At 74.3% G+C, this 91,404-nt stretch carries 74 protein-coding genes and 1 riboswitch (1 of these 75 running past the window's edge); of the genes, 35 read left to right on the forward strand and 39 right to left on the reverse strand.

Annotated features, from left to right (window positions below; all coding sequences use genetic code 11):
• Both ACF053_RS17870 and ACF053_RS17875 read left to right on the forward strand, forming a co-directional pair.
• Nucleotides 1-100, forward strand: the 3' portion of a protein-coding gene (locus ACF053_RS17870; RefSeq protein ID WP_391954764.1) for a rhomboid family intramembrane serine protease. The gene continues 620 nt to the left of window position 1, outside the view; only the last 100 of its 720 coding nucleotides appear in the window; the start codon falls outside the window, past its left edge; it ends in the stop codon at nt 98-100.
• Nucleotides 97-378: an Lrp/AsnC family transcriptional regulator gene (locus ACF053_RS17875; RefSeq protein ID WP_058941341.1), complete on the forward strand. Its 282-nt coding sequence runs from the start codon at nt 97-99 to the stop codon at nt 376-378. The genes ACF053_RS17870 and ACF053_RS17875 overlap by 4 nt, the downstream gene beginning before the upstream one ends.
• Before the next feature lie 32 nt (nt 379-410).
• On the opposite strand, the gene ACF053_RS17880 is transcribed toward ACF053_RS17875, so the two are convergent.
• The 6 genes from ACF053_RS17880 to ctaE all read right to left on the reverse strand — a co-directional run bounded on the left by ACF053_RS17880 (nt 411) and on the right by ctaE (nt 7,575).
• On the reverse strand, nt 411-1,859 hold the full coding sequence (locus ACF053_RS17880) for an aminotransferase class V-fold PLP-dependent enzyme (protein WP_391954765.1): 1,449 nt from the start codon (nt 1,857-1,859) through the stop codon (nt 411-413).
• Nucleotides 1,860-2,068: 209 nt separating this feature from the next.
• Nucleotides 2,069-2,186, reverse strand: a riboswitch (SAM riboswitch).
• Nucleotides 2,186-3,250, reverse strand: coding sequence for an anthranilate phosphoribosyltransferase (trpD, locus tag ACF053_RS17885; protein WP_391954766.1), 1,065 nt, complete (start codon nt 3,248-3,250; stop codon nt 2,186-2,188). (Overlaps the previous riboswitch by 1 nt.)
• Nucleotides 3,251-3,402: 152 nt before the next feature.
• Nucleotides 3,403-5,028 (reverse strand): cytochrome bc1 complex cytochrome b subunit, encoded by a 1,626-nt coding sequence (qcrB, locus tag ACF053_RS17890; RefSeq protein WP_391954767.1) that lies wholly within the window; start codon nt 5,026-5,028, stop codon nt 3,403-3,405.
• Nucleotides 5,025-6,074, reverse strand: a complete 1,050-nt coding sequence (gene qcrA, locus ACF053_RS17895) for a cytochrome bc1 complex Rieske iron-sulfur subunit (RefSeq protein WP_391954768.1) — start codon at nt 6,072-6,074, stop codon at nt 5,025-5,027. Before qcrA ends, qcrB begins: the two co-directional genes overlap by 4 nt.
• Nucleotides 6,071-6,880, reverse strand: coding sequence for a cytochrome bc1 complex diheme cytochrome c subunit (gene qcrC, locus ACF053_RS17900; protein ID WP_391954769.1), 810 nt, complete (start codon nt 6,878-6,880; stop codon nt 6,071-6,073). Before qcrC ends, qcrA begins: the two co-directional genes overlap by 4 nt.
• 74 nt (nt 6,881-6,954) lie before the next feature.
• A complete protein-coding gene (gene ctaE / locus ACF053_RS17905) occupies nt 6,955-7,575 on the reverse strand; it encodes an aa3-type cytochrome oxidase subunit III (protein WP_058941336.1) in 621 nt (206 codons plus the stop codon).
• Between the two features lie 201 nt (nt 7,576-7,776).
• Between ctaE and ACF053_RS17910 the strand changes: the two genes are divergently transcribed.
• Nucleotides 7,777-8,178, forward strand: coding sequence for a hypothetical protein (locus ACF053_RS17910; protein WP_391954770.1), 402 nt, complete (start codon nt 7,777-7,779; stop codon nt 8,176-8,178).
• Between the two features lie 221 nt (nt 8,179-8,399).
• Here ACF053_RS17910 and ACF053_RS17915 read toward each other — a convergent pair whose 3' ends face one another.
• The 4 genes from ACF053_RS17915 to ctaC form a co-directional block, all read right to left on the reverse strand.
• A complete protein-coding gene (locus tag ACF053_RS17915; RefSeq protein WP_391954771.1) occupies nt 8,400-9,653 on the reverse strand; it encodes a L,D-transpeptidase in 1,254 nt (417 codons plus the stop codon).
• A gap of 109 nt (nt 9,654-9,762) precedes the next feature.
• A complete protein-coding gene (locus tag ACF053_RS17920; protein ID WP_391954772.1) occupies nt 9,763-10,161 on the reverse strand; it encodes a cytochrome c oxidase subunit 4 in 399 nt (132 codons plus the stop codon).
• Nucleotides 10,158-11,906 (reverse strand): aa3-type cytochrome oxidase subunit I, encoded by a 1,749-nt coding sequence (ctaD, locus tag ACF053_RS17925; protein ID WP_391954773.1) that lies wholly within the window; start codon nt 11,904-11,906, stop codon nt 10,158-10,160. The genes ACF053_RS17920 and ctaD overlap by 4 nt, the downstream gene beginning before the upstream one ends.
• Complete coding sequence (ctaC, locus tag ACF053_RS17930) at nt 11,903-12,871, reverse strand: aa3-type cytochrome oxidase subunit II (RefSeq protein WP_228982871.1); 969 nt, start codon at nt 12,869-12,871, stop codon at nt 11,903-11,905. The genes ctaD and ctaC overlap by 4 nt, the downstream gene beginning before the upstream one ends.
• Nucleotides 12,872-13,185: 314 nt before the next feature.
• Between ctaC and ACF053_RS17935 the strand changes: the two genes are divergently transcribed.
• Nucleotides 13,186-14,574, forward strand: coding sequence for a cysteine desulfurase/sulfurtransferase TusA family protein (locus tag ACF053_RS17935; protein ID WP_391954774.1), 1,389 nt, complete (start codon nt 13,186-13,188; stop codon nt 14,572-14,574).
• A gap of 7 nt (nt 14,575-14,581) precedes the next feature.
• Here ACF053_RS17935 and ACF053_RS17940 read toward each other — a convergent pair whose 3' ends face one another.
• Complete coding sequence (locus ACF053_RS17940) at nt 14,582-15,556, reverse strand: carbohydrate kinase family protein (protein ID WP_391954775.1); 975 nt, start codon at nt 15,554-15,556, stop codon at nt 14,582-14,584.
• A gap of 134 nt (nt 15,557-15,690) precedes the next feature.
• On the opposite strand from ACF053_RS17940, the gene ACF053_RS17945 reads away from it, so the two are divergent.
• On the forward strand, nt 15,691-15,897 hold the full coding sequence (locus ACF053_RS17945; protein WP_058941328.1) for a hypothetical protein: 207 nt from the start codon (nt 15,691-15,693) through the stop codon (nt 15,895-15,897).
• Between the two features lie 274 nt (nt 15,898-16,171).
• Entirely contained in the window at nt 16,172-17,614 is a 1,443-nt protein-coding gene (locus ACF053_RS17950) for a hypothetical protein (RefSeq protein ID WP_391954776.1), read from the forward strand.
• A 129-nt stretch (nt 17,615-17,743) separates the two neighbouring features.
• On the opposite strand, the gene ACF053_RS17955 is transcribed toward ACF053_RS17950, so the two are convergent.
• The gene (locus tag ACF053_RS17955) at nt 17,744-18,100 is read right to left on the reverse strand and encodes a HesB/IscA family protein (RefSeq protein ID WP_058941326.1); all 357 of its coding nucleotides are present in this window, start codon (nt 18,098-18,100) and stop codon (nt 17,744-17,746) included.
• A gap of 244 nt (nt 18,101-18,344) precedes the next feature.
• Between ACF053_RS17955 and nadA the strand changes: the two genes are divergently transcribed.
• Nucleotides 18,345-19,523, forward strand: a complete 1,179-nt coding sequence (nadA, locus tag ACF053_RS17960) for a quinolinate synthase NadA (RefSeq protein WP_391954777.1) — start codon at nt 18,345-18,347, stop codon at nt 19,521-19,523.
• Nucleotides 19,524-19,871: 348 nt separating this feature from the next.
• On the opposite strand, the gene ACF053_RS17965 is transcribed toward nadA, so the two are convergent.
• The 5 genes from ACF053_RS17965 to ACF053_RS17985 form a co-directional block, all read right to left on the reverse strand.
• Complete coding sequence (locus tag ACF053_RS17965; protein WP_391954778.1) at nt 19,872-22,967, reverse strand: efflux RND transporter permease subunit; 3,096 nt, start codon at nt 22,965-22,967, stop codon at nt 19,872-19,874.
• Nucleotides 22,968-23,112: 145 nt separating this feature from the next.
• Nucleotides 23,113-23,814, reverse strand: a complete 702-nt coding sequence (locus ACF053_RS17970; RefSeq protein WP_391954779.1) for a response regulator — start codon at nt 23,812-23,814, stop codon at nt 23,113-23,115.
• Entirely contained in the window at nt 23,811-25,061 is a 1,251-nt protein-coding gene (locus ACF053_RS17975; protein WP_391954780.1) for a sensor histidine kinase, read from the reverse strand. The genes ACF053_RS17970 and ACF053_RS17975 overlap by 4 nt, the downstream gene beginning before the upstream one ends.
• Before the next feature lie 544 nt (nt 25,062-25,605).
• The gene (gene pspAA / locus ACF053_RS17980; protein WP_391954781.1) at nt 25,606-25,887 is read right to left on the reverse strand and encodes a PspA-associated protein PspAA; all 282 of its coding nucleotides are present in this window, start codon (nt 25,885-25,887) and stop codon (nt 25,606-25,608) included.
• A gap of 13 nt (nt 25,888-25,900) precedes the next feature.
• Nucleotides 25,901-26,701 (reverse strand): PspA/IM30 family protein, encoded by an 801-nt coding sequence (locus ACF053_RS17985; RefSeq protein ID WP_391954782.1) that lies wholly within the window; start codon nt 26,699-26,701, stop codon nt 25,901-25,903.
• 264 nt (nt 26,702-26,965) lie between these two features.
• Here ACF053_RS17985 and ACF053_RS17990 point away from each other — a divergent pair, with 264 nt between their 5' ends.
• The 4 genes from ACF053_RS17990 (at nt 26,966) to ACF053_RS18005 (ending at nt 31,599) form a co-directional block, all read left to right on the forward strand.
• Nucleotides 26,966-27,562 (forward strand): DUF3043 domain-containing protein, encoded by a 597-nt coding sequence (locus ACF053_RS17990; RefSeq protein WP_391954783.1) that lies wholly within the window; start codon nt 26,966-26,968, stop codon nt 27,560-27,562.
• Between the two features lie 110 nt (nt 27,563-27,672).
• The gene (locus ACF053_RS17995; protein WP_391954849.1) at nt 27,673-28,356 is read left to right on the forward strand and encodes a class I SAM-dependent methyltransferase; all 684 of its coding nucleotides are present in this window, start codon (nt 27,673-27,675) and stop codon (nt 28,354-28,356) included.
• Between the two features lie 124 nt (nt 28,357-28,480).
• Entirely contained in the window at nt 28,481-30,352 is a 1,872-nt protein-coding gene (locus ACF053_RS18000) for an ABC transporter ATP-binding protein (protein ID WP_391954784.1), read from the forward strand.
• A gap of 158 nt (nt 30,353-30,510) precedes the next feature.
• Nucleotides 30,511-31,599: a S1C family serine protease gene (locus ACF053_RS18005; RefSeq protein WP_391954785.1), complete on the forward strand. Its 1,089-nt coding sequence runs from the start codon at nt 30,511-30,513 to the stop codon at nt 31,597-31,599.
• Nucleotides 31,600-31,811: 212 nt separating this feature from the next.
• Here ACF053_RS18005 and ACF053_RS18010 read toward each other — a convergent pair whose 3' ends face one another.
• Nucleotides 31,812-32,018 carry a hypothetical protein gene (locus ACF053_RS18010; protein ID WP_058941316.1) on the reverse strand — a complete coding sequence of 69 codons (207 nt, stop codon included), beginning with the start codon at nt 32,016-32,018 and terminating at the stop codon, nt 31,812-31,814.
• A gap of 92 nt (nt 32,019-32,110) precedes the next feature.
• Here ACF053_RS18010 and ACF053_RS18015 point away from each other — a divergent pair, with 92 nt between their 5' ends.
• The gene (locus ACF053_RS18015) at nt 32,111-33,310 is read left to right on the forward strand and encodes a bifunctional adenosylcobinamide kinase/adenosylcobinamide-phosphate guanylyltransferase (RefSeq protein WP_391954786.1); all 1,200 of its coding nucleotides are present in this window, start codon (nt 32,111-32,113) and stop codon (nt 33,308-33,310) included.
• A gap of 30 nt (nt 33,311-33,340) precedes the next feature.
• Nucleotides 33,341-34,432 (forward strand): nicotinate-nucleotide--dimethylbenzimidazole phosphoribosyltransferase, encoded by a 1,092-nt coding sequence (gene cobT / locus ACF053_RS18020; protein WP_391954787.1) that lies wholly within the window; start codon nt 33,341-33,343, stop codon nt 34,430-34,432.
• Nucleotides 34,433-35,276: 844 nt separating this feature from the next.
• Here cobT and ACF053_RS18025 read toward each other — a convergent pair.
• Complete coding sequence (locus ACF053_RS18025) at nt 35,277-36,143, reverse strand: hypothetical protein (RefSeq protein ID WP_391954788.1); 867 nt, start codon at nt 36,141-36,143, stop codon at nt 35,277-35,279.
• 80 nt (nt 36,144-36,223) lie between these two features.
• Between ACF053_RS18025 and ACF053_RS18030 the strand changes: the two genes are divergently transcribed.
• Nucleotides 36,224-37,024 carry an adenosylcobinamide-GDP ribazoletransferase gene (locus tag ACF053_RS18030; RefSeq protein ID WP_391954850.1) on the forward strand — a complete coding sequence of 267 codons (801 nt, stop codon included), beginning with the start codon at nt 36,224-36,226 and terminating at the stop codon, nt 37,022-37,024.
• Between the two features lie 79 nt (nt 37,025-37,103).
• Here the strand turns inward: ACF053_RS18030 and ACF053_RS18035 are convergent, their stop codons facing one another.
• From ACF053_RS18035 to ACF053_RS18055, 5 genes are all read right to left on the reverse strand, one after another.
• On the reverse strand, nt 37,104-37,937 hold the full coding sequence (locus tag ACF053_RS18035) for an endo alpha-1,4 polygalactosaminidase (protein ID WP_391954789.1): 834 nt from the start codon (nt 37,935-37,937) through the stop codon (nt 37,104-37,106).
• The gene (locus tag ACF053_RS18040) at nt 37,934-38,551 is read right to left on the reverse strand and encodes a spherulation-specific family 4 protein (protein ID WP_391954790.1); all 618 of its coding nucleotides are present in this window, start codon (nt 38,549-38,551) and stop codon (nt 37,934-37,936) included. Before ACF053_RS18040 ends, ACF053_RS18035 begins: the two co-directional genes overlap by 4 nt.
• 154 nt (nt 38,552-38,705) lie before the next feature.
• Complete coding sequence (locus tag ACF053_RS18045; RefSeq protein WP_391954791.1) at nt 38,706-40,232, reverse strand: hypothetical protein; 1,527 nt, start codon at nt 40,230-40,232, stop codon at nt 38,706-38,708.
• On the reverse strand, nt 40,232-41,758 hold the full coding sequence (gene pelF / locus ACF053_RS18050) for a GT4 family glycosyltransferase PelF (RefSeq protein WP_391954792.1): 1,527 nt from the start codon (nt 41,756-41,758) through the stop codon (nt 40,232-40,234). Before pelF ends, ACF053_RS18045 begins: the two co-directional genes overlap by 1 nt.
• A 55-nt stretch (nt 41,759-41,813) precedes the next feature.
• The gene (locus ACF053_RS18055; RefSeq protein WP_391954793.1) at nt 41,814-43,865 is read right to left on the reverse strand and encodes a hypothetical protein; all 2,052 of its coding nucleotides are present in this window, start codon (nt 43,863-43,865) and stop codon (nt 41,814-41,816) included.
• Nucleotides 43,866-44,171: 306 nt separating this feature from the next.
• On the opposite strand from ACF053_RS18055, the gene ACF053_RS18060 reads away from it, so the two are divergent.
• The 6 genes from ACF053_RS18060 to ACF053_RS18085 all read left to right on the forward strand — a co-directional run bounded on the left by ACF053_RS18060 (nt 44,172) and on the right by ACF053_RS18085 (nt 54,518).
• Complete coding sequence (locus tag ACF053_RS18060; protein WP_391954794.1) at nt 44,172-45,692, forward strand: leucyl aminopeptidase; 1,521 nt, start codon at nt 44,172-44,174, stop codon at nt 45,690-45,692.
• 373 nt (nt 45,693-46,065) lie between these two features.
• The gene (gene lpdA, locus ACF053_RS18065; protein ID WP_391954795.1) at nt 46,066-47,454 is read left to right on the forward strand and encodes a dihydrolipoyl dehydrogenase; all 1,389 of its coding nucleotides are present in this window, start codon (nt 46,066-46,068) and stop codon (nt 47,452-47,454) included.
• A 59-nt stretch (nt 47,455-47,513) separates the two neighbouring features.
• On the forward strand, nt 47,514-49,379 hold the full coding sequence (gene sucB / locus ACF053_RS18070) for a 2-oxoglutarate dehydrogenase, E2 component, dihydrolipoamide succinyltransferase (protein ID WP_391954796.1): 1,866 nt from the start codon (nt 47,514-47,516) through the stop codon (nt 49,377-49,379).
• A gap of 143 nt (nt 49,380-49,522) precedes the next feature.
• Nucleotides 49,523-50,152, forward strand: a complete 630-nt coding sequence (locus ACF053_RS18075) for a GntR family transcriptional regulator (protein WP_391954797.1) — start codon at nt 49,523-49,525, stop codon at nt 50,150-50,152.
• Between the two features lie 638 nt (nt 50,153-50,790).
• Nucleotides 50,791-53,484: a pyruvate dehydrogenase (acetyl-transferring), homodimeric type gene (aceE, locus tag ACF053_RS18080; RefSeq protein WP_391954798.1), complete on the forward strand. Its 2,694-nt coding sequence runs from the start codon at nt 50,791-50,793 to the stop codon at nt 53,482-53,484.
• A 68-nt stretch (nt 53,485-53,552) separates the two neighbouring features.
• Nucleotides 53,553-54,518, forward strand: coding sequence for a helix-turn-helix transcriptional regulator (locus ACF053_RS18085; protein ID WP_391954799.1), 966 nt, complete (start codon nt 53,553-53,555; stop codon nt 54,516-54,518).
• Nucleotides 54,519-54,546: 28 nt separating this feature from the next.
• On the opposite strand, the gene ACF053_RS18090 is transcribed toward ACF053_RS18085, so the two are convergent.
• Nucleotides 54,547-55,488 carry an SDR family oxidoreductase gene (locus tag ACF053_RS18090; RefSeq protein ID WP_391954800.1) on the reverse strand — a complete coding sequence of 314 codons (942 nt, stop codon included), beginning with the start codon at nt 55,486-55,488 and terminating at the stop codon, nt 54,547-54,549.
• A 213-nt stretch (nt 55,489-55,701) separates the two neighbouring features.
• Here ACF053_RS18090 and ACF053_RS18095 point away from each other — a divergent pair, with 213 nt between their 5' ends.
• Complete coding sequence (locus ACF053_RS18095; RefSeq protein ID WP_391954851.1) at nt 55,702-56,220, forward strand: DUF4240 domain-containing protein; 519 nt, start codon at nt 55,702-55,704, stop codon at nt 56,218-56,220.
• A 59-nt stretch (nt 56,221-56,279) separates the two neighbouring features.
• Here ACF053_RS18095 and ACF053_RS18100 read toward each other — a convergent pair whose 3' ends face one another.
• Nucleotides 56,280-56,774 (reverse strand): GNAT family N-acetyltransferase, encoded by a 495-nt coding sequence (locus ACF053_RS18100; protein ID WP_391954801.1) that lies wholly within the window; start codon nt 56,772-56,774, stop codon nt 56,280-56,282.
• A 34-nt stretch (nt 56,775-56,808) separates the two neighbouring features.
• Between ACF053_RS18100 and ACF053_RS18105 the strand changes: the two genes are divergently transcribed.
• Nucleotides 56,809-57,759, forward strand: coding sequence for a TIGR01777 family oxidoreductase (locus ACF053_RS18105; protein ID WP_391954802.1), 951 nt, complete (start codon nt 56,809-56,811; stop codon nt 57,757-57,759).
• Nucleotides 57,760-58,382: 623 nt separating this feature from the next.
• Nucleotides 58,383-59,678, forward strand: a complete 1,296-nt coding sequence (locus tag ACF053_RS18110) for an NAD(P)/FAD-dependent oxidoreductase (protein ID WP_391954803.1) — start codon at nt 58,383-58,385, stop codon at nt 59,676-59,678.
• 203 nt (nt 59,679-59,881) lie between these two features.
• Here the strand turns inward: ACF053_RS18110 and ACF053_RS18115 are convergent, their stop codons facing one another.
• Nucleotides 59,882-61,567 (reverse strand): regulator, encoded by a 1,686-nt coding sequence (locus ACF053_RS18115; protein WP_391954804.1) that lies wholly within the window; start codon nt 61,565-61,567, stop codon nt 59,882-59,884.
• Nucleotides 61,568-61,846: 279 nt separating this feature from the next.
• Here ACF053_RS18115 and lipB point away from each other — a divergent pair, with 279 nt between their 5' ends.
• The 4 genes from lipB to ACF053_RS18135 all read left to right on the forward strand — a co-directional run bounded on the left by lipB (nt 61,847) and on the right by ACF053_RS18135 (nt 64,979).
• A complete protein-coding gene (lipB, locus tag ACF053_RS18120) occupies nt 61,847-62,698 on the forward strand; it encodes a lipoyl(octanoyl) transferase LipB (protein WP_391954805.1) in 852 nt (283 codons plus the stop codon).
• A 119-nt stretch (nt 62,699-62,817) separates the two neighbouring features.
• Nucleotides 62,818-63,810, forward strand: a complete 993-nt coding sequence (gene lipA, locus ACF053_RS18125) for a lipoyl synthase (RefSeq protein WP_391954806.1) — start codon at nt 62,818-62,820, stop codon at nt 63,808-63,810.
• Nucleotides 63,811-64,042: 232 nt separating this feature from the next.
• Nucleotides 64,043-64,261 carry an SCO2195 family GlnR-regulated protein gene (locus tag ACF053_RS18130; protein ID WP_391954807.1) on the forward strand — a complete coding sequence of 73 codons (219 nt, stop codon included), beginning with the start codon at nt 64,043-64,045 and terminating at the stop codon, nt 64,259-64,261.
• A 10-nt stretch (nt 64,262-64,271) separates the two neighbouring features.
• The gene (locus ACF053_RS18135) at nt 64,272-64,979 is read left to right on the forward strand and encodes a DUF4191 domain-containing protein (protein WP_058945356.1); all 708 of its coding nucleotides are present in this window, start codon (nt 64,272-64,274) and stop codon (nt 64,977-64,979) included.
• A gap of 281 nt (nt 64,980-65,260) precedes the next feature.
• Here the strand turns inward: ACF053_RS18135 and ACF053_RS18140 are convergent, their stop codons facing one another.
• Nucleotides 65,261-65,731 (reverse strand): RDD family protein, encoded by a 471-nt coding sequence (locus ACF053_RS18140; RefSeq protein WP_391954808.1) that lies wholly within the window; start codon nt 65,729-65,731, stop codon nt 65,261-65,263.
• Nucleotides 65,732-65,964: 233 nt separating this feature from the next.
• Between ACF053_RS18140 and glnA the strand changes: the two genes are divergently transcribed.
• The gene (gene glnA, locus ACF053_RS18145; RefSeq protein ID WP_058945354.1) at nt 65,965-67,374 is read left to right on the forward strand and encodes a type I glutamate--ammonia ligase; all 1,410 of its coding nucleotides are present in this window, start codon (nt 65,965-65,967) and stop codon (nt 67,372-67,374) included.
• A 151-nt stretch (nt 67,375-67,525) separates the two neighbouring features.
• Here glnA and ACF053_RS18150 read toward each other — a convergent pair whose 3' ends face one another.
• On the reverse strand, nt 67,526-68,740 hold the full coding sequence (locus ACF053_RS18150; RefSeq protein ID WP_391954809.1) for a winged helix DNA-binding domain-containing protein: 1,215 nt from the start codon (nt 68,738-68,740) through the stop codon (nt 67,526-67,528).
• Between the two features lie 181 nt (nt 68,741-68,921).
• Nucleotides 68,922-69,197, reverse strand: coding sequence for a hypothetical protein (locus tag ACF053_RS18155; protein WP_058945352.1), 276 nt, complete (start codon nt 69,195-69,197; stop codon nt 68,922-68,924).
• A gap of 134 nt (nt 69,198-69,331) precedes the next feature.
• Here ACF053_RS18155 and ACF053_RS18160 point away from each other — a divergent pair, with 134 nt between their 5' ends.
• Both ACF053_RS18160 and ACF053_RS18165 read left to right on the forward strand, forming a co-directional pair.
• Nucleotides 69,332-69,694 (forward strand): arsenate reductase family protein, encoded by a 363-nt coding sequence (locus ACF053_RS18160; RefSeq protein ID WP_391954810.1) that lies wholly within the window; start codon nt 69,332-69,334, stop codon nt 69,692-69,694.
• Between the two features lie 178 nt (nt 69,695-69,872).
• On the forward strand, nt 69,873-70,550 hold the full coding sequence (locus tag ACF053_RS18165; protein WP_391954811.1) for a hypothetical protein: 678 nt from the start codon (nt 69,873-69,875) through the stop codon (nt 70,548-70,550).
• Here the strand turns inward: ACF053_RS18165 and ACF053_RS18170 are convergent.
• Entirely contained in the window at nt 70,547-71,443 is an 897-nt protein-coding gene (locus tag ACF053_RS18170; RefSeq protein ID WP_391954812.1) for a Gfo/Idh/MocA family protein, read from the reverse strand. The genes ACF053_RS18165 and ACF053_RS18170 overlap by 4 nt on opposite strands.
• 320 nt (nt 71,444-71,763) lie before the next feature.
• Between ACF053_RS18170 and glnII the strand changes: the two genes are divergently transcribed.
• Nucleotides 71,764-72,801 carry a glutamine synthetase gene (gene glnII / locus ACF053_RS18175; RefSeq protein ID WP_391954813.1) on the forward strand — a complete coding sequence of 346 codons (1,038 nt, stop codon included), beginning with the start codon at nt 71,764-71,766 and terminating at the stop codon, nt 72,799-72,801.
• 106 nt (nt 72,802-72,907) lie between these two features.
• Here glnII and ACF053_RS18180 read toward each other — a convergent pair whose 3' ends face one another.
• On the reverse strand, nt 72,908-74,425 hold the full coding sequence (locus ACF053_RS18180; protein WP_391954814.1) for a PepSY-associated TM helix domain-containing protein: 1,518 nt from the start codon (nt 74,423-74,425) through the stop codon (nt 72,908-72,910).
• Nucleotides 74,426-74,486: 61 nt separating this feature from the next.
• Nucleotides 74,487-75,092 carry a hypothetical protein gene (locus tag ACF053_RS18185; RefSeq protein WP_391954815.1) on the reverse strand — a complete coding sequence of 202 codons (606 nt, stop codon included), beginning with the start codon at nt 75,090-75,092 and terminating at the stop codon, nt 74,487-74,489.
• 104 nt (nt 75,093-75,196) lie between these two features.
• Here ACF053_RS18185 and ACF053_RS18190 point away from each other — a divergent pair, with 104 nt between their 5' ends.
• A complete protein-coding gene (locus ACF053_RS18190) occupies nt 75,197-76,192 on the forward strand; it encodes an NAD-dependent epimerase/dehydratase family protein (protein WP_391954816.1) in 996 nt (331 codons plus the stop codon).
• A 148-nt stretch (nt 76,193-76,340) separates the two neighbouring features.
• On the forward strand, nt 76,341-77,879 hold the full coding sequence (locus ACF053_RS18195; RefSeq protein ID WP_391954817.1) for a DUF1996 domain-containing protein: 1,539 nt from the start codon (nt 76,341-76,343) through the stop codon (nt 77,877-77,879).
• 127 nt (nt 77,880-78,006) lie between these two features.
• On the opposite strand, the gene ACF053_RS18200 is transcribed toward ACF053_RS18195, so the two are convergent.
• A complete protein-coding gene (locus ACF053_RS18200; protein WP_391954818.1) occupies nt 78,007-78,474 on the reverse strand; it encodes a hypothetical protein in 468 nt (155 codons plus the stop codon).
• 166 nt (nt 78,475-78,640) lie between these two features.
• Between ACF053_RS18200 and ACF053_RS18205 the strand changes: the two genes are divergently transcribed.
• Complete coding sequence (locus ACF053_RS18205) at nt 78,641-80,641, forward strand: hypothetical protein (protein WP_391954852.1); 2,001 nt, start codon at nt 78,641-78,643, stop codon at nt 80,639-80,641.
• A 244-nt stretch (nt 80,642-80,885) separates the two neighbouring features.
• Here ACF053_RS18205 and ACF053_RS18210 read toward each other — a convergent pair whose 3' ends face one another.
• Entirely contained in the window at nt 80,886-81,272 is a 387-nt protein-coding gene (locus ACF053_RS18210; protein WP_391954819.1) for a hypothetical protein, read from the reverse strand.
• Nucleotides 81,273-81,334: 62 nt separating this feature from the next.
• Between ACF053_RS18210 and ACF053_RS18215 the strand changes: the two genes are divergently transcribed.
• Nucleotides 81,335-82,165, forward strand: coding sequence for a TetR/AcrR family transcriptional regulator (locus tag ACF053_RS18215; protein WP_391954820.1), 831 nt, complete (start codon nt 81,335-81,337; stop codon nt 82,163-82,165).
• Here the strand turns inward: ACF053_RS18215 and ACF053_RS18220 are convergent.
• The 4 genes from ACF053_RS18220 to ACF053_RS18235 form a co-directional block, all read right to left on the reverse strand.
• Entirely contained in the window at nt 82,150-82,500 is a 351-nt protein-coding gene (locus tag ACF053_RS18220; RefSeq protein ID WP_391954821.1) for a 5-carboxymethyl-2-hydroxymuconate Delta-isomerase, read from the reverse strand. The two genes, ACF053_RS18215 and ACF053_RS18220, sit on opposite strands and share 16 nt — an antisense overlap.
• A 154-nt stretch (nt 82,501-82,654) precedes the next feature.
• Nucleotides 82,655-87,982, reverse strand: coding sequence for a pullulanase-type alpha-1,6-glucosidase (pulA, locus tag ACF053_RS18225; protein ID WP_391954822.1), 5,328 nt, complete (start codon nt 87,980-87,982; stop codon nt 82,655-82,657).
• A 133-nt stretch (nt 87,983-88,115) separates the two neighbouring features.
• On the reverse strand, nt 88,116-89,819 hold the full coding sequence (locus ACF053_RS18230) for a carbohydrate-binding module family 20 domain-containing protein (RefSeq protein ID WP_391954823.1): 1,704 nt from the start codon (nt 89,817-89,819) through the stop codon (nt 88,116-88,118).
• Between the two features lie 474 nt (nt 89,820-90,293).
• Nucleotides 90,294-91,370, reverse strand: a complete 1,077-nt coding sequence (locus ACF053_RS18235) for a LacI family DNA-binding transcriptional regulator (protein ID WP_391954853.1) — start codon at nt 91,368-91,370, stop codon at nt 90,294-90,296.
• Between the last annotated feature and the right edge of the window lie 34 nt (nt 91,371-91,404).

Consider the following 91,404-nt stretch of genomic DNA (forward strand, 5'->3'; position numbering starts at 1 on the left):
GATCGGCTTCGGGCTGGGCTTCCTCCACGCGTGGGCGCGCTACCGGGGCATTAGAGTGAAGGCCCCAGCAGCGGCCACCGAGGGAGAGGGACAGCCGTGATCACCGCGATCGTGCTCATCAAGACCAGCGTGGACCGCATTCCGGAGATCGCGGAGGCGATCGCCGCTCTCGACAACGTGAGCGAGGTCTTCTCCGTCACCGGCACCTACGACCTCGTCGCCATGGTCCGCGTGGCCAGGCACGACGACCTGGCCGACGTCATCCCGGGCAGCATCAGCAAGATCCCCGGAGTCGTCGCGACCGACACCCACGTCGCCTTCCGCACGTACTCCCAGCACGACCTGGAGGCGGCCTTCGCGATCGGCCTCGACGCGTAACCCAGCGAATCACCCGTACGGGTGAAACGGATTCAGCCACGGTCCGGCACGCAGCGCCCGTCCTCGGTGCGGTAGCTCCAGCGGGCGCCGTCGCGGACCAGCTCGCGCACGGCCCGGACGAAGCGCTCGACGTGCTCGTCGGGCGTCCCCGCGCCGAAGCTGACCCGGATCGCGTTGAGGGACCGCTCGCCCGGTCCGGCCTCCGGCGCGCCGCACGCGCCGGGCTCCTGCGGGGCCCCGCCCAGCAGCGTGCGCACCAGCGGGTGGGCGCAGAAGAGGCCGTCGCGCACGCCGATGCCGTACTCGGCGGAGAGCGCGGCGGCGAAGTGCGAGCTGTTCCACCCCTCCACGACGAAGGAGAGGACGCCGACGCGCGGGGCGTCGTCGCCGAACAGCGACAGCACGCGCACCTGCGGCACGTCGGCCAACCCCTGCCGCACGCGCGTGATGAGCTCGCACTCCCGGGCCACGAGCGCGTCGAACCCGGCCTCGGTCAGCGCGGTGCACGCCGAGGCGACCGCGTAGGCGCCGATCACGTTGGGTGAACCGGCTTCGTGCCGGGCGGCCGTGGTGTGCCAGTCGACGTCCACGCCGCCGTCCGCCCGCCGGGCCACGCGCCGGGAGGCGCCCCCACCCGCCAGATACGGCTCGGCCTCCCGCAGCCAGTCCGCCCGGCCGGCCAGCACGCCGGTGCCGAACGGCGCGTACAGCTTGTGCCCCGAGAAGGCCACCCAGTCCACGTCCAGGTCGGCGACGTCCACCGGGTGGTGGGGCGCCAACTGGGCGGCGTCGAGGACGATGCGCGCCCCGTGCGCGTGCGCGGCCGCGGCCAGTTCGCGTACGGGCCACAGCTCTCCGGTCACGTTGGAGGCGCCGGTCACGCACACGAGGGCGGGGCCGTACGGCTCCCGGTCGGCGAGGGCCCGCTCCAGCGTGCGCACGGCCTGCCCCGGCGTGCGCGGCGCGTCCAGGTAGGTGACCCGCGCGCCCCGCCACGGCAGCAGCGACGCGTGGTGCTCCGTCTCGAAGACGAACACCTCGCACCCCTCGGGCAGTACGTGCGCGAGGAGGTTCAGCGAGTCGGTCGTGGAGCGGGTGAACACCACCTGGTCGTCGGGGCGGCAGCCGAGAAAGGCGGCGACGGTCGCGCGGCTGCTCTCGAACAGGTCGGTGGAGAGCTGCGAGAGGTACCCGGCGCCGCGGTGGACGCTGCCGTAGTACGGCGCGTACGCGGCGACGTCGTCCCAGACGCGCTGCAGCGCGGGCGCGCTGGCCGCGTAGTCCAGCGCGGCGTACGTGACGTGGCCGCCGGTGACGAGCGGCACGGTCACGTCCCGCCCGAGCACGGGCAGCGGACCGTCGGAGGCGGAGGGGGTGGAGGCGGTGGAGACGGGGACGGTGGCCGGCGCGGGCACGGCGGCGGACACCGCGGGGGCGGCCTCGGTGAGGGGGGAAACGGTGGCGTTCGGGTACGCGGACATGGCGGACTCTCCCAACGGGCGCGGCGAATGGGGGCGTGCGGAACCCGCAGGGCGACGGCAGGGCCGTGGCGCGTACGGGTGACTGCCTCGACGCACGGCCCGGCGATGACGACGGTGGCCGTGCGGAGGGGGAGGAGGGCCGAAGGCCCTAGCGCATTCGCTTGCTCACGAGACTGCTCCCTCGGGACCAGGACCCCAGGGTGTGCAGGGGTCCGCGCTTGCCGCAGACCTCGCTGCCTGCGGCCTGGTCTTCACCCGGGGCCCCAGGGGGTGTCTTTCGGATCCTGCCGGGCTCGCGGCGCCCGGCCTGATCCAAGAAGCAGGACCTAGCGGTTGCTGGCGCGGACCCAGCGGTCCAGGGTCGCGCGGGCGGCGCCCGAGTCGATGGACTGCGCGGCCTTCTCCATGCCCGCCCGGATCTGCTCGGCCAGCGGCGCGTCGGTCGGGGCCAGGGCCACCAGGGCCGCAGCCGAGTTGAGCAGCACGGCGTCCCGCACCGGGCCCCGCTCGCCGGCGAGCAGCCGGCGGGCGACGTCGGCGTTGTACGAGGCGTCCGCGCCGCGCAGGGCCTCCACGGGCACCAGGTCGAGGCCCACGTCGCGCGGGTCGAACGCCTCCTCGCGCACGGCCCCGTCGCGGACGGTCCACACGCGGGACGTCGCGGTGGTGGTCAGCTCGTCGAGGCCGTCGTCGCCGCGGAAGACGAGCGCCGACGAGCCGCGCTCGGCGAGTACGCCGGCGAGGATGGGGGCCATGCGGGCGTCCGCGACGCCGGTCGCCTGGGCCCGTACGCGGGCGGGGTTGGTCAGCGGCCCGAGGAAGTTGAAGGTCGTGCGGATGCCCAGCTCCTTGCGGGCCGCGGCGACGTGGCGCAGGGCGGGGTGGAACTTGACGGCGAAGCAGAAGGTGATGCCCGCCTCGTCGGCGACCTCGGCGACCCGCTCCGGGGTCAGTTCGAGGTTGACGCCGAGCTTCTCCAGGACGTCCGAGGCGCCGGAGGCGGAGGAGGCGGCGCGGTTGCCGTGCTTGACGACCTTCGCGCCCGTACCGGCCACGACGACCGCCGACATGGTGGAGATGTTGACGGTCTTCGCGCCGTCACCGCCGGTGCCGACGATGTCGACGGACGGACCGGGCACGTCGATGGTGCGGGCGTGGGCGTACATGGTGCGGACGAGGCCGGTGATCTCCTCGACCGTCTCCCCCTTCGCGCGCAGGGCGACCGCGAAGCCGGCGATCTGCGCGTCGGTGGCCTCGCCGCTGAGGACGCGCTCCATCGCCCAGGCGGTCGTGTCGGCGTCGAGGTCCCGGCCGGCGAGGAGGGTGTCGAGGACCACGGGCCAGGAGCGGCCCGCCGTGGTCGGTCCTCCAGCGGGTTGCACAGCGCTCATGGTCGCTCCTGGGTCCGTGACGGATGAGAGCCCCAGCCTATCCACCGCCGGGGACGGCGAAGAGCCCCGTCCGACGATTGGACGGGGCTCCTGCCGTGGCGACCTTCTCGGGTCCGGGGTCCCCCCGGGGGCGGACCCTCGGGGGGAGGTGATCAGTGGTGGCCGTGGCCCGCGCTGATCTCCTTGTACTCCTCGGCCGTGGCCTTGGGAACCTGGTTCCCCTCACCGAAGTAGCCCTTGCTCAGCTTCGCGCGGAGCTTCGCCGAACGGGTCGGCTTCCGCTCGACGCCGTTCTCGTCGACCGTCGGGCCGAGCTCGGCGGGCGCGTACTGCTCGTGCGCGGTGAGCGCGTGCAGCTGGGCCTGGCTGAGCGGCTCGTGGACCTCGACGAACTCACCGTGCGGCAGCCGCTTGATGATGCCCGTCTCACGGCCGTGCAGGACCTTGTCGCGGTCGCGGCGCTGGAGACCCAGGCAGATCCGCTTCGTGACGACGAAGGCGATGACCGGTCCGACGAAGAAGGCGATCCGGACGAACCAGGTGACCGCGTTGATCGACATGTGGAAGTGCGTGGCGACGATGTCGTTGCCACCACCGATCAGCATGACCATGTAGCCGGTGATCCACGCGACGCCGAGGCCCGTGCGGGTCGGGGCGTTGCGCGGGCGGTCCAGGATGTGGTGCTCGCGCTTGTCGCCGGTGATCCACGACTCGATGAACGGGTACGCCGCGATGGCGGCCAGCATCACGCCGAACAGGACCAGCGGGATGAACACGCCCAGGACGAGCGTGTGGCCCCACAGGTTGATCTCCCAGCCGGGCATGGCGCGGATCAGGCCCTCGGCGAAGCCCATGTACCAGTCGGGCTGCGCACCGGTGGACACCTGGTCCGGGCGGTACGGACCGAGGGCCCACACCGGGTTGATGGTGAACGCGCCGGCGATGACCGCGACGACGCCGAAGACCAGGAAGAAGAAGCCACCGGCCTTCGCCATGTACACCGGCAGCAGCGGCATGCCGACGACGTTCTTGTTCGTCCGGCCGGGGCCCGCGAACTGCGTGTGCTTGTGGTAGAAGACCAGGATCAGGTGGGCCACCACGAGGCCGAGCATGATGCCCGGCAGCAGCAGGATGTGGATCGAGTAGAACCGGGCGACCATGTCGTGGCCGGGGAACTCGCCGCCGAAGATGAACATCGACAGGTACGTGCCCACGATCGGCACGGACAGGATCGCACCCTGCGTGAAGCGGACACCGGTGCCGGAGAGCAGGTCGTCCGGGAGCGAGTAACCGGTGAAGCCGGTGAACATGCCCAGGACGAACAGCAGGAAGCCGAACAGCCAGTTGATCTCACGCGGCTTGCGGAACGCGCCGGTGAAGAAGACGCGCATCATGTGCACGAACATGCCGGCGATGAAGATCAGCGCCGCCCAGTGGTGGATCTGCCGGATCAGCAGACCGCCGCGGACGTCGAAGCTGATGTCCAGGGTCGAGGCGTACGCCTCGGTCATCCGCACACCCTGCATCGGCACGTACGAGCCGTGGTACACGATCTCGTTCATGCTCGGGTGGAAGAAGAGCGTCAGGTACACGCCCGTCAGGATGATGATGATGAAGGTGTAGAGGCAGACCTCGCCCAACATGAAGGACCAGTGGTCCGGGAAGATCTTCCGCATGTTGGACTTGGCCAGGGAGTAGATCCCGAGCCGTCCGTCCGCCCAGTCGGCGACCCGCTCACCGGCGGGCGCCTTGCGCGTCGTGTCGTTGGCGGTACTCATCCGCGCTCCCAGAATGCAGGACCGACCGGCTCTTCGAAGTCGCCGAGCGCCTCGAGGAAGCCCTTGTCATCGACGCCGATCCGCAGCTGCGGAAGGGCGTGGCCGGCAGGGCCGAAGATGACGCGGGCGCCGTCGGACAGGTCGAAGGTGGACTGGTGGCACGGGCAGAGCACGTGGTGGGTCTGCTGCTCGTACAGGGACACCGGACAGCCCACGTGGGTGCAGATCTTGGAGAAGGCCACGATGCCGTCGTGCGACCACTCGAGCTCGCGCTTGTCCTTGATGTCGGCCGGCTGGATCCGGACGATCATCAGGGCGTCCTTGGCGATCTTGTTGTTGAAGTCGTGGTCCTCCTCGCTCAGGCCCTCCGGCATGGCGAAGGTGAGCGAACCGACCGAGACGTCCTCGGGCCGCAGGGGCTCGAAGGTGTTCATGTTGATCAGCCGCTTGCCCTTGGCCCACGAGGTGTGGAAGAGCTTCTTCTCGGGCATCGGGCCGAGCTCACGCAGGAGCACGAGACCGGACAGCGGCACCATCGCGAGCGCGCCGAACATCGTGTTGCGGATCAGCTTGCGCCGTCCCAGACCGGACTCCGCCGCACCCTGGGCGAAGTCGGCCATCACCTTGGCCTTGAGCTCGGGAGCCGCCTCGATCGGGTGGCGGTCGTCGGCCATCTCCTCGTCCGACATCAGCGTGCGGGCCCAGTGGACCGCGCCGGCGCCGATGCAGAACAGGGCGATGCCCAGCGTCAGACCGAGCGACAGGTTGGTCGCGCTGACGTGGCCGAGGGGCCACACGTACACGATCTTGTCGACGGGGAAGGCCACGAACGAGGCGATGAAGCCGACGGTGGCCAGCATCGAGATCGTGAACAGCAGGGCGACCGTCCGCTCGGACCGCTTGGCGGCCCGCTCGTCGATGTCCTGGACGCGGGGCTTGTGGGGCGGGAGCCCCGGGTCGGCGAACGGGCTCTCGGCTACTGCCGAGCCGTGCGCGGTGTCCTGCTTCTGCGGCAGGCTCTCATCGGAGATCTCTTGGCTACTCATGACTTCTTGGCCTTAGCGGTGTGGGCCGCGACCCAGACGGCGACGGCGATCAGCGTACCGAGACCGAAGATCCAGCCGAACAGACCCTCGCTGACCGGTCCGAGGCTGCCCAGCCCGAAGCCGCCGGGGGTCGGCGTCTCGTCACCGTTCACGGCCTTGATGTACGCGATGATTTCCTTCTTCTCCTTCTCCGGCATGGTGGTGTCGGGGAAGGTGGGCATGTTCTGCGGGCCGGTCTGCATGGCCTCGTAGATGTGCTTCTCGCTGACGCCGTCGAGGCCCGGTGCGTACTTGCCCTTGGTGAGCGCGCCACCCTCACCGGTGAAGTTGTGGCACTGGGCGCAGTTGTTGCGGAACAGCTCGCCACCCTTGGCGACGTCCGCGCCCTCCACGCTGTACTGCTTCTCGGTGGGGGTGATCGGGCCGGCGCCGAGCGACGCGATGTACGCCGCGAGCTGGTCGATCTGGGCCTGCGTGTAGATGTTCTTCTTCCGCGGGACCTGGGCGCCCGGCTGCTGCGCCGGCATGCGGCCGGTGCCGACCTGGAAGTCGACGGCGGCCGAGCCGACGCCCACGAGGGACGGGCCGTCGGAGGTGCCCTGACCGCCGGTGCCGTGGCAGCTGGCGCAGCCGACGGTGTAGAGCTTCTTGCCCTCCTCGATGGCGAGGGACTGGGCGGTCTCGTCGGCCTGGGCCGTGCTCGCGGGCGCGAACGCGGCGTAGAGCCCCCCAGTGGCCGCCAGCGCGAGGAGTAGGACGACGACCGCCGCCAGCGGATGGCGTCGTCGTGCGGAGAGCTTTTTCACGGATTACCCCGGTGTCAGGATCTTCTGCGTCGATGCTTGCTGGAAGTGTCTCGGTCCGCCAGGCGGCGGCCCGATTACTTGATCATGTAGATCGTGGCGAAGAGGCCGATCCAGACGACATCGACGAAGTGCCAGTAGTAGGACACGACGATGGCGGCGGTTGCCTGCTCGTGGGTGAAGCGCCTCGCGGCGTACGTCCGGCCGAGGACCAGGAGGAACGCGATGAGGCCGCCCGTCACGTGCAGGCCGTGGAAGCCGGTGGTCAGGTAGAACACCGAGCCGTAGGGCCCGGAGGACAGGGACATGCCCGCCTCCTTGACCAGCTCGGTGTACTCGAGGACCTGACCGCCGATGAAGATCGCGCCCATGACGAACGTCACGATGAACCAGGCGCGCAGCTTCTTCACGTCGCCGCGCTCGGCGGCGAAGACGCCGAGCTGGCAGGTGAGGGAGGAGAGCACCAGGATCGTGGTGTTGGTCGCCGAGAACGGGAAGTTCAGGTGGCCCGCCTGCTCGGACCAGTATTCGGCACCCGTTACCGATCGCAGGGTGAAGTACATCGCGAAGAGGGCCGCGAAGAACATCAGCTCGGAACTCAGCCAGATGATGGTTCCGACGCTGGTGAGGTTCGGTCGATTGACCGACGGGTGCGCGTGCCCGGTATCTACTGTCGTTGCTGTCGCCACGACCGACATTATGTCGGTCGCTTATCCCGCCCTCACTCCGGGGGGTGCCGTTCGGAGTGTCCCCGCCTCCGGCGGGCGGCCCGACCTGACCCGAACGGCCCATCGGGACGGCCTCCGGAGGGGTGTCGGAGCGGTGTTGACGGGCGGTGGGACGGAGTAGCATCCGCGCATCGGTTACCGAGCACTCCCGCGTACGAACTCGGAGGAACCATGCAGTCCAGCGCCACCGTACTGGTCTACAGCGACGACGCGAACACCCGCGCGCAGGTGCGGCTGGCGGCCGGGCGGAGGCCCGCGGCCGACGTTCCCCCGGTCGAGTACGTCGAGTGCGCGACGCTCCCGGCCGTCCTGGAGAAGCTGGAGGAGGGCGGCATCGACGTCTGCGTCCTGGACGGCGAGGCCGTCCCGGCCGGCGGGATGGGCGTGTGCCGGCAGATCAAGGACGAGGTGTTCCGCTGTCCGCCGGTGCTGCTGCTGATCGCACGGCCGCAGGACGCCTGGCTGGCCACCTGGAGCCGCGCGGACGCCGCCGTGGCGCTGCCGGTGGAGCCGGTGGAGCTGGCGGAGGCGCTGGCGGCCCTGGTGCGCAGCCGGCTGGCCGTGGAGGCCTGAGCCGCCCGCCCGCGCCGCACGGCCAGCCCGCACGGCCGCGCGGGCTGGCCCGTGGACGCCGTGCGGCCGCGCCGCCGGGCACGCCCGTGGGCCCGCAGGCCCCGTCGACGGGGTCGCGGGCCCGTCGGCCCGCAGGCCCCGCGCGGCGCCCGTGACGGCCCGCGCCGACCGCCCTGGGCCGGCCGGCGGACCGGGCACGAGCGCGGGGGCGTGCCGGGGCGTCAGAGGCCGGGCCGCAGCCGGGCGTCGTCGGCGGGGGTGGCCCCGTCGCGGGTGCCCGCGAGGACCGCGCTGCCCTGCCGCCACTTCTCCCACGGCAGGTTCCAGTCGCCGAAGCCGTTGCCGAAGGGGGACATCTCCTCGCCCGCGCTGTTGACGACCCGGACGATGTCGCCGCGCTGGACGGTCTCGTAGAACCACGCGGCGTTGCCGGTGGACATGCCCACGCAGCCGTGGCTGACGTTGGCGGCCCCCTGGGAGCCGACCGACCACGGCGCGGCGTGGACGTACTCGCCGCTCCAGGTGACCCGGGTGGCGTAGTACACCGGCAGGTCGTAGGACTCGCTGCTGCCGGCCGCGATCCCGACGGTGGTGCTGCGCATGCGGACGAAGTACTGCTTCTCCAGCACGACCTTGACGCCGTTCCGGGTGGAGAAGCCCGGTTTGCCGGTGGTCACCGGAATGGTGTTGATCACTTCTCCGTTGCGCCGGACGGTCATGTAGTGCCCCGCGGCGTCGGCGACGGCCTCGACGCGGTCGCCGATGGTGAGCTTCAGCGGGTCGGTGGCGGTGCCGTAGAGGCCGCTGCCGACGGGCAGGCCCGCGAGGTTGCTCGTGAGGGTGACCTCGGCGCCGGCCGGCCAGTACTCCTTGGGCCGGAAGTGCAGTTCCTTGTCGTTGACCCAGTGCCAGGCGCCCGTGACGCTCGGGGTGGAGCGGACCCGCAGGGCACGCTCGACGGCGGTGCGGCCCGCGCGGTCGGTGACCGGGGCGCTGAGCTTGGCGGTGAGGGGCTGTCCGACGCCGTACTCGCCCGCCTCGGGGCCGAACTCCACCGCCAGGAGGTTGCGGGCCGGGGCGGTGCGGAAGGTCAGCGTACGGACGCCCGGGGCGCCCTCGCCGTTCTCCGTGGCGACCCTGACCGTGTAGCGGGCGCCCGCGGCCAGCGGGCCGGTGGAGCGCCAGCGGCCGCCGTCGGCGGAGAGGCGGCCCGCCAGGTGGTGGCCGGCCTCGTCGACGGCGGTCACGTCGGTGATGCGGGTGCCGCCGTCCTTGACGGACACGGCGAGCGGCTTGTCGAGCGCCGCCTCACGGCCTTCGGCGAAGCCGTCGAAGGTGACCTGCCGCGCCGCGTCGTAGGGCCGCGCGGAGAGCGGGTGGCCGTCCGGTCCCCCGCAACCGGCAGCGCCGGCGCCTGCGGCGACGACCAGCAGGGAGCAGCTGAGGGCGATGCGGAGGCTCGGCGTGTGGCTCATAAGCACACGGTAGGAAGAGCCGCCGGGCGCGGCACTCCGGACGACTGCAAAAGAGGGGCCCGGCGGTCTCCGTCCGGAGACCGCCGGGCCCTTTCACCCGTGCGGGTGCCTACTGGTTCTGGTTCTCACCGCGGTAGTACTCGAAGACCCAGCCCCAGACGCCGATCAGGATGAGCGGCAGGGCGAAGAACATGAGCCACCAGCCGAGGGCGACGCCGAGGAAGGCGAACGCGCCACCGATCGCGAGGGAGAGCGGCTGCCAGCTGTGCGGGGAGAAGAAGCCGAGCTCGCCGGCCTCGTCCGCGACGTCCGCCTCCTTGTCGTCCTGGGCCATGGCGTCCACCCGCCGGGCCGTGAAGGCCAGGTAGTAGCCGACCATGATCGCCAGGCCGAAGGCCATGAACAGCGCCGTGGTGCCGACCGGCTCCTTCGACCACAGGCCGTACAGGATGGCCATGGCGAGGATGAAGAAGCTCAGCCAGATGAACATCTTGCCCTGGATCTTCACTTGCCGACCTCCTTGCCACCGAACAGCGCGGTGTCCTTCTGCCCGTCGTTCTCGAGCTGGCTCAGGGCGGCGATCTCAGGGTGGTGCAGGTCGAAGGCCGGCGATTCCGAGCGGATGCGCGGCAGCGTGAGGAAGTTGTGGCGCGGCGGCGGGCAGGACGTGGCCCACTCGAGCGACCGGCCGTAGCCCCACGGGTCGTCGACCTCGATCTTCTCGCCGTACTTGGCGGTCTTCCAGACGTTGTAGAAGAACGGCAGGATCGACAGGCCGAGCAGGAACGAGCTGATCGTGGAGATGGTGTTCAGCGCGGTGAAGCCGTCCGCGGCCAGGTAGTCCGCGTAGCGGCGCGGCATGCCCTCGGCGCCCAGCCAGTGCTGGACGAGGAACGTGCCGTGGAAGCCGATGAAGAGCGTCCAGAAGGTGATCTTGCCGAGGCGCTCGTCCAGCATCTTGCCGGTGAACTTCGGCCACCAGAAGTGGAAGCCGGCGAACATCGCGAACACGACGGTGCCGAAGACGACGTAGTGGAAGTGCGCCACCACGAAGTACGAGTCCGACACGTGGAAGTCCATCGGCGGCGAGGCCAGGATGACACCGGTCAGGCCACCGAAGGTGAAGGTGACCAGGAAGCCGATCGTCCAGAGCATCGGCGTCTCGAAGGACAGCGAGCCCTTCCACATGGTGCCGATCCAGTTGAAGAACTTCACACCGGTCGGGACCGCGATCAGGAAGGTCATGAAGGAGAAGAACGGCAGCAGCACACCGCCGGTGACGTACATGTGGTGCGCCCACACCGTCACGGACAGGCCGGCGATCGCGATGGTCGCGGCCACCAGGCCGATGTAACCGAACATCGGCTTGCGGCTGAAGACCGGGATGATCTCCGAGACGATGCCGAAGAACGGCAGGGCGATGATGTACACCTCTGGGTGGCCGAAGAACCAGAAGAGGTGCTGCCACAGCAGGGCGCCGCCGTTGGACGGGTCGAAGATGTGCGCGCCGAACTTGCGGTCGGCCTCCAGCGCGAAGAGCGCGGCGGCCAGCACCGGGAAGGCGAGCAGGACCAGGACACCGGTCAGCAGCACGTTCCAGGTGAAGATCGGCATGCGGAACATCGTCATGCCGGGTGCGCGCATGCAGATGATCGTGGTGATGAAGTTGACCGAGCCGAGGATCGTGCCGAAGCCGGAGAAGGCCAGACCCATGATCCACATGTCGGCGCCGACGCCCGGCGAGCGGACGGCGTCCGACAGCGGGGTGTAGGCGAACCAGCCGAAGTCGGCCGCACCCTGCGGGGTGAGGAAGCCGGCCACGGCGATGATCGAGCCGAAGAGGTACAGCCAGTAGGCGAACATGTTCAGCCGCGGGAACGCCACGTCGGGCGCGCCGATCTGCAGCGGCATGATCCAGTTCGCGAAGCCGGCGAACAGCGGCGTCGCGAACATCAGCAGCATGATCGTGCCGTGCATCGTGAACGCCTGGTTGAACTGCTCGTTCGACATGATCTGCGTACCCGGACGGGCCAGCTCGGCGCGCATGAAGAGCGCCAGCAGACCGCCGATGCAGAAGAAGACGAACGAGGTGACCAGGTAGAGCGTGCCGATCGTCTTGTGGTCGGTGGTGGTCAGCCACTTCACGACGACGTTGCCGGGCTGCTTGCGCCGGACGGGCAGCTCGTTCTCGTACGGCTCCTTCGAGCCGTCAGCTGCCGTGGCGGCACCCTGAGGTTCGTTGAGGATGCTCACAGTTGGTTCTTCTCCGCATTCCTGGCCGGGTCCGTCTGCTGAATGCCCGACGGGATGTAGCCGGTCTGCCCCTTCTCGGCCAGCTCCTTGAGGTGCTGCTGGTAGCGCTCGGGGGAGACGACCTTGACGTTGAAGAGCATCCGGGAGTGGTCGACGCCGCAGAGCTCGGCGCACTTGCCGAGGAAGGTGCCCTCCTGCGTGGGGGTCACCTCGAAGGCGTTGGTGTGGCCCGGGATGACGTCCTGCTTCATCAGGAAGGGGACGACCCAGAAGGAGTGGATCACGTCACGCGAGGTCAGGACGAACCGGACCTTCTCGCCCTTCGGCAGCCACAGGGTCGGACCCGGGTTGCCGGTCTGCGGGTTGCGCGTGCCGGGGACGCCCTCGTCGTGGACGCCTTCGGCGCCCGCGGGGAACTGCTTCTGCCACTTGTCCGGAATGGCACCGAGCTCCTTGGGGACCTCGGCGCCCGTGGCGGCGTCGCCGTCCACGTTCTCGATGTAGTTGAAGCCCCAGCTCCACTGGTAGCCGACCACGTTGATGGTGTGGGCCGGCTTCTCCGAGAGGGCCAGGAGCTTGGACTCGTCACGCGCGGTGAAGTAGAAGAGCACCGAGACGATGATGAGCGGGGTCACCGTGTACAGGGCCTCGATGGGCATGTTGTACCGGGTCTGCGGAGGAACCTCGACCTTGGTGCGGCTACGCCGGTGGAAGATGACGCTCCACAGGATCAGACCCCACACCAGCACGCCCGTGGCGAGCGCAGCCGCCCACGAGCCCTGCCAGAGGGAGAGGATCCGCGGGGCCTCCTCCGTCACCGGGGTGGGCATTCCGAGGCGGGGGAAGTCCTCCCAGTTGTAGGAACAACCGGAGGCGGTAGCCAGGATCAGGCCCGCAGTCAGCACCTGCGGCAGCTTCCGCCGCATCGGGCGCCGCGACGAGCGGTCGGAGCCGTTGGGACTCACGTAGCGCCTTCCCGAGAGTCTCGCCCGCGGGTCGGCTGCGGCCGTCTCGCTGGTCGGTCGCCGGCCCTGACGCGGGCAGGGGTTTGGATGTTTATGCGGACCAAACCCTACTGGACGCTATTTGGCGTCGCGCGGGGAGGGTGCCCAACGCGCCGCCGGACCCCTCTTTCGGGTTGTGTGCGCAGGTCGCGGGCATGGTGGATCCCGTGCGGAGGCCCGGGCGCGGCGCCCCCGAGGCCACCTGCGGGGGCCACCCGGCGCGGGGAGCGGAAGGAGTGCCTCACCGCTGGGACGGTCGGGGTTAGCGTTGCCACGTGGCCTACTTCGACGTCGCTTCCTCCGCCCCCCTCCACCCCGTCGCCCGGCAGGCGCTGCAGGCTTCGCTGGACGAGGGGTGGGCCGATCCCGCCCGGCTGTACCGCGAGGGGCGGCGCGCCCGGCTGCTGCTGGACGCCGCGCGGGAGGCCGCCGCGGAGGCGGTGGGGTGTCGCCCCGACGAGCTGACGTTCACCCCTTCGGGGACGCACGCGGTCCACTCCGGCGTCGCGGGCGCCCTCGCGGGGCGGCGCCGGGTGGGCGGGCACCTGGTGGTGTCGGAGGTGGAGCACTCCTCGGTGCTGCACGCGGCGGCCGCGCACGAGGCGGCCGGCGGGACGGTGACCCGGGTGCCGGTGGGGCGGTCCGGGGCGGTCGACCCGGAGGCGTACGCGGGGGCGTTGCGGGCGGACACGGCGCTGGCGTGCCTCCAGTCCGCCAACCACGAGGTGGGGACCGAGCAGCCGGTGGCGCGGGTGGCGGAAGCCTGCCGGGAGGCCGGGGTGCCGCTGCTGGTGGACGCGGCGCAGTCGCTGGCGTGGGGGCCGGTGGAGGCCGGGTGGTCGCTGCTGGCGGCGAGCGCCCACAAGTGGGGCGGGCCGGCGGGCGTGGGGCTGCTGGCCGTGCGCAAGGGGGTGCGGTTCGCGGCGGCGGGTCCGGCGGACGAGCGGGAGGCGGGGCGGTCGGCCGGCTTCCCGAACCTCCCGGCCGTCGTGGCGGCCGCGGCCTCGCTGCGGGCCGTGCGGGAGGAGGCCGCGGCCGGGGCGGCGCGGCTGCGGGGGCTGGTGGAGCGGATCCGGGTCGGGGTGGCGGAGTCGGTGCCGGACGTGGAGGTCGTGGGCGATCCGGAGCGGCGGCTGCCGCACCTGGTCACGTTCTCGTGCCTCTACGTGGACGGGGAGGCGCTGCTGCACGAGCTGGACCGGGCCGGTTTCTCCGTCTCGTCCGGTTCGTCGTGCACGAGTTCGACGCTGACGCCCAGCCACGTCCTGCGGGCCATGGGGGTGCTGTCGGAGGGGAACGTCCGCGTCTCCCTGCCGCTCGACGCGGCGGAGGCGGACGTGGAGCGGTTCCTCCGGCTGCTGCCGGGTGTGGTGGCGGGCGTGCGGGAGCGGCTCGGGGCGCCGGTGTCCGCGCCGGCGGCGGCCGCGGGGGGTGACGGGGGCGGGCTCGTGGTGGACGCCCTCGGGAAGCGGTGCCCCGTCCCGGTGATCGAGCTGGCGAAGGTGATCGGCGACGTGCCGGTGGGCGGGACGGTGCGGGTGCTCGCCGACGACGCGGCGGCACGGCTCGACATCCCGGCGTGGTGCGCCATGCGGGGGCAGGAGTACGTGGGCGAGGAGCCGGCGGACCGGGGCGCGGCCTTCACGGTCCGCCGGCTGGTGTGACGCCCGGTCAGGCGAGGCGCGCGCGGACCTCGGCGGCGGCGGCGTCCCCGTAGGTCTTGGTGAAGCGCTCCATGAAGTGGGCGCGGCGCAGGGTGTACTCCTGCGTGCCGAGGGTCTCGATCACGAGCGTGGCGAGCATGCAGCCGACCTGGGCGGCGCGCTCGTGGCCGACGCCCCAGGAGAGGCCGGAGAGGAAACCGGCGCGGAAGGCGTCGCCGACGCCCGTCGGGTCGACCTTGGCCTCCTCGTCGGGGCAGCCGACCTCGATGGTGGGCTCGCCGGTCCGCTCGATGCGCACGCCGCGGGCGCCGAGGGTGGTGACGCGGTGGCCGACGCGGCCGAGGATCTCCTCGTCGCTCCAGCCGGTCTTGGACTCGATGAGGCCCTTCTCGTACTCGTTGGAGAAGAGGTACGTGGCGCCGTCGAGGAGGGTGCGGATCTCGTCGCCGTTCATCCGGGCGATCTGCTGCGAGAAGTCCGCGGCGAAGGGGATGCCGCGGGTCCGGCACTCCTCGGTGTGGCGGAGCATCGCCTCGGGGTCGTCGGCGCCGATGAGGACCAGGTCGAGGCCGCCGACGCGGTCGGCGACGGCCTTCAGCTCGATGAGCCGGGCCTCGCTCATGGCGCCGGTGTAGAAGGAGCCGATCTGGTTGTGGTCGGCGTCGGTGGTGCAGACGAAGCGCGCGGTGTGCAGGACCTCGGAGATCCGCACGGAGTCGGTGTCCACGCCGTGCCGGTCGAGCCACGCGCGGTACTCGTCGAAGTCGGAGCCGGCCGCGCCGACGAGGATCGGGCGGGTGCCCAGCTGGCCCATGCCGAAGCAGATGTTCGCGCCGACGCCTCCCCTGCGCACGTCGAGGTTGTCGACGAGGAAGGAGAGGGAGACCGTGTGCAGCTGGTCGGCGACCAACTGGTCGGCGAAGCGGCCGGGGAAGGTCATCAGGTGATCGGTGGCGATGGAGCCGGTGACTGCGATACGCACGGCGGGATGCTCCTGCGGGGCGGGGAGACGGCGTTGACGGTTCACGCTACCGGCTCGGACGGCGGCGGTGAACAGCGGAAACTACCCGATAGTAGGTCTTCTCGGTCGTGTCGGGCTGTGCGTACGGTGCCGGTATGTCGAACCACATCGTGTCGCGCGAGCGCCCGGAGTCCGAGTCCACCCTGGCGGAGCTGCGCGGGGCGTCCGCGAGGATGGCGCCGCACTGGTCCGCCCCCCGGGAGCCCGCCCCCGCGCCCGTGCCGCCGTCGCACATCCACGGGGTCGTCGTCGAGCCCGCGTCCGCCCGGCTGATCGACGCCACGGCGGAGTACGGCGGCTGACGGCGCCCGGCGGGGCCGCCCCACTCCCCGGCGAGGCCGTCCGGCGCCGGCTGGCACCCGGCGGGGAGGCCGCCTGACGGGGAGGCCGCCCGGTCGGGGGCCGCCCGGCGGGGTCCTGGGCTCGGCCGCCGCCTCGCGCGCCCGGGTCGGTGACGCGTTCCGCCGGATGCCGCCGCCCCGCAGGGGAACCGCTCGCCCGTCCGCCCCGTCCCACCCGTGTCTCCCGTCCGGAGGGGATACGCAAGGGGACGAGGACCGACGAAGGAGCGTTGCGGTGAGCGAGACGCAGAGCACTGACGCACGTACCGGCCGACGGCGCCCGCCGTTCGCCGCCGCCCTGGTGGCGGCTGCGGTGCTGGTGGGCGGGGGCGGCACGTACCTCGCCGTCGCCGCGGCCGGCGACGACCGCGGGGAGGCCGCCGGCCGGACGGTCGTCACCGACCCGCGCGGCGGCCCGGCCGGGACGCCGGCCCCGGGGGCGAGCACGTCGCCGGGCACTCCCCCGGGCATCGCGCCGGGTGAGCCCGACCCGAACGGCGGCGGGCGGTACCGGGTGGCGGGCCCCCTGCCGGAGGCGCCCGAGCGGGCGCACGCGTACCGGGACGCGCGGAAGGTCACGGAGGCGGACGCGGCGCGGCTGGCGCGGGCGCTCGGGTTCGCGGCGACGCCGGTGAAGGCGCGGGGAGAGTGGCGCGTCGGCCCGCAGAAGGACGGTTCGGGGCCGGAGCTGACGCTGGACGAGTCGGGCCACTGGCGGTACGTGGCGCAGGGGCCGCGGTCCGACGACTGCCCGAAGGGCAAGCACTGCCCCGGGGACCCGACGGACGGGCGGGTGGGCGAGGAGGCCGCGAAGCGGGCGGTCGTCCCGATGCTGAAGGCGCTCGGCCACGCGGACGCCGCCGTGTACGTGGAGGCGGGCCGGGTGGTCGCCCACCCGCGGGTCGGCGGGCTGCCGACCCGCTGGTACGCGGCCGAGTTCACCGTGGACGGCGGCGGCGGGATCGTGGCGGCGGAGGGCAGGCTGGCCACCCTGGTGCGCGACGAGGCGCTGCCGGTGACCGACGCCGAGCAGGCGGTACGGGATCTCAACGCCTCCGGTCAGGGCAGCCTCGGCACGCGGGACGGGGGGTCCGGGGCCGGCGACTGCGCTTCCCCCGTACCGCTGGAGGGCGGTGGCGCGCCCGCCGCGACGGGTGCGGGTACGGGTACGGGTGCGGTCGGCCCGACGACCGGGCCGTGCGACCCGGAGACCGGCACGCCCAAGCGCGCCGAGGACGTCGTGACGATCCGCGAGGTCGTCCTGGGCCTGGCGGCCTACCCCCTCGGGAGCGGGGCGACGCTCGTGCCCGCGTGGCTGTTCGTGGCCGAGGAGAACGGGCGGACGGTCCGCTTCAGCCACCCGGCGGTGCCGCTGGAGCGACTCGACGAGCACCCGCCGGCGGCGGGTCTGGCGCTGGAGGGGCCCGAGGCCGGGGCACGGGAGCTGCGGGTGTCGTTCGAGGGCAGCCCGTGCAGCAGGTACGTCGTGCGGGCGGAGGAGAGCGCCACGGAGGTGGGACTGCGGCTGTTCGAGGTGCCGAACGACAGGGGCGGGGCGTGCATCAGCATGGCGGTGTCGGTGCACGTCACCGTGACGCTGGACGCGCCGGTCGGCGGCCGGGCCGTGGTGGACGCGGAGAGCGGCGAACCGCTCCGCAAGGTCGCCGCCCGGCGCTGAGGACCGGTGCGGGCCTGCCGGTGCAGGCGTACCGGCGCGGGCCTGCCGGTGCACGTACGCCGTCGGCCCCCGGACCTGGAGGTCCGGGGGCCGACGGCGGGACGGGACGGCCGGCGGGCCGTCGACCGGTCAGCTGAAGGAGTCGCCGCAGGCGCAGGAGCCCGTGGCGTTCGGGTTGTCGATCGTGAAGCCCTGCTTCTCGATGGTGTCGACGAAGTCGATGGAGGCACCGCCGAGGTACGGGGCGCTCATGCGGTCGGTGACGACCTTGACGCCGTCGAAGTCCTTCACGACGTCGCCGTCGAGGGAGCGCTCGTCGAAGAAGAGCTGGTAGCGCAGACCGGAGCAGCCACCCGGCTGAACGGCGACGCGGAGCGCCAGGTCGTCGCGGCCTTCCTGGTCGAGCAGGGCCTTGACCTTGGCCGCGGCGGCGTCCGACAGGATGATGCCGTCACTGACAGTGGTCTTCTCGTCCGATACGGACATCTGCTTTTCTCCCGGGTTGTTCGGAGACTGCTTGCCGACGGGTGCAACCGGCGGGGTCGCCGATTCATTCCGGGCCGCGCCCGGTTCTTCCCCTTCATGCTCGCACACGGCCCGTGAACCGGGCACCGAGCCGTCGAGGGCGAATGCGTCACATCGACACTATGGACATCGTCAAAGTGACGTGAAGCGGTTATGATAGATAGCGTCAATTAGACGAAAAGGCTCAGTAGAAAGGGTGCGTGACGTGACCACCGCCCAGCCCCTGGATGTCCAGCCGACGCCGCTCGCCCTGCTGCTGCTCGGCCGCGAGGCCGACCCCAAGAGCGAGCGGGGCGTGGAGTGCCCCGGCGACCTCCCCTCGCCGTCCGACCCGGACCTGGTGGAGCGCGCCCGCGCGGCCAAGGAGAAGCTCGGGGACAAGGTCTTCGTCCTCGGCCACCACTACCAGCGCGACGAGGTCATCCAGTTCGCGGACGTCACCGGCGACTCCTTCAAGCTCGCCCGTGACGCGGCGGCCAGGCCCGAGGCGGAGTACATCGTCTTCTGCGGTGTGCACTTCATGGCCGAGTCGGCGGACATCCTGACCGGCGACGACCAGAAGGTGGTCCTGCCGGACCTGGCCGCGGGCTGCTCGATGGCCGACATGGCCACCGCCGAGCAGGTCGCGGAGTGCTGGGACGTCCTGACGGAGGCCGGCGTCGCCGAGGCGACCGTCCCGGTCTCCTACATGAACTCCTCCGCCGACATCAAGGCCTTCACCGGCAAGCACGGCGGCACGATCTGCACCTCGTCGAACGCCCGGCGCGCCCTGGACTGGGCCTTCGAGCAGGGCGAGAAGGTCCTCTTCCTGCCCGACCAGCACCTGGGTCGGAACACCGCGGTCCGCGACATGGGCATGTCCCTGGACGACTGCGTGCTGTACAACCCGCACAAGCCGAACGGCGGGCTGACCATCGAGGAGCTGCGCGCCGCGAAGATGATCCTGTGGCGCGGGCACTGCTCCGTGCACGGCCGCTTCTCGCTGGACTCGGTCGAGGACGTCCGCGCGCGCATCCCCGGCGTGAACGTGCTCGTCCACCCGGAGTGCCGGCACGAGGTCGTGGCGGCGGCGGACTACGTGGGGTCGACGGAGTACATCATCAAGACCCTGGAGGCGGCCCCGGCCGGCTCGAAGTGGGCGATCGGCACGGAGCTGAACCTGGTCCAGCGTCTGGCGAATCGTTTCGCCGGCGAGGGCAAGGAGATCGTCTTCCTCGACCGGACCGTCTGCTTCTGCTCGACCATGAACCGCATCGACCTGCCCCACCTGGTCTGGGCGCTGGAGTCGCTGGCCGAGGGCAACCTCGTCAACCGCATCCAGGTCGACCCGGAGACGGAGAGCTTCGCGAAGCTGGCGCTGGAGCGGATGCTGGCGCTGCCGTAACCGGTGGTGCGGTCGGCGGCCGCGGTCGGCGGCACGCCCGCACGACGACGCCCGAGGGGCGCCCCGCAGTGCGCGGGGCGCCCCTCGGGCTCTTTGCCGGCCTCGCGGCCGGCCGGCGCTGCCGGGGTGGCCGGGCCTCTGGGGGAGGTCGGCGCCTGCCAGGGTGGCCGGCCCGTCGGGGGGCCGCTCGTCGGGTGGCCGGTGCCCGTCGGGGCCCCTCCGGGGCGTCTCCCCGGGGTCGGATACCTCGGGTCCCGGCCGGGGGACCCGCCCGTCGCCGCCGACCCCTGCGGGGACGACCCCGGCACGGCCCCACCCCGGCCGGACGCCGTCTGCCGGTCGGACGGGTCAGGCGTTGGCCAGGGTCTTCTCCTCCGTGCGGGTCACCTTCGCCTCGCGCTTCGCGCGGCGGCGTTCCTTGCGCAGCTCGACCATCGCGTACAGCGTCGGCACCAGCAGCAGCGTGAGGAGCGTGGAGGTGATCAGACCGCCGATCACCACGACCGCCAGCGGCTGCGCGATGAAGCCGCCCTCGCCCGTGATGCCCAGGGCCATCGGGAGCAGCGCGAAGATCGTCGCCAGGGCCGTCATGAGGATCGGGCGGAGGCGGTGGCGGCCGCCCTCCACGACCGACTCGATCACCCCGAGCCCCTGGGCCCGGTACTGGTTGATGAGGTCGATCAGCACGATCGCGTTGGTGACGACGATGCCGATCAGCATCAGCATGCCGATCATCGCGGGGACGCCCATCGCCGTGCCGGTGGCGATCAGCAGACCGATGGCGCCGGTCGCCGCGAAGGGGATGGAGACCAGCAGGATCAGCGGCTGGACCAGCGAGCGGAACGTCGCCACCAGCAGCATGAAGACGATCGCGATGGCCGCCAGCATCGCCAGCCCCAGGTTGGCGAACGCCTCCTCCTGGTCCTCCGACACCCCGCCGATGGAGGCCGTGGCGCCCTCCGGCAGGTCCAGCGCGTTGATCTTCGCCTGGAGGTCGGCGCTGACCGCGCCCGTGTTGTCGCCGGTCGGCTTGGCCGTGATGGTCGCGGCGCGGGAGCCGTCGATGCGGGTCATCGACACCGGGCCCGGCACCAGCTTCACGTCCGCTACGTCACCCAGCTTCACCGGGCCCAGCGGCAGCTGCCGCAGCTCGGCCAGGGTCCGCGCCGGGGCGGCGGAGGTGATGACGACGTCGCGCTCGGTGTCGTCGAGGACCGCCTTGCCGACGGGGGTGCCGCGCACGGCCTCGGCGACCGCCATGCCCAGCGCGGCGTCGTTGAGGCCCGCCTCGGCGGCGCGGGCGTCGGCCCGCACCGAGACCCGCGGCACGGACTGCGACAGGTCGCTCTGCACGTCGGTGACGTCGTCGAGTTCGGCCACCTCGGCCCGCACCTGCTCGGACGCCTTCTTCAGGGTGGCGGCGTCCGCGGCCTTCACCACGACGCTCAGGTCCTGGTTGCCGAAGCCGTCGCCCGCCGCGATCGTCGTGTCGCCGATGCCGTCCAGCTTGCCCAGCCCGGCGTCGATCCGGTCGCGGGCCCGCTCGTAGGAGGCGGAGTCCGTCAGCGTCACCTGGTAGGACGCCTGGTTGGCGCCCGTACCGCCGCCGAAGGCCGCCATGAAGCCGGACGAGCCCACGGTGACCTGGTAGTCCTTCACCTCGTCGGTCGAGGCGAGGACCGCCTCCACCTTCCTGGCCGCGGCGTCCGCCGCCTCCAGGCTGGTGCCGGCGGGCAGCTCCTGCTTGATGGAGAGGACCTCCTGGTCGCCCTGGTCGAAGAAGTTGGTCTTCAGCAACGGGGCCATGCCGAGGGTGCCGACGAAGACGACGACGGCGATCAGGACGCTGGTGAGGCGGCGGCGCGTCGCGAAGCGCAGCACGGGGACGTACGCGCGCTGCAGGACGCTGCGGCTCTCCTTCTCCTCCGCCGCGCGCCGGGCCTCGTCCGGGTCGGCGGAAGTGCCCTTGGGCGCGCGCAGGAACCAGTACGACAGGACCGGCACGACCGTCAGCGAGACGAGGAGGGAGGCGAGCAGGGCCGCGGTGACGGTGAGGGAGAACGAGCCGAACAGCTCGCCCACCATGCCGCCGACCAGGCCGATCGGCAGGAACACGGCCACGGTGGTGAGGGTGGAGGAGGTGACGGCGCCCGCCACCTCGCGCACCGCCGTGAGGATCGCCGCCTGGCGCTCCTCGCCGTAGCCGAGGTGCCGCTTGATGTTCTCCAGGACCACGATCGAGTCGTCGACGACCCGGCCGATGGCGATGGTGAGCGCGCCGAGCGTCAGCATGTTCAGGGACAGGTCCCGCGTCCACAGCACGATCAGGGCGAGCACGACGGAGAGCGGGATGGAGACCGCGGTGACCAGCGTCGAACGGATCGAGGCCAGGAACACCAGGATGACGAGGACGGCGAAGACCAGGCCGAGCGCGCCCTCCGTGGTGAGGCCGGAGATGGACTTCGAGACGGCCGGGCCCTGGTCGGAGACGACCGTCAGCTCGGCGCCCGCGCCCAGGTCGGCGCGCAGTCCGGGCAGCTTGTCCTCGACGGCCTCGGAGATGGCGACGGCGCTGCCGTCGTTGTCCATGGTGGCCATGACGGCGAGGCTCGGCTTGCCGTTCGTGCGCGTGAGGGAGACCCGCCGGGACTCCTCCTGCCGCACGGTCGCGACGTCGCCGAGGCGGACCGCGGCGCCCTTCGCGGGCTTGATCCGCAGGTCCTCGATCTGCCGCAGCGAGGTGAAGCCGCCGCCGACCTGGACCGTGCGGCTCTCGCCGGCCTCGGAGAAGGAGCCGGCGGGCACGGTCGCACCGCCGCCGCGCAGCGCGTCGGCCAGCTGGACGGTGGTGAGGCCGGCCGCGCCGAGCTTCCGGACGTCGGGGGTGACGGAGACCTGGAGGTCCTGGACACCGTCGATCGAGACCTGTCCGACGCCGTCGATGTCCTCCAGCGCCGGCACGACGGTCCGCTCCAGCTGGTCGGCGAGGGCCTGCTGGTCCTTGTCCGACGTGACGGCGAGGACGACCGTCGGGATGTCGTCGGTCGAGCCGGCGATCACCTGCGGCTCGACGTCCTCCGGCAGCTGGGCGCGGGCCCGGTTCACGGCCTGCTGGACGTCGGCGACGAGCTGCTTGGTGCCCTCGTCGCCGTAGTCGAACGTCGCCATGACCAGGGCGTTGCCCTCGCTCGCCGTGGCGGTGACGCCCTTGATGCCGTCGACGGCCTCCAGGGACGCCTCCAGCGGTTCGACGACCTGCTTCTCGACCACGTCGGGGGAGGCGCCGGGGTACGGCGCGAGGACCGACACCATGGGCAGTTCGATGGAGGGCAGCAGCTGCTGCTTGAGCTGGGGGATGGCGATCGTGCCGAAGACGATCGCGACGATCGACATCAGGCCTATCAGGGCCCGCTGGGCGAGGCTGAATCTGGACAGCCAGGACATGGCGTCTCGTGTCTCTCTTCCGCGGTGTGGCTCGACGTGGTGGGTGCTCCCCCACACCATCGGCCATCGCGGAGGGGCGATCCCTCGCCCCCAGGTCCATTCCTGGCGCCGCGCGTACCGCGCCCGGAGTACGCGGGCCGGGCGGTCACTCCACCCTTGGACGTACCAACCCCGACTCGTAGGCGAAGACGACCAGCTGGGCGCGGTCGCGGGCCCCGATCTTCGCCATGGCGCGGTTCACGTGGGTCTTGACGGTGAGCGGACTGACCTCCAGGCGCTCGGCGATCCCGTCGTTGGGCAGCCCGGCGGCGACGTGGACGAGGACCTCGCGCTCGCGGCCGGTCAGCGCGGAGAGCCGTTCGGCGCGGCCGCCCGCCCCGTCGGCGCCGCCCGGCTCGCCGCCGCCCTGGGCGAGGAACCGGGCGATGAGGCCCTTGGTCGCGGCGGGCGACAGCAGCGCCTCGCCGGCGGCGGCGATCCGGATCGCGCTGAGCAGCTCGTCGGGCTCGGCGCCCTTGCCGAGGAAGCCGGAGGCGCCGGCGCGCAGCGACTGCACGACGTACTCGTCGACCTCGAAGGTGGTCAGCATGACGACGTGGACGCGGTCGAGGGCCGGGTCGGAGGTGATCTCCCGGGTGGCGGCGAGTCCGTCGCTGCCCGGCATGCGGATGTCCATGAGGACGACGTCCGGTCCGGTCGCGCGGGCCAGGGCGACGGCCTCGGCGCCGTCGGACGCCTCCCCCACGACCTCCATGTCCGGCTCCGACTCGACGAGCACCCGGAAGGCGCTGCGGAGCAGCGCCTGGTCGTCGGCGAGCAGCACCCTGATCGGCCCGGTGGTCGTCATGTGGCTCCGTCCTCCCCGCCGCGCGTGGTGAGGGGAAGTATCGCCTGGACGCGGAAGCCGCCCCCGTAGCGGGGTCCCGCGGTGAGCGCGCCGCCCAGCGCGCCGACCCGCTCGCGCATGCCGACGAGGCCGTGCCCGCCCGGAGCCCCGGCGGCCCCCGGCGCGCCGACGGCCTGCACCGGGGCGGTGCCGTCGTCCAGGACCGTGACCTCGACGGTGCGGCCCACCCGCAGGACGCTCACCTCGGCGGTGGCGCCCTGGCCCGCGTGCTTGCGGACGTTGGTCAGGGCCTCCTGGATGATCCGGTACGCGGCGAGGTCGACGGCGGAGGGCAGGTGGGTGTCCTGGTCGGTGCGGGCGAGCCGCACGGGGAGGCCGGCGTTGCGGAAGGTGTCCAGCAGGTCGTCCAGGACGGCGAGGCCGGGCGCCGGCTCGGTGGGCGCCTCCGGGTCCCCGGACTGGCGGAGCAGTCCGACGGTGGCGCGCAGCTCGTCCAGCGCGGACCGGCTGGCCTCCCGGACGTGCGCCAGCGCCTCCTTGGCCTGGTCCGGGCGCTTGTCCATGACGTGCGCGGCCACCCCGGCCTGGACGTTGACCAGGGCGATGTGGTGGGCGACGACGTCGTGGAGGTCGCGGGCGATGCGCAGGCGCTCCTCCGCGACGCGGCGCCGGGCCTCCTCCTCGCGGGTCCGCTCGGCGCGGTCGGCCCGTTCCCGTATCGCGTCGACGAAGGCGCGGCGGCTGCGGACGGCGTCGCCCGCGGCGGCCGCCATGCCCGTCCACGCGAAGACGCCGAGGTTCTGCTGCGCGTACCAGGGGGACGAGCCGAAGGACATGGCGACGGCCGTCAGCACGGTCATCGTCGCCAGGCCGACGCGCCAGGTGGTGGGGCGGTCGGTGCGGGAGGCGACCGTGTACAGGGCGACGACGGCGCTCATCGCGACGGGCGCGGGCGGGTCGCCCGCGACGAACTCGGCGACGGTCACGGCGCCCGTGACCGCCAGCGCCCGCAGGGGCGCCCGGCGCCGGGCCACGAGGGCGGCCGCGCCGAGCACCATCAGGACGACGCTGGCCGGGCCGGGGGTGCGGATGCCGAACGTCGGACCGGTGCCGTCGCCGTGCGGGTCGACGAAGGAGCCGAGGACCATCGCCGCGAGGACGGCGGCGGCGATCAGGGCGTCGCAGGCCACCGGGTGGGCGCGCAGCCGGTCGCGGGCGCGGGTGAGGGCGTTTCCTTGTGCCGGCACACCGAGAGGGTAAGCCAGCCGGCCCCGACAGCCACCGGGCCGGTACGCCCGGCCCGCCGGAGGCGGGGCGGGGTGGGGCGGGGTGGGGTCCGGAGGGCCGGCTCAGGTGGGTGCGGTACGGAGGGGGCCGGCGGAGGCGGGTGCGGTAAGCGGGCGGCGGCCGTGCGGTGACCTGGCGGAGTCGGCGCGGTGCGGGCGGCATGTGCCGGGCCTGTCGGCGGCCGGCGCGGTGGGTCCGGTGGGTCGGCGGCCGGCGCGGTGAGCGGGCGGCAGCTGGTGCGGTCCGGTGTACAGCACCGGGCCATGCGGTGCGCCGGGTCGGTGGGATGGGTGGGGCGGTGGCCTGATTGCGCTGGTGCGGTGCGGTGGGCCGGCGGTTGGTGCGGTGCGCTGGGCGGCGGCCCATGCGGTGTGGTGGACGCGGTACCCGTGGCGTACGGGGGCGTGGCGGGCGCGGTGCGCGCGGGTGGGGGCGGCGGACGCCCGGGCGCGGGGCCGGCCGCCCGGGGCCGCGCCGTGGTGCCTGCCCGGGGCCGTCAGGGGCTCACGCCGGGGGGATCAGGCCGTCGTCCGTGAGGAGGGACCGCACGTCCTCCAGGGACGCGTCGGGTGCCGGGAGGATGAGCTCGGACGGCTCCAGGGAGTCGTCCGGCAGCGGCTCGCCCAGCTCGCGGACCCTGCCCAGCAGCGCGTGCAGGGTCCGGCGGAAACCGGTGTCGTCACCGGTCTCCATCTCGGCGAGCAGTTCGTCGTCGAGCCGGTCCAGTTCGGCGAAGTGGCCGTCGGCCAACCTCACCTGGCCCTCCCCCATGATCCGAACGATCATGACGCGCCCGTCCTCACTGCTTGTCGAACCTCGGCCGTGCCTCCGGCCGGCCCTGGCCCTGGCCCTGCTGCGTGCCGTCGGCGCCCTCGATGGCCTGCTGCGGCGTCGTGCCGCCCGCGAGCTCGGCCTTCATGCGCTGCAGCTCCAGCTCCACGTCCGTCCCGCCCGACAGGCGGTCCAGCTCGGCCTGGATGTCGTCCTTCGCCAGCCCCGACCGGTCGTCGAGGGCGCCGGAGGCGAGCAGTTCGTCGATGGCGCCCGCGCGCGCCTGGAGCTGCGCGGTCTTGTCCTCGGCGCGCTGGATGGCGACACCGACGTCGCTCATCTCCTCGCTGATCCCGGAGAAGGACTCGGCGATGCGCGTCTGGGCCTGCGCCGCCGTGTACGTGGCCTTGATCGTCTCCTTCTTGGTGCGGAAGGCGTCGACCTTGGCCTGCAGCCGCTGCGCGGCGAGCGTGAGCTTCTCCTCCTCGCCCTGCAGCGTCTGGTGCTGCGTCTCCAGGTCGGTGACCTGCTGCTGGAGCGCGGCCCGCCGGGACAGCGCCTCACGGGCCAGGTCCTCACGGCCGAGGGCCAGCGCCTTGCGGCCCTGGTCCTCCAGCTTGGCGGACTGGCCCTGCAGCTGGTTGAGCTGGAGTTCGAGGCGCTTGCGGGACGTCGCCACGTCCGCCACGCCGCGGCGGACCTTCTGGAGGAGCTCCAGCTGCTTCTGGTACGAGTAATCGAGGGTCTCGCGCGGGTCCTCGGCCCGGTCCAGGGCCTTGTTCGCCTTCGCGCGGAAGATCATCCCCATACGCTTCATGACACCGCTCATGGGCTTCGCGCGCCCCCTTCTGACCGACTTCGGCTGCAGCACTCCGACAGAACCCACAGTACGGGCCCCACATCCATTACCGCACTGTTCGGGGGCCGATGGGCTCCTCCCCAAGGACGAGTGCGGGGCGGCCCGTCTCCGGCCCGGGGAGTAGACGACCCCGGGATCCGGTGCGGGGACGCACCGGTAAGGGACGCGGGCCGTTGCCGGATCGTTCCCCACGGGGGTGGGGTCCACACCCGGCACCCCGTACCCTTGGGATTTGTGTTCCGTAGCCGTTCGAAGGAAGAGAAGGCCCTCACCGGCAAGGTGACGGCGGACCTCTCCACGCAGCCCCGCCACCCGCAGGCCCCCAAGGGCCGACCTACCCCGAAGCGGAGTGAGGCCCAGTCCCAGCGCCGCCGTGCGTCGACGCCGACGCTCGACCGCAAGGAGGCGATGCGCCGCCAGCGCGAGGCGCGCCGCGCCGACCTGGCCCGCCAGCGGCAGGCACTCGCCACCGGCGACGAGCGTTTCCTGCCCGCCCGTGACCGCGGCCCCGTGCGCCGCTTCGTCCGTGACTTCGTCGACTCGCGGTTCTTCGTCGCCGAGATGTTCCTGCCGCTCGCCGTGGTCATCCTCGTCCTGTCGCTGATCCAGGCCGGGCAGATGCAGACGATCGCCACCATGCTGTGGCTGGGCGTGATCGTGCTGATCGTCGTCGACTCGATCGGTCTGTCGATCCGGTTGAAGAAGCAGCTCAAGCAGCGCTTCCCGAACGAGCCGAAGCGCGGCGCCGTGGCGTACGCGCTGATGCGCTCGCTCCAGATGCGCCGGCTGCGGCTGCCGAAGCCGCAGGTCAAACGGGGAGAGCGACCCTGAGTACCACGCTGTCGGAACCCGGGGGCGCGTCGGCCGGGTGGCTGGACGGGGTCGGGGGGCTGCGCGACACGGTCCGCCAGGAGCTCGTGGCGCGCCAGCTGGACGAGCAGATGGGCGCCCGCTACCCGGTGGGGCAGCGGCTGCGGATCCTCGACGTCGGCATGGGCCGGGGCACGCAGGCCCTGCGCCTGGCGCGGGCCGGGCACACGGTGACCGGTCTGGAGTCCGACCCGGAGATGCTGGGCGCCGTCCGCGAGGCGCTGGCGACCGAGCCGGCCGGGATCCGCGAGCGGTTCCGGACGATCGAGGGGGACGGCCGGGAGACCGGCGTCCACTTCCTGCCGGGCAGCTTCGACGTGGTGCTGTGCCACGGCGTCCTCATGTACGTGGACGAACCCGACGCCGTCCTGGCCGGTCTCGCCCGGATGCTGGCGCCGGGCGGTCTGCTCTCCCTGCTCGTACGGAACGCCGACGCCCTGGCCATGCGGCCCGGGCTGGCCGGGGACTGGCCGGGCACCCTGGCGGCGTTCGACTCCGACACCGACGCGGGCGGCCCCGGGCCGCGGGTGCGGGCCGACCGGCTGGAGACGCTCACCGCGACGCTCGCGGGCATCGCGGCGCCGCTGCACGAGTGGTACGGGGTGCGGGTCTTCACCGAGTCCGTGCCGCCGGACCGGGGACTGCCCGCCGCCGACGAGCTGGAGCGGCTGCTGGCGGCCGAGGACCGGGCGGGCCGTACCGAGCCGTACCGCCGGGTCGCGGCGCTGCTGCACCTGTGCGGCGTGCGCGGCTGACGGGCGCGCGGCGCGGACGGACGCACCGGGGGTGCGGGGGCGGCCGGCAGCGCGCGGGGGGCGTGATCCGGCCTGATGCCGGTCGCCGGACAGGCGCGGGCCGCGTTTCCGCGTCTTCGTCGGCGTGAGCATCACCGACACCGAACCCGCCGCCGTCCCGCCCGACACCGACACCACCCCGCGGCTGCCCGCCCGGGAGACCTGGCGGGCCCTGTACCGGCACTTCCGGCCGCACCGCGCGGTCGTCGCCCTCGGCACCCTGCTCGCCCTCTTCGGGACCGTGGCGGGGCTGGCGCAGCCGCTCGCCGCGAAGGCGCTCGTCGAACGGCTCGGCCGGGACGAGCCGATCACCGGGATCCTGCTGGGCCTCACCGCGCTCGTGGTCGCCGGGACGGCGATCCAGGCGGCCGGCTCGTACCTGCTGGAGCGCACCGCCGAGTCGGTGGTCCTCTCCGCCCGCCGCTCCCTCGTCGGCCGGCTGCTGCGGCTGCGGCTGCCCGAGGTGGAGCGGACCCAGCCCGGCGACCTGATGTCCCGGATCACCTCGGACACGACACTGCTGCGGGCGGTCACGACCGAGTCGGTCGTCTCCGCCGTCACCGGAGGGCTGGGCTTCGTCGCCACCCTGGTGATGATGGCGCTGATGGACCCCGTGCTGCTCGGCACCACCCTGGGTGTGATCGTCCTGATCGGTGGCGCGTTCGCGTTCGCCATGCCGCGGATCGCCGAGGCCACGCGGCGCTCGCAGGCCGCGGTCGGCGAGATCTCCAGCCGTCTGGAGCGGGTCTTCGGCGCGTTCCGCACGGTCAAGGCGTCGGGCGCGGAGGCGCGTGAGACGGCGGTCGTGGAGGCGGCGGCGCGGGAGGCGTGGCGGCACGGGGTGAAGGCCGCGAAGTGGCAGGCCGTCGCCGGGTCCTCGGTGGGCCTGGCGGTGCAGGTGTCGTTCCTGGCCGTGCTCGGCATCGGCGGGGCGCGGGTCGCCGCGGGGACGATCACCGTCGCGGAGCTGATCGCGTTCCTGCTGTACCTCTTCTACCTGATCGAGCCGGTCTCGGAGCTGGTGCAGGCGGTGACGCAGTACCAGGTGGGGTCGGCCGCCATCGCCCGGATCGAGGAGGCGGAGCGGCTGGAGGTCGAGGACGCCGCCCCCGGGCCGACGGGCGCCGCGGCGGCGGTCGCGGGGGCCGTGGCGGGGGCCGCGGGGGCCGTGGCGGGGGCCGCGGGGGGCGGGCGCGGGCCGGCGTCCGTCGTCTTCGAGGACGTCTCCTTCCGCTACCGCGACGACCTGCCGTACGTGCACCACGGTGTGTCGTTCGAGGTGCCCGGGCCCGGTATGACGGCGTTCGTGGGGCCTTCGGGCGCGGGCAAGACCACCGTGTTCGGGCTGGTCGAGCGGTTCTACGAGGCCACCGGCGGCCGGGTCCTGGTGGACGGCCGGGACGTGCGCCAGTGGCCGGTCGCCGAGCTGCGCGGGACCATCGGGTACGTCGAGCAGGACGCGCCGGTGCTGGCCGGGACGCTCCGCGAGAACCTGCTGTTCGCGGCGCCGGACGCCACGGAGGAGCAGGTCCGGGAGGTCCTGGTGCGGGCCCGGCTGGACGGGCTGGTGGAGCGGCTGCCGGACGGCCTGGACACCGTGGTGGGGCACCGGGGGTCGAAGCTGTCGGGTGGCGAGCGGCAGCGGGTGGCCGTCGCCCGGGCGCTGCTGCGCGGGCCGCGGCTGCTGCTGCTCGACGAGGCGACGTCGCAGCTGGACGCGGTGAACGAGCAGGCGCTGCGGGACGTGGTCGCCGAGGTGGCGCGGGAGGTGACCGTCCTGGTGGTGGCACACCGGCTGTCGACGGTGACGCTGGCGGACCGGATCGTGGTCATGGACGGTGGCCGCGTACGGGCGGTGGGCACCCACGAGGAGCTGGTGGCCGGGGACCCGCTGTACGGCGAGTTGGCCGCGACCCAGTTCCTGGCGTCGCGGGACCGGGAGGTGTCCGGAACGTAGCGCCGTCCGCCCGCCGGCCGGGCGGGACCTCCCGGGCGCCTCCGGGGAGCACGGCATCGGGCCGGGGCGGCGGCACCACGCCGGATCCCGCCGCGGGCGAGCCCCTATCGGATGCGCTGCGCGGGCAGGAGCCACAGGATGAAAGGGATACTCCGGACATGGAAGCCCTCGTTCCCCGCGTCCGCGCACTGGCGCCGTCCCTCGTCGCCGCGGTGTGCGCGGCCGCCCTGCTCGGCGGCTGCTCGACCCCACCGCCCGCCGGACCGGCCGCCGCGGGTCCGCGGGCGACGGCGACGCCCCGGGCCGCGGCGCCGCGGCAGGCGGCCGACCTGCAGAGCGAGTACCAGACCGTGATCCGGGACGTGCTGCCGTCCGTCGTCACCATCGAGGCGGGCGAGGGCCTCGGCTCGGGCGTGGTCTACGACGCCCAAGGCCACATCGTGACCAACGCGCACGTGGTCGGCGCGGAGCGCACCTTCCGGGTGACCGTCGCCACGCTCGAGCAGCCGCTGACCGCGCGGCTCGTCTCCAGCTACCCCGAGCAGGACCTCGCCGTGATCAAGCTGGAGGGCCCCCCGCCCCAGGGCGTCCGGCCCGCGCGGTTCGGCGACTCGTCGGAAGTCGAGGTGGGGCAGATCGTCCTCGCCATGGGGTCACCGCTCGGGCTCACCGGGAGCGTCACCCAGGGCATCGTCTCGGCGATCGGACGCACCGTCAGCGAGAGCCGCTCCGGGGGCGGTACGGGCGCGACGATCGCCAACATGGTGCAGACGTCCGCGCCGATCAACCCCGGCAACAGCGGGGGCGCGCTGGCCAACCTCGACGGCGAGGTCATCGGCATCCCCACCCTCGCGGCGGTCGACCCGGAGGTGGGCGGCGGCGCGGCGGCCGGCATCGGCTTCGCGATCCCGGTGTCGATGGTGCGCACGATCGCCGACCAGATCGTGCGGTTCGGCAGCGTGCGGGACTCGGGGCGGGCGGCGCTCGGCATCTCCGGGCGCACGGTCCTCGACGACGACTACCGTCCGACGGGCGTCGCGGTGGAGCGGCTGATGGAGGACGGGGCGGCGCAGGCGGCCGGGTTGCGCGTGGGCGACATCATCACCCGACTGGGCGACGCGGAGATCACGACGATCACGTCGCTGCTGGAGGCGCTCGCCGCGCTCGAACCCGGGCAGCGGGTGCAGGTCCGCTACCAGCGGGAGGGCCGCAGCCGCACGGCCACGGCGACGCTGGGCGAGGTGTGACGGTGCCCTGCCGCGCCGCGGGCACGCGCCCCGCCGGAGCGGGACGGCGGATCCCGGCGGGACGGCGGCTCCCGGCGGGACGGCCGTCGGCCCCGCGTACCGGGCCACCGGTTCCGAGGAGCGGGCGATCGGCTTCGGGTTCCGGGCGGGTCACCCCGGCCGCGGGGCGGTCGGCCCTCGGCGCGGGGCCGGCCGCCCCGGGGGCCCGGCGGTCAGCCCTCGGCGTCCAGGGGCATGGGGCCGTAGATCTTCGTGCCGTCGTCGAAGAGGGTGACCTGGTCCGCGCCGCCCTCCAGCAGGTCCCGCCACTGCTCGCCGATCCACGACTCGGCGTCGCCCTGGGTGGTGAACTCCTCCGGCCTGACCGCCGGCTCGACCTCCGTGCCGTCGGACTTCTCGAACCGCCACGTCCACGCCATGTGCGCCTCCCGATCACAGCCACCTGTGGTCTTTCCTGCCCGCAGCGTAGCCGGGCGAGCAGCCGCGCGGGGCTCGCGGGAGGATCGGCACCGTGGAACTGACCCTGCTCGGCACCGGCGCCCCCGCCGGACTGCCCCGACCCGGCTGCCCCTGCGCCGTGTGCGCCACGGCCCGGGGACCGTACGCGCGCGCCGCGACGTCCCTCCTCGTGGACGGCGCCCTGCTCCTCGACCTCACCCCGGGCGCCGCCCTGGCCGCCGCCCGCTCGGGGCACACCCTGTCGGGGGTGCGGCAGGTGCTGCTGACCCACCCCCACGACGGTCCGCCCGTGGAGCTGCCGGCCGGGCTGCCGGCGGCGGGCCGCGTCCCCGACGGGCGCGAGCTGACGCTGATCAGCGGGCACCGGGTCCGCGCCGTGGCGATCGACGGCCCGGGCACCGGGTACGAGGTGACCTCCCCCGAGGGCCCCCGCCTGCTGTACCTGCCGCCGGGCGGCGCCCCGGCCGGGGCGGTGGAGCAGCGGCGCCCGTACGACCTCGTCGCCGCCGACGTCACCGGGCGGCCCGGCGCGCTCGCCCGGCTGCGGGCCACGGGCGCGGTGGGGCGGGACACGGACGTCGTCGCCGTCCACCTCGACCACGACGTGCCGCAGGGGCGCGAGCTGGACCGGCGGCTCGCCGCGGCGGGCGCGCGGGCCCTCGCCGACGGGACGACGGTGACCGTCGGCGCGTACCGGGAGGCGCCGCCGCTCCCCCGTCGCACGCTGGTCACCGGTGGTGCGCGGTCCGGGAAGTCCCTGGAGGCGGAGCGGCGTCTGGAGTCCCACCCCGACGTCGTGTACGTCGCGACGGGCGGGACGCGCGACGGCGACCAGGAGTGGGCGGCGCGCGTGGGCGTCCACCGCGACCGCCGGCCCGGCTCCTGGCGCACCGAGGAGACCTGCGAGGTGGCGCCGCTGCTCGCCGCGGACGGGCCCCCACTGCTGGTCGACTGCCTCTCCCTCTGGCTGACCGACGCGATGGACCGGGTGGGCGCCTGGGACGACGAGACGTGGCGGCGCACCGGTGAGAAGGCGCTGCGCGAGCGGGTCGACGAACTCGTCGCCGCGGTCCGCGCCACGACCCGCACGGTGGTCGCCGTCACCAACGAGGTGGGCGCCGGCGTCGTGCCCGCGACGGCCGCGGGACGGCGGTTCCGCGACGAGCTCGGGCGGCTCAACGCGGCCTTCGCCGACGAGTGCGAGCAGGTGCTGCTGGCCGTCTCCGGGCAGGTGCTCGTGCTGCGCGGATGAGCGTCGTCCGCGCCCGGTACTGTTCCGCGAATGAGCAGGCTGAATCTCGACGACTTCTCCGAACTGATCGAGCGTCCCGACAGCGGCGTCCGCCGGGACGCCGAGGAACGCCGGGAGCGGCTGGGCGTCCCACCCGGCGCGCTGGGCCGGCTCGACGAGCTCGGCGAGTGGCTGGCCGCCGCGCAGGGCGCCGTTCCGGTACGGGCGGTGGAGCGGCCGCGGGTGGTGCTGTTCGCCGCCGACCACGGCGTGGCGGAGCTCGACGTCTCCGGCCGGCCCGCCGGGACGGCGCACACGCTGGTGCGCGCCGTGCTGGACGGCTCCAGCCCCGTGGCCGTGCTGGCGCGGCGGGCCGGCGTGCCGGTGCGCGTGGTCGACGCGGGCCTGGACTGCGCCCCGGAGCTGCTGCCCGAGGAGGTCGTGCGGCACCGGGTGCGGCGCGGCAGCGGGCGGATCGACGTCGAGGACGCCCTCACGGTGGAGGAGGCCGAGCGGGCCGTGCGGCTCGGCATGGCCGTCGCCGACGAGGAGGCCGACGCGGGGACCGACCTGGTCGTCCTGGGCGACCTCAGCGTCGGCGGGACGACGGTCGCCGCCACCCTGATCGCCGCGCTGTGCGGCACGGACGCCTCGGTGGTGACCGGACGAGGCGGCGCCGGCATCGACGACCTCGCGTGGATGCGCAAGTGCGCCGCCGTCCGCGACGCGCTGCGCCGGGCGCGGCCGGTCCTGGGCGACCAGTTGGAGCTGCTGGCCGCGGTGGGCGGCGCGGACGTCGCGGCGATGACCGGCTTCCTGCTCCAGTCGGCGGTGCGGCGGACGCCGGTGATCCTGGACGGCGTGGTGTCGACGGCGTGTGCCCTGGTGGGCCAGCGGGCCGCGTTCCGGGCACCGGACTGGTGGCTCGCGGGCCAGGTCAGCGGGGAGCCGGCGCAGGCGAAGGCGCTGGACCGGATGGCGCTCAACCCCCTGCTGGACCACGGCGTCACTGTGGGGGAAGGAACCGGGGCGTTGCTCGCCCTCCCCCTCGTCCAGGCCGCCGCGGCGCTCGCGGCGGAGCTGCCGGTACGGCCTGACCAGCCCGCCGGGCCGGACGCGGGCCCGGAGGGCGGCTCGGACTGACGTCACGGGTGCGGCCGCCCCGCGGAGCGGGAAGGCCGCACCCGTGGCCGGCCGTGGAACGCGACGCCCCGCGACGGCGCACGTTTCACGGAGAGGCCCGGTGTGAGCACCGAACGACGAGGCCCGCGGCACACCGCCGGCGGGCGAGGGGGACGCCGCACGGGGCTCCGCGGCGACGGCTGCGCGGGGGGCGTGCGGTGAGACCGGCCCTGGAGGGGTTCGCCCGCCGGGAGTGGGGCGCGCTGTTCGGCACGGTACGGGCGGCCCTGCGCGACCGCGGCTGGCGGGCGGTGGCGCTCACGCTCGGCGCGGTGTGCCTGACGTCGCTGTTCCAGCTGGTGCAGAACCAGCCGTGGGGGTACGGTCCGGTGCAGGCCCTCGGCTCGGTGCGTGCCGAGGACCCCCTGTGGCAGGCGCTGCTGCGCACCCCGCTGTCACTCTTCGTGCCCGCGCTCGACCTGCCGGTGTGGGGGGCGCTCGCCCAGGTGCTGGTGGTGTTCGGCCTCGCGGAGGTCTGCCTGGGCCGGGCGCGCACGCTGCTCATCGCGTACACGGCGACGCTGGCGGGGACGACGTACGCGCGGGTGGGGATCGCGCTGGGGCCCGACGCCCCGCTGGGGCTCGGCCTGCCGGCGTCGGACGCCCGGGTCGTCGACACCGGCCCCTCGGCGGCCGTGGTGGGCCTCGCCGTCTTCGTGTGCTGGCGGTACCGCGCCCGGCTCACGGGCTGGCTGGTGATCGCCGCCATGGTGGTCGAGGTGGTCGTGAAGCCGAACCTGGCGGGCAAGGAGCACCTCGCGGCCATCGCGGTGGTCGTCGCCGGGTACGGGGTGGTGCTCCGGCGTCAGCGCCGGTCGCCGTCACCGGTCCACCGCCCGTCACCGCTCACCCGCCCGTCGCCCTCGTCGGTCCCCGGCCCGTCGCCGTCACCGGTCCCCGGCCCGTGGCCGTCGCGGGTCACGGACGGCAGGCGGTCGGGGAAGCCCGCCACCACGTCCTGGAACCTGCGGGCGAGCCGGACCCAGCGGCGGTCGTGACGGTAGGCCCGCAGCCCCGCCCTGGCCCGGGCGCGCGGCCGGTTGCGGTAGGCGCGCCGGGACCACGGCGAGCCGGGGCGGGCCAGCCGCAGGGCGCCGACGACGGCGACGAACGGCAGGAGCGTGCCGAGGACGGCCATGCGGAACTTGCCCTTGAGCAGGGCGACCGCCACGAACAGGACGTTCAGTCCCAGGGTGGCGAGCAGGTTCGCCCGGTCCTGCCGCTCCTCGGGGGTGAGCGCGTCCACGCCGAGCGGTGAGAAGCCGCCGAGGACGAGGCCGACGAGGGCGGCGGTGAGGACGACGGCCTCCACGCTCTTGCGGCCCTGCTCGGTCCAGTAGACGTCGTCGAGGTGCAGGATCAGGGCGAACTCGTCCAGGACGAGCCCGGCGCCGGCCCCGAACGCGACCGCGCAGACGAGGCCGGCCGCCGTGTGGCTGCCCGAGCCCAGCGCACCCAGCGCGCCGAAACCTCCCACCAGGGTGAGGACGACGCCCGGGACGACGTGGTGGATGTGCACCCCGCCGGTGGTGACGTTGCGGAAGGGTCCGCGGCCGGCCCGGATGAGCCGGGTGACGGTCCGGGTGATCAGGAAGGTCAGCACGAAGGACGCGAGCGCCACGAGGAGCGGGAGCTTGCCCGGCTCGACGACGTTGCGGGTGAACCAGTCCATGCCACCTCCGTCCGGTATGCACCGTCATGTGCAAGGTAGCGCCGGAGGGGGCGCGGCGGGGCGAGGCCGCGGCGACTAGTGTGCGCGCGGTGACCACCACCGACCCGCTCCCTCCCCTGCACGGTCTGCGCTTCGCCTTCGGCACGCTCACGGTGCTGCCCGCGCGCGTCGCGCGCTGGGACCGCGACGCCGCCCGCTCCGGGATGCTGTGCGCGCCCGTCGCCGGGCTCGTCGTCGGGGTGGGCGCGGCCGCCGCCGGCACCCTGCTCCTGCTGCTCGGCGCGGGTCCGCTGCTCGCCGCGGTCGCCTCCACGGCGGTACCGGCGCTGCTCACCCGGGGGCTGCACCTCGACGGGCTCGCCGACACGGCCGACGGGCTGGGCAGCGGCCGGCCCGCCGAGGACGCGCTGCGGATCATGAAGCGGTCGGACATCGGCCCGTTCGGCGTCGTCACCCTCCTGTTCGCGCTGCTCGCCCAGGTGGCGGCGCTCCACCAGCTGTACGCGGAGGGCTGGGCGCACGGTGCCGTCGCGGCCGTGCTGGCCGGCACGGTCGCCCGGGTCGCGCTCACCCTCGCCTCCCGCGCCACCGTCCCCGCGGCCCGCCCCGAGGGTCTGGGCGCGGTGGTCGCCGGGACCGTCCCGCCGCGTGCCGCGCTCGCCGCGGCGCTGCTCGCCGTGGCCGCCTGCGCGGCGGCCGGGACGGTGGCGGAGCCGTACGGCGCCGTGCGCCACGCCCTGGCCGCGCTGGTCGCCCTGGGGGCGGCGGAGGTGCTGCTGCGCCGCTGCGTCCGCCGCCTCGGCGGGGTGACGGGTGACGTCTTCGGCGCGGTGGCGGAGACGGCCGCGACGGCCGCGCTGGTGGCCCTCACCCTCGGCTGAGGCCCCGGCGGGCGGGCTCGCGCCCGGGCGTGCGGCGCCGGGCCTGCGGGCTCGCGGCGGGGCCTGCACGCGAGGGCGGTCAGCAGGCGCGGCGCCAGACCCCCAGGTCGTACTTCTTCAGCATCGAGCTCATCCCGGTCCGCTCGGCCGACGGGCAGAAGGCGCGGGTGGGCAGCTCGTACTCGACGTGGAAGACCGCCTTTCCCGCGTCGAGGAAGGGCGCGAGGGCGTCGCACTCGTCGTACTGGGCGCACTGCTCGTTGACGGCGAAGTCGAAGTACCGCACCAGCTGCGGGATCTGGTCCAGGTCGTTCTTCAACCCGACGGACAGGCCGCGCTGGTGGGCGAGGCGGGCGATGAGGCGGTTGTAGCGGAGCTGGTCGTCGGCGGTCAGCGGGAAACCGGTGTCGTTGTCGTAGCCGTCCATGTTGTCCGGTTCGACGGCGTCGAAGCCCTTGTCGCGGCACATGTCGATCCGCGCCGCCATCAGCGGTTCCAGCACGTCGGTGCGGCGGATGTCGAGCCAGCGCTCGCCCTCCCAGCCGTTGCCCTTGCCGAGCACGGCCTTCGGGAACTTCGCCGCGTCGGGGCGGAAGTCCTCCCAGGCGCCGGTGGACAGGTAGCAGATGACCTTGCGGCCGCGTGCGTGGAGGTCGGCGACGGCGGACGCGGGGTGGTCGAAGCCGTCGATGTCGTACACCGGCACGTCCACCCGCGGGTCGAGCCGGCCGCTGAGCTGCCACTGCCACGCCGCGCCCTGCCGGGGGCGCCACACGCCGCCCGTCGCCCCCGGGGTGGGGGCGGCGCTGGAGCGGGACGGCGGCTCGGGGTCGTCGTCGGGGGCGTCGGTGCACCCGGCGAGGAGGAGGGTCAGGGCGGCCGCGGCGACCAGGAGGAGGGGCGGGCGTCTCATCGGCGGTGCTCCAGTACGTGCGGGAGGGTTCCCCAGGGATGTGCCCCGTCACCGGGCACGGCGCACCCGACGGGCGCGGCGAGCCGGGCGTCCGGTGGCGCCGCGTACACGAGGTGGCAGTGGTGGTCGGCGACGGGCCGGTCGCGTGCGCCGGCCCGGTAGGTCTCCCACGGGCCTTCGAACGTGACCAGCAGGTCGGCGAGGGCGGCGTACGCCGGGTCGGGCGGGGTGCCGTGGTTGAGGACCAGCGTGGTGGCCCCGGCGGCGCGGGCCGCGACGGCGAGGCGCCGGTAGTGCGGGAGCGGCGCGGGGTCGGCGGCGACCTGGTCGAGGAAGGCACCGTCCGTGCCGTACCAGTCGCGGTGGTGCAGCAGGTCCCGTACGACGTCGGCGTGGGGGCGGTGGCCGTAGTCGGTGTCGGCGTAGCCGAGGACGCGCACGCCGGCGGCGCGCAACCGCGCGGCCACGTCCGCGAAGGCGGGGTCGGGGGCGGTGCCGGCGCCGCTGGCCGGGTTGAGGACGACGCCGTACAGCAGCGGGGCGGCGGCGATGAGGGCGTCCCATTCGGCCGGGCGGTCGGCGGGGTGTTCGTAGTACGGCACGAGGAGGTTCATGCGCGGGCCTCGGGGTGGTTCGGGACGGGCTGGTGGTCCTGGGGCGGGCGGGTGGCGGGAGCGGCGGTCGGTCGGCGCTCAGGGGGTGGGTCGGTCACGGGGGCGGGGGCGGTCACCGGGGGAGGCGGTCACCGGGGGGAGGCCCCGGTCGGGATCAGTGGCGGTGGGCGGTGGCGCGACCGAGGAGGATCCCGCAGAGCGCGGCCAGGACGAGCGCGGCGGCGCCCGCCACCGCCGCGCCCACGGCCCGCGGTTCGCCGGCCCCGGTGGCCAGCGCCGCGGTCTGGACGCCGGCCGCCGCCGCGCAGACGACGGCCGCGCCGAGGACGGCGCCGAACGACTGGAGCAGCAGCGCGGTCCACAGCACCGCACCGATGAGCAGCAGCGTCACCAGCCGTACGCCCCCGAGCTCCGGCGCGCCCGGTACGAGCGCCGTCCCGGCGGCGGCCAGGACCAGCAGCACCGTCAGGTACGCGGCGAGGCAGAGCACGAGGACCCCGCCCGCCGCACGGCGGAAGGCGGCCGGGCTGGTGGAGGCGCGCAGCCCCGCGAGGCTCTCGCCGCGGAAGCGGTACAGCAGCCACTCGGCGGGCCCCATGGACAGGGTCAGGGCGACGGCGGACGGCGCGGCCACCGCGGCGGACGGGCCGTACGCCAGGACGTCGCCGATCGCGGTGTACAGCACCAGCAGTCCGGTGCCGAGGCCGAACAGGCCGTACGGGAGGGAGGCGGCGAACCGGGGCGTCGCACGGCTCCCCACGCTCGCACCGGTACGGCTCCCGCCCCCGGGCCCGCCGGGCGCCGTCTCGGCGGCCAGGGCGCGGGCGGCCAGGGCGACGGCCGCGAGCAGCGACGCCAGGATCAGCGCGGACCGCGCCGCCGCCGGGAGTGCCGTGACCGGCACGGCGAGGGCGCCGACGGCGAGCGGCAGCAGGGCGCCGAACAGGGACCTCTCCCGGCCCAGGACGAGGAGCACCGTGGCGGCCGCCAGGTACAGGGCCTGCCCCGCGGCGAACACGACGGCGCCCCACTCGCCCGGCCGGGCCGCCGCCACGGCGACGAGGGCCCCCAGGAGCCCGCCGAGCGGGGCGCCCACGAGGAGCGTGCGGGCGGCCGCGGGCCGGTCGCCGAGGCCGAGCCAGGCGTACGCGCGGTGCGAGAGCGCCTGGTTCCACACCCATCCGGTGACGGCGCCCGCGAGCAGCGGCACCGTGCCGGCGGGCAGTCCCAGGGCGCCGGGCGGGCCGGCGAGCAGGGGTGCGCCCAGGACGTAGGCCAGGCCGGGCAGGGCGAAGACCAGGCCGCGCAGGACGCAGTCCCCCAGGCGGTGCCCGGGGGTCCCCCCGGCGGAGCCGGGGCCGGTGGGCGTCCCGGCCGGTTCGGGGTGGCGGCGCTCCACGCGGGCGTAGAGGTCCTCGGCGAGGGCGAAGGAGTCCTCGCGGCCGTAGGTGAGCCGTATGTGGTCGTCCGTCATCCCGTCGGACTCCAGGATGGCCGCTATCTCGTCCGGGTGGACCGCCTGCGCTATCAGGTCCTCCAGCCGGGTGGTCAGCTCGTCGAGGGGGTCGGCGGCGGCCCAGGCGGGGCGCTGCCGGGGGGCGCGCGGTATGCGCGGCAGGGTGTCGACGGGCGCGCCGGGGCCGGCGGCGCCGGGCGGGGTGAGCCAGAGGGAGCCGCTCATCAGACCGTCCCCTCGGTGGCGAGCTCCCGGTACCAGGGGTCGGTGATACGGAGTTGGAGCGTCCAGTCGCCGGACTCGACGGTGGCGGGCTCGGGTTCGGGGAAGCCGGCCAGCTCGCGGTAGATGCGCCGGAACCGGTCGACGGAGCGGCGCAGGGTGAACCGGTCGACGACCCGCTGCCGGGCGCGGCGGCCCAGTTCGGCGCGGCGCGCGTCGTCGCGCAGGAGGGTGAGGACGGCCTCGGCCATGACGGCGGGTTCGCGGGGCGGGACGACGAGGCCGGTGTCCCCCACCGCCTCGCGCACGCCGCCGACGTCGGTGGAGACGGTGGCACGGCCGCAGGACATGGCCTCGATGAGGGAGAAGGGGAAGCCCTCGCTGATGGAGGAGAGCATCACGACGGTGCCGGCGGCGTAGGCGCCGGCGACGTCCTCGACGCGGCCCTCGTAACTGACGCCGTCGCCCACGCCGAGTTCGGCGGCGAGCTTCTCCAGGCGGGTGCGGTAGTCCTCGTTGCCGGCGGGGACGGGACCGAAGAGGCGCAGGCGCAGGGCGGGGACCTCGGCGCGGGCGATGGCGTAGGCCCGGACGAGCGTCTCCAGGTCCTTGATGGGGTCGATCCGGCCGCACCAGCTGAGGGTGGGGGTCCGCGGCTCGGGTCCGGCGAGCGGGAACGCGTGCGGGTCCACTCCGTTGTAGACGGTGCGGATGCGGTCGGCGGGGGCACCGCCGCGCTCCTCCCAGCGCCGGTTGTACCGGTTGCAGGGGGTGATGAGGTCGGCCTTGCGGTACCCGAGGCAGTTCAGCTCGCGGTAGAAGCCGAGCACGAGGGCCTTGACGGGCCAGCGCTGGGCCTCGGTGCGGTAGCCGAGGTACCGCTCGCGCAGGTAGATGCCGTGCTCGGTGAGGAGGAACGGTACGCCGTCGAGGTGCTGGGCGACGAGGGCGGGGAGGGTGGCGAGGCCGCTGGAGACCGCGTGGGCGACGCAGTCGTCGGGTATCCGGGCGCCGAGCGGGCGCAGCGCGTGCTCCAGCAGGTCGGTGGCGGTCAGGGCGTCGTGGACGGTGGGCCGGGCCGCCGCGGTGTCCAGGTGCGGCATGGTCCAGATCCATATCAGGGAACGCAGGGCGGCCTCGGAGCGCAGGGCCGCCGAGAGCCGTCCGCGGCGGGCCAGCTCGGCGAGGCCGAAGAGGCCCTCGGCGAAGTGGCTGCGGGGCGCCGCCGGGTCGAGGATGGCGAGCAGGAACCGCTCGTAGGTGTCGACGAAGCGCCGTCGCTCCCGGCCCAGGAGGGGCCGGGAGCGGCCGGGGGCCGGTCCCCACAGGGGGAAGGAGGTGTGCCGGTGGACGTTGGGCGGCAGCTGCCAGGTGACGGGTTCGCGGCCGCTGCCCGTGAGGGCGAGGACCTGGAAGTCGACCTCGGGCATGCCGCGGACGAGCTGGTCGCACCAGGTGCTCACGCCGCCGTGGACGTGCGGGTAGGTGCCTTCGGTGAGCAGGGTGACGTGACGGCCGCTGCTGGGCATGGTGTTCCCCCGGTGTGGACGGTCCGGCCGGTGCGGAGGGTCCCGTCCGGTGTGGTCAGGTGGTCGTCGGCAGCGTGAGGGTGAGGGCGGTCTGCAACGTGCCGGGAGTCTCCCAGGCGGAGCGGGCGCCCGCGTAGGGGGCACCGAAGGCGCTCGAACCGAGCAGGGCGCGCTTGCGCGTGCCCTCGGGAGCCGTCACGGGGACGGCCACGCCGGTCGGCGCCTGCACGGTCACGGTACCGCCGACGCGGTACGCGGTGACCCGGCCCCCGGCGAGCGCCCGGTCCCAGGCGGCGCGGCGCGCCAGCTCCACGCCGACGTCGCGGTGGCGGGGCGTGACGAGGGGGGTGTTGTCGGCGAAGAGGGCCCGGTAGTCGGCGAGGACCCGGTCGAGGACGGGGTAGAGGAGGCGCTCCTCGGCGAGGTTGGACTGGTGGACGTAGTGCGGCCGGGGGTCACCGGCCAGGACGTGGCGCAGCGCGGTGCGGGCCTCCTGCGGGACGATGTGCTCCGCGTACCCGGTGGCCGGGTCGAGGGGGGCGTCGAGGCAGGTGGAGGCGGGGTTCGTCTCGCAGACGCCGCTGCCGCCGTCGGAGCGACGGGTGTAGATCCAGTTGTACTCGTCGGTCATCTCGGCGGCGGTGCCGACGTTGTAGTACACGTTCATGGGGTGGCGCGGCACGGTGAGGGCGGTGCCGACGGGACGCTGCGCGGGCTCGCGGGAGTTGTCGGAGGCGATCCACTTCACGCCGGTGTCGGCGAGCGCCCCGGCGAGGTTCGGGTTGTCCCGGGGCTGCTGGGGCAGGGTGGCGAGGCCGGAGTGCTCGCCGGTGACGAGCTCCGTCCGGTCGACGGGCAGCCCCTTGGCGACGGCCCAGGCGTGGTTGTCGCGGATCTGGGCGGCGATCTCGGCCCGGCTCACCCAGCGGGTGGCGCCGGTGGCGTCGGTGGCGCACCGCCAGGGCACGGTGGAGGTGTCCTGCACGCACCCGAGGAAGGGGTGGGTGTAGGTGTGGTTGACCCAGCGGTGGCGGGCGCGGTCGGCGAGGAGCTGGTCGGTGAGCGGGTCGCCGCCGTGGGCCGCCTTCCACTCCTCGCCGGCGCCGGCGTTGTACACCATGTCGAGGGTGAGGCCCGAGGTGCGCTGCCACGCGGCGGCGTACCGGGCGTCGTCGGCCGTCATGCGGATGGTCGAGGCGTCCTCGCCGTCCCCGCCGGGGCAGTCGAAGTCGCCGGGGGTGCAGTTGCGTTCGGTGTTCCAGCGGGAGTCGGGGGCGAAGACGTCGTCGACGTGGACGGCGAAGTGGTAGCGGCTGAGGCCGAGGTGGACCCCGTCGGTGAGCCATTCGACGATGCCCCGGGCGACCGCGCGGAACTGCCGCTGGTGCTCGTTGTAGGCGAAGGTGACGACCAGGTCGCGGTGGCCGTCGCGGACGTACTCGCCGATGAGGCTGGCGCGGCCGCCGCCGGCGACGGGCACGTCGAGGAGGCTGGTGTACCCCTCGCGGGGCCGGCCGGCGTAGCCGTGGCTCTCGGGGACGGCCGGGTCGTTGTCCTCGAAGACGACGGGCCCGTCCAGGTAGCGGAAGGGGCCCGTGCGGCCGGCCGCGGTCACCGCGGCGGCCGTGCCGTCGAGGGTACCGGCGTAGCCGCCCTGGTCGGTGTGGTCGAGGCCGACGCCGGGGTGGGCCCAGGTGTACGCGTCGACCTGCGGGATGGCGTAGGCGCGCCGGTAGTCGGCGAGGGCGGCCCGCTCGGCGGCGCCGAGGCCGGCGGGGGCCTCGTTCGGCAGGATCACGCCCTGGAAGCGGGCCCGGGGCCGGCCGGTGGCGGGGTCGCGGGGGTCGGCGAGGAACGCCGCGTCGATGACGGGCCGTCCGGGGTCGTCCAGCACGATCCGCCGGTGGGGGACGCCGGAGGCGCGCAGTTCGGATGTGAGGGCCGCGACGCCGCCGCCGCCGTCGTCGACGACGAGGACGGTGAGGTCCACGCGGGGGGCGACGGCGGTGGCCGCGCCGGCCGGCGCGGCCGGCGGGAGGGTGGTGAGCAGGGCCGCGGCGAGCAGCGCGCCGGCCGTCGCGCGGGCCCGGACTCGGTGGTGGCGCATGGGATTTCCCCCCTGACGGGTGCTCCCGCGCGACGTGCCCGCACCGGGAGGATCTGTGGAGATGATGCAAACGGGTACGTGGTCGCCTTGCACGAATGCCGGGAGTGTGACGCAGATCTCATGTGGTGATCCGCAAAACATGGAGGAGACACCTCGAACGAGTGAACTCCCGCCCTCGTGAGCGAAAACCACGTGCGCGCGTAGGCTCGTGCGTGACGCTCCAACGGGCCGAACTACCATGCGGCGGGCACGGTCGGCCCACCCCTCGACCGCGAAAGAACTCAACGGAAGCGAGATTTCACCACCGTGACTGCTCTCACTCTCAGCACCGCCGGTGCCGCGACGCTGCGCGTCGACGCCCTCGTGGTCGGTGTCGCCAAGCCCGCGGACGGCGGCAAGGGGCTCGTCGCCGCGCCGGGCGCCGAGGCCGTCGACGCGGCGTTCGACGGAAAGCTCGCCGCCGTCCTGGAGACCCTCGGCGCCTCGGGTGCCGAGGGAGAGGTGACCAAGGTGCCGACGTCCGGCGGCCTGAAGGCACCCCTCGTCCTCGCGGTCGGCCTCGGCCGGGCCCCCTCGAAGGAGGAGGCGTACGGCACCGAGGCCCTGCGCCGCGCCGCCGGTGCGGCCGCCCGCGCCCTGACCGGCACGAAGAAGGCCGCCTTCGCCCTGCCCGTCGAGGCGGTCGAGGACGCGGAGGCCGTCGCCGAGGGCGCGCTCCTCGGCGCGTACGCCTTCACCGCCTACCAGGAGCAGGGCGAGGACGCCCGCCGCCCGCTCGCCGAGGTCGTCCTGCTCGGCGGGAAGCCCCGCGACAAGGCGTACAAGGCGGCCGCCGAGCGCGCGTTGGCCGTGGCCGAGGAGGTCAACCGCGCCCGCGACCTCGTCAACACCCCGCCCAACGACCTCACCCCCGAGGCGTTCGCCGCCGTCGCCACCGCGGCCGGCAAGGAGAACGGCGTCAAGGTCCAGGTCCTCGACGAGAAGGCCCTCGCCAAGGGCGGCTACGGCGGCATCCTCGGCGTCGGCGCCGGCTCGCAGAACCCGCCGCGCCTGGTGAGGCTCGCCTACACCCACCCGAAGGCGGAGAAGACCCTCGCCCTGGTCGGCAAGGGCATCACCTACGACTCGGGCGGCATCTCCCTGAAGCCGGCCGGCCACAACGAGACCATGAAGTGCGACATGGCCGGCGCCGCCGCCGTCTTCGCCGCGGTCGTCTCCGTCGCCCGCCTCGGCCTGCCGGTCAACGTCACCGGCTGGCTCGCGCTCGCCGAGAACATGCCCTCCGGCTCCGCCACCCGCCCGGGTGACGTGCTGCGCATGTACAGCGGCAAGACCGTCGAGGTGCTCAACACCGACGCGGAGGGCCGCCTGGTCCTCGCGGACGCCCTCACCCGCGCCTCGGAGGAGGAGCCGGACGCGATCGTGGACGTGGCGACGCTGACCGGCGCGATGGTGCTGGCGCTCGGCAACCGCACGTTCGGGATCATGGCCAACGACGACGCGTTCCGCACCGCCATCCACGAGATCGCGGAGGAGGCCGGCGAGCAGTCCTGGCCGATGCCGCTCCCGGCGGAGCTGCGCAAGGGCATGGACTCCCCCACCGCCGACATCGCCAACATGGGCGAGCGCATGGGCGGCGGCCTCGTGGCCGGCCTGTTCCTGAAGGAGTTCGTCGGCGAGGGCATCACCTGGGCGCACCTGGACATCGCCGGCCCGGCGTTCAACGAGTCCGGCCCCTACGGCTACACCCCCAAGGGCGGCACCGGCTCGGCCGTGCGGACCCTGGTGCGGCTGGCCGAGCGCACCGCCGCGGGCGACCTGGGCTGACGCCGGGTCCCGGGGAGGGCCGCCGGGCCGCGAGGGCCGGCGGTACGGGACCACGGAACCGGCCGCCCGCGGGCGGTCGCCGCGCACGGCCCCGGACGTCACCCGTCCGGGGCCGTCGCCGTTCCCGTTCGCCCACGACGAAATCCGCACGCGCGTACGCGGTGGCGACCTCCGCTCCCGGACGCCCGGCCGGTCCCGGGAACCGGCCCCGCGTCCCGCACGTCCGCGACAAGTGCGAAGATGGGTTCCCGGCAGGACAGGGCCCCCACCACAGGGCCGAAAAAACAGCGGCCGCACACCAGCCGACCGACCGGTCATCCCCGCCGAGGGGACACGGTTCCGGCGACCGGCGCACATGCATGGAGGACGTGACGTGGCGAACGACGCCAGCACCGTTTTCGACCTAGTGATCCTCGGCGGTGGCAGTGGCGGTTACGCCGCGGCCCTGCGGGGTGCGCAGCTGGGCCTGGACGTCGCACTGATCGAGAAGAACAAGCTCGGCGGCACCTGCCTGCACAACGGCTGCATCCCCACCAAGGCCCTGCTCCACGCCGGCGAGATCGCCGACCAGGCCCGCGAGGCGGACCAGTTCGGTGTGAAGGCCTCCTTCGAGGGCATCGACATCAAGGGCGTCCACAAGTACAAGGACGACGTGATCGCCGGCCTGTACAAGGGCCTGCAGGGCCTGGTCGCCTCCCGCAAGGTGACCTACATCGAGGGCGAGGGCCGCCTCTCCTCCCCGACCTCGGTGGACGTGAACGGCCGGCGCGTCGAGGGCCGCCACGTGCTGCTGGCGACCGGCTCCGTGCCGAAGTCGCTGCCGGGCCTGGAGATCGACGGCAACCGCATCCTCTCCTCGGACCACGCGCTGACCCTCGACCGGGTCCCCGAGTCCGCCATCATCCTGGGCGGCGGCGTCATCGGCGTCGAGTTCGCCTCGGCGTGGAAGTCCTTCGGCGCCGACGTCACGATCATCGAGGGCCTCAAGCACCTGGTCCCGGTCGAGGACGAGAACAGCTCCAAGCTGCTGGAGCGCGCCTTCCGCAAGCGCGGCATCAAGTTCAACCTGGGCACCTTCTTCCAGAGCGCCGACTACACCGACGCCGGAGTCAAGGTCACCCTCGCGGACGGCAAGACCTTCGAGGCCGAGGTGCTGCTCGTCGCGATCGGCCGCGGCCCGGTCTCGCAGGGCCTGGGCTACGAGGAGCAGGGCGTCGCCATGGACCGCGGTCACGTCCTGGTCGACGAGTACATGCGCACCAACGTGCCGACGATCTCGGCCGTGGGCGACCTCGTCCCCACCCTGCAGCTGGCGCACGTCGGTTTCGCCGAGGGCATCCTGGTGGCGGAGCGCCTGGCCGGTCTGAAGCCGGTCCCGATCGACTACGACGGTGTGCCCCGGGTGACGTACTGCCACCCCGAGGTCGCCTCCGTGGGCATCACCGAGGCGAAGGCCAAGGAGCTGTACGGCGCGGACAAGGTCGTCGCCCTGAAGTACAACCTCGCCGGCAACGGCAAGAGCAAGATCCTCAAGACCGCGGGCGAGATCAAGCTCGTGCAGGTCAAGGACGGTGCGGTGGTCGGCGTCCACATGGTCGGCGACCGCATGGGCGAGCAGGTCGGCGAGGCCCAGCTGATCTACAACTGGGAGGCGCTGCCGGCCGAGGTCGCCCAGCTCGTCCACGCCCACCCGACGCAGAACGAGGCGCTCGGCGAGGCCCACCTGGCCCTGGCCGGCAAGCCCCTCCACTCCCACGACTGACGCACCAGTCACCGGGCGCGACCACACACCGCACAAGTTCGTTAGGAGCAAGTGAAACCATGCCGGTTTCCGTAACCCTGCCGGCGCTCGGCGAGAGCGTCACCGAGGGCACCGTCACCCGTTGGCTGAAGGCCGAGGGTGAGCGCGTCGAGGCCGACGAGCCGCTGCTCGAGGTCTCCACCGACAAGGTCGACACCGAGATCCCCGCCCCCGCTTCCGGCGTCCTGTCGTCCATCAAGGTCGCCGAGGACGAGACCGTCGAGGTCGGCGCCGAGCTGGCCGTCATCGACGACGGCTCGGGCGCCCCCGCCCAGGCCGAGGCACCCGCCGAGGCGCCGGCCGCCGCTCCCGCCCAGGAGTCCGCACCGGAGCCCGCCCCGGCCCCGGCCGAGGCCCCGGCCGCCCCCGCCCAGGCGGAGGAGGCCCCCGCCGCCCCCGCGCAGGCCGAGGCGCCCGCCGCCCCGGCCGGTGGCGCGCAGGGCACCGAGGTCGTCCTGCCCGCGCTGGGCGAGTCGGTGACCGAGGGCACCGTGACGCGCTGGCTGAAGCAGGTCGGCGAGTCGGTCGAGGCCGACGAGCCGCTGCTGGAGGTCTCCACCGACAAGGTCGACACGGAGATCCCCGCCCCGACGTCCGGCGTGCTGCTGGAGATCGTCGTGGGTGAGGACGAGACGGCCGAGGTCGGCGCCAAGCTGGGCGTCATCGGTGAGGCCGGTGCCGCTCCGGCCGCCGAGCCCGCCCCGGCCGCTCCCGCCCCGGCCGCCGAGCCCGAGCCCGCGCCCCAGGCTCCGGCCGCCCCGGCCCAGCCCGCTCCGGCCCCGGCCCCGGCCCCGGCCCCGGCCGCCCCGGCCCCGGCTCCGGCTCCGGCTCCGGCCGCCCAGGCTCCGGCTCCGGCCCCTGCCGCCCCGGCCCAGCCCGCCCCCGCGCAGGCCGCCCCGGCGCAGCCGGCCCCGGCGCAGGCCGCTCCGGCCCCGTCCGCTCCCGCCGCCCAGGCGACGGACGAGGGCGCGTACGTGACCCCGCTGGTCCGCAAGCTCGCCTCCGAGCACGGGGTCGACCTCGGCTCGGTCAAGGGCACCGGTGTCGGCGGCCGCATCCGCAAGCAGGACGTCATCGCCGCCGCCGAGGCCGCGAAGGCCCCGGCCGCCCCGGCCCAGGCCGCCGCGCCCGCCGCCAAGGCCCCGGCCCTGGAGGCGTCCCCGCTGCGCGGTCAGACGGTCAAGATGACCCGCATGCGCAAGGTCATCGGCGACAACATGATGAAGGCCCTGCACGGCCAGGCGCAGCTGTCCTCGGTCGTCGAGGTCGACATCACCAAGCTGATGCGGCTGCGGAACCGCGCGAAGGACGCCTTCGCCGCCCGCGAGGGCGTCAAGCTCTCCCCGATGCCGTTCTTCGTCAAGGCGGCGGCCCAGGCGCTGAAGGCCCACCCGGTCATCAACGCCCGGATCAACGACGACGAGGGCACCATCACGTACTTCGACTCGGAGAACATCGGCATCGCCGTGGACTCCGAGAAGGGTCTGATGACGCCGGTCATCAAGGGCGCCGGCGACCTGAACATCGCGGGTGTCGCCAAGGCCACGGCCGACCTGGCCGGCAAGGTCCGCGCCGGCAAGATCACCCCGGACGAGCTGGCCGGCGCGAGCTTCACCATCAGCAACACCGGCTCGCGCGGTGCGCTGTTCGACACCATCATCGTCCCGCCGAACCAGGTCGCCATCCTGGGCATCGGCGCCACGGTGAAGCGCCCGGTCGTCGTGGACCACCCGGAGCTCGGCGAGACGATCGCCGTGCGCCACATGACGTACCTGACGCTCTCCTACGACCACCGCCTGGTGGACGGTGCCGACGCGGCCCGCTACCTGACGGCCGTCAAGGCGATCCTGGAGGCCGGCGAGTTCGAGGTCGACCTCGGCCTGTGAGCCCCCTCGGCTGACACCCGTCCAACACGGCGCCCCCGCCCGGCAGTTGCCGGCGCGGGGGCGCCGTCGTCGTCCCGGCGGGGCACGGGCGGAATAATGGCCGCGATGGCGTCGACCGCCGCGGCAGCGAAGGAGCCCCCTCCATGACCACCCCGCCCCCCGTCGTGCACTCGCTGCGCGAACAGATCCGCGAGCACATCGTGGAGGGGATCGTCAGCGGCCGGTGGAAGCCGGGCGAGCGGATCGTGGAGCGCCGCATCGCGACGGAGCTCCAGGTCAGCCAGACCCCGGTGCGCGAGGCGCTGCGGGAGCTGGAGAGCCTGCGGCTGATCGAGTCGGCGCCGAACAAGGGCGTGCGCGTACGCAACCTCACGGCCGCCGACCTGGAGGAGTCCTACCCGGTGCGGGCGGGCCTGGAGCAGATCGCCGCGGAGCTGGCGGCGGAGCGCCTGGCGGCGGACTGCTCGGCGCTGGAGCCGCACGTGGCGGCGCTGTACGAGGCGGACGCGCACGGCGACGGGACGGCGCAGGTGCGGCACACGGTCGCCTTCCACCGCGAGCTCGTCCGCGCCGCGCACAACGCCGTCCTGCTGCACACCTGGGAGGGGCTGGGGATCGAGGTCTTCACGGCCCTGTCGATCCGCTGGCTCGGCACGGTGCAGAAGGAGTACGCGCAGGAGCACCAGGACCTCGTGGCGGCCTTCCGCCGCCGGGACCCGGAAATCGGGAGGCTGGTCAAGGCCCACGTCCTGGGCTGCGCCCCCCGGGCGTAGCCGGGGCGCCGGCTCCCCCCGCCCCCCCAGGGCCCCGCAGCCCCGCGTGACCCGATCGGGCCGGGAGATCCGCCGGGGAGCCCCCGGCGGGCCACACGGGCCCCACACCGGCCCGCGCACGGCCTCCCCGGGCCCCGGGCGCCCGCGCCCGCCCCTCACGTCACACACGGCCCGCAGGCGGCTCCACCACCCACGGCTCCCGTCGGCCCGGCCCACCCCATCAGCCCGGAGGAGCCGCCGCTCCCGCCGCCCCGGGGATCGGCCGCACCCCCCGCGGCGCGCGCAGCACCCCCGCCACCCGGCGCCGCCCGACAGCCGTGCCGCCCGGCGCCGCCGCCCGGCAGCCGGTGCCGCCCGGCGCCGCCGCCCGGCAGCCGGTGCCGCCCGGCAGGCTCGCGCTCATCTTGCGGTGACCGCGCTCACACGTACGCCCGCCCCTGCGAAAACACGGCACCCGGTGCCCAAAATCATGGCACCCGATGCCGACTTTGCCCGTTGACATAAGATTTTGCCCCTCACCCTTTGATCGATCATCGATCACGGCCGTACAGTCGTCGGCGGACTTCAACAGAGGTCCTTCGCCCTGTCCTGCCAAGACCAAGGGCTCCCCACCCCTTCGACTCCGGAAGGCGGCGACTATGACCGACCCGACCCGCATCCAGCCGAGCGAGCTCGACCAGCTCCCGGACCGCGACCCCGAGGAGACCGCCGAGTGGCAGGCGTCCCTCGACGCCGTGACCGCCGCGGCGGGGCCGCACCGCGCCGCGTACCTGATGCGCCGCACCCTGGAGCGGGCGGAGGGCGCCGGTCTGGCGCTGCCGAAGCTGCTGGAGACCGACTACGTCAACACCATCCCCACCTCCGCCGAGGCCGGCTACGGCTTCGACGGCGACGAGGAGATGGAAGCCCGCATCACCGCCTGGAACCGGTGGAACGCCGCCGCCATGGTGACCCGCGGCGCGAAGTACGGCGTCGGCGGCCACATCGCCACCTTCGCCTCGGCCGCGTGGCTCTACGAGACCGGCTTCAACCACTTCTTCCACGGCAAGGAGCGCGACGGCTCCGGCGACCAGCTGTTCATCCAGGGCCACGCCTCCCCCGGCATCTACGCCCGCGCCTTCCTCGACGGACGGCTCACCGAGGCGCAGCTGGACAACTTCCGCCAGGAGTCCGGCGGCAACGGCCTGCCCTCCTACCCGCACCCGCGGCGCCTGCCGTGGCTGTGGGAGTTCCCCACGGTCTCCATGGGCCTGGGCCCCCTCTCCGCGATCTACCAGGCGCGGTTCAACCGCTACCTCACCAACCGCGGCATCAAGGACGTCTCCGCCTCGCACGTGTGGGCCTTCCTCGGCGACGGCGAGATGGACGAGCCGGAGTCGACCGCCGCACTCGCGCTCGCCGCGCGTGAGGGCCTCGACAACCTCACCTTCGTCATCAACTGCAACCTGCAGCGCCTCGACGGCCCCGTCCGCGCCAACTTCAAGATCGTGCAGGAGCTGGAGGCCCAGTTCCGCGGCGCCGGCTGGAACGTCGTGAAGTCTCTGTGGGGCACCGCGTGGGACGAGCTGTTCCGACTCGACACCACCGGCGCGCTCGTCCGCCGCCTCCGCGAGGTGCCGGACGCGCAGGTGCAGACGTACCAGACCCGCGACGCCGCCTACATCCGCGAGGACTTCTTCGGCAAGGACCCGGCGCTCGTCGAGATGGCGAAGCTGCTGTCCGACGACAAGATCGTCGAGTGCTTCCACACCTCGCGCGGCGGCCACGAGGCCCGCAAGGTCTTCGCCGCGTACAAGGCCGCGCTCGGCCACCGGGGCGCCCCGACGGTGATCCTCGCCCAGACGGTGAAGGGCCACACCCTCGGCCGCGGCTTCGCCTCCAAGAACGCCAACCACCAGATGAAGAAGCTCTCGGTGGACGAGTTCAAGGACATGCGCGACCTGCTCGACCTGCCCATCCCGGACAGCGCCTTCGCCGACGGCCAGGTGCCCTACGGCCACCCGGGCGCCGACGCCCCCGAGGTCCGCTACCTCCAGGAGCGCCGCGCCGCCCTCGGCGGCCCCGCCCCGGCCCGCCGCGTCCACCCCGTCGCGCCGCTGCCGGCCCCGGCGGAGAAGGTGTTCGCCGCCTTCGACAAGGGCTCCGGCTCCCAGTCGGTCGCCACGACGATGGCGTTCGTCCGGCTGGTGAAGGACCTGGTCCGCGACAAGGAGACCGGCCGCCGCTGGGTCCCGATCGTCCCGGACGAGGCCCGCACGTTCGGCATGGAGTCGCTCTTCCCCTCGCTCGGCATCTACTCGCCGAAGGGCCAGACGTACGAGCCGGTCGACCGCGACCAGCTGATGTACTACAAGGAGGCCGTCAACGGCCAGATCCTGAACGAGGGCATCACCGAGGCCGGCTCGATGGCCGACTTCATCGCCGCGTCGACCGCGTACTCGACGCACGGCGAGCCGATGATCCCGTTCTACATCTTCTACTCGATGTTCGGCTGGCAGCGGACCGCCGACCAGATGTGGCAGCTCGGCGACCAGCTCGGCCGCGGCTTCCTCGTCGGCGCCACGGCCGGCCGCACCACGCTGACCGGTGAGGGCCTCCAGCACGCCGACGGCCACTCCCCCGTCATCGCGGCGACCAACCCGGCGGCGCTCAGCTACGACCCGGCGTTCGCCTACGAGGTCGCGGTGATCGTCAAGGACGGTCTGCGCCGGATGTACGGCGAGGGCGCCCCGGGCGAGGACCCGAACGTCTTCTACTACCTGACCGTGTACAACGAGCCGATGCCGCAGCCCGCCAAGCCGGCCGTCGAGGGCATCGACGAGGCCATCGTCAAGGGCCTGTACCGGTTCCGCGAGGGTTCGGGCGCCGAGGACGCGCCGCGCATCCAGCTGCTCTCCTCCGGCACGGCGATCCACTGGGCGCTCCAGGCCCAGCAGATGCTGGCCGCGGAGTGGGGCGTGACCGCCGACGTGTGGTCCGCGACCTCCTGGACGGAGCTGCGGCGCGACGCGCTGGAGGCCGACGCGGCGCTGCTGCGCGGCGAGGAGCGGGTGCCGTACGTGCGGCAGGCGCTGGCCGACGCCCAGGGCCCGGTCCTGGCGGTCAGCGACTACATGCGCCAGGTGCCGGACCAGATCGCGCAGTGGGTCGAGCAGGACTACAGCTCGCTCGGCGCCGACGGCTTCGGCCTGTCGGACACGCGTGAGGCCGCCCGCCGCCACTTCGGCGTGGACGCCCCCTCGATCGTGGTCGCCGCCCTGGCCCAGCTCGCCAAGCGCGGCGAGGTCCCGGCCTCCGCGGTGAAGGACGCCCGGGAGCGCTACGGCCTGTAGGACGTACGCGCGACCCCGCAGCCCCCGACCGGCCCGAGCCGGTCGGGGGCTTCGTGCAGGATGGGCCCATGCGCGCTGCCCGGCTGATCAAAATGGTGCTCCTGTTGCAGTCCCGGCCGTCGATGACCGCCGCCGAACTGGCCGCCGAGCTGGAGGTGTCGGAACGCACCGTCACCCGCGACGCGCTCGCCCTGTCGGAGGCCGGGGTGCCCGTGTACGCCGACCGGGGCCGCGCCGGCGGCTACCGGCTGGTCGGCGGCTACCGGACCCGGCTGACCGGCCTGGCGCGCAGCGAGGCGGAGGCGCTGTTCCTCTCCGGGGTGCCGGGGGCGCTGCGGGAGATGGGGTTGGACGACGCGGCGTCGGCGGCCCGGCTGAAGGTCTCGGCGGCGCTCCTGCCGTCGCTGCGGGACGCGCCGGTCGCGGTGGCGCAGCGCTTCCACCTGGACGCGCCCGGCTGGTACCAGGAGCCGGAGACGCCCGGACTGCTGCCGGCGGTCGCCGAGGCGGTGTGGGACGACCGGCTGGTCCGGGCGCGCTACCGCCGGGGCGACACGGAGGTGGAGCGGGAGCTCGCCCCGTACGGGCTCGTGCTGAAGGCGGGTGTCTGGTACCTGTGCGCCCGCGCCGGCACGGACTTCCGCGTGTACCGCGTGGACCGCTTCACGGCCGTGGCGCTCGACGGGGCGCGGTTCGACCGGGACGCGGAGTTCGACCTGCCCGCCTTCTGGGAGGAGCGGGCGGCCGGGTTCGCCCGCTCGCTCCTGCGCGCGCGGGCGGTGGTGCGGCTGACGGAGGCCGGCGCGCGCGAACTGCCGTACGTGACGGACCGGGCCGCCGCGCGGGAGGCGCTGGAGGCGGCCGGCCCACCGGACCGGGACGGCCGGGTGACGGTGACGCTCCCGGTGGAGTCCGAGGAGGTCGCGTACGGCCAGCTCCTCCGCCTCGGGGCGGAGGCGGAGGTGCTGGAACCGGCCCCGCTGCGGGAGCTGTTCGCCCGCGCGGCGGCCCGGATGGCGGAGCTCTACCGGTAGTGCCGCCGTCAGGGCTCCGCCGCCGGTCCTACCGGTAGTCGTCGGCGGTGGCGTCCTTGCCGCCGTGGACGACCTCGATGAAGTACGCCCAGCCGTCCGGCTGCGACCCGTCGGCGTCGGTGAAGCCGTACTCCTGGGCGAGCTGGCCGCTGGAGAGGGACCGGCCGTTCCACCGGTGCCGCTCGGGGTCGGCGGCGAGCGCGGCGACCGCCCGGCCGACGTACACCGGTGACTCGGCGATGGCGAAGTGCGGCTCGTCGGCGAGGGCGTCGCGCCAGTTCTCCTCCCGTACGCCGTAGTGGTCGAGCATCGCCTCGGAGCGCAGGTAGCCGGGGGTGAGCGCCACGGCCGTGGCGCCGACCTCCTTCAGGTCCTCGCCCAGCGCGAACGCCATGCGCAGCGGGGCGTACTTGGCGAGGTCGAAGTAGAAGTTCTCCCGGAAGCGCGTGTTGTACTCGGCCGTCCCGTCCGTCATCTCCACGACGAGCCCGCCCGGGTTGCGGACGAGGAGGGGCAGGGCGCAGCTGCTGGTGATGGCGTGGCTGCGGATGCCGAGGTCCAGCATGCGCAGGCCCTGGTCGAGGTCGGTCTCCCACATCTTCTTGCCCCACGGGATCAGGTGGTCGCCGCCCCACAGGCCGTTGACGAGGACGTCGAGCCGGCCCCGCTCCTCGTCGATGCGGGCGACGAGCGCGCGCACCTGGTCCGGCCTGAGGTGGTCGACCGGTACGGCGATGCCCTCGCCGCCCGCGGCGGTGACGAGTTCGGCCGTCTCCTCGATGGTCTCGGTGGGTCGGCCGACCTCGCTGGCGTGGGTGCGGGTGGTGCGTCCGGTGGCGTAGACGGTGGCGCCCGCGGCGCCGAGCTGGACGGCGATGGCGCGTCCCGCGCCCCGGGTGGCCCCCGCCACGAGGGCGACGGTCCCCGTGAGCGGGCGCGTCTGCTGGTGGTCGATGTCGCTGGTGGTCATGGGACGACCGTCGCACGCAAAGGCGACATCTCCTGTCCGGTATTCGCCCCGGTTCCCTCCGGTGGCCCGGACGGCCCCGCGGTGGCCGTTCGCGGGTCGCCTGCGGCCCGGGCGGCCCCCCGCGGCTCGCCGGCGGCGCCCGCTTCCCGCCGCCTCCCGTTCCGCCCGCCCCGGCGTGCGCGGTCCCCCGGCACACCGGATGCTGGTCCCGTGATGGACGAGACGGAGTTCTGGGAGATCGTCGACTCGACCCGCGAGGCCGCCGAGGGTGACCCCGAGGACCACGCCGAGCTGCTCGTGGAGCGGCTGGTGCGGCTCGACCCCGACTCCGTGCTCGACTTCGCCCGCCACTTCGAGGTCCGCTACAACCGCGCTTACACGTGGGACCTGTGGGCCGCCGCGGCGGTCCTGCTGGGCGGCGCGGGCGACGAGGCGTTCGACTACTTCCGGTGCTGGCTGATCGGCCAGGGCCGGGAGGTGTTCGAGGGCGCGGTCCACGACGCGGAGTCGCTCGCGGAGCTGCTGGAGGACTTCGACCCGGAGATCGACGGGGACGGCGAGGAGCTGGGGTACGCGGCGGACGAGGCGTACGAGCAGCTCACCGGTACGGACGCACCCGACCTGGGGATCCCGCCGCAGCCGGCGGACCCGGCGGGCGAGCCGCTCGACGTGGACGACGACACGGCGCTGGCGGGGCGGCTGCCGCGGCTGTGGGACCGCTTCGGCGGCTGACCGGCGTCCCACGCGGGTTCGACGGCCGGCCGCGGCCGCGGGGGTGCGGCGGCCGGGCGTCAGGAGGTGAGCGCGCGGCCCATGAAGACGTCGTCGACGTAACGGCCGCCCAACAGGAACTCCCCCGGCAGGACGCCCTCGACCGCGAACCCCTCCGACTCGTACAGGGCGCGGGCGGGCTCGTTGTGGCCGAGGACGCGCAGGGTGATCCGGGTGGCCCCGCGACGGCGCGCCTCGTCGCAGGCCGCGCGCAGCAGCCCGCGGGCGAGCCCGCGCCCCCGGGCGGACTCGGCCACGACGAGACCCTGCACCTGGCGCACGTGGGTGTTGCAGGCGAGCCGCGTGGCGAAGCCGATCCTGACGTATCCGACGGGGCCGTCGCCGAGGTCCGCCACGAGGTAGTCCTCCGGGCGGTGGTCGGCGTCGAAGAAGGGGTCGAACGGCGGCAGCGGGCGCGGCATGACGGCGTGGAGCGTCGACCACGTGTCGTGGTCGAGGCGGCTGAGCGCGTCGGCGTCCGAGGGGCGCGCGGGGCGTATCGGGGAGGGCGTCATGGGCGTCACTGTGCCACGGGGGCAGGATGGGGTCATGTCTCCTTCCCGCCCGGGCCCCCCGCCCGCCCCGCCCCCGCCCGCGTCGCCCCCGCCCCGCTCCCGCGTCGCCGTCACGGGCGCCGGCGGACTGATCGGTTCCGCCCTGGTGCGCTCCCTGCGGGCGGACGGGCACGAGGTCGTCCGGCTCGTCCGCAGGCCCGCGCGCGGCGCGGACGAGGTCGCCTGGGACCCGCGGCGCCGGTACGTCGACGCGTCGGGCCTCGCCGGGTGCGACGCCGTCGTGCACCTGGCGGGCGCGGGGGTGGGCGAGCGGCGCTGGACGGAGGCGTACAAGCGCGAGATCCGCGACAGCCGGGTGCTCGGCACGGCCGCCGTCGCCGAGGCGGTGGCGGCCCTGGACGACCCGCCGAAGGTCCTCGTGTGCGGGTCGGCGCTCGGGTACTACGGCGACACCGGGGCACGCGCCGTGGACGAGTCCGCGCCGGCGGGCGACGGTTTCCTGCCGTCGGTGTGCGTGGAGTGGGAGGCGGCGGCCGCGCCGGCCGAGGAGGCCGGGATCCGCGTCGCGTACGCCCGGACCGGTCTGGTGGTCGCCGGGGAGGGCGGCGCGTGGGGGCGGCTGTTCCCGCTGTTCCGCGCGGGCCTCGGGGGCCGCCTCGGGCACGGGCGCCAGTACTGGAGCTTCATCGCCCTGCACGACGAGGTGGCGGCGCTGCGGCACCTCGTCGACACGCCGGGGCTCGCCGGGCCGGTGAACCTGACCGCCCCGGAGCCGGTGACGAACCGCGAGGTGACGGAGGCGATGAGCCGGGTCCTGCGCCGCCCGGCGTTCCTGCACGTGCCCGCGCCCGCCCTGCGGATCGCCCTCGGTGACTTCGCCGCCGACGTCCTGGGCAGCCAGCGGGTGCTGCCCGGGCGCCTGCTGGGGACGGGTTTCCGCTTCGCCTTCCCGACGGTGGACGCGGCGATCCGCGCGGCGGCGTGACGCCCGCGCACCCGGTGCCGGGGCCCGGACGTGACCGCGCGTCCTGCCGTACCCGGCACCCCGACGACGTGAGGCCGCACCCGGCACCCCGGCGGGCGTGACCCCGGATCCCCGGCGGGCGTGACCGGCACACCCGGCACCCGGCACCCGGGCACCCGGGCACCCGACGGGCAGGACGCCGTACCCGGAGCCGGGGGCGGGATCCGGCCGTGCGCCGGGGGCGGGGCACCCGCCGGGCCCGGCCGGGCGGAGGAGCCCGCCGCGGGGCCGTCCACCCCGGCACGCCCCGGCCGCCGCCCGGGAGCGGGCCCCGGTGGCGCGGCCCTGCCGGGTGGCCGGGGGGACGATCGCCATGAGGACCCGGCGCCCGGGACGTCCCTCCGCGCGGTCCGCCCGCTTCCGGCCGCCGCGCGCGAGCGGCCCCCGCGGCGCGGCCCACGGGGCAGTACGTGTGTGCGACCTCCGTGCTTCGGTGTCCCCCCGTGCGCGCGACTGCCCCCGCCGCCGGGGCGCCCTAGGCTCGGGTGCCGCTCGGGACGCCGTTGTCCCGAACTCGGGCATTCCGGGGGCCTGTCCAGGGCATGAGCCACCCACACACCGAACCGTCACCCGGGGAGGGTCACGTGCTCAGTACCGCAGATCACGCGGACGTCGTCATCGTCGGAGCCGGGCTCGCGGGTCTCGCCGCGGCCCACCACCTGACCAGCGCCGGACTCGAGGTCCGGGTGCTGGAGGCCGCCCCGCACGTCGGCGGGCGGATGGCCACCGACCACGTCGACGGGTTCCGTCTGGACCGCGTCGCACAGCTGCTCAACACGTCCTACCTGGAGCCGCACCGCGCGGCGGGCATGGACACCGGTGACCTGCGCCGCTTCCAGCCGGGGGTGCTGGTGCACAGCGCCGGCCGGCTGCACCGCACCGGTGAGGTGCGGGGCGGCGCCCGGTCCGCGCTGACCCGAGCCCGGGCCCTGGCGGCCGGCCCGCGCCCGCTGGACCAGGCGCGTCTCGGCGCCTCGCTCGCCCGGCTCGCCGGGACGCCGACCGAGCGGCTGCTCGCCCGCCGCGAGCGGTCCGCGCTGGAGGCCCTGGCGGCCCGCGGTCTGCCGCCGCGGACGGTCACCACGTTCCTGCGCCCGTTGCTGGCCGCCCTGCTCAGCGACCCGGACCTCACCACGTCGAGCCGGTGCGCCGACCTCACCCTGCGCTCCTTCGCCCGCGGGCGCCTGTGCGTCCCGGCCGGCGGGGCGGCCGAGCTGCCGGAACGGATGGCGGCCACCCTGCCGCCCGGGACGGTACGGACGGGCGTGCGCGTCAAGGACGCCTCCATCAGCCGCGTCCTGACGGCCGAGCACGGTGAGTTCGCCTGCCGCTCCCTGGTGGTCGCGACCGGTGCCCGGGCCGCCGCCGAACTGCTGCCCGGACTGCGCGTGCCGGGGTTCCACCCGGTGACGGTGCTGCACCACACGGCCCCCGTGACCCCGCTGGCCGCCCCGGCGCTCGTCCTGGACGCCGACCGGTCGGGGCCCGTGTCGCACACGGCGGTGATGAGCGAGGTCGACCCGTCGCGCGCGCCGGCCGGCCGGGTGCTGGTCACCTCCACGGTCCTGGGCTCTCCCCCGGACGACCTGGACTCCCGGACCAGGCGGCACCTGGCGGGGCTGTACGGCACGGGGACCGGCGACTGGGAGCTGCTGGCCGTCCGCCACGACCCGGAGGCCGTCCCGGCCATGCCGGCCCCGCACGACCTGCGCCGGCCGGTGCGGCTGCTGGCGGGCCTGTACGTGTGCGGCGACCACCGCGACGTGAGCACCCCGCAGGGCGCCCTCCACTCGGGCCACCGCGCGGCCCAGGCGATCCTCCGGGACCTCGGCATGCCGCCGGCCAAGCTGTCCGGCCGCCTGGAGGCGGCGGCCGCCTGACGCCCCCGCCCGACCACCGGCCCGGGGGCCGCGCGGGACCACCGTGCCCCCGGCCCGCGTACGGGCGGGGCCCGTGCCCCGGTCTCCCGGGCACGGGCCCCGCCGGCCGCTCGTCGGCGACCGCGCGTGCCGCCGGCTCCTCCCCCGCCCTCCGTCCGGCCCGTCCGGCGCGGTGTGCGCGGCGGGTGCCGGCCCGCCGGCGGCTACCCGATGGCGGCCACCCGGTCCCGGTAGGTCCGGACGGCCGCCGCCTCCCGGTACGGCTCCAGGCGCCGCTCGAAGTCGCGCACGTACTCCACCGCGCGGGCCGAACGCATCTCGGACGCCTGCTGGGCGGCCTCCGCGCCCAGCGCGCACGCCTGGTCGAGCTCGCCGAGGCCGAGCCGGGCGCCCGCGAGGACGACCCGGCAGAAGGCCCGGCTGCGCGCGTACCCGGTGGGGTACAGCTGGAGCGCGCGTTCCGCGTGCTGCGCGGCGGCCCGGAACTGCTGGAGGTCCCGGTGACAGTGCGCGAACTCGTCCGCGAGCTGCGCCTCGTCGAAGGAGCGCGCCCAGTGCGGCACGTCCTCGCCGGGGCGGGCGCCCTCCAGGGCCCGCTCGGCGCGCACGAGCGAGGCGGTGCAGGCCCGTACCTCGCCGAGCACGGCGTGGCCGCGCGCCTCGACGGCGTGCAGCAGCGCCTGGACGGCGGGCGGCGCCGCCGCGCCGACGCCCTGCTGGGCGACGCGCGCCAGTTGCACGGCCTCGCGGCCGTGCCCGAGGTAGACGGCCTGGCGGCTCATGGTGACCAGGACGTACGAGCCGTACGCGCGGTCGCCGGCCGCCTGGGAGAGCCGCAGGGACTGCACGAAGTACCGCTGGGCGAGGCCGTGCGCGGCGATGTCGTACGACGTCCACCCGGCCAGCCGCGTCAGGTCCGCGGCCGCGCCGAAGAGCCGTCGCCCGGTGGTCTCGCCGTAGCTGCCGCGCAGCATGGGTTCGGCCTCGTGCTCCAGGTACCGGACGAGGGCCTGCCGGGCGTGGCCGCCGCCGTACGCGTGGTCGAGGGTGCGGAACAGCTCGGCCACCGAGCGGAGGGCGGCGACGTCCCCGCCGGTGACCCGCTGGCCGGGGCCGCGCTCGGTGCCCCGCTGGCGGGGCACGCAGGCCACGGCGGGGCCGGTGGCGGGCCCGGGCGCGCCGGGTCTTCCGGGTGCGCTCCCGGGGCCGGGACCGCCCCCGGGGCCGCCCTGCGGGCCCCGGCCCGGTGGACCACCGGTGCCACCCGGCCCACCGGGGCCGACGGGCGCCGCGGGGGCGCCGGGGGGCGCCGCGCCGCGCGCCGCGGGCGGGCGGCCCTGCAGGGGTACCCGGCCGCCCGCGGGTGGGGCGCCCGGTGCGGTCTGCCCGCCCGGTGGGCCGCCGGCCGGGTGGGGGGCGCGGGGGCCGGGCTCGCCGCGGCCGACGCGCTCGTCCGCGCGTCCGATCAGCCAGTCCCGGCTGGGGACGACCAGTCCCGCCGGGGTGAAGGCGATCTTCCGCAGCTCTGCGTGGCTGCCGGAGTCCTTGCGCCACAGCCCGCTGACGATGTCGACCGCCTCTTCGGGTGTGGCGGCGAACTCCAGGCCGGCGTAGACGGGCGCGCAGGCGTCGAGCCCGAGGTCCTGGGCCGACAGCCGCCGCCCCAGGCGGCGGGTGAACACCTCGGCGATCAGGGCGGGGGTGGTGCCGCGCGGCTGCTGACCGCGCAGCCAGCGGGTGACCGAGGTCTTGTCGTAGCGGAGGTCGAGTCCGTGCTCGAGTCCGAGCTGATCCACCCGTCTGGCAAGACCTGCGTTGGAGAACCCGGCTTCCGCGATCAGTGCGGCGAGCTGGCGGTTGGGGTTGCGCTGCGGGGGTCGATCCGTCATCAGCTGTGCGGTCTCCTGCCTTCCGGGCCGGGGTGCAGCCCCCTTGGAACGGCGCGAATTTAACCGTCGCCGACGCCGATACCGCCACCTTCGCCCCACATTCATCCGATCGTGTGAGGATTGGGGTTGGCGCTGACGGGCAGGGCGGCGCCGCGGCGGGCGGTCCCCCGGGGTGCCGGACGGGCCCGTTCCGGCGCCCGAACCCTGCCCGGTCGGCCTCCCGGCCCCGCCCGTACAGTGGCAGGGGCGTGGGACGCGCTTTTCTAGGGAGACGGTGCCGTGAGTGAGCTGCGATTCGTCCATCTGGGGTTCGGCGGGGACGCCGTGGAGTACCAGGAGGCGTGGGAGCGGCAGCGCGAGGTCCACGCCGCCCGCTTCGCGGACGAGGCGCCGGACACCTGCCTGCTGCTGGAACACCCGCCCGTGTACACGGCGGGGCGGCGCACGGAGGAGAGCGAGCGCCCCCTGGACGGCACCCCGGTCGTGGACGTGGACCGCGGCGGCAAGATCACCTGGCACGGCCCCGGCCAGCTGGTGGGCTACCCGATCCTGAAGCTGCCCCGCCCGGTGGACGTCGTCGCGCACGTGCGCCGCCTGGAGGAGGCACTGATCCGCACGGCGGCGGAGTTCGGCGTGGAGACCACCCGCGTCGAGGGCCGCAGCGGCGTGTGGGTCCTGGGCGACCCGGTCGAGGAGCGGCCCGCGCTCGGCGGGCTGTCGCTGGACCTCGACCCCCGGCTGCAGGACGACGAGTTCGACCCCCGGCTGAACGGGCCCGAGTACGCCCCCTCCAACGCCGGCCAGCGGCGCGAGGACCGCAAGCTCGCGGCGATCGGGATCCGCGTCGCGAAGGGCGTCACCATGCACGGCTTCGCACTGAACGTGAACCCGGACAACACCTGGTTCGACCGGATCGTGCCGTGCGGCATCCGCGACGCGGGGGTGACGTCCCTCTCCGCCGAGCTGGGCCGCGACCTCACCATCGCGGAGGTCCTGCCCGTCGTGGAGCGGCACCTGCGGGACGTGCTGGAGAACGCCGAGCTCCGGCCGCGCGCGGTCGGCGACGCGGCCGGCGACGCGGCCGGAGGGGCCGCGCCGGTACCGGTGGCCGAGGGGGCGGCGAGCGCCTGACCCGCCTCCCACCTGGGGGGAATGCGACCCACTGGCCCGAGGTTGGCCAGACGTAAGGCCGCACTTTTGACGGGCGTACCCTGGTGTTCGCCGAAGAATCGAAGCCGTAGGAGCCAGCCGTGTCCGCAGTCGCACCCGACGGACGCAAGATGCTGCGCCTGGAGGTCCGGAACAGCCAGACCCCCATCGAGCGCAAGCCCGAGTGGATCAAGACCCGGGCGAAGATGGGGCCCGAGTACAACCAGCTGCAGAAGCTCGTCAAGAGCGAGGGCCTGCACACGGTCTGCCAGGAGGCGGGCTGTCCGAACATCTTCGAGTGCTGGGAGGACCGGGAGGCGACGTTCCTCATCGGCGGCGACCAGTGCACGCGGCGCTGCGACTTCTGCCAGATCGACACCGGCAAGCCGCAGGCCCTCGACCGGGACGAGCCCCGCCGCGTCGGCGAGTCCGTCGTCACGATGGACCTGAACTACGCCACGATCACCGGCGTCGCCCGCGACGACCTGGAGGACGGCGGCGCCTGGCTGTACGCGGAGACGGTGCGGCAGATCCACGCCATGACGGCGGAGCGCGAGGGCGGCCACACCAAGGTCGAGCTGCTCATCCCCGACTTCAACGCCGTCCCCGAGCAGCTGGCCGAGGTCTTCTCGTCCCGCCCCGAGGTGCTGGCGCACAACGTCGAGACCGTGCCGCGGATCTTCAAGCGCATCCGCCCCGGCTTCCGCTACGAGCGGTCGCTGGAGGTCATCACCAAGGCCCGCGAGGCCGGCCTCGTCACGAAGTCGAACCTCATCCTCGGCATGGGCGAGACCCGCGAGGAGGTCAGCGAGGCCCTGCGCGACCTGCACGAGGCGGGCTGCGAGCTGATCACCATCACGCAGTACCTGCGGCCGTCGGTCCGCCACCACCCCGTGGAGCGCTGGGTCAAGCCGCAGGAGTTCGTGGAGCTGAAGGAGGAGGCCGACGAGATCGGCTACTCCGGGGTCATGTCGGGCCCGCTGGTCCGTTCGTCGTACCGCGCCGGCCGACTGTTCCAGCAGGCCATGGAGGCCCGCGGCGCGGTGGCGCGGCCCGCCGCCGCACAGGCGGCCCCGGCGGCCCCCGCGGTGTGACGTCCGGCACGGCCGGAGCACCGGCCCGTACGCCCCGCCGCAGGTGGACGCCGGTGGCGGTGGCGCACGGGCGGTGCCCCGACGTCGCCGCCGTTTGACCGGCCGGACACGCGCTGGTAACACCAGTGGGTGACGATGGAGTCACGCACCGCCAGGGTCCGCCGCGCCTCCGCGGCGCCCCGGGCGCTCCCGCCCCACCCCATCCGCCCACTCTCCGAGGGGGACACCCGACATGCAGGCCGCGAGGCAGCAGCAGGTACGCGCCCACGCCCTCCCGTCCGTCACCGGTGCCCTGCGCGCCGTCGAGGCGCTCCTGCTGGCCGGAGGCCAGCGCACCGCCCGGCGCAACGCCTGGACGTCCGTGCTGGAGGACCGCCGCCGCGCCCGGGCGCGGGTGGAGGCGGAGCACGTACGGGAGGCCGCGGCGAGCCGGACGTCGTCGGCCACGTAAACTTCTGAGCATGGCGAGGAAGTCACACTCAGACAGCAGTGACGCTGCTGCGAACCCCGGGCGACTGAAGCAGATCGCCCTCACGTACAAGATGACCCGGCGGTCGGACCCGAAGGTCGGGCTTGTCATCGCGGGCGTGGGGATCGTCGTCTTCGGCGTCCTCCTCGCGATCGGCTTCCTGATCGGGCACCCGGTCTACCTGGGCATCCTCGGCTTCCTGCTGGCCTTCCTCGCGATGGCGATCGTCTTCGGGCGGCGGGCCGAGCAGGCGGCCTTCGGGCAGATGGAGGGCCAGCCGGGCGCCGCCGCGGCGGTCCTGCAGAACGTCGGACGCGGCTGGACGTCCACCCCGGCGGTGGCGATGAACCGCAGCCAGGACGTCGTGCACCGCGCGGTGGGCCGGGCCGGCATCGTCCTCGTGGCCGAGGGCAACCCGAACCGGCTGAAGAGCCTGCTGGCGGCCGAGAAGAAGCGCATGGCCCGGATCGTGGTCGACGTGCCGGTGCACGACATCGTCGTCGGTGACGGCGAGGGCCAGGTGCCGCTGAAGAAGGTCCGCACCACGATGCTGAAGCTGCCGCGGGTGCTCACGGCCGCCCAGGTGACCGTGGCGAACGACCGGCTGCGGGCCATGGGCGACCTCATGAGCAACATGCCGCTGCCGAAGGGCCCCATGCCCAAGGGCATGCGGATGCCGCGCGGCGGGAAGTCCCGCTGACCGGCTGACCGGCCCGCCACCGGGCCGAGCGTGTAACGACGGGAGGGGGCGACCGCCGCGGCGGTCGCCCCCTCCCGTCCGTACGTCCCGCCCGGCTCCGGTCCTGGACACCCCGGCCCGGGTCCGTCGTGTACGTCCTGCCGGTCCCGTCAGTGCTTTCCGTCCGGCACCGCCCGGGTCCCGCATTGCGTCCCGTCCGGCACCGCCCGGGTCCCGCATTGCGTCCCGTCCGGCACCGCCCGGTCCCGTCATTGCGTCCCGTCCGGCACCGCCCGGTCCCGTCAGTGCGTGCGCACCTGCACGGCGCGCGCGAGCCGGTCGTGGAGGCCGCGGCCGTCGCGGTCCCAGACCAGGGCGGGGACGGCGAGGCACAGCAGCGCCGTACGGACGACGACGCGCCCGAAGCCGAGCCGCCGGCCGTCCTCGGCGATGACGCGCAGGCCCAGGAGCCGCTTGCCGGGGGTGGCGCCCACGGTCCCGACGGTCAGGACACCGAGGACGAAGAGCACACCGAGGGCCCAGTTGCCCGACGCGCTCCAGTCACCTCCGGTGATCAGCCCGTATGCGATGAGCATGCACAGGGACCAGTCGATGAAGAGCGCCCCGAACCGGCGTCCGAGCGGGGCGACGGAGCCGGGCCCCTCCTCCGGCAGCCCGAGCCGCTCGCCCCGGTAGCCGAAGTCGGCGCCCATCTCCTCGGCCGCCGCACGCGGTCCCGAGAGCCACGATCCGATTGCTTGCCTGTTGTCCACCCGTACACGGTACTGCGCCCCTCCCCGGTCGACGGGGTCCGGGTCGCCGCGGACCGCCGTTCCCCCGGGCCGCGGCCGCCGGTGGGGGCCGCGCCGGTTAACTTGGGCGAAACAAATGGGTCATGCTTGAGAAATCACGCGTCCCTATGGTCGGGTCCACCGTGTGCCACCGCACTGGCCGCACGATCGAGCTGCAACCCCGCCCTCCCCCGGGTGGGAGTAGGAGGAGTTGGATGTTCCAGAACGCCGACGAGGCCAAGAAGTTCATCAAGGACAACGACGTCAAGATGGTCGACGTCCGGTTCTGTGACCTCCCGGGAGTGATGCAGCACTTCACGATCCCGGCGACGGCGTTCGACCCGTCCGAGGAGCTCGCCTTCGACGGTTCGTCGATCCGCGGCTTCCAGGCCATCCACGAGTCCGACATGGCGCTGCGCGCGGACCTGTCGACGGCGCGTCTCGACCCGTTCCGCCGGGACAAGACGCTGAACATCAACTTCTTCATCCACGACCCGATCACGGGCGAGCAGTACAGCCGCGACCCGCGCAACATCGCGAAGAAGGCCGAGGCGTACCTCGCCTCCACCGGCATCGCCGACACCGCGTTCTTCGGCCCCGAGGCCGAGTTCTACGTCTTCGACAGCGTCCGCTTCGCCACCTCGGCGAACGAGGGCTTCTACCACATCGACTCCGAGGCCGGCGCCTGGAACACCGGTGCGGTCGAGGACAACCGCGGTTACAAGGTCCGCTACAAGGGCGGCTACTTCCCGGCCCCGCCGGTCGACCACTTCGCCGACCTGCGCGCCGAGATCTCCCTGGAGCTGGAGAAGGCCGGCCTCCAGGTCGAGCGCCAGCACCACGAGGTCGGCACCGCCGGCCAGGCGGAGATCAACTACAAGTTCAACACGCTCCTCGCCGCCGCCGACGACCTGATGCTCTTCAAGTACATCGTGAAGAACGTCGCCTGGCGCAACGGCAAGACCGCGACCTTCATGCCGAAGCCGATCTTCGGCGACAACGGCTCGGGCATGCACGTCCACCAGTCCCTGTGGGCCGGTGGCGAGCCGCTCTTCTACGACGAGCAGGGCTACGCCGGCCTGTCGGACACCGCCCGCTACTACATCGGCGGCATCCTCAAGCACGCCCCGTCGCTGCTGGCCTTCACCAACCCGACGGTGAACTCGTACCACCGCCTGGTCCCCGGCTTCGAGGCCCCGGTCAACCTCGTGTACTCGCAGCGCAACCGCTCCGCCGCGATGCGCATCCCGATCACCGGCTCGAACCCGAAGGCCAAGCGCGTCGAGTTCCGCGCCCCGGACCCGTCCTCGAACCCGTACCTGGCGTTCTCGGCGCTGCTCCTCGCCGGCCTGGACGGCATCAAGAACAAGATCGAGCCGGCCGAGCCGATCGACAAGGACCTCTACGAGCTCGCCCCCGAGGAGCACGCGGGCGTCGCCCAGGTCCCGACGTCCCTCCCCGCGGTCCTGGAGGCCCTGGAGGCGGACAACGAGTACCTGCAGGCGGGTGGCGTCTTCACGTCCGACCTGATCGAGACGTGGATCGACTACAAGCGCACCAACGAGATCGCCCCGATCCAGCTGCGCCCGCACCCGCACGAGTTCGAGCTGTACTTCGACCTCTAGAGCGCCCCGGGCCCGGCCTTCGGCCGCGCCCCGCTCGCCACGCCGCCGGCCGCGCCGTCCCCCTCGGGGGAGGGCGCGGCCGGCGGCGTTCGCGCGTCGTGCGTCGTGGCCCCGGGGGCGAAGGGGCGGGAGCGAAGAGGCGGAGAGCCGGTCAGGCGGAGAGCTCGCGTTCCAGGGGGGTGCGGAAGCGCGGGGTGACGCGGGTGCCGTGCAGCCACGTGTGCAGGCGGGCGGCCTCGGCCTCCACGGCGGCCCGGGCCTCGGCGCCGGGGTCGGTCAGCAGGCGCCAGACCGGTTCGCCGTCCGGGCGCTGCGCCCAGCCGCCGACGATCCGGCCGTTCCACCAGACGGTGGGGCCGATGTTGCCGCTGCGGTCGAAGAGGGCCGGGCGGTGGTCCGGGTCGAGGTACCAGTCGCGCTCGCGCCAGCCCATGGCCGTCGGGTCCAGGGCGGGGAGCAGCGCCGCCCAGGGTCCGGCGGTGGCCGGGGCCCCGGGGGTGTCCGGGGCGTCGGGGGTGTTCGCGTCGTCCGGGAGGACGTAGGCGGTCGTGGTGTCGTCGAGGGTGACCTCCTGCGCGGAGACGGCCGCCAGGGCCTTGCGGGCGTCGGTGACGCGCCAGCCCGTCCACCACGTGAGGTCGGCCTCCGTGGCCGGGCCGTACGTGGCCAGCCAGTGGCGGGTCAGCGTCGCCCGGGCCTCGGCCGGCGGGAGGTCGGGCAGCGGTGGGGCGACGGCCCAGCGGAACCGGCTGGACGTCCACCCGCCGAGCGGCCTGCCGCGCACCACCCGCCCCTCGGTGCCGAGGACCCGCAGCAGGCGTGACGAGACGGCCTGCTGCTGGGCGTAGGAGGTGCCCGGGCCGTACGTGAACCGCTCCCGCAGTCGCGGCTCCTCGTCGGCCAGTTCGGTGGCCGTCGCCTCGCCGAGGCGCTCCAGGGCGGCGAGGGTGGCGCCCTCCACCTCCGCCAGCCAGTCGGCGGTGAGGTCGCTGCCCGCGGTCACCTGCTTGAGGAACGAGGCGCGTTCGCGCGCGGCCACGGCGTGCGTGGTGGACGACTGGACCACCGGGGCGAGGGCGGTGGGGACGACGAAGACGGTGTGGCGCATGCCGTGCATGCGGACCAGGGTGCGGTCCTCGTACAAGGCCCGCTCCATGGCCGGTACGGGGCCGTGCGGAGCGACCTCGGAGGCGAGCCGGGCGCCGGCCGCCAGGTGGACGGTGGCGGGGTCGGTGCCGTGCAGGGCCGTGAGGGACGCCGCGACCTCCTCGGCCGTCGCCGCGCGGGCGGACGGTGCCAGGTGGTGGCGGACCGCGAGCCGGGCGCGGCGCTGGTCGTCGGTGACGCGGGGACGGGCGGGAGCCATGGGACGACCGTAGCCACTCGGTGGGTCGCCCGCCGCGGTACGGGATGAAGTGGTGTGGAAGGTGGGGCTGGTGGGTCCCGGAGTCCGGGCGGACGGCGGGCGGTCCGGCGGCGGGCCCGTGGGGCGGTACGGCGCGGAGCCGTACCGCCCGTGGACCGCGCCGGGCGGGCGGGTGGGCGTCCTAGCGGCCCGAGCGGATCAGCGAGCGCACCATCCGGCACGTCGCGTCCGACGGCGGGTGGACCCCGAGGTGCTGCGCCGTGTTCCGTATGGTCCGGTCGTCGGCCTTCGAGGCGATGTACACGCCCGAGTCGAGCAGGGCGATCGCCAGGCGCATGGCCTTCAGACGGCGGTTGTGGCACACGTACCACTCGCGCGGCCGACCGGCCGGGAGCGGCTTCTTCTGCAGGGGCTTCCAGGGTTCGAGGGGCAGTGGCGTGACGGTGGCGACGGCCATCGGCGACCTCCTGGTACGCGGCGTGAGGGGCCTCCCCCGGACCCTCACTGACTGACTCCAGTCTACCGGCGGGCACTGACAATCGGCCCTGGCCAGACGGGCTTTGCGGGGTCGGCGCGGGTACCGTGTGCGGTATGGAGATCTGGATCAACCCCGCCTGTTCCAAGTGCCGTGGCGCCCTTCGGCTGCTCGACGAGGAGGGCGCCGACTACACGGTCCGCCGGTACCTGGAGGACGTGCCCTCCGCCGCCGAGATCCGTGACGTGCTGGGCCGGCTCGGTCTGGAACCGTGGGACATCACCCGCACCGAGGAGGCCGTCGCGAAGGAGTCGGGCATGCGGGACTGGGACCGTGACGAGGCGTCACGGGAGCGCTGGATCGAGGCCCTCGCCGCGCATCCGAAGCTCATCCAGCGGCCGATCATCACCGCCGACGACGGTACGGCGGTCGTGGGGCGGTCGGAGGAGGCCGTGCGGGACGCCCTGTCCCGGTCGTAGTCCCGACGCGGAAGGGGGCGGCCCCGGGAGCCCGCGCTTGAGGCGGCGTCGAGGCGGGCTTGAGGCGGCCTCGGGCCGGGAGCTGAGCGGGCGCGGGGCGCCGGCCGTACGTAGGGGCAACGCGCAACCGTCGATCCGGCCGCCGCTTCCCCGGGCGGCCGGGGAACAGGAGCCCCTCGTGTCACGCAAGAAGACCCTCAGCCGCAACAGGAAGCTGGCCCTCCTCGTCGGTACGGCCGTGCTGGCGGGTGGTACGGCGGTCGTGCTGACCGGTACCAGCCAGGCGTCCGTGGCCTGTGACGGGCTGGCCACCGCCCTGCGGAACAACGAGCAGTTCATCGCCGGTCAGCGGGCCCGGCCCGACGCGCAGTCGGAGGCGCGGATCGCCAACCGGCTCGCGGTGATCGAGGAGATCCGGCGCAAGCAGGCGGCCGGCGGGTGCGACACCGGCGGTGCCCAGGCGGGCGGTGCCGGTGCGGGTGCCGGTACAGGCGGTGCCGGTGCCGGTTCGGGCGCCGGTGCCGGTTCGGGCGCCGGTGCCCCTGGTGACGCCCGGCCGTCCGCCGGGCAGCAGCCGCCCGCGGAGGGCGGCGACGGCGGCGCGGGCGGTGAGGTGGTGTGCGCCGGGTCGACCGTCACGCTCTCCGGCGAGGCCGGTGCCCCCGCCGCGTCCAGCGACCGCTTCCCCACCGGTACGCGCCTGAAGGTCACCAACCTCGACAACGGCAGGTCCACCACCGTCGAGGTCACCTCCGCCTCCGGGAGCTGCGTCCTCCTCAACGCCGCGGCCTTCGAGCAGGTGCGGGAACCCGGCAGGTTCCTCGTCCGCAAGGCGCGCGTCGAGCGCGTCGGCTAGGAGGGCCGGCCCGTCGCGAGGGCCTCGGCCTCCGCCAGGACCTCCGTCATCCGCAGCCCGAACCGCGCGTCGCACGCGTGCGGCTCCCCGGTGCGGGCCGCGGTGAGCAGCGCGTCCACGGCCGTCGTGTACGACGCGACCGCGTCGCCCCAGCGGGGCATCGTCACGCGCCCGCGCTCGCCGAAGAGCGTGAGGCCCGCCTCCGCCGCCGCCTCCGGGGCGCTCAGCGTCACGGTGAGGGCGCTGTCCGCCCCGGAGGCGTGGCTCAGGGTGAGGTGGCGGGTGTCGCGCGGGCCCGTGGCGGCCGCGATCCCCGTCACGTCGCCGAGGACCGGCAGCAGCACCGACAGCAGATGGGGGCCGACGTCCCACAGCGCGCCCTTCTCCCGCCGCCATGGGGAGGCGGCGTACGCGCTGGTGGAGCCGGGCGAGAAGAGCGCGCCGAGCCAGTGCCCCCGGGCGAGGAACCAGCCGCCGGCCGCCGCCTGCTCGTCGATCCACGGCGCGGTGTCCCCGGCGAACCGCAGCGTGCAGAAGACCACGGACGCGACCTGGGCCTTCTCGGCGGCCAGCGCGACCTCACGGGCGGCCGCGACGGTCGTGGCGACCGGCTTGTCGAGCAGCAGGTGGCAGCCGGCCGCCGCGGCCCGCACGGCGAGCGGCGCCTGGACGTCGGGCGGCAGCGCGCACGCCACGGCGTCGCTCGCGGCGAACAGGGCGTCGACGTCCTCGTGGGCCCGCGTGCCGTACGCGGCGGCCAGCTCGGCGGCCGCGTCGGGCCGCCGCCCCCACACGCCGGCGAACTCCACTCCGGGGTGCGCCGCCAGGGCGGGGGCGTGGGTGCGGGTGGCCCAGGGGCCGGTACCGAGGAGTCCGATGCGTACCTTGTCCATGCCCGCCAGTCTGCCCGCCCGCCACGGACCGCACCGGACCGGGGCCCCGCCCGGCGCGCGGCGCCACCGCCCGCCCGTGTCCGCCGACGCCGGGACCGCCGGGGCCGGGCCGAGTCGGGCCGCGCCGTGTCCGCCGGGCCGGGGCCGAGTCGGCAAGGGCCGCGGGCGGTGGAGGCCGGGACCGTCGCGGGCGCGCACCCGGCGGGCCGACCGGGCCGGAAAGCCGGGTAACACGTGGTTCACACACGGGCAACCACCGGGAAACCCCCTGTTGCGAAGCTGCGCGGCATACCGCTGCACCCGCGAAGGATGAGGCCCCCGTGACCACCATCAAGGCTGAGTACATCTGGATCGACGGCACCGAGCCGACCGCCAAGCTCCGCTCGAAGACGAAGATACTGGTCGGCTCCGCCCCCACCGACGTCGCCGACCTGCCGATCTGGGGGTTCGACGGGTCCAGCACCAACCAGGCCGAGGGCCACGCCTCCGACCGCGTCCTGAAGCCGGTCTTCTCCTGCCCCGACCCGATCCGCGGCGGTGACGACATCCTCGTCCTGTGCGAGGTCCTCGACACGGACATGACGCCGCACGCGTCCAACACGCGTGCCGCGCTGGCCGAGGTCGCGGAGAGGTTCGCCGCGCAGGAGCCGATCTTCGGCATCGAGCAGGAGTACACCTTCTTCAAGGGCTCCCGCCCGCTCGGCTTCCCCGAGGGCGGCTTCCCGGCCGCGCAGGGCGGCTACTACTGCGGTGTCGGCTCCGACGAGATCTTCGGCCGTGACGTCGTCGAGGCGCACCTGGAGAACTGCCTGAAGGCGGGCCTGGGCATCTCCGGCATCAACGCCGAGGTCATGCCCGGCCAGTGGGAGTTCCAGGTCGGCCCGCTGGCGCCGCTGGAGGTCTCGGACCAGCTGTGGGTCGCCCGCTGGCTGCTCTACCGCACCGCCGAGGACTTCGGCGTCTCCGCCACCCTCGACCCCAAGCCGGTCAAGGGCGACTGGAACGGCGCCGGCGCGCACACCAACTTCTCCACCAAGGCGATGCGCGAGGGCTACGACGCGATCGTCACCGCGTGCGAGGCGCTCGGTGAGGGCTCCAAGCCGATGGACCACGTCAAGAACTACGGCGCGGGCATCGACGACCGCCTGACCGGTCTGCACGAGACCGCCCCGTGGAACGAGTACAGCTACGGCGTCTCGGACCGCGGCGCGTCGGTCCGCATCCCGTGGCAGGTCGAGAAGGACGGCAAGGGCTACATCGAGGACCGCCGCCCGAACGCCAACGTCGACCCGTACACGGTGACCCGCCTGCTGGTGGACACCTGCTGCGAGGCCCTGGAGAAGGCCGGCCAGGTCTGACGGCACGCGGACCCACGGGGTCCGTCCGTACGCGGGGAGCGCCCCCACCGGAACCGTCCGGTGGGGGCGCTCCCCTGCTTCCTCCGCCCCGGCGGGGTCCGCCCGCTCAGGCGGTCCCGGCGGTGCGCCGTCGGCGGCGGGAGACGGCCGACCGCGCGGCGTCCACCACCAGGAACGCCGACAGGCTGAGGCCGAGCAGCGGCAGGAACCAGCCGACCAGGGCCGTACCCGCCGCGAGCGGCAGCAGGAGCGGCACGGGGACGCGGCGCCAGGCGCCGGGCGCCACCGGGCGGGCGGGGCGGCGCAGCCACCACATGCGGTACCCCCACAGCACGAGCAGGACCAGGGCGAGCGCGAGCGCGGCGAGGGCCAGCTGGTTGGCGAGGCCGAAGAGGACGCCGGTGTGCGCGTCGATGCCGAAGCGGGTCAACTTGGCGAGGAGCGGGTGGTCGGCGAACCGCAGCGTGTCGAGGACCTCGCCGGTCGCCGGGTCGACCGCGGCCTGGTCGAGGTGGACGGGGAACTGCGTGTCGGTCTCCTTGACGACGTACCCCTTGCCGTCGGTGGGCAGCGTGACGGCGATCCGGCCGTCGACGCCCACCGCGCGGGCCGCCTCCACCGCCCGGTCCACGCCGACGTCCGTGCCGCCCGCGGCCGGCGCGGCGGGGCCGTGGTGGGCGCCGTGGCCCTCGTGGGCGTCGCCGCCGGCCGGGGCGGCGCCGAGGGCGGCGGAGACGGTGGGCGTGACGCCGCCCAGTCGCTCCCGTACGGAGGCGATGTTCTCGCCCGCGTACGTCGACCAGGTCAGGCCGGTGGCCGAGAGGCCGAGCAGGCCGGCCGACGCCCAGAGGCCGACGGAGCCGTGCCAGGACAGGGTGCGGCGGCGGGAGCGGGGGCCGCCCTCCGGCAGGAGCAGGGCCCTGGCGCGGCGGGCGGTGCGTCGGCGGCCGATCCACAGCAGCAGCCCGCCGAGCGTGACGACCCACAGCCAGGCGGCGGCCAGTTCGCTGTAGAGGCGGCCGGGTTCGCCCAGGTGGAGGTCGCGGTGGAGCTCGTCCAGCCAGGTCCGCAGCGGGAGCGCGCCGGAGCTGCCGTAGCTGGGCAGGGCGCCGCGTACCCGGGCGGTGTACGGGTCGACGAAGACGGCGAGGGACGTGCCCTCCCCGACCTGGGGACCCGTCATGAGCACCCGGGTCGTGGCGCCCTCCTCGGGGGCGGGCCACACGGCGGTCACGGTGGCGTCCGGGTGGGCGCGGCGGGCGGCGTCGACCTGCTCGGCGAGGGGGAGGACCCGCTCGCCGACCGGGGCCTCCAGCTCGTTGCGGTAGACGACCTCCTCCGCCTGGAAGGAGAGCGCGTACAGCAGCCCGCTGGCGGCGGCGACGAGCAGGAACGGGGCTATGAGCAGGCCCGCGTGGAAGTGGAGGCGCAGGACCAGGGGGCGCAGGGCGCTCCAGGTGCCGCCCCGGGCGGGGGCGGGCGACTGCCGGTCGGATGTCCGCGGGTCGGGCGAGTGGGGAGCGGATGTCCGCGGGTCGGGCGACGGGTCCTCGTCGGTCGGGTCGGTGGTCCGGGGGTCGGGCGAGTGGGGGGTTGGTCGTGACGAGGGGGACTGCGTGCGCATGGGCTTCCTCGGTGTCGGCGCGGTGACCGCGTACGGGGGCAGGGCTGACCGGCCCCCCGGGTCAGCCGTGCGACGCCGCGGGGGCCGTGGTGCGGGAGGCGGGGGCCGGGGGCGGGCCGCGCCGGGACAGGGCGTGCGCGAGGACGGCGCCGGCGCGGCGGCGGTCGCCGGCGCGGGCCCGGGCGCGCGGCGGGGGCGGCGCGGACGGGAGGCGTACCGGGGTCAGCGGCGGGCGCAACGGCACGAAGGCGGTGCGCGCGAGGCGGAACAGGGCCCTCTCGCCGTGGGCCAGCCAGACGGCGCAGACGGCCGCCGCACCCAGGTGCGCGGCGAACATGCCACCCGAAGGCAGCAGCGATACCGCCTGTTCCTGGTGGCCGAAATGGCCATGGTGAGCCGACGGGACGTGGCGGTGCTGTGCCAGCGTGAACGTCAGGTGCATGACCGTCTGTACGGAGACGAGCCCCGTTCCGATCAACGGCGCCCCGCGTCGGCGCCCGGCGGCCGCCCAGGCGAGTGACCAGGTCAGGGCGGAGGCCACGAGGAGCGCCCCCACCGGTACCCGATGCTCGGACTGGACGGCGTGCCCCGTCGCGGACAGCACCACGCACACCGCGGCGAAGAGCGCGGCACGCAGGGAACGGAGCGGCGAGCGGGTGGAGGTCATGGCCGAAACATGCTCCCATCCCGGGGCGGAAGCCGCGCTTCCGGCTGTTCCTCCGGTAGCGGAAACGGTGGGCGTCGCGGACTGGCGCGGGCACAGTCGTGATCATGAGGCTCTTGATTCTGGGCGGTACGGAGTTCGTGGGGCGGGCGGTGGCGGAGGCGGCCGTCGCCCGGGACTGGGATGTGACGGTCTTCCACCGGGGGCGGCACGCCCCGCCCCCGGGGACCGCGGTGTTGCACGGGGACCGGGCGGCGCCGGACGGCGCGGGGCTCGCGGCGCTCCGCGAGGGGACGTGGGACGCGGTCGTCGACACGTGGTCGGGCGCTCCGCGCGTGGTCCGCGACGCGGCGCGGCTGCTGGCGGACCGCGTGGACCGCTACGCGTACGTGTCCAGCTGCTCGGTGTACGAGTGGCCGCTCGTGGCGGAGTTGCGGGAGGACAAGCCGGTCGTGGAGGCGTCGCCCGACGACGGCGACGACGTGCCGTACCCGCGCGCCAAGCGGGGCGGCGAGCTGGCGGCGGTCGGGGCGTTCGGCCCCGAGCGGACGCTGCTGGTGCGCGCCGGCCTGATCCTCGGGCCCGGGGAGAACATCGGCCGGCTGCCGTGGTGGCTCAACCGGGTGGCGCGCGGTGGGCCGGTCCTGGCGCCGGGGCCGCGCGACCTGCCGTTGCAGTACGTCGACGCCCGCGACCTGGCGGGATGGCTGCTCGACGCGGTGGAGGGCGGGTTGGCCGGGCCGTACGACCTGGTGAGCCGGCCGGGGCACACGACGATGGAGGCGCTGCTGGAGGCGTGCCTGCGGGCGACCGGTTCCGATGCCGAGCTGCGCTGGACGGACCCGGGCACGATCCTCGCCGCGGGGGTCGAGCCGTGGTCCGACCTTCCGGTGTGGACCCCGCCGGGAGAACTGCACGACGCCATGCACGGGGCCGACGTGAGCAAGGCGCTCGCGGCGGGCCTGCGCTGCCGGCCGGTGGAGGAGACCGTCGCCGACACCTGGGCGTGGTTGTGCGGGCTCGGCGGGCGGGCACCACGACGGCCGGACCGGGACCCGGTGGGCCTGGACCCCGCGCGGGAGGCGGAGGTCCTGGGGCTGTAGCCGACCGGTGTCCCACGCCCGTGGGCCGCGTTCCCACGCCCGTGGGCCGCGTTCCCACTCCCGTGGGCCGCGTTCACGCGGGCGGTGAACGCCGCGGGCGTCCCGTCCGTATGGAACGGAGCTGTTCCCCTGCCGGGATTGGAGTTCCATGGGACGCACACGAAAACGCTCGACGGTGGCCAACCGGGCCGTCGCCGCAACCGCCGCCCTGGTCCTGGGCGGGGGCGGGTTGCTGGCGGTGAACGTCTACGCGTCGGCGGGAGAGGGCCGTTCGGGCCCCTCCGACCAGCAGCAGGCGCGGCCGGAGGTGAGGAACGCGGGACAGCAGCCGTCGACCATCGACTGCCCCGAGGTCGCCGACGGACTGCCCGAGGACATGCCCGACCGGGCGCGCGGGGAGGTGGACCTGGAGCTGGCCCGGATCGACAACCGCGTCACCGACGCGTACCAGCGGCTCGCCCAGTCCCGCGAACGGATCCAGCAGGACCCCGCGTTCGCGGAGAACGCCATCCTCGGCCCGCTGCGGCAGGAGCGGCTGGCGAGCATCGAGCGCATCGCGGTGGCGATCGGCCGGGTCGCCGAGCGGCCGCAGGGCATGGAGGGCCTGGCACCCTGCACCCTGCGCGGCGACGACACCCAGGGCCAGGAGCAGGACCAGGGCGACGGCCAGGACGGCCAGGGTCAGGACGGCGGCCAGGACCAGAGTGGTGACCAGGGCCAGGACCAGGACCAGGACGGCCAGGACCAGGACGGCCGGGACCAGGACGGTCAGGACCAGGGCGGTCAGGGCGGCCAGGCCGGGAACGGTCCCGTCGCGGGCGACTTCGCCGACATCGCCTCCGTCCAGCCCAACGTCCGGGCGCCGCGGCAGCGGCGCGGCGCCTCCACGGGCACCTTCACCACCTCGTGCGGACGCAACGAGAACAAGAAGTTCAACCCGGACAACGTCATCGTCGCGCCCGGCGTCCGCAACGGCGCCCACCACATGCACGACTACGTCGGCAACCAGGCCACGGACGCGTTCTCCGACAACAGGACCCTGGCGAACGGCCGGACCAGCTGCCGCAACCAGGGCGACCGGTCCACGTACTACTGGCCCGTGCTGCGCGTGCAGGACGGGCGGGACGAGGCGGACGCCGGCGAGGACGGCGGCGGCAAGGACCGGAACGTCGGGCGGATCCTCACCCCGACCGAGGTGACCCTCGACTTCGTCGGCAGCCCGGTGTCCCAGGTCACCGCCATGCCCAGGTTCCTGCGGATCATCACGGGCGACGCCAAGGCGTTCACCAACGGCCTCACGAACGCCAACGCGTCATGGAGCTGCACCGGCCTGGAGGACCGGGAGCTGACCGACAAGTACCCGCTGTGCCCCCAGGGCAGCGACGTGGTGCGGACGTTCCGGTTCCAGAGCTGTTGGGACGGCCGCAACACCGACAGCGCCAACCACCGGACGCACGTGGCCTTCGCCGACGACGACGGGCGCTGTCCGAGCGGCTTCCGCGCCATCCCCCAGTTGGTGCAGCGGGTCGTCTACGACGTGCCGCCGGGGAGCGTCTTCGCCGTGGACTCGTTCCCCGAGCAGCTCCACAAGCCGGTCACCGACCACGGTGACTTCATCAACGTCTTCGACAGCCGTCTGATGACGCGGATGGTGGGCTGCATCAACACCGGACGCCGCTGCGCCTGACCGGCGCCGGAGCGGATTCCCCCGCGGGCCCCACAGCCCGCGGGCCCCACAGCCCGCGGGCCCCACACTCCTCGTCCCCCGTCACCCCCCCACACACCCCGACACCCCCCACACCCCCGCTGCGCGGTCAGCTCCCGTGGTGGTCCGAGGTCCCCTCCCCGCCCCCCGTCTGGTGCGGGACGGCGGTCTCGACCTCACCACCGAGCCGGCCGCGCAGCTCCTTTATGACCGCCGGCTCCGCGACCGCCACCCACTTGCGCCCGACGAGATAGCTGCCGCCGTAGTCCTTCGCGGTGTTGATCCACTCGCGCTGCCCGCGGTCGGTGGAGAAGGTGGCGAGGACGTACCGCCCGTACTTCGTCCGGCAGTCGGCCTGCCGCAGTTCCTCGGCGTCCGTCTGGACGGCCGGCGTGCACCCGGCGCGCTCCGCCAGCTGCTCCAGGGTGCCGCTCGCCGCCGACGGCGCGGCGTGCCCGCCCCCGCCGCCGTGGCCGGCTCCCCCGCCCGGCCCTCCGCCCGCGGTGCAGGACGCCAGGGCGGCGACGGCCACCAGGGTCGCGGTGGACACGGCCATACGAGTTCGCTCCGTACGCATCCGCCCATGCTGCCTTTTCGCACCCCTGTTCCGTGGGCGAACCCGGGGTAACGCCCGACGCCCGCCCGAACCACCGTGAATGTCCCCCTCCGCGCGGTGGTCCGGAGCCCCCGGGGCCGCCAACGACATGAGGGGCGGGAGGTGACCATCCCCACCGTCGCTCGTTCTGCTGAACGTGAGCACCCAGGAAGCCCAGCACAGTCGTCAGGCCGCCGATCCGGGCGCCGCGGCCGCCACCCACGCCCCCGTCGACGTGGAACAGGCCGAGGCGGCGCTCGTCGAGCACTATCCGCGGCTCGTCCGTATCGCCTATCTGGTGCTGCCGCCCGCCCTCGGCCGCCACCGGCGCGTCCTCACCGCGCACGCCCTGGTCCAGCGGTCGCTGCCCCGGCGCCGCGCCGCGGCGGGCGAGGGGGCGGCGATGCCCGTGCAGCGCCGCCCGGAGGACGCCGTCGACCCCGGGTACGCGTACGTGCGGGGGCGGGTGCTGCGGCAGGCCCTGGAGGCCGGGCTGCCGCTCGGCCGCGGCGGGTGGCCGAAGCGGGCGCAGCTGCCGCCGCTGCTGCCGCAGGTGTGGGGGCTGCGGCTGTTCCCCCGGTCCGGCGGTGCCGACGAACTGGCCCTGGACCAGCGGCTGGCGGCCCTGTCGGGGCCCGGTCGCGCGGCGTACGTGCTGCGGGGCCTGGAGCGGCAGGGTGAGGCGGAGGTACGGCGCGTGCTGGCCGCGGCCGGGGTCGCGGATCCGAAGGCGGCGCTGGCGGAGGCGGACGGCGTGGAGACGCCGGGCGGGGCGGGCGGCGGCACGCTGCTGGAGTCGCCCGAGTTCGACCCGTGCTCGCTCCAGGGCAGGCCCACCGACCTGATGCGGCGCCGGCAGCACACCCGGGCGGCGCTGGCGGCGCTGGCGGCCGCGGTGGTGTGCGGGGCGCTGCTGGCGCTGCCGGGCGACGGTTGGGGACCCGACGGCGCGGCGGCCCCGCCGTACGCGCTCAACCCGGCCGCGGAGGCGGCGCTCGACCCGGCGAAGCTGCTCCGGGCCGCGCCCGCCGCCTGGCAGAGCTCCTCGCGCACGGACTTCACGGTGTGGCCGGCGCGCGGCGGGCTGGTCGACGACGAGGCGCTGCTGCGGCGGGCGCTGGCGGTGTGGGCGCGGCCCGGGCCGAAGGTGCAGGCGTCGGCGACGCCCGGGACGCTGCCCGGCCCGCCGGCGGGCCCGCCGCAGCTCCTGTTCGCGGGCGAGGTGGACAACGCCCGTGTCGTGCTCTTCCACGACGGGCTGCGGGCGGTGCGGTACGCGGAGCCGCAGGACGGCACGGACGTGGCGGCGCTGGACTTCGCCCGGACGGACGGGGCGGACACGGCGTCCTCCGCGGCCCTGGTCGTGGGGCGCACGCACGCCAACGTCCGCTACCTGACGGCGCCGTGGGTGCGCGGCACGGCCGTGCGGGACCTGCTGGTGCCGGACGACGCGGCCCGGCCGCTGGAGCGGGACGCGGACGGCGTGACGGCGCCGATGCAGAGCCCGGCCGCGGCGAGCGACTGCCGCTCGTGGGACGTGCTGGAGGTGCGGGACGGGGTGTCGACGCGGGTCCTGACCGACCTGGGCGAGCTGGCCCCGGCGCGGCTCACGTCAGGCCCGCCGGCGTCCCCGGTGGACGTGGCGGGCGGCCGGGCCCGCCTGGAGTGGGCGCGTACGGCGTGCCTGCTGCCGTCGATGCGGGCGCTGGGCGTGCGGTCGGTGAACTCGTGGCGCTTCGCCGAGCAGGAGCTGCCCGGCTCGGGCACCGGTACGGCGGCGTGGCTGTGCACCCGCGCGGAGACCTGGCGCGGCCCGGGCAGCCGGGTGCTGGCCCAGTTCCAGGCGCCCGCGCCGGAGGCCCCGCCGGGGGCGCCGGTCACGGCGGGCGCCGTCGCGGCGCGGGCCCAGGACTCCCCGGCCTGCGGCACCCGCCGGCCGGACGTGCTGGCCGGCGTGGTGTGGAAGGACCCCGACGACCGGTGGTACGTGCTCGCGGCGGGCAGTGCGCGGGTGGCGTCGCTGGCGACGTCGGGCGGCGTGGAGGGGCGTTCCGAGGGGCGGTTGCTGGCCGTCGAGGCGGAGCGGGGGGCGCGGGCCGAGCTCTCCGGGACGTTGGAGGACGGGACCCGGATCGACGCCCTGCGCTGACCGCCGACGACCGGCCCGGTCCGGCGGGCCGGGGTGGCGCCACCGCGGTTGCGGTGCCCCGGCCGGGGCACTTCCGGTCGGGCCTGACCCGGCCGGGCCGTCCTGCGGCGGGGCGGCGGGCCCTCCCGCGGCGGGCCGGTCGGCGCCGGCCGCCGTGGGCGCCGGGGCGCCGCACGTGTCGTACCGGCGCTGACAGGGCCTCCGCGGCGCGTGCCGACAGCGGGTCCCGGAGGGTGCGGCGGCGTTACGGCAGCAGGAGCCAGTCGGCGACGAGGGCGGCGAGCAGGCCCGTGCCGAGGAGCCAGGTGCCCAGCCGGGTGCGGCCGTGGCGGCTCAGCTCGATCACCACGCCGCACAGGATCATGGCCAGTCCGTAGACGCCGACGACCAGGACGGACGTACGGCTCGCCAGGCGCAGCGCCAGGACCACCGCGAGGGTCACCAGGACGACCGTCGCCACGGCGACCCTCAGGTGGCGCGCCTGGCGCGGGGTCAGCCCGTCGCGGGCCTCCTCCGGGGCGTCGTCGTCGGCGGGTTCCGGCGCCGGTATCGGAGGGGTGCGCGGGGTGTCCGGGGACGGGGTGCCCGGGGCGTCCACCGCGCCCGTTCCGTCCTGGTCCGATGTGGTCATGCCGGGAGCGTAACGGACCGTGCCGCGACCTCTGTTCGAAGCCCGGCGGTTAGGCTGTCCGCATGACGACCGGGGTGCGCAGACGGATGGGCGTCGAGGAGCGCCGCCAGCAGTTGATCGGGGTCGCGCTGGAGCTGTTCAGCAACCGTTCCCCCGACGAGGTGTCGATCGACGAGATCGCCGCCGCCGCGGGCATCTCGCGGCCGCTGGTGTACCACTACTTCCCCGGCAAGCAGAGCCTGTACGAGGCCGCGCTGCGGCGGGCCGCGGACGACCTGGCGAGCCGGTTCGCCGAACCGCACGACGGGCCGCTCGGCGCGCGGCTGGTGCGCGTGATGGGGCGGTTCTTCGACTTCGTCGAGGAGCACGGGCCGGGCTTCTCCGCCCTGATGCGCGGCGGGCCCGCCGGTTTCGCGGCCGGAGCCCGCGCGGACGGCGCGGTGCCCGCCGCGTACGCGATGATCGACGAGGTGCGGCGGGCCGCGCGGAATCAGATCCTGGACCACCTCGGCGTGCGCGGCACCCCGCCCGCCCGGCTGGACCTGGTGGTGCGGTCGTGGGTGGCGCTGGCCGAGTCGACGGCGCTGATCTGGCTGGACGGGCGCCGGGTGCCGCGTGGCGAGCTGGAGGTGCAGCTGGTGCACGACTTCGCGGCGCTGGCGGCGGTGAGCGCCGCGTACGACGCCGACATGGCCGCCCTCGTGACCCGCATGCTCGCCGACGAGCCGGCCGACGGGCCGTTCGGCGACCTGGTGGGACGGCTCGCCGCGCTCCTCGCGACAGCGACGGCGACGGCCACGACGGCCACGGCCACGACGGGGACCGCGGCGACGGCCGGTGCCCCCGTACCGGCCGCGGTCGGTGGGGTGCCGGCGGGTCAGGCCTTGCGGTAGGACGCGTCGAGGTCCCTGACCTCAGCGGAGACGTGCACGGTGAGCCCCTCGACCGGCTTCAGGAAGTCCCGTACGAGCGCGGCCGCGGCCTCCGACAGGCGCGCCTTCGCCTCCTCCGTGCGGCCGGCGAGCAGGGCGACCTCCACGTGGACCACGGCGTCGCGACCCGTGCCGTCCCCGACGGTGAAGTCCTCGGTGCGGCGCGTGCGGGTCTTGCACGCCTCGGTGCGGGCGGCGACCGTCGCGACGACCACCGGGTGCAGGGCGCGGGCGTAGCCCCGGCGGTCGAAGGTGTCGTCGAGGGCGGCGGAGTAGTCGACGGTGATCTGCGGCATGGCCCCACCCTCGCCCCCCGCCGGGCGCGCGCACAAGCGGTGCCCGGATGCCGGGACGGGGGCCGCCCCGCCCGTACGACGACGGCGCCCCGCTCCGGGGGGAGCGGGGCGCCGTCGTCCGGGGATGACCGGCCGGCGGCCGGTCAGCAGGCGGTCAGCGGGCGGTGAAGACCGCGACCGTGCGGGCCGGGACGGTGAAGGTGCCCGTCGCCGCGTCGTACCGGGACGCCTTGACGACGGCGTCCGCACCGCCCGCCTGCACCGGGTGCAGGGCGTGGTCCCGGCCGGCGAGCGCCGTGACCCGCTGGTCCTGCCGCTGCGGCGTGGCGTTGAAGACCACGACGAGGTCACCGAGACGCATGGTGATCACGCCCGGGGTCTCGTCCCGGCCGGAGAGCGGGAAGGACAGCGCGGTCTGCACCGCGTCGGCCGTGGACAGGCTGAACGCCTGCTCCGTCGTGCGGAGCTTCAGCAGGTCGCGGTAGGCGGCGGAGGCCCCGGTGATCTGCGGGCAGCCGACCGTGAGGGACGGGGAGGTCAGCAGCGGCTTCCCGAAGGACCACTTGTCCTTGTTGTCGGCCGCCGGCGGCAGGCCGCGCCCGAAGCCGTTGCCGGCCCGGCAGTCCCAGTTCAGGACGTTGAACCAGTCGCCGCTGTCGTAGGAGTTGCGGTCCAGCGACTTGGAGCGCAGCAGGTCCGTGCCGGCCTGGGACAGGGCGGGGCCCTGGGAGAGCGTGGCGGTCGCCATGGCGAGGACCTGCATCCGCGCCCGGTCGTCGGGGGACGTGCCGGCGGGGAGCTTGAACGCCAGCGCGTCGAACAGGGTCTCGTTGTCGTGGGCGTCCGCGTAGGCGAGGGCGTCGCCGGGGGCGGCGGCGTAGCCGGCGGGGGCACCGTTGTAGTCGACCTCGGAGCCCTTGACCTTCCGGCCCGAGGTGTCGGTGAAGGTGTAGCCGGCGAGGTTCCCGGAGAGGCCGACCTTGATGAGGTCCTGGTAGTGCAGGAGGCGGGCCTTCTGCTCGGCCGGGGTGCCGTTGGCCTTGGACGCGTTGGGGTCGGTGAACAGACCGGAGGCGAAGCCCTGGACTCCGGGGTCGGCGTCGAACGGTCCGCCGCCGCGCACGGCGTCGCGGGCGCGGTCGGAGAAGGTCGCGATGCCGGTGCCGGCCATGTTCTTCTGGGTGGCCTGGACGAAGCGGGCGTCGTCGGCGACCTCCCCGAAGTTCCAGCCCTCGCCGTACAGGATGATCTTCTTGCCGTCGACGCCGTCCTTGGCGACGGTCAGCGCGTCGAGGGCCTCGCGCACCTCCAGCATGTTGGCCTTGGGGTGGTGGCCCATCAGGTCGAAGCGGAAGCCGTCGACCTTGTACTGCTTGGCCCACGTGACGATCGAGTCCACGACGAGCTTGCCCATCATGGTGTGCTCGGGCGCGGTGTTGGCGCAGCACGTGGAGGTGGCGACGGAGCCGTCGGGGAGGAGCCGCTGGTAGTAGCCGGGGACGATCCGGTCGAGGACCGACTTCTCCGACTGGCCGCTCGCCACGGTGTGGTTGTAGACCACGTCCATGACGGTGCGCAGCCCGGCCCCGTTGAGGCCCTGGACCATCTGCCGGAACTCGACCGTGCGGCGCGTGCCGTCCGGGTCGGAGGCGTAGGAGCCCTCGGGGACGGTGTGGTGCAGCGGGTCGTAGCCCCAGTTGAACGCGTCCCTGGCGGCCGCCTCGGACACGCACGCCTGCTGCGCGTCGGAGTCGGGGGCGTACGCCTTCAGGTCGCAGTCGGGCGTGGTCTGGCCGGACTTCTTCTCGGGGATGGTGCCGATGTCGAAGACGGGCAGCAGGTGCACGTACGAGGTGCCGCTCGCGGCCAGCTCCTTCAGGTGCTTCATGCCGTCCGACGTGCCGTCGGTGAAGGCCAGGTAGCCGCCCGGGTGCTTGGAGGTGCGGTCGGCGACGGAGAAGTCGCGGACGTGCAGCTCCTGGATCTGCGCGTCCCGCAGCGGGGTGGCGGCGGGCTTCCTGAGCGTGGTCCAGCCCTTGGGGGCGAGCCTCGGGTCGGCGAGGTCGGTGACCAGGCTGCGGGCGGAGTCGGCGGTGAGGGCGGTGGCGTAGGGGTCGGTGACCTTGTTGGTGACGACCTTGCCGACGGTGGGCGCCCAGACCTTCACCTCGTACCGGTAGGGCTTGTCCTTCCAGCTCCTGTTGCCGGTGACCGACCAGACGCCGGTGGTCGCGTCCCGCTTCATCGGCACGCGCCGGCCGTCGAGTTCGAGGGCGACGCCCTGGGCGGTGGGCGCCCAGAGGGACAGGGTCGGTGTGCCCGTGCGGAACACGGGCCCGAGGGCGGCCCGCCGCGCCTCCGTGCCGTACAGGTCGTCGAGGACGCCCGGGATCTGGACGCCGGTGGCGGCGAGCAGGGCGCCGTTGGCGGCGCGGTGGGTCGCGATCAGCTGGCCCCGCAGGGCCTCGCGCACCCGGTCGCGGTCGCGCGGGTCGAGGGTGAAGGCGGGGTACTCCTTCAGGTGCGGGTGCTTCGCCTTCTGCGCGTCCGTGAGCGTGCCCGGGTTCAGCCGCAGCCAGCGGCCCTCGTCGGAGAGGGCGCCGTCGGTGGCGGTGATCGAGCCGTTCCGGTCGTACACGAGCTGGGTGCTGGTGCCGGGCGCGGCCTTCACCTTCCAGACGACGGTGTCGGCGTCGATCCACTGGGCCTCGGCCTCGGTGAGGTCGAGGACCGGCGCGGCGCCCGTGGTGGGCAGCAGGTAGCCGGTGTCCCCGGTGAGGAGCCAGACCTCCTTGCCGTGGGTGCCGAAGTCGAGGGACCGGTCGGCGGGGACGTCCTTCTCGTCGCCCTTGTGGACGATGTAGCTCAGGGACGTGGCCCCGGCGGCGAGCGGTACCTCGAAGGTGGCGCCGAAGGCGTCCTTCCGCACCGGCTGGAGCGGCTTGGACCAGTCGGTGGGGGTCGCGGCGCCGGTCCAGGTGTGCAGGCCCCAGCCGTCGTAGTCCCCGTCGGGGCGGTGGTAGTGGATGACGGCCTTGCCCTGGTCCTGCGGCGGGTAGGCGCCGTCGGGGGCCTTGTCCGCCTGCCCGTCGGAGCCCTGCTCGATCCACACCTCGCCGGTGGCGGCGAGGTCCACCGTGCGCTGCGGGCCGTCGGTGGTGCCGTTCTTCTCGACGGTGTACGGGACGGACGTCGCGCCGTCCTCCAGCTTGACCCAGGCGAACGCGCCGTACGCGTCGCGGCCGGTGAAGGCGGCGGTCGTGGACCCCGTCCGCAGCTGCCAGCCGTCGTAGTCGCCGTCGGGCCGCTGGTAGTGGACGACGGCGTGGTCGCGGTCGACGGCGCCGGGCCTGCCCGGCTTCGGCGCCTGACCCGCGGTGGTGGCGGCCAGGTCGCTCGCCGTGCGCCCCCTGGTGTCGACGACGACGGCCTTGTAGCGGACGGGGGTGCCGGCCGGGGCGGTGATGCGGTGGGTGACCGTGTACGGCGCGTGGTCGGCGGAACCGAGTACCTGCCACGCCCCGTTGCCCTGCTGGGCGGCGAAGACGACCCGGTTCAGCTGCCCGCCGTCGACGTCGGCGGCGACCCGGACCGTGCCGGAGGCTCCGGCGGCGGGGGCCGTGAGGTCGACGGTGGGGGCGGTGGCCGGGGCGGCGAGGGGCCGGTCGGCCTTCAGGACGACGGAGGCGAGTGCCGGGACGGTGACGGTGATCTTCCGGTCGGTGCCGCTGGTCGCCGTGGCGGTGCCGCCGTGGACGGTGCGGAAGGAGGTGCCCGCCGACTCGGTGGTCAGCTCGACGGTCCTCGCGGTGGTCGCGTTGTTCACCGCGACGACGTACTCGGTGCGGTGCCGCGCCCCGGTGTCGAAGCGGGAGAAGGCGTAGACACCGGCGCCCGGGTCGGCGTGGCGCTCGATCTGCACGCCGTCCGCGAGGGCCGGGTGGGCCTTGCGGAGCGCGGCGAGCGAGGCGATCTGCCGGTAGAGCGGGTGCGCCGGGTCGTACGCGTCGGCCGCGTGGGTGCGGTCGGTGCCGAGCTGGTCGTCGTCGAGGTAGTCGGCGGTCTTCGACGCGAAGAGGGTCTGGCGGGCGTCCTTGTCGCCGCCGGGCCCGGTGTAGCCCTGCTCGTCGCCGTAGTAGACGACCGGGTTGCCCCGGCCGAGGAACATCAGCTCGTTGGCCAGGCGATAGCGCCGCAGGAGCTCGGCGTCGCCGGCGCCGGCGTTGTCCTGCCGGAGGAACGCGCCGAAGCGCCCCATGTCGTGGTTGCCGAGGAAGTTGACCGACTCGTAGGCGTTGGCCTTGTCGGTCGTGTACTTGTGGTCGTCCGCGAAGAGCGAGCGCAGCTCCGTCGCCGGGGCGCCCTGGGAGGCGTACTGCCGCACGGCCTCCTGGAAGGGGAAGTCCAGCGTCGCATCGAGCCGGCCCTCGCGGACGTAGTGCGAGGTGACGGAGGTGTCGGCCGAGTACACCTCGCCGAACATGAAGAAGTCGTCACGGCCGCGCTCGGCGGCGTACGCGTCGAGGGCGGTGGCCCACTGCGTCCAGAACTCGGTGTTGACGTGCTTGACCGTGTCGATGCGGAAGCCGTCGATGCCGAAGTCGCGCACCCAGCGCTGGTAGATCCTCTCCATGCCCTCGACGACCTCGGGGCGCTCGGTCCACAGGTCGTCCAGGCCGACGAAGTCGCCGTGGGTGGAGGACTCGCCGGCGAAGGTGGAGTCGCCCCGGTTGTGGTACATCGCCGGGTCGTTGAGCCAGGCCGGGACCTTCAGGTCCTTCTTGGCGGCGGGGACGACGGGGGTGCGGGGGAAGGTGCCGGGGCCGGTCCTCGGGAAGCGGCGCGTGCCGTCGGCGTACGCGGTGTCGTCGAAGGGCCGGCCGTCCCGCGCCAGGTACGGGAAGGCGCCCTTGGAGAGGTACCCGTAGGTCTTCTCCTCGTAGTCCACGACGTCGGCGGTGTGGTTGGTGATGACGTCGAAGAAGACCTTCATGCCCTTGGCGTGGGCGCGGTCGATGAGCGTGCGCAGGTCGTCGTTGGTGCCGAAGTGCGGGTCGACCTGGGTGAAGTCCGTGATCCAGTAACCGTGGTAGCCGGCGGACGCGTTCTCGCCCTCGCCCTGCACGGGCTGGTTCTTGAAGATCGGGGCGAGCCAGATCGCGGTGGTGCCGAGGCCCTTGACGTAGTCCAGCCGCTCGGTGAGGCCCTTGAGGTCGCCGCCCTGGTAGAAGCCCTTGTCGGTCGGGTCGAAGCCGTGGGAGAGCCGCGAGCCGGTCAGCCCGCCGCGGTCGTTGCGCCGGTCGCCGTTGGCGAAGCGGTCGGGCAGGACGAAGTAGAACTGCTCGCGCGTCAGGTCGTGCCGGGCCGGCTCGGCGGCCAGCCGCCGGTCGGAGGGCGGCGCGGGCGGCTTGGGCGCGGCGTTCGCCGGTACGGCGGCCGGGACGGCGAGCGCGGTGAGCGTCGCCGCCACGAGGGCGGCCACCGTACCGCGCGTCGGGCGTCGCCGCCGGTGGCGCGCCGGGGGGCGGGGGCGTATCAAGGCGGGTTCTCCTCGGTGAGGTGTGCGGAGAAGAGGCCCCGCACCCGGAGCGGGTGCGGGGCGGGGGTGGTGCGGGTCAGTTCCGCCAGGTGTCGGAGAGGGTCACGGTCCCGCTGGACGGGACGGTCGCGACGCGGTTGGCGCCGCTCTCCCAGGTGACGTTCCCGGCGGCGTCCTTGCGGACGTACTTGTACGAGAAGACGGTGCCGGGCGGCAGGCTCACGGTGCGCTTCCACACCGGGTAGGCGGCCGGGTCGAGCTTGGGGGCGCCGGCGGGGTTCCAGTTCCCGAGGGCGGGGTGGTCCCCGGTGACGTGGATGTTCTCGCCCATCGCCGTGGTGGCGTTCACCTGGAACGCGGCGCCGGTGGTGACCGGGTCCGGCTCGGTGGTGGGGTCGCCGCCGCAGACCCGGGCGCCGGCGTGCAGGGCGAGGGCGGTGTTCGCGCCGAGCGTGGCGGTGAACCGGCCGGAGCCGTCGACGGTGACCGGCGCGTTCCGCTGGACGTCGCAGTACGTGCCGGCGGGCAGCGAGGTCTGGAAGGTGCGGGTGAGCGGGCCGGTCTCCTGGTTGATCGCGACGAACGCCTTGGTGCCGCGGCCGAACGCGATGGCGTCGTTGCCGTTGTCCCACCAGTTCGTGACGCCCTGACCGCGGGCCACGTTCCGGAAGGCGACCATCGACTTGATCTCGCGCCAGTCGTGCTGGCACTTCCAGCCGCCGCTGTAGCAGGCGTCGACCTGGCCGCCGCCCGGGGCGCCGGCGTCCTTGTTCGACCACTCGTAGCCGGAGTGGACGTCCGGGGAGCCGTAGGGCCAGGCGAGCATGAAGACGTTCGCGAGGGTGTAGCTCGCGCCGGACTTGTAGGTGAGCGTCTCGCCGTTGCGCTCGGTGTCGTGGTTGTCGACGAAGACGCCGGCCTGGCCGGAGGGCATGTACCCCCAGCTCTCCCCGAAGGTCTTCAGGTGGGCGAGCTGCTCGCCGGTGAAGACGCGCTTGAGGTCCCGGGCGTAGCGGAACTCCTGGACGTCGCCGGTGCCGAGGTACTCGCTCGGCGAGACGGCCTCGCCGGCGCCGAAGATGGCCTCCTGCTTCCAGTAGGCGTTCGGGTTGGTCAGCCGCGACTTGATGTTCACCAGGTCCGCGGCGGGCATGTGCTTCACCGCGTCGATGCGGAAGCCGTCGACGCCGAGCGACAGGAGGTCGTTGAGGTACGCGGCGATCCGGCCCCGGACGTACTCCTCGCCGGTGTCCAGGTCGGCGAGGCCGACCAGTTCGCACTGCTGGACGTTGAAGCGGTCCTGGTAGTTGGTGACCTCCGCCGTGCAGTTGTCGAAGTCCGGGGCGGAGTAGACGCCCGGGTAGCCGTACTTGGTGTACGGGGACCCTCCGGTGCCCGTGCCGCTGCCGGCCGACATGTGGTTGATCACGGCGTCGGCGATGACCTTGACGCCCGCGGCGTGGCAGGTGTCGACCATGTTCCTGAACGCGGCGCGGTCCCCGAGGGGGCCCGCTATCCGGTAGCTGACGGGCTGGTAGGCGGTCCACCACGCGGAGCCCTGGACGCGCTCCTGCGGGGGCGAGACCTGTACGTAGCCGTACCCGGCGGGACCGAGCGTGTCCGTGCAGGCCTTGGCGACCGACGCGAACTTCCACTCGAACATCACCGCGGTGACGTCCTTGTCTCCGGGTGCGGCGGCCTGGGCCTGGCTCGGCGCCGTGACGCCGGCTGCGGCTCCCGCCACGAGGGCGAGGGCGGCGGCCACGGTTCTTCTGGCCATGTCTCCTCCTGGGGAAGGGAGGTGCGGATGCTGTGGGGGCAGCCTCGTACGGCAACGCGCCATGCCCGCAAGGCCGGTTGAATCTTCTTGCTGCAAGACGGCAGCAACGGTTTTCGGTCGTGACCGTACGAGCCCCCCGGCACCAGGTCAACCCCTGGGACACACTCCGCTCACTTCGGGGTCACAGCGCGGAAACCTCCTGCGTTCCCCGGCTGCAAACCCTTTCGCAAGGTATTGCAGTGGTGTTACGTTCAACGACGACTCCGGTCCGGCCGGCCGGGGGGCGGCCGGTCCGGTCGACCCCACGCGCCCGGCCGGCCGGGCCGGTCGGACCGGGAGGCCCGGGGCTCGAAGAAGACCCCGCCGCCCAGCACAGGGCGAAGCCCCGGGCCTCCTCGGACACCCATGTCCCGAGGCACCCGGGGCTGACGCCGTCCGCCGCCTCCGCGCGGTGGCGGGGACGGCCTCCCGCGGTCAGGAACGCGGCGGTGGGGACGACGTGGAGCCGCGGACGACCAGCTCCGGTTGGAAGACGAACTCCGTTCGCTGCACCGGGTTCCCCTCGATCTCCTCCAGCAGCGCGTCGACCGCGGCCGTCGCCATCGCCCGGACCGGCTGCCGGACCGTCGTCAACGGCGGGTCCGTGAAGGCGATGAGCGGCGAGTCGTCGAAGCCGACCACCGACACGTCCGACGGCACGTCCAGCCCCCGGGCGCGTACGGCGCGGATCGCGCCCAGGGCCATCAGGTCGCTGCCGCACACGATGCCCGTGCACCCCTGGTCCAGCAGGACGTCGGCCGCCGCGTGCCCACCCTCGACGCCGAACAGCGTCGGCCGGACGAACGTCCGGGCCCGCTCGGGCTCCACGCCCAGCATCCGGTGCAGCGCGGAGACGAACCCCTCGGCCTTGCGGCGGGCCGGGACGTAGCGGGTGGGGCCGATGGCGAGGCCGATGCGCTCGTGGCCCAGCTCCACCAGGTGACGGACGGCCATGCGCGCCGCCGCCCGGTCGTCGGGCGAGACGAAGTGGGCGTCGACGCGCTCGTTGTAGCCGTTGATGAGGACGAACGGCACGCCGCGGGCCGCCAGCCGCTCGTAGCGGGAGGGGTCGGCGCTGGTGTCGGCGTGCAGGCCGGAGAGGAACACGATGCCGGTGACGCCGCGCTCCTCCAACTGCTCGACCAGCTCGTCCTCGGTCGCGCCCCCGGGCAGTTGGGTGCACAGCACCGGCGTGTACCCGTACCCGGCGAGGACCTGCTCGATGACCTGGGCGAACGCCGGGAAGATCGGGTTGGTCAGCTCGGGCACGAGCAGGCCGACGAGGCCCGCGCTGCGCTGCCTGAGCCGCACGGGCCGCTCGTAGCCGAGGACGTCCAGCGCGGCGAGCACCCGGTGGCGGGTCGGCGCGGCCACGCCCGCCTTGCCGTTGAGGACGCGGCTGACGGTCGCCTCGCTCACCCCGGCCTGCGCCGCGATGTCCGCGAGCCGCGGGGGGGCGGCGGGGCGGTGGCCCGCGCCCCCCCCCCCCCGGGGGGGGCCACCCCCCCCCACAACCCCGGGGGCCCGGGCCCCCCCCCCCGGGCCG

It is taken from the genome of Streptomyces kanasensis (assembly GCF_043077165.1).
Classification (GTDB): domain Bacteria; phylum Actinomycetota; class Actinomycetes; order Streptomycetales; family Streptomycetaceae; genus Streptomyces; species Streptomyces changanensis.

Bases quoted from the DNA above. Each gene is read 5' to 3' on its own strand.
- ACF053_RS18220 (WP_391954821.1), bottom strand. From the start codon at position 82,500: ATGCCGCAGATCACCGTCGACTACTCCGCCGCCCTCGACGACACCTTC.
- ACF053_RS18215 (WP_391954820.1), top strand. From the start codon at position 81,335: ATGACGACCGGGGTGCGCAGACGGATGGGCGTCGAGGAGCGCCGCCAG.
- ACF053_RS17910 (WP_391954770.1), top strand. From the start codon at position 7,777: ATGCAGTCCAGCGCCACCGTACTGGTCTACAGCGACGACGCGAACACC.
- cobT (WP_391954787.1), top strand. From the start codon at position 33,341: ATGAGCAGGCTGAATCTCGACGACTTCTCCGAACTGATCGAGCGTCCC.
- ACF053_RS18090 (WP_391954800.1), bottom strand. From the start codon at position 55,488: ATGACCACCAGCGACATCGACCACCAGCAGACGCGCCCGCTCACGGGG.
- ACF053_RS18230 (WP_391954823.1), bottom strand. From the start codon at position 89,819: ATGGCCAGAAGAACCGTGGCCGCCGCCCTCGCCCTCGTGGCGGGAGCC.
- ACF053_RS18085 (WP_391954799.1), top strand. From the start codon at position 53,553: ATGCGCGCTGCCCGGCTGATCAAAATGGTGCTCCTGTTGCAGTCCCGG.
- ACF053_RS18010 (WP_058941316.1), bottom strand. From the start codon at position 32,018: ATGGCGTGGACGTGGCGGTTCGAGAAGTCCGACGGCACGGAGGTCGAG.
- pspAA (WP_391954781.1), bottom strand. From the start codon at position 25,887: ATGATCGTTCGGATCATGGGGGAGGGCCAGGTGAGGTTGGCCGACGGC.
- ACF053_RS18115 (WP_391954804.1), bottom strand. From the start codon at position 61,567: ATGACGGATCGACCCCCGCAGCGCAACCCCAACCGCCAGCTCGCCGCA.
- ACF053_RS17965 (WP_391954778.1), bottom strand. From the start codon at position 22,967: ATGTCCTGGCTGTCCAGATTCAGCCTCGCCCAGCGGGCCCTGATAGGC.
- pelF (WP_391954792.1), bottom strand. From the start codon at position 41,758: ATGCCCAGCAGCGGCCGTCACGTCACCCTGCTCACCGAAGGCACCTAC.
- ACF053_RS17955 (WP_058941326.1), bottom strand. From the start codon at position 18,100: ATGTCCGTATCGGACGAGAAGACCACTGTCAGTGACGGCATCATCCTG.
- ACF053_RS17995 (WP_391954849.1), top strand. From the start codon at position 27,673: ATGGGCGCCCGCTACCCGGTGGGGCAGCGGCTGCGGATCCTCGACGTC.
- ACF053_RS18040 (WP_391954790.1), bottom strand. From the start codon at position 38,551: ATGAACCTCCTCGTGCCGTACTACGAACACCCCGCCGACCGCCCGGCC.
- ctaE (WP_058941336.1), bottom strand. From the start codon at position 7,575: ATGTCGGTCGTGGCGACAGCAACGACAGTAGATACCGGGCACGCGCAC.
- ACF053_RS18200 (WP_391954818.1), bottom strand. From the start codon at position 78,474: ATGCGTACGGAGCGAACTCGTATGGCCGTGTCCACCGCGACCCTGGTG.
- ACF053_RS17970 (WP_391954779.1), bottom strand. From the start codon at position 23,814: ATGACGACCACCGGGCCGATCAGGGTGCTGCTCGCCGACGACCAGGCG.
- ACF053_RS18190 (WP_391954816.1), top strand. From the start codon at position 75,197: ATGAGGCTCTTGATTCTGGGCGGTACGGAGTTCGTGGGGCGGGCGGTG.
- trpD (WP_391954766.1), bottom strand. From the start codon at position 3,250: ATGAGCGCTGTGCAACCCGCTGGAGGACCGACCACGGCGGGCCGCTCC.
- ACF053_RS17915 (WP_391954771.1), bottom strand. From the start codon at position 9,653: ATGAGCCACACGCCGAGCCTCCGCATCGCCCTCAGCTGCTCCCTGCTG.
- qcrB (WP_391954767.1), bottom strand. From the start codon at position 5,028: ATGAGTACCGCCAACGACACGACGCGCAAGGCGCCCGCCGGTGAGCGG.
- ACF053_RS18075 (WP_391954797.1), top strand. From the start codon at position 49,523: ATGACCACCCCGCCCCCCGTCGTGCACTCGCTGCGCGAACAGATCCGC.
- ACF053_RS18005 (WP_391954785.1), top strand. From the start codon at position 30,511: ATGGAAGCCCTCGTTCCCCGCGTCCGCGCACTGGCGCCGTCCCTCGTC.
- glnA (WP_058945354.1), top strand. From the start codon at position 65,965: ATGTTCCAGAACGCCGACGAGGCCAAGAAGTTCATCAAGGACAACGAC.
- ACF053_RS17880 (WP_391954765.1), bottom strand. From the start codon at position 1,859: ATGTCCGCGTACCCGAACGCCACCGTTTCCCCCCTCACCGAGGCCGCC.
- ACF053_RS17985 (WP_391954782.1), bottom strand. From the start codon at position 26,701: ATGAGCGGTGTCATGAAGCGTATGGGGATGATCTTCCGCGCGAAGGCG.
- sucB (WP_391954796.1), top strand. From the start codon at position 47,514: ATGCCGGTTTCCGTAACCCTGCCGGCGCTCGGCGAGAGCGTCACCGAG.
- ACF053_RS18160 (WP_391954810.1), top strand. From the start codon at position 69,332: ATGGAGATCTGGATCAACCCCGCCTGTTCCAAGTGCCGTGGCGCCCTT.
- ACF053_RS18055 (WP_391954793.1), bottom strand. From the start codon at position 43,865: ATGCGCCACCACCGAGTCCGGGCCCGCGCGACGGCCGGCGCGCTGCTC.
- qcrA (WP_391954768.1), bottom strand. From the start codon at position 6,074: ATGAGTAGCCAAGAGATCTCCGATGAGAGCCTGCCGCAGAAGCAGGAC.
- ACF053_RS18170 (WP_391954812.1), bottom strand. From the start codon at position 71,443: ATGGACAAGGTACGCATCGGACTCCTCGGTACCGGCCCCTGGGCCACC.
- ACF053_RS18195 (WP_391954817.1), top strand. From the start codon at position 76,341: ATGGGACGCACACGAAAACGCTCGACGGTGGCCAACCGGGCCGTCGCC.
- ACF053_RS18150 (WP_391954809.1), bottom strand. From the start codon at position 68,740: ATGGCTCCCGCCCGTCCCCGCGTCACCGACGACCAGCGCCGCGCCCGG.
- ACF053_RS17945 (WP_058941328.1), top strand. From the start codon at position 15,691: ATGTCGAACCACATCGTGTCGCGCGAGCGCCCGGAGTCCGAGTCCACC.
- ACF053_RS18025 (WP_391954788.1), bottom strand. From the start codon at position 36,143: ATGGACTGGTTCACCCGCAACGTCGTCGAGCCGGGCAAGCTCCCGCTC.
- ACF053_RS18100 (WP_391954801.1), bottom strand. From the start codon at position 56,774: ATGACGCCCTCCCCGATACGCCCCGCGCGCCCCTCGGACGCCGACGCG.
- ACF053_RS18135 (WP_058945356.1), top strand. From the start codon at position 64,272: ATGGCGAGGAAGTCACACTCAGACAGCAGTGACGCTGCTGCGAACCCC.
- ACF053_RS18035 (WP_391954789.1), bottom strand. From the start codon at position 37,937: ATGAGACGCCCGCCCCTCCTCCTGGTCGCCGCGGCCGCCCTGACCCTC.
- ACF053_RS18095 (WP_391954851.1), top strand. From the start codon at position 55,702: ATGGACGAGACGGAGTTCTGGGAGATCGTCGACTCGACCCGCGAGGCC.
- aceE (WP_391954798.1), top strand. From the start codon at position 50,791: ATGACCGACCCGACCCGCATCCAGCCGAGCGAGCTCGACCAGCTCCCG.
- ACF053_RS18130 (WP_391954807.1), top strand. From the start codon at position 64,043: ATGCAGGCCGCGAGGCAGCAGCAGGTACGCGCCCACGCCCTCCCGTCC.
- ACF053_RS18105 (WP_391954802.1), top strand. From the start codon at position 56,809: ATGTCTCCTTCCCGCCCGGGCCCCCCGCCCGCCCCGCCCCCGCCCGCG.
- ACF053_RS18180 (WP_391954814.1), bottom strand. From the start codon at position 74,425: ATGCGCACGCAGTCCCCCTCGTCACGACCAACCCCCCACTCGCCCGAC.
- ACF053_RS18185 (WP_391954815.1), bottom strand. From the start codon at position 75,092: ATGACCTCCACCCGCTCGCCGCTCCGTTCCCTGCGTGCCGCGCTCTTC.
- ACF053_RS18210 (WP_391954819.1), bottom strand. From the start codon at position 81,272: ATGACCACATCGGACCAGGACGGAACGGGCGCGGTGGACGCCCCGGGC.
- ACF053_RS18045 (WP_391954791.1), bottom strand. From the start codon at position 40,232: ATGAGCGGCTCCCTCTGGCTCACCCCGCCCGGCGCCGCCGGCCCCGGC.
- ACF053_RS18155 (WP_058945352.1), bottom strand. From the start codon at position 69,197: ATGGCCGTCGCCACCGTCACGCCACTGCCCCTCGAACCCTGGAAGCCC.